114 protein-coding genes, 2 tRNA genes and 1 riboswitch (1 of these 117 cut by a window edge) are annotated in these 115,343 nt (G+C 38.9%); of the genes, 53 read left to right on the forward strand and 63 right to left on the reverse strand.

The window, feature by feature from the left end; translation table 11 throughout:
- Positions 1-775: 775 nt before the first annotated feature.
- The 4 genes from ED622_RS14830 to ED622_RS14845 all read left to right on the forward strand — a co-directional run bounded on the left by ED622_RS14830 (position 776) and on the right by ED622_RS14845 (position 6,595).
- On the forward strand, positions 776-3,943 hold the full coding sequence (locus tag ED622_RS14830; RefSeq protein WP_122035338.1) for a chitinase C-terminal domain-containing protein: 3,168 nt from the start codon (positions 776-778) through the stop codon (positions 3,941-3,943).
- Positions 3,944-4,160: 217 nt separating this feature from the next.
- A complete protein-coding gene (locus ED622_RS14835; RefSeq protein ID WP_122035340.1) occupies positions 4,161-5,015 on the forward strand; it encodes a carboxylate/amino acid/amine transporter in 855 nt (284 codons plus the stop codon).
- A 71-nt stretch (positions 5,016-5,086) separates the two neighbouring features.
- Entirely contained in the window at positions 5,087-5,569 is a 483-nt protein-coding gene (locus tag ED622_RS14840) for a peptide-methionine (S)-S-oxide reductase (protein ID WP_122035342.1), read from the forward strand.
- Between the two features lie 114 nt (positions 5,570-5,683).
- Positions 5,684-6,595 carry a homocysteine S-methyltransferase family protein gene (locus tag ED622_RS14845; protein WP_122035344.1) on the forward strand — a complete coding sequence of 304 codons (912 nt, stop codon included), beginning with the start codon at positions 5,684-5,686 and terminating at the stop codon, positions 6,593-6,595.
- A 39-nt stretch (positions 6,596-6,634) separates the two neighbouring features.
- Here the strand turns inward: ED622_RS14845 and ED622_RS20065 are convergent, their stop codons facing one another.
- Both ED622_RS20065 and ED622_RS14850 read right to left on the reverse strand, forming a co-directional pair.
- Positions 6,635-7,027, reverse strand: a complete 393-nt coding sequence (locus ED622_RS20065; RefSeq protein WP_254052641.1) for an EAL domain-containing protein — start codon at positions 7,025-7,027, stop codon at positions 6,635-6,637.
- Positions 7,028-7,044: 17 nt separating this feature from the next.
- On the reverse strand, positions 7,045-9,144 hold the full coding sequence (locus ED622_RS14850; RefSeq protein ID WP_254052642.1) for a cache domain-containing protein: 2,100 nt from the start codon (positions 9,142-9,144) through the stop codon (positions 7,045-7,047).
- 284 nt (positions 9,145-9,428) lie between these two features.
- On the opposite strand from ED622_RS14850, the gene ED622_RS14855 reads away from it, so the two are divergent.
- The 4 genes from ED622_RS14855 to ED622_RS14870 all read left to right on the forward strand — a co-directional run bounded on the left by ED622_RS14855 (position 9,429) and on the right by ED622_RS14870 (position 11,038).
- The gene (locus ED622_RS14855; protein WP_122035346.1) at positions 9,429-9,821 is read left to right on the forward strand and encodes a cystatin domain-containing protein; all 393 of its coding nucleotides are present in this window, start codon (positions 9,429-9,431) and stop codon (positions 9,819-9,821) included.
- A 30-nt stretch (positions 9,822-9,851) separates the two neighbouring features.
- A complete protein-coding gene (locus ED622_RS14860; protein ID WP_122035348.1) occupies positions 9,852-10,214 on the forward strand; it encodes a DUF333 domain-containing protein in 363 nt (120 codons plus the stop codon).
- A 260-nt stretch (positions 10,215-10,474) separates the two neighbouring features.
- On the forward strand, positions 10,475-10,720 hold the full coding sequence (locus ED622_RS14865) for a type II toxin-antitoxin system CcdA family antitoxin (protein ID WP_122035350.1): 246 nt from the start codon (positions 10,475-10,477) through the stop codon (positions 10,718-10,720).
- Positions 10,721-11,038, forward strand: a complete 318-nt coding sequence (locus ED622_RS14870; protein WP_122035352.1) for a CcdB family protein — start codon at positions 10,721-10,723, stop codon at positions 11,036-11,038. It begins immediately after the preceding gene.
- 271 nt (positions 11,039-11,309) lie between these two features.
- Here ED622_RS14870 and ED622_RS14875 read toward each other — a convergent pair whose 3' ends face one another.
- Complete coding sequence (locus ED622_RS14875; protein WP_254052643.1) at positions 11,310-11,504, reverse strand: hypothetical protein; 195 nt, start codon at positions 11,502-11,504, stop codon at positions 11,310-11,312.
- A gap of 308 nt (positions 11,505-11,812) precedes the next feature.
- Positions 11,813-12,826 (reverse strand): hypothetical protein, encoded by a 1,014-nt coding sequence (locus ED622_RS14880; RefSeq protein WP_122035354.1) that lies wholly within the window; start codon positions 12,824-12,826, stop codon positions 11,813-11,815.
- Positions 12,827-13,104: 278 nt separating this feature from the next.
- Between ED622_RS14880 and ED622_RS20070 the strand changes: the two genes are divergently transcribed.
- Positions 13,105-13,788, forward strand: a complete 684-nt coding sequence (locus ED622_RS20070; protein ID WP_122035356.1) for a transposase — start codon at positions 13,105-13,107, stop codon at positions 13,786-13,788.
- Between the two features lie 281 nt (positions 13,789-14,069).
- Here the strand turns inward: ED622_RS20070 and ED622_RS14890 are convergent, their stop codons facing one another.
- Positions 14,070-14,498, reverse strand: a complete 429-nt coding sequence (locus tag ED622_RS14890; protein ID WP_122035359.1) for a hypothetical protein — start codon at positions 14,496-14,498, stop codon at positions 14,070-14,072.
- Between the two features lie 383 nt (positions 14,499-14,881).
- Positions 14,882-15,511, reverse strand: a complete 630-nt coding sequence (locus ED622_RS14895) for an oxidase (protein ID WP_162922531.1) — start codon at positions 15,509-15,511, stop codon at positions 14,882-14,884.
- A gap of 396 nt (positions 15,512-15,907) precedes the next feature.
- Between ED622_RS14895 and ED622_RS14900 the strand changes: the two genes are divergently transcribed.
- From ED622_RS14900 to ED622_RS14910, 3 genes are all read left to right on the forward strand, one after another.
- Positions 15,908-17,068 carry an MFS transporter gene (locus ED622_RS14900; RefSeq protein ID WP_122035361.1) on the forward strand — a complete coding sequence of 387 codons (1,161 nt, stop codon included), beginning with the start codon at positions 15,908-15,910 and terminating at the stop codon, positions 17,066-17,068.
- Between the two features lie 63 nt (positions 17,069-17,131).
- Positions 17,132-17,449 carry a hypothetical protein gene (locus tag ED622_RS14905; protein ID WP_122035364.1) on the forward strand — a complete coding sequence of 106 codons (318 nt, stop codon included), beginning with the start codon at positions 17,132-17,134 and terminating at the stop codon, positions 17,447-17,449.
- A 125-nt stretch (positions 17,450-17,574) separates the two neighbouring features.
- A complete protein-coding gene (locus ED622_RS14910) occupies positions 17,575-18,555 on the forward strand; it encodes a zinc-dependent alcohol dehydrogenase family protein (RefSeq protein ID WP_122035366.1) in 981 nt (326 codons plus the stop codon).
- A gap of 98 nt (positions 18,556-18,653) precedes the next feature.
- Here the strand turns inward: ED622_RS14910 and ED622_RS14915 are convergent, their stop codons facing one another.
- From ED622_RS14915 to ED622_RS14970, 12 genes are all read right to left on the reverse strand, one after another.
- Positions 18,654-19,079: a GNAT family N-acetyltransferase gene (locus ED622_RS14915; protein ID WP_122035368.1), complete on the reverse strand. Its 426-nt coding sequence runs from the start codon at positions 19,077-19,079 to the stop codon at positions 18,654-18,656.
- Positions 19,080-19,492: 413 nt separating this feature from the next.
- Positions 19,493-20,854, reverse strand: coding sequence for a GTPase HflX (hflX, locus tag ED622_RS14920; protein ID WP_122035370.1), 1,362 nt, complete (start codon positions 20,852-20,854; stop codon positions 19,493-19,495).
- A 179-nt stretch (positions 20,855-21,033) separates the two neighbouring features.
- Positions 21,034-21,741, reverse strand: coding sequence for an SDR family oxidoreductase (locus ED622_RS14925; protein WP_122035372.1), 708 nt, complete (start codon positions 21,739-21,741; stop codon positions 21,034-21,036).
- 36 nt (positions 21,742-21,777) lie between these two features.
- Positions 21,778-22,164: a thiol-disulfide oxidoreductase DCC family protein gene (locus tag ED622_RS14930; protein WP_122035374.1), complete on the reverse strand. Its 387-nt coding sequence runs from the start codon at positions 22,162-22,164 to the stop codon at positions 21,778-21,780.
- A 167-nt stretch (positions 22,165-22,331) separates the two neighbouring features.
- A tRNA-Ser gene (locus tag ED622_RS14935) sits at positions 22,332-22,419 on the reverse strand.
- Positions 22,420-22,551: 132 nt separating this feature from the next.
- Positions 22,552-23,772: a lipopolysaccharide assembly protein LapB gene (locus ED622_RS14940; protein WP_122035376.1), complete on the reverse strand. Its 1,221-nt coding sequence runs from the start codon at positions 23,770-23,772 to the stop codon at positions 22,552-22,554.
- Positions 23,769-24,386 carry an energy transducer TonB gene (locus ED622_RS14945; protein ID WP_122035378.1) on the reverse strand — a complete coding sequence of 206 codons (618 nt, stop codon included), beginning with the start codon at positions 24,384-24,386 and terminating at the stop codon, positions 23,769-23,771. The genes ED622_RS14940 and ED622_RS14945 overlap by 4 nt, the downstream gene beginning before the upstream one ends.
- The gene (locus ED622_RS14950) at positions 24,386-24,790 is read right to left on the reverse strand and encodes a biopolymer transporter ExbD (RefSeq protein WP_122035380.1); all 405 of its coding nucleotides are present in this window, start codon (positions 24,788-24,790) and stop codon (positions 24,386-24,388) included. The genes ED622_RS14945 and ED622_RS14950 overlap by 1 nt, the downstream gene beginning before the upstream one ends.
- Positions 24,781-25,317, reverse strand: coding sequence for a MotA/TolQ/ExbB proton channel family protein (locus tag ED622_RS14955; RefSeq protein ID WP_122035382.1), 537 nt, complete (start codon positions 25,315-25,317; stop codon positions 24,781-24,783). The genes ED622_RS14950 and ED622_RS14955 overlap by 10 nt, the downstream gene beginning before the upstream one ends.
- Positions 25,310-26,629, reverse strand: coding sequence for a MotA/TolQ/ExbB proton channel family protein (locus ED622_RS14960; RefSeq protein ID WP_122035385.1), 1,320 nt, complete (start codon positions 26,627-26,629; stop codon positions 25,310-25,312). Before ED622_RS14960 ends, ED622_RS14955 begins: the two co-directional genes overlap by 8 nt.
- Positions 26,629-27,423 (reverse strand): DUF3450 domain-containing protein, encoded by a 795-nt coding sequence (locus ED622_RS14965; protein WP_122035387.1) that lies wholly within the window; start codon positions 27,421-27,423, stop codon positions 26,629-26,631. The genes ED622_RS14960 and ED622_RS14965 overlap by 1 nt, the downstream gene beginning before the upstream one ends.
- Before the next feature lie 125 nt (positions 27,424-27,548).
- Entirely contained in the window at positions 27,549-28,001 is a 453-nt protein-coding gene (locus tag ED622_RS14970) for an L-alanine exporter AlaE (RefSeq protein WP_122035389.1), read from the reverse strand.
- Between the two features lie 309 nt (positions 28,002-28,310).
- Between ED622_RS14970 and ED622_RS14975 the strand changes: the two genes are divergently transcribed.
- Both ED622_RS14975 and ED622_RS14980 read left to right on the forward strand, forming a co-directional pair.
- On the forward strand, positions 28,311-28,901 hold the full coding sequence (locus ED622_RS14975) for a UPF0149 family protein (RefSeq protein WP_122035391.1): 591 nt from the start codon (positions 28,311-28,313) through the stop codon (positions 28,899-28,901).
- 424 nt (positions 28,902-29,325) lie between these two features.
- Positions 29,326-29,865, forward strand: a complete 540-nt coding sequence (locus ED622_RS14980) for a DUF3332 family protein (protein ID WP_122035393.1) — start codon at positions 29,326-29,328, stop codon at positions 29,863-29,865.
- A gap of 53 nt (positions 29,866-29,918) precedes the next feature.
- Here ED622_RS14980 and ED622_RS14985 read toward each other — a convergent pair whose 3' ends face one another.
- Genes ED622_RS14985 through ED622_RS15000 form a run of 4 tightly spaced genes read right to left on the reverse strand, consistent with a single transcriptional unit; the run spans position 29,919 to position 33,798 of the window.
- Positions 29,919-30,572: a potassium channel family protein gene (locus ED622_RS14985; protein WP_122035395.1), complete on the reverse strand. Its 654-nt coding sequence runs from the start codon at positions 30,570-30,572 to the stop codon at positions 29,919-29,921.
- Positions 30,573-30,574: 2 nt separating this feature from the next.
- The gene (locus tag ED622_RS14990; protein ID WP_122035397.1) at positions 30,575-31,636 is read right to left on the reverse strand and encodes an AI-2E family transporter; all 1,062 of its coding nucleotides are present in this window, start codon (positions 31,634-31,636) and stop codon (positions 30,575-30,577) included.
- A 25-nt stretch (positions 31,637-31,661) separates the two neighbouring features.
- Positions 31,662-32,681 carry a DUF2955 domain-containing protein gene (locus ED622_RS14995; RefSeq protein ID WP_122035398.1) on the reverse strand — a complete coding sequence of 340 codons (1,020 nt, stop codon included), beginning with the start codon at positions 32,679-32,681 and terminating at the stop codon, positions 31,662-31,664.
- Positions 32,671-33,798, reverse strand: coding sequence for an HlyD family secretion protein (locus ED622_RS15000; protein ID WP_122035400.1), 1,128 nt, complete (start codon positions 33,796-33,798; stop codon positions 32,671-32,673). Before ED622_RS15000 ends, ED622_RS14995 begins: the two co-directional genes overlap by 11 nt.
- Positions 33,799-34,074: 276 nt before the next feature.
- Between ED622_RS15000 and ED622_RS15005 the strand changes: the two genes are divergently transcribed.
- Complete coding sequence (locus tag ED622_RS15005) at positions 34,075-35,082, forward strand: AraC family transcriptional regulator (protein WP_122035402.1); 1,008 nt, start codon at positions 34,075-34,077, stop codon at positions 35,080-35,082.
- Positions 35,083-35,112: 30 nt separating this feature from the next.
- On the opposite strand, the gene ED622_RS15010 is transcribed toward ED622_RS15005, so the two are convergent.
- Both ED622_RS15010 and ED622_RS15015 read right to left on the reverse strand, forming a co-directional pair.
- Entirely contained in the window at positions 35,113-36,372 is a 1,260-nt protein-coding gene (locus tag ED622_RS15010) for an amidohydrolase family protein (RefSeq protein WP_122035404.1), read from the reverse strand.
- Between the two features lie 165 nt (positions 36,373-36,537).
- The gene (locus ED622_RS15015) at positions 36,538-37,563 is read right to left on the reverse strand and encodes a helix-turn-helix transcriptional regulator (RefSeq protein ID WP_122035406.1); all 1,026 of its coding nucleotides are present in this window, start codon (positions 37,561-37,563) and stop codon (positions 36,538-36,540) included.
- A gap of 279 nt (positions 37,564-37,842) precedes the next feature.
- On the opposite strand from ED622_RS15015, the gene ED622_RS15020 reads away from it, so the two are divergent.
- Positions 37,843-38,322, forward strand: coding sequence for a RimK/LysX family protein (locus tag ED622_RS15020; RefSeq protein WP_122036140.1), 480 nt, complete (start codon positions 37,843-37,845; stop codon positions 38,320-38,322).
- 36 nt (positions 38,323-38,358) lie between these two features.
- Here ED622_RS15020 and ED622_RS15025 read toward each other — a convergent pair whose 3' ends face one another.
- On the reverse strand, positions 38,359-39,138 hold the full coding sequence (locus ED622_RS15025; protein ID WP_122035408.1) for a hypothetical protein: 780 nt from the start codon (positions 39,136-39,138) through the stop codon (positions 38,359-38,361).
- Positions 39,139-39,357: 219 nt separating this feature from the next.
- On the opposite strand from ED622_RS15025, the gene ED622_RS15030 reads away from it, so the two are divergent.
- The gene (locus tag ED622_RS15030) at positions 39,358-39,813 is read left to right on the forward strand and encodes a hypothetical protein (RefSeq protein WP_122035410.1); all 456 of its coding nucleotides are present in this window, start codon (positions 39,358-39,360) and stop codon (positions 39,811-39,813) included.
- Positions 39,814-39,899: 86 nt separating this feature from the next.
- Here ED622_RS15030 and nadA read toward each other — a convergent pair whose 3' ends face one another.
- The 16 genes from nadA to aspS form a co-directional block, all read right to left on the reverse strand.
- On the reverse strand, positions 39,900-40,949 hold the full coding sequence (nadA, locus tag ED622_RS15035; protein ID WP_122035412.1) for a quinolinate synthase NadA: 1,050 nt from the start codon (positions 40,947-40,949) through the stop codon (positions 39,900-39,902).
- Positions 40,950-41,059: 110 nt separating this feature from the next.
- A complete protein-coding gene (gene ybgF / locus ED622_RS15040; RefSeq protein WP_122035414.1) occupies positions 41,060-41,830 on the reverse strand; it encodes a tol-pal system protein YbgF in 771 nt (256 codons plus the stop codon).
- 25 nt (positions 41,831-41,855) lie between these two features.
- Positions 41,856-42,419, reverse strand: a complete 564-nt coding sequence (pal, locus tag ED622_RS15045; RefSeq protein ID WP_122035416.1) for a peptidoglycan-associated lipoprotein Pal — start codon at positions 42,417-42,419, stop codon at positions 41,856-41,858.
- Between the two features lie 33 nt (positions 42,420-42,452).
- Positions 42,453-43,805 carry a Tol-Pal system beta propeller repeat protein TolB gene (gene tolB / locus ED622_RS15050; RefSeq protein WP_122035418.1) on the reverse strand — a complete coding sequence of 451 codons (1,353 nt, stop codon included), beginning with the start codon at positions 43,803-43,805 and terminating at the stop codon, positions 42,453-42,455.
- A 10-nt stretch (positions 43,806-43,815) separates the two neighbouring features.
- Entirely contained in the window at positions 43,816-44,880 is a 1,065-nt protein-coding gene (gene tolA, locus ED622_RS15055; RefSeq protein WP_122035420.1) for a cell envelope integrity protein TolA, read from the reverse strand.
- Between the two features lie 16 nt (positions 44,881-44,896).
- The gene (gene tolR, locus ED622_RS15060; RefSeq protein WP_122035423.1) at positions 44,897-45,343 is read right to left on the reverse strand and encodes a protein TolR; all 447 of its coding nucleotides are present in this window, start codon (positions 45,341-45,343) and stop codon (positions 44,897-44,899) included.
- Positions 45,343-46,026, reverse strand: a complete 684-nt coding sequence (gene tolQ, locus ED622_RS15065) for a protein TolQ (protein ID WP_122035425.1) — start codon at positions 46,024-46,026, stop codon at positions 45,343-45,345. Before tolQ ends, tolR begins: the two co-directional genes overlap by 1 nt.
- On the reverse strand, positions 46,016-46,426 hold the full coding sequence (ybgC, locus tag ED622_RS15070; RefSeq protein ID WP_122035427.1) for a tol-pal system-associated acyl-CoA thioesterase: 411 nt from the start codon (positions 46,424-46,426) through the stop codon (positions 46,016-46,018). The genes tolQ and ybgC overlap by 11 nt, the downstream gene beginning before the upstream one ends.
- 180 nt (positions 46,427-46,606) lie before the next feature.
- Positions 46,607-46,909 (reverse strand): cyd operon YbgE family protein, encoded by a 303-nt coding sequence (locus ED622_RS15075; RefSeq protein WP_122035430.1) that lies wholly within the window; start codon positions 46,907-46,909, stop codon positions 46,607-46,609.
- On the reverse strand, positions 46,902-47,009 hold the full coding sequence (gene cydX, locus ED622_RS15080; protein WP_012550467.1) for a cytochrome bd-I oxidase subunit CydX: 108 nt from the start codon (positions 47,007-47,009) through the stop codon (positions 46,902-46,904). The genes ED622_RS15075 and cydX overlap by 8 nt, the downstream gene beginning before the upstream one ends.
- 11 nt (positions 47,010-47,020) lie before the next feature.
- Complete coding sequence (cydB, locus tag ED622_RS15085; RefSeq protein ID WP_122035432.1) at positions 47,021-48,157, reverse strand: cytochrome d ubiquinol oxidase subunit II; 1,137 nt, start codon at positions 48,155-48,157, stop codon at positions 47,021-47,023.
- Positions 48,158-48,174: 17 nt separating this feature from the next.
- Positions 48,175-49,761 carry a cytochrome ubiquinol oxidase subunit I gene (gene cydA, locus ED622_RS15090; protein WP_162922557.1) on the reverse strand — a complete coding sequence of 529 codons (1,587 nt, stop codon included), beginning with the start codon at positions 49,759-49,761 and terminating at the stop codon, positions 48,175-48,177.
- A gap of 377 nt (positions 49,762-50,138) precedes the next feature.
- Positions 50,139-51,152 (reverse strand): Holliday junction branch migration DNA helicase RuvB, encoded by a 1,014-nt coding sequence (gene ruvB / locus ED622_RS15095; RefSeq protein ID WP_122035437.1) that lies wholly within the window; start codon positions 51,150-51,152, stop codon positions 50,139-50,141.
- Between the two features lie 73 nt (positions 51,153-51,225).
- Positions 51,226-51,849 carry a Holliday junction branch migration protein RuvA gene (gene ruvA / locus ED622_RS15100; protein WP_045101698.1) on the reverse strand — a complete coding sequence of 208 codons (624 nt, stop codon included), beginning with the start codon at positions 51,847-51,849 and terminating at the stop codon, positions 51,226-51,228.
- Positions 51,850-51,940: 91 nt separating this feature from the next.
- Positions 51,941-52,462 (reverse strand): crossover junction endodeoxyribonuclease RuvC, encoded by a 522-nt coding sequence (gene ruvC / locus ED622_RS15105; protein ID WP_045101697.1) that lies wholly within the window; start codon positions 52,460-52,462, stop codon positions 51,941-51,943.
- A 150-nt stretch (positions 52,463-52,612) separates the two neighbouring features.
- A complete protein-coding gene (aspS, locus tag ED622_RS15110; RefSeq protein ID WP_045101696.1) occupies positions 52,613-54,388 on the reverse strand; it encodes an aspartate--tRNA ligase in 1,776 nt (591 codons plus the stop codon).
- 368 nt (positions 54,389-54,756) lie between these two features.
- On the opposite strand from aspS, the gene cmoA reads away from it, so the two are divergent.
- The 5 genes from cmoA to ED622_RS15135 all read left to right on the forward strand — a co-directional run bounded on the left by cmoA (position 54,757) and on the right by ED622_RS15135 (position 59,943).
- Positions 54,757-55,485, forward strand: a complete 729-nt coding sequence (gene cmoA / locus ED622_RS15115) for a carboxy-S-adenosyl-L-methionine synthase CmoA (RefSeq protein WP_122035439.1) — start codon at positions 54,757-54,759, stop codon at positions 55,483-55,485.
- Positions 55,486-55,535: 50 nt separating this feature from the next.
- Positions 55,536-56,510 carry a tRNA 5-methoxyuridine(34)/uridine 5-oxyacetic acid(34) synthase CmoB gene (gene cmoB / locus ED622_RS15120; protein ID WP_122035441.1) on the forward strand — a complete coding sequence of 325 codons (975 nt, stop codon included), beginning with the start codon at positions 55,536-55,538 and terminating at the stop codon, positions 56,508-56,510.
- A gap of 79 nt (positions 56,511-56,589) precedes the next feature.
- The gene (locus ED622_RS15125; RefSeq protein WP_122035443.1) at positions 56,590-57,357 is read left to right on the forward strand and encodes an ATP-dependent zinc protease; all 768 of its coding nucleotides are present in this window, start codon (positions 56,590-56,592) and stop codon (positions 57,355-57,357) included.
- 108 nt (positions 57,358-57,465) lie between these two features.
- Positions 57,466-58,974, forward strand: coding sequence for an inactive transglutaminase family protein (locus tag ED622_RS15130; protein WP_122035445.1), 1,509 nt, complete (start codon positions 57,466-57,468; stop codon positions 58,972-58,974).
- Between the two features lie 3 nt (positions 58,975-58,977).
- The gene (locus tag ED622_RS15135) at positions 58,978-59,943 is read left to right on the forward strand and encodes an alpha-L-glutamate ligase-like protein (RefSeq protein ID WP_122035447.1); all 966 of its coding nucleotides are present in this window, start codon (positions 58,978-58,980) and stop codon (positions 59,941-59,943) included.
- Between the two features lie 124 nt (positions 59,944-60,067).
- Here the strand turns inward: ED622_RS15135 and moaE are convergent, their stop codons facing one another.
- The 4 genes from moaE to moaA all read right to left on the reverse strand — a co-directional run bounded on the left by moaE (position 60,068) and on the right by moaA (position 62,239).
- Positions 60,068-60,514, reverse strand: a complete 447-nt coding sequence (gene moaE, locus ED622_RS15140) for a molybdopterin synthase catalytic subunit MoaE (protein WP_065591556.1) — start codon at positions 60,512-60,514, stop codon at positions 60,068-60,070.
- Between the two features lies 1 nt (position 60,515).
- Complete coding sequence (moaD, locus tag ED622_RS15145) at positions 60,516-60,761, reverse strand: molybdopterin synthase sulfur carrier subunit (protein WP_065591555.1); 246 nt, start codon at positions 60,759-60,761, stop codon at positions 60,516-60,518.
- Positions 60,758-61,237 (reverse strand): cyclic pyranopterin monophosphate synthase MoaC, encoded by a 480-nt coding sequence (moaC, locus tag ED622_RS15150; RefSeq protein ID WP_045101688.1) that lies wholly within the window; start codon positions 61,235-61,237, stop codon positions 60,758-60,760. Before moaC ends, moaD begins: the two co-directional genes overlap by 4 nt.
- 12 nt (positions 61,238-61,249) lie before the next feature.
- Positions 61,250-62,239: a GTP 3',8-cyclase MoaA gene (gene moaA, locus ED622_RS15155; RefSeq protein WP_045101687.1), complete on the reverse strand. Its 990-nt coding sequence runs from the start codon at positions 62,237-62,239 to the stop codon at positions 61,250-61,252.
- Positions 62,228-62,375: riboswitch (molybdenum cofactor riboswitch) on the reverse strand. It overlaps the preceding gene by 12 nt.
- A gap of 254 nt (positions 62,376-62,629) precedes the next feature.
- Here moaA and yvcK point away from each other — a divergent pair.
- The gene (gene yvcK, locus ED622_RS15160) at positions 62,630-63,508 is read left to right on the forward strand and encodes a uridine diphosphate-N-acetylglucosamine-binding protein YvcK (RefSeq protein WP_122035450.1); all 879 of its coding nucleotides are present in this window, start codon (positions 62,630-62,632) and stop codon (positions 63,506-63,508) included.
- Here yvcK and ED622_RS15165 read toward each other — a convergent pair.
- The 3 genes from ED622_RS15165 to uvrB all read right to left on the reverse strand — a co-directional run bounded on the left by ED622_RS15165 (position 63,501) and on the right by uvrB (position 67,600).
- Complete coding sequence (locus tag ED622_RS15165) at positions 63,501-63,833, reverse strand: Hpt domain-containing protein (RefSeq protein ID WP_254052644.1); 333 nt, start codon at positions 63,831-63,833, stop codon at positions 63,501-63,503. The genes yvcK and ED622_RS15165 overlap by 8 nt on opposite strands.
- 14 nt (positions 63,834-63,847) lie before the next feature.
- The gene (luxO, locus tag ED622_RS15170; RefSeq protein WP_122035454.1) at positions 63,848-65,269 is read right to left on the reverse strand and encodes a quorum-sensing sigma-54 dependent transcriptional regulator LuxO; all 1,422 of its coding nucleotides are present in this window, start codon (positions 65,267-65,269) and stop codon (positions 63,848-63,850) included.
- 300 nt (positions 65,270-65,569) lie between these two features.
- Positions 65,570-67,600, reverse strand: coding sequence for an excinuclease ABC subunit UvrB (gene uvrB, locus ED622_RS15175; protein WP_122035456.1), 2,031 nt, complete (start codon positions 67,598-67,600; stop codon positions 65,570-65,572).
- 475 nt (positions 67,601-68,075) lie between these two features.
- Between uvrB and ED622_RS15180 the strand changes: the two genes are divergently transcribed.
- The 10 genes from ED622_RS15180 (at position 68,076) to ED622_RS15225 (ending at position 75,948) form a co-directional block, all read left to right on the forward strand.
- Positions 68,076-68,151, forward strand: a tRNA-Asn gene (locus ED622_RS15180).
- A 144-nt stretch (positions 68,152-68,295) separates the two neighbouring features.
- Positions 68,296-68,877, forward strand: coding sequence for an electron transport complex subunit RsxA (gene rsxA, locus ED622_RS15185; protein ID WP_045101682.1), 582 nt, complete (start codon positions 68,296-68,298; stop codon positions 68,875-68,877).
- Positions 68,878-68,879: 2 nt separating this feature from the next.
- Positions 68,880-69,461 (forward strand): electron transport complex subunit RsxB, encoded by a 582-nt coding sequence (gene rsxB, locus ED622_RS15190; protein WP_122035458.1) that lies wholly within the window; start codon positions 68,880-68,882, stop codon positions 69,459-69,461.
- Between the two features lie 3 nt (positions 69,462-69,464).
- Complete coding sequence (rsxC, locus tag ED622_RS15195; protein WP_122035460.1) at positions 69,465-71,873, forward strand: electron transport complex subunit RsxC; 2,409 nt, start codon at positions 69,465-69,467, stop codon at positions 71,871-71,873.
- A gap of 2 nt (positions 71,874-71,875) precedes the next feature.
- Positions 71,876-72,931, forward strand: coding sequence for an electron transport complex subunit RsxD (rsxD, locus tag ED622_RS15200; RefSeq protein WP_122035462.1), 1,056 nt, complete (start codon positions 71,876-71,878; stop codon positions 72,929-72,931).
- A 4-nt stretch (positions 72,932-72,935) separates the two neighbouring features.
- Positions 72,936-73,568 carry an electron transport complex subunit RsxG gene (gene rsxG / locus ED622_RS15205; protein ID WP_122035464.1) on the forward strand — a complete coding sequence of 211 codons (633 nt, stop codon included), beginning with the start codon at positions 72,936-72,938 and terminating at the stop codon, positions 73,566-73,568.
- Positions 73,568-74,254 carry an electron transport complex subunit E gene (locus tag ED622_RS15210; RefSeq protein ID WP_122035466.1) on the forward strand — a complete coding sequence of 229 codons (687 nt, stop codon included), beginning with the start codon at positions 73,568-73,570 and terminating at the stop codon, positions 74,252-74,254. Before rsxG ends, ED622_RS15210 begins: the two co-directional genes overlap by 1 nt.
- An 18-nt stretch (positions 74,255-74,272) precedes the next feature.
- Positions 74,273-74,908, forward strand: coding sequence for an endonuclease III (nth, locus tag ED622_RS15215; protein ID WP_122035468.1), 636 nt, complete (start codon positions 74,273-74,275; stop codon positions 74,906-74,908).
- A 44-nt stretch (positions 74,909-74,952) separates the two neighbouring features.
- Positions 74,953-75,369: a lactoylglutathione lyase gene (gene gloA, locus ED622_RS15220; protein WP_122035469.1), complete on the forward strand. Its 417-nt coding sequence runs from the start codon at positions 74,953-74,955 to the stop codon at positions 75,367-75,369.
- 144 nt (positions 75,370-75,513) lie between these two features.
- The gene (locus ED622_RS15225) at positions 75,514-75,948 is read left to right on the forward strand and encodes a DUF2753 domain-containing protein (protein WP_122035471.1); all 435 of its coding nucleotides are present in this window, start codon (positions 75,514-75,516) and stop codon (positions 75,946-75,948) included.
- Between the two features lie 70 nt (positions 75,949-76,018).
- Here the strand turns inward: ED622_RS15225 and ED622_RS15230 are convergent, their stop codons facing one another.
- Positions 76,019-76,897 (reverse strand): OmpA family protein, encoded by an 879-nt coding sequence (locus ED622_RS15230; RefSeq protein ID WP_122035473.1) that lies wholly within the window; start codon positions 76,895-76,897, stop codon positions 76,019-76,021.
- Between the two features lie 200 nt (positions 76,898-77,097).
- On the opposite strand from ED622_RS15230, the gene rnt reads away from it, so the two are divergent.
- The 3 genes from rnt (at position 77,098) to ED622_RS15245 (ending at position 80,702) form a co-directional block, all read left to right on the forward strand.
- Positions 77,098-77,766 (forward strand): ribonuclease T, encoded by a 669-nt coding sequence (gene rnt / locus ED622_RS15235; protein ID WP_174213457.1) that lies wholly within the window; start codon positions 77,098-77,100, stop codon positions 77,764-77,766.
- A 97-nt stretch (positions 77,767-77,863) separates the two neighbouring features.
- Positions 77,864-79,192: a Na+/H+ antiporter family protein gene (locus tag ED622_RS15240; protein WP_122035477.1), complete on the forward strand. Its 1,329-nt coding sequence runs from the start codon at positions 77,864-77,866 to the stop codon at positions 79,190-79,192.
- Between the two features lie 196 nt (positions 79,193-79,388).
- A complete protein-coding gene (locus ED622_RS15245; RefSeq protein ID WP_122035479.1) occupies positions 79,389-80,702 on the forward strand; it encodes a response regulator in 1,314 nt (437 codons plus the stop codon).
- 157 nt (positions 80,703-80,859) lie between these two features.
- Here ED622_RS15245 and grxD read toward each other — a convergent pair whose 3' ends face one another.
- Entirely contained in the window at positions 80,860-81,195 is a 336-nt protein-coding gene (gene grxD / locus ED622_RS15250; protein ID WP_060990545.1) for a Grx4 family monothiol glutaredoxin, read from the reverse strand.
- Between the two features lie 235 nt (positions 81,196-81,430).
- On the opposite strand from grxD, the gene sodB reads away from it, so the two are divergent.
- The 3 genes from sodB to ED622_RS15265 all read left to right on the forward strand — a co-directional run bounded on the left by sodB (position 81,431) and on the right by ED622_RS15265 (position 83,624).
- Positions 81,431-82,015, forward strand: a complete 585-nt coding sequence (gene sodB, locus ED622_RS15255; protein WP_122035481.1) for a superoxide dismutase [Fe] — start codon at positions 81,431-81,433, stop codon at positions 82,013-82,015.
- 208 nt (positions 82,016-82,223) lie between these two features.
- Positions 82,224-82,730: a VC2046/SO_2500 family protein gene (locus ED622_RS15260; RefSeq protein WP_122035483.1), complete on the forward strand. Its 507-nt coding sequence runs from the start codon at positions 82,224-82,226 to the stop codon at positions 82,728-82,730.
- Between the two features lie 222 nt (positions 82,731-82,952).
- On the forward strand, positions 82,953-83,624 hold the full coding sequence (locus tag ED622_RS15265; protein ID WP_122035485.1) for an SDR family oxidoreductase: 672 nt from the start codon (positions 82,953-82,955) through the stop codon (positions 83,622-83,624).
- Between the two features lie 169 nt (positions 83,625-83,793).
- Here ED622_RS15265 and adhE read toward each other — a convergent pair whose 3' ends face one another.
- The gene (gene adhE, locus ED622_RS15270; RefSeq protein WP_122035487.1) at positions 83,794-86,445 is read right to left on the reverse strand and encodes a bifunctional acetaldehyde-CoA/alcohol dehydrogenase; all 2,652 of its coding nucleotides are present in this window, start codon (positions 86,443-86,445) and stop codon (positions 83,794-83,796) included.
- Positions 86,446-87,029: 584 nt separating this feature from the next.
- Here adhE and ED622_RS15275 point away from each other — a divergent pair.
- A complete protein-coding gene (locus ED622_RS15275; protein ID WP_122036141.1) occupies positions 87,030-87,875 on the forward strand; it encodes an ion transporter in 846 nt (281 codons plus the stop codon).
- A 23-nt stretch (positions 87,876-87,898) separates the two neighbouring features.
- Here the strand turns inward: ED622_RS15275 and ED622_RS19970 are convergent, their stop codons facing one another.
- Together ED622_RS19970 and ED622_RS15280 are read right to left on the reverse strand one after the other, a co-directional pair.
- Positions 87,899-88,048, reverse strand: coding sequence for a hypothetical protein (locus ED622_RS19970; protein ID WP_162922532.1), 150 nt, complete (start codon positions 88,046-88,048; stop codon positions 87,899-87,901).
- Positions 88,049-88,182: 134 nt separating this feature from the next.
- Entirely contained in the window at positions 88,183-88,464 is a 282-nt protein-coding gene (locus ED622_RS15280) for a YeaC family protein (protein ID WP_162922533.1), read from the reverse strand.
- 119 nt (positions 88,465-88,583) lie between these two features.
- Here ED622_RS15280 and ED622_RS15285 point away from each other — a divergent pair, with 119 nt between their 5' ends.
- Entirely contained in the window at positions 88,584-89,420 is an 837-nt protein-coding gene (locus ED622_RS15285; protein ID WP_122035489.1) for a DUF2989 domain-containing protein, read from the forward strand.
- Positions 89,421-89,512: 92 nt separating this feature from the next.
- Here ED622_RS15285 and msrB read toward each other — a convergent pair whose 3' ends face one another.
- The gene (gene msrB / locus ED622_RS15290; RefSeq protein WP_122035491.1) at positions 89,513-89,920 is read right to left on the reverse strand and encodes a peptide-methionine (R)-S-oxide reductase MsrB; all 408 of its coding nucleotides are present in this window, start codon (positions 89,918-89,920) and stop codon (positions 89,513-89,515) included.
- A gap of 335 nt (positions 89,921-90,255) precedes the next feature.
- Between msrB and gap the strand changes: the two genes are divergently transcribed.
- Positions 90,256-91,248, forward strand: coding sequence for a type I glyceraldehyde-3-phosphate dehydrogenase (gap, locus tag ED622_RS15295; RefSeq protein WP_122035493.1), 993 nt, complete (start codon positions 90,256-90,258; stop codon positions 91,246-91,248).
- A gap of 248 nt (positions 91,249-91,496) precedes the next feature.
- Entirely contained in the window at positions 91,497-92,372 is an 876-nt protein-coding gene (locus ED622_RS15300; protein WP_122035495.1) for a D-hexose-6-phosphate mutarotase, read from the forward strand.
- A gap of 82 nt (positions 92,373-92,454) precedes the next feature.
- On the opposite strand, the gene ED622_RS15305 is transcribed toward ED622_RS15300, so the two are convergent.
- The gene (locus tag ED622_RS15305; protein ID WP_122035496.1) at positions 92,455-93,759 is read right to left on the reverse strand and encodes an inosine/guanosine kinase; all 1,305 of its coding nucleotides are present in this window, start codon (positions 93,757-93,759) and stop codon (positions 92,455-92,457) included.
- A 183-nt stretch (positions 93,760-93,942) separates the two neighbouring features.
- Between ED622_RS15305 and ED622_RS15310 the strand changes: the two genes are divergently transcribed.
- Together ED622_RS15310 and trxC are read left to right on the forward strand one after the other, a co-directional pair.
- Complete coding sequence (locus ED622_RS15310) at positions 93,943-94,266, forward strand: HI1450 family dsDNA-mimic protein (RefSeq protein WP_045101659.1); 324 nt, start codon at positions 93,943-93,945, stop codon at positions 94,264-94,266.
- 144 nt (positions 94,267-94,410) lie between these two features.
- Entirely contained in the window at positions 94,411-94,845 is a 435-nt protein-coding gene (trxC, locus tag ED622_RS15315; RefSeq protein WP_045101658.1) for a thioredoxin TrxC, read from the forward strand.
- An 86-nt stretch (positions 94,846-94,931) separates the two neighbouring features.
- Here trxC and serS read toward each other — a convergent pair whose 3' ends face one another.
- From serS to lrp, 5 genes are all read right to left on the reverse strand, one after another.
- On the reverse strand, positions 94,932-96,239 hold the full coding sequence (gene serS, locus ED622_RS15320) for a serine--tRNA ligase (RefSeq protein ID WP_122035498.1): 1,308 nt from the start codon (positions 96,237-96,239) through the stop codon (positions 94,932-94,934).
- Positions 96,240-96,360: 121 nt separating this feature from the next.
- Positions 96,361-97,707 carry a replication-associated recombination protein A gene (locus ED622_RS15325; protein WP_122035500.1) on the reverse strand — a complete coding sequence of 449 codons (1,347 nt, stop codon included), beginning with the start codon at positions 97,705-97,707 and terminating at the stop codon, positions 96,361-96,363.
- A 19-nt stretch (positions 97,708-97,726) separates the two neighbouring features.
- A complete protein-coding gene (gene lolA / locus ED622_RS15330; protein ID WP_122035502.1) occupies positions 97,727-98,338 on the reverse strand; it encodes an outer membrane lipoprotein chaperone LolA in 612 nt (203 codons plus the stop codon).
- A 42-nt stretch (positions 98,339-98,380) separates the two neighbouring features.
- A complete protein-coding gene (locus tag ED622_RS15335; RefSeq protein ID WP_371413443.1) occupies positions 98,381-101,668 on the reverse strand; it encodes a DNA translocase FtsK 4TM domain-containing protein in 3,288 nt (1,095 codons plus the stop codon).
- A 281-nt stretch (positions 101,669-101,949) separates the two neighbouring features.
- Positions 101,950-102,441: a leucine-responsive transcriptional regulator Lrp gene (lrp, locus tag ED622_RS15340; protein ID WP_045101653.1), complete on the reverse strand. Its 492-nt coding sequence runs from the start codon at positions 102,439-102,441 to the stop codon at positions 101,950-101,952.
- Positions 102,442-102,597: 156 nt separating this feature from the next.
- On the opposite strand from lrp, the gene ald reads away from it, so the two are divergent.
- The 4 genes from ald (at position 102,598) to cydC (ending at position 108,479) form a co-directional block, all read left to right on the forward strand.
- Positions 102,598-103,716 carry an alanine dehydrogenase gene (gene ald, locus ED622_RS15345; protein ID WP_122035506.1) on the forward strand — a complete coding sequence of 373 codons (1,119 nt, stop codon included), beginning with the start codon at positions 102,598-102,600 and terminating at the stop codon, positions 103,714-103,716.
- Between the two features lie 158 nt (positions 103,717-103,874).
- The gene (gene trxB, locus ED622_RS15350; protein ID WP_045101651.1) at positions 103,875-104,840 is read left to right on the forward strand and encodes a thioredoxin-disulfide reductase; all 966 of its coding nucleotides are present in this window, start codon (positions 103,875-103,877) and stop codon (positions 104,838-104,840) included.
- 152 nt (positions 104,841-104,992) lie between these two features.
- Complete coding sequence (cydD, locus tag ED622_RS15355) at positions 104,993-106,765, forward strand: cysteine/glutathione ABC transporter permease/ATP-binding protein CydD (RefSeq protein WP_122035508.1); 1,773 nt, start codon at positions 104,993-104,995, stop codon at positions 106,763-106,765.
- A complete protein-coding gene (gene cydC, locus ED622_RS15360) occupies positions 106,758-108,479 on the forward strand; it encodes a cysteine/glutathione ABC transporter ATP-binding protein/permease CydC (protein ID WP_122035510.1) in 1,722 nt (573 codons plus the stop codon). The genes cydD and cydC overlap by 8 nt, the downstream gene beginning before the upstream one ends.
- 127 nt (positions 108,480-108,606) lie before the next feature.
- Here the strand turns inward: cydC and serC are convergent, their stop codons facing one another.
- Both serC and ED622_RS15370 read right to left on the reverse strand, forming a co-directional pair.
- Positions 108,607-109,689, reverse strand: a complete 1,083-nt coding sequence (gene serC / locus ED622_RS15365; protein WP_122035512.1) for a 3-phosphoserine/phosphohydroxythreonine transaminase — start codon at positions 109,687-109,689, stop codon at positions 108,607-108,609.
- 183 nt (positions 109,690-109,872) lie between these two features.
- A complete protein-coding gene (locus ED622_RS15370) occupies positions 109,873-111,174 on the reverse strand; it encodes a DUF945 family protein (protein ID WP_122035513.1) in 1,302 nt (433 codons plus the stop codon).
- 275 nt (positions 111,175-111,449) lie between these two features.
- Between ED622_RS15370 and ED622_RS15375 the strand changes: the two genes are divergently transcribed.
- The gene (locus ED622_RS15375) at positions 111,450-112,001 is read left to right on the forward strand and encodes a hypothetical protein (RefSeq protein ID WP_122035515.1); all 552 of its coding nucleotides are present in this window, start codon (positions 111,450-111,452) and stop codon (positions 111,999-112,001) included.
- A gap of 129 nt (positions 112,002-112,130) precedes the next feature.
- Here ED622_RS15375 and ED622_RS15380 read toward each other — a convergent pair whose 3' ends face one another.
- On the reverse strand, positions 112,131-112,760 hold the full coding sequence (locus tag ED622_RS15380) for a TfoX/Sxy family DNA transformation protein (RefSeq protein WP_122035516.1): 630 nt from the start codon (positions 112,758-112,760) through the stop codon (positions 112,131-112,133).
- 385 nt (positions 112,761-113,145) lie between these two features.
- Between ED622_RS15380 and ED622_RS15385 the strand changes: the two genes are divergently transcribed.
- From ED622_RS15385 to ED622_RS15395, 3 genes are all read left to right on the forward strand, one after another.
- Positions 113,146-114,072 carry an HDOD domain-containing protein gene (locus ED622_RS15385; protein ID WP_122035518.1) on the forward strand — a complete coding sequence of 309 codons (927 nt, stop codon included), beginning with the start codon at positions 113,146-113,148 and terminating at the stop codon, positions 114,070-114,072.
- A gap of 87 nt (positions 114,073-114,159) precedes the next feature.
- The gene (locus tag ED622_RS15390) at positions 114,160-115,059 is read left to right on the forward strand and encodes a lysine exporter LysO family protein (RefSeq protein ID WP_122036144.1); all 900 of its coding nucleotides are present in this window, start codon (positions 114,160-114,162) and stop codon (positions 115,057-115,059) included.
- Positions 115,060-115,181: 122 nt separating this feature from the next.
- On the forward strand, positions 115,182-115,343 hold the 5' portion of the coding sequence (locus tag ED622_RS15395) for a hypothetical protein (protein ID WP_122035520.1). 351 nt of this gene lie beyond the right edge of the window; 162 of the gene's 513 nt are visible here — the first part of the coding sequence; it begins with the start codon at positions 115,182-115,184; the stop codon falls past the right edge of the window.

The following is a 115,343-nucleotide window of genomic DNA, read 5'->3' on the forward strand; positions in this document are numbered from 1 at the left end:
AATAACGTGATCTATCCCTAGCTAAGCATCCTACAAGTTACTTATTTACATTTAACAACAAAAAGCATAACAAGGAATGAACCTTATTATACTTCTACTTATAAAGATGAGCATAGAGGAAAACAAATCCCCAACAAATATAAATAATGAATAATGAAAATAATGAAAATAAACACAAGAAATACACTAACCAAGCAACTCATGAAAAACACAAAAAGACAAACACACAAAATTAAATTAAATATCAATAAGTTACATGAGGTTAAATTTAATTATAAATATATATAAATACACGACTTTATATAAGACCGCGAAAGTATTATTTAAAACCTCCATTAAAATGACATAATAAATATTATTTATTACGAAGTGCACTATAAGTTATAAAGGAATATACTAATAAAATTAATTATTACCTCTATGCCTAAGAAGTTAAGGGCTCAACTCTATTATTATCTTAAGTCGAAAAAGAACGTATTTTGCAAACGATAAAAAGATCCATATAGATACATCAGACTAGTCTTCCAATAATAAAGCCAAAAATACACTACCTATTTTTCAAATTATCAATACAGACTGTTAATCGCATAGGCGCATAATAAACACACAATACTCATACAAAAATTAATGTAACCTTGTTAACTAACATTAGTTTTATTGCGATCTGCCCTGTAATTTATAAATCCACTCTCGCACATATCAATTTCTATCCTAATCTTATTTCACATCAATTAAAAAGTAGATTGATGTTTTGAATTACCTTTAAGGATATGAAATGGAACTTTCAACTTTAAGAAAAAAATCCAATAATAAATTTACTCTCTCAACCCTAACCCTCTCTTGTTTAATGGCATTTAATGCTCAAGCAGCGGTCGATTGTGATCCTCTAGCAACTTGGGATGCAAATAAGACTTACAATGGCGGAGAAGAAGTAAAGCAAGGGGCTAATGCCTATAAAGCAAAATACTGGACTCAAAATAATGATCCTGCGACCGCCGGTGAATGGGGAGCATGGCAAGACTTGGGTGTTTGTTCTGGTGAAGTAGCTAATGCCGCACCAACCGTTGATTTAACCTCTCCTAGCGCCACAGATAAAATAACCACCGGTGATGTTGTTACCTTAACAGCCTCAGCATCAGACAGCGATGGAACCATTGCGCGCGTTGACTTTTTAGTTGATGGTTTAGTTATATCTTCATCAACTACCTCACCTTATAGCGCGTCTTGGACAGCTCTTGAAGGGGCTCATACTTTCAGTACCCAGTCTTATGATGATAAAGGAGCCGTAAGTACTGTCAGTTCTGTGTCGGTAAACGTAACCAACAGCCCTGTTGATAATATCGCACCCACTGCAACATTAAGTTTGTCAGCAACCAGTATTGAGCTTGGCGCTGTAGTCACTCTAACTGCTGATGCCACCGATTCAGATGGCTCTATAGATAAAGTTGATTTTTATGTCGACAGTGCTCTTGTTGGTACTGTAGCCACCGCCCCTTATACTCTTGATTACACAACAACTTCTGCAGGCTCTCTATCGATTTACGCCAAAGCCACAGATGATTTAGGCGCCTCAACCAATTCAACGAGCTCTACATTAACCGTAACGAGTTCATTACCTATTGCTGATAATTGCCGTCCTGATGGTTTGTATCAAACAGAAGGGGTTAGCGTTCCTTACTGTACGACTTATGACAAAGAAGGCCGTGAACTAATGGGGGCTGATCACCCTCGTCGTGTTATTGGTTACTTTACTAGTTGGCGAGATGGCGGCGACGAACAAAATAGCTACCTAGTAAAAGACATTCCTTGGGAGCAACTAACACACATCAACTATGCATTTGTGAGTATTGGCTCTGATGGCAAAGTCAATGTTGGTGATGTTACCGATCCAAATAACGCGGCAACAGGCAAAGAATGGTCAGGGGTTGAGGTTGACCCAACACTTGGCTTTAAAGGTCATTTTGGGGCACTTGCAACCGCTAAAGAAAAACACGGAGTTAAAACACTTATCTCTATTGGTGGTTGGGCTGAAACTGGCGGTCACTTTGGCACTGATGGTAATCGAGTGGCTGATGGTGGTTTCTATAGCATGACAACCAACGCCGATGGCAGCATCAACCATGCAGGTATTGAGAAGTTTGCCGCATCAGCTGTTGAAATGATGCGTAAATACAAGTTTGATGGTTTAGATATTGATTACGAATACCCAACGTCAATGGCCGGTGCTGGTAATCCTGACGATAAAGCATTCATGGAGCCTCGTCGTCAATATTTATGGGCATCATATCAAGTATTAATGAAAACACTTCGTGAAAAGCTGGATGTTATCTCTGCACAAGATGGCCAGCATTATATGCTCACTATCGCAGCGCCATCTTCAGGTTATTTATTACGTGGTATGGAAACCTTTGATGTGACTCAATACTTAGATTACGTCAACATCATGTCTTATGACTTACACGGTGCTTGGAATGATCACGTAGGTCACAATGCGGCATTATATGATACAGGTAAAGATTCAGAATTAGCTCAGTGGAACGTTTATGATACTGAAGCTTACGGTGGTATTGGTTACTTAAATACTGACTGGGCTTATCACTACTTCCGCGGTTCAATGCCTGCAGGTCGTATCAATATTGGCGTACCTTATTATACTCGCGGTTGGCAAGGTGTTACTGGTGGCGAGAATGGCCTATGGGGTCGCGCTCCATTACCAGACCAAGCCCAATGTGATGCGGGAACTGGTGAAGGTGAGAAAAACAACTGTGGTTACGGTGCATTAGGTATCGATAACATGTGGCACGATAAGAACTCATACGGCCAAGAAATGGGCGCGGGTTCTAACCCTATGTGGCATGCTAAAAACCTTCAAGAAGGTATCTTTGGTTCTTACGCAAATATCTATGGCTTAGACCCAGCGAATGATCCAGCAGACCAATTAGTAGGTACTTACACTCGTCATTACGATAATGTCGCTGTAGCACCATGGTTATGGAATGCAGAGAAAAAAGTATTCTTATCTACCGAAGATAAAGACTCTATTAACGTGAAAGCTGACTACGTTATTGACCAAGAAATTGGTGGCATCATGTTCTGGGAACTTGCAGGCGATTACAGCTGTTATGTTCTAGATGCGAATGGTAACCGAACGTCTGTTGATGCAACAGAAGCAGCTTGTCAAACCGGCAATGGTGAATACCACATGGGTAACACCATGACAAAAGCGATTTATGAGAAATTTAAATCAGCAACGCCATATGGTAATACGGTAGCAACTGGAGCGATTCCAACTGAAACCGTAGATATTGCAGTAAGTGTGGGTGGATTTAAAGTGGGTGATCAGAACTACCCTATTAATCCAAAAATTAACTTTACCAATAACACAGGCCAAGATATCCCTGGAGGAACTGAGTTCCAATTTGATATCCCCGTGTCTGCTCCTGATAATGCCAAAGATCAATCAGGAGGTGGTTTACAGGTGATTGCCTCTGGTCATACTCGTGCAGATAACATCGGTGGTTTTGATGGCACCATGCACCGAGTAGCCTTTACTCTTCCAGCATGGGAAGCTCTCCCTGCCAGTGGTGTATATGAACTAGACATGGTGTATTACCTACCGATCTCAGGCCCTGCAAACTATACAGTGACGATCAACAATGTTGATTATGCCTTTAAGTTTGAGCAACCAGATCTACCATTAGCTGATCTATCTTCTGGTGGAAATACAGGCGGTGGTGATAATGGCGGCGTACCTGATGCAAATTGTGATGCAACGGGCTTAGTGACTTATCCTAATCTTCCACAAACAGATTGGGCCGGTAATCCAAGCCACGCAAACACTGGCGATCAAGTGATTCATAACAACGTTATCTATCAAGCAAATTGGTGGACAGCAGCAACGCCAGGCAGTGATGGTAGTTGGGCTAAGGTGTGTAACCTTTAGCGATTAATCCACATAGCTTTACACCCTAAATAAAAACCGAACAACGTTAATCCGTTGTTCGGTTTTTGATTTAAGAATCAAAAGAAGTAAAAGTGATACATTAGGTAATCGTGAATAGCGTTAGGCTGAGAAAAAATCAGCTTTTTTAGTTACTTTTTCTTTACTGGGAGTGAATCTTATTTAGAATGCACCCATTATTTACAGAAATGGAACATTCATGTCATATTTACTTCCTATTACCCTGCTTTGGGCATTCTCTTTTAGCTTAATTGGCGTTTATTTAGCAGGGCAAGTTGATGCTTGGTTCTCAGTATTAATGCGTATTGGCTTAGCCACATTAGTCTTTCTCCCTTTTCTTCGTCCAAAGCAAGTTCCTGTGCCTGTTGCGATAAAGCTTATGTTGATTGGCGCTATCCAACTCGGCTTAATGTACGTTTTTTATTACCAATCATTCCTTTATCTTACCGTACCAGAAGTACTTTTATTTACCGTAATGACACCCATTTATATCACCCTATTAAATGACGCATTTGAAGGTAAGTTTCATCCTCATTTTATGATTAGTGCCGTCATTGCCACACTAGGTGCCGTTGCTATACGTTATAACGGGATAGACTCTGGCTTCTTATTAGGCTTTGCGATGGTTCAAGGCGCTAATTTATGTTTTGCTATTGGGCAAGTTTGCTATAAGCGATTAATGAAAGAACAATCAATTGAACAAAAAACGGTCTTTGGTTTCTTCTTTATCGGAGCCTTAATTGTTGCCGCTGTTTGTTATGCCATTTTTGGTAATAGCGAAAAACTACCAACCACATCAACTCAATGGGGAGTTCTCATTTATCTAGGTACGATTGCTTCTGGCTTTGGTTATTTTATGTGGAATAAAGGGGCTACGATTGTTAACGTGGGCGTTTTAGCGGTGATGAATAATTTACTTATTCCTGCTGGTATTCTGGTTAATCTATTAATCTGGAACCGTGATGCAGATCTTCTACGCTTAAGCTTAGGTGGAGGTTTAATCCTTATTGCTCTATTGGTAAACCAGCAATTAGAAAAACGTCGTCCACAATAATATGTCCATCGCTACGGGGATTATTTATACAATAATAAGCCCCGCAATAATGTCATAAAAGGTAAAACTAAATGGAAGATATTTATCTCGCTGGTGGGTGCCTATGGGGTGTTCAAGAATTCATTAAGTATGTTCCCGGAGTCTATCAGACTGAAGCGGGGCGCTCTAACGGATTAACAGCGACAATACATGGAGAATATGATGGTTATGCTGAGTGCGTAAAAGTCACTTTTGATCCTTCTATTATTTCTGTACAAAAACTTATTGACCATTTATTTGAAATAATCGATCCCTACAGCCTCAACAAACAGGGTAATGATACGGGAGTAAAATACAGAACGGGAATTTATAGCCAACATACTCATCATTTGGATATAGCTAAGCGCTATATTGCTTCTCGTAACGATGCTGAAAAAATTGCGCTTGAAGTACTGCCTTTAACTAACTATGTACCTAGTGAGGCAATTCATCAACATCATCTATCTCACTACCCTGAAAATCACTCACTTTGTCATATCCCATGGTCACTTTTACGAAAGTATAAGCCTTCTTAAAAGTACAGTACGCTTTGCTTTTCTCTGTTAGTGTTTAGAAGACTCATAAATATCGCCCACCCGACTAAATAGTGTGGTATTCATTAAAATCAAAAACGAGCGTTTAGCCCTATTATGAAAAATTTAACTATACTCGATGGTGGAATGGGACGAGAGCTTCAAGAAATGGGAGCCCCATTCTCACAGCCGCTTTGGAGCGCCCAGGCTCTCATTGAATCGCCAGAATATGTTAGCCAAGCACATCAACACTTTATTGATGCTGGTTCTGAGATCATCACCGCAAACAGCTACGCTTGTGTTCCTTTCCATCTCGGAGAAGAACGCTACTATTCCGGTGGTGCAAAACTCGCAACAAAAGCAGCAGCTATCGCCCAGCAGATCGCATCCAAAAACTACTCTAGCCAAGGCAAGCAATCACGTGTAGCAGGTGTTATTCCTCCAGCCTTTGGTAGCTACCGTCCCGATCTTTTTAAAGCAAAAGAAGCAAAGGATATTTACACTACCCTTTTTCATGCTCAAGAGCCTCACATTGATTTATGGATAGCGGAAACGATCTCAAGCGTGCAAGAGTTCGAGGTTATTCATTCTGTTCTAAAAAACTCAAAAAAAGAGGCATATTACGCCTTTAGTTTAGAAGACAATCGTACAACCGAAGCCACCATTCGTTCAGGCCAATCGGTAAAATTAGTTACCGCCCTATGTTGTTTTACTAAAGCTAAAGGGATCTTCTTTAACTGCTCTATTCCAGAAGTAATGGAACAAGCTATTATTGATGCTAAAGCAATTATTGAAGAATATAATTCCAATTTAGAGATCGGGGTATATGCCAATAACTTTATGCCAATTAAAGCGGAGCATGAAGCTAATGATACATTGCAGTCTATGCGAGAGCTTACCCCAAAAGAGTACCTCGCTTATGCAAAACACTGGTATTCACTGGGTGCAACAACCATTGGTGGTTGCTGTGGTATTGGTCCTGCACATATACAAGCCTTAACCGATTGGAAACACAGTGAGTGTTGTTAAATCAAAAAAGGGAGATGTATTAATAGCATCTCCCCTCTTTTAACCTAAGGCAGCAGTGTGGTTGTGTTTTTCACGATACTTTTCACATAATTCTTTAATCGGAAGTGGTTTATCAAAATAATACCCTTGAACTAAATCACATTGGTATTCGATAAGCTTATCAAGCTGTGCTTTATTCTCTACCCCTTCAGCCACCACTGTCATCTGGCATGAAGCGCCGATGGCAATAATCGCTTTAACTAAGGTTTCGCTCTGTTCATTAATGAATAATCCATTAATAAAGCTGCGATCAATTTTGATCTCTGTAATCGGTAAAATGTTTAAGTAACTCAGCGATGAGTAACCAGTCCCAAAATCATCCAATGAAATACCAAAACCAATTTGTTGTAATTTTTTCAGAATAGGCGAAACATTGGCTAAATCACTGATCAAAATATTTTCAGTGATCTCTAAAGTAACTCTAGATATATCAATGCCGTTTTATTTACTATCTTCTCAACCCTGTCTACAAAACCAGGTTGAATAATCTGTTTAGGGGATAAGTTAACCGAAACCAAAGTTGCATCAGGTCCATTAGGCATAAACCTTAGCATGTCTTCACACGCTTTCTGCAAAACAAAATCACCAATACTATGTATGACTTCAATCTCTTCTGCTACAGCAATAAAATCAACAGGAGATACAAACCCTAATGTTTTATTATGCCACCGCGATAAAGCTTCAACACCACATAAAAGGCCTGTTTCAATATCTATTTGAGGTTGATAAACCACAGAGATCTCATTGTTATCTAATGCCGTTCTAAGCTCTTCTTCTAAGCTAAATTCATAACTTACTTGCTCATCAATACTTTGATCGAAAAAGAGAGCGCCACCTTTTTGTTTTGCTTTTGATTTATATAAAACAATGTCAGCTTTCGAGATTAGATCGAGGGAATTATCTGCATTATCAGGGAACATTGTCACCCCAATACTGCAACTCGTTGAAATTGACTTCCCATTAATATCAAAGTTTTCATTAAATACAGATTGGATCTCTTTAAGCCTATGTTCAGCTTCTAATTTCGAACTTAATAATGGAAAACAAAATACAAATTCATCCCCACCAAAACGTGACACTATGTCATTAGGTTTTAGTAAACTACTAAATTTATGACTAATCGATTGCAATAAAATGTCACCGACTTCATGGCCAAACCGATCATTAATCTTTTTAAAATCGTCTAAATCAACAAACATCACCGCTAGTGATTGTCCTTTTTCACGAGCGTACTGGATCCCTAATTCTATTTTTGATTCTAACATTAATCGGTTCGGTAACTGAGTTAAAGCATCATGCAAAGCCATGTGCTGCATCTCATTTTTTGTTTTTTCTAATAACGTAAAGTCACTGTGTATCTGTTTTTTAAACTTATCAAAACGCATCCCAACATACCAACTTAGTCCTAGTGATAATGCCGTTAATAAGAGAGCAAGGCTTAAGGTTAATAAAAGAATTTTAGTTAATTCAAGTTTATTTTGCTCCAACAATACGGCTTCTTTTTCTTCTAATAGCCATTTATTGTCATCAATATACACACCAGCCCCAATTGCCCACCCCCAATCGCTATATCCTTTAATAAAGCTCAATTTTTCTGCATTTTCAGCTGAACTGGGTTTAAATGCGCTTATATATTGCATAAATCCACCACCATTCTGAGAGAGAGATAGCATCTCTTGAGTGATAGGGCCTTGGTTTGGTTTTTCTTTACTGTATTTTGTTGGGTCTATTTTACCTTTATTATAATGAGCAAGCGTATTGCCATATTGGTCTAATAAGAAAATATAACCATGTTCATCAAATCGAACTTCAGTAATCCACTGCAATAATTTAGTTTTAATGTCCTCTTCGACATCAACAATGTATTCACCCGTACCTATATAAATATCTAATGGCGAAAATAATTTTGCATAACCAATCTTTTCAAAATCTTCTTTTTTTGCATCTGGTTTTGGATACCACCAATGACTAAACCCCTCACCAGTTTCATTCATCATTGCAATATGATCTAGCACAGTTCTTTTCCCTCTAATATCTTGAACGTCTAGTAGGTTTCTACCTTCCAAACTAGGGAATATAGGATGCATTAAATTTGTTCCATCCATACCATAAATAAAAAAGTACCCACGGCCCTCATTAAAGCGAGAAGTTCTTAATGCATCTGAGATTAGCGCTATAATTTCATTCTTTGGCTTTTCTTTATTTTGTTCATAGATAAAACTTAGCGTATTAAAGGCATCATCAACCCGTGATTTGATTGACTGCTTTAATGTCTTTTCTGTTAGATTTCTTTGATAGCTAATTTGTTGATAAATAGTCTCAACCTGATGCTTAATCTGTGCCTTTTCTTTCTCTATTGATTCACTGTGTAAAGCGTTGATCAAGGTTTCAACTTTTGTTCTGTTCTCATGGATTACGACGGTGTTCAATATAAACGTAAAAATCCCTATCAAAATAACAGGAATAACAGAAATCAATGTCAGTAATTTTTTATCCGAACGACGCGACATACACTCTCTTTTTTACTGAAGGCAAACAAACGCGCTATTATTAATAATTTCACAACTTAATAACAGTAGTATTTATAAATAAATCAATAGTAGTGACGTATGCTGTGAAGTCTGCCAAAAATAAAGCAAGAAGAGTAGTATTTATATTGCTATTGGGAATACACATAAGAAAATGAATTGAAATTAAGAATGATTATAAAATAGCGTTAAATAGGTTGGATTCTTCTTCTGGATAGGACTAAATTACTTTTATACATTTAATTGTGATTATCTCGAGGTTCATAATGAAACGATTGACCATCTTGGCTTGCTCTTCCATCCTACTGTTCACCGCGGGTTGTGCCCAGCAAACAGAACAAGAAACCACACTGACTTCTGACAATATCAATCCATTATGTAATGTTGATAATGGTATGGCTGGTGGCTGGAACACTTCTATCGTGACTCCTGAAGTAGAAAAAGCCACAAATTATGTACTGAGCATGATGAATACATCAGCCAAACTTGAAAAAATAGTAGCGGTAAAAACACAAGTCGTCGCTGGTACAAACTATGCCATTGACTTTAAATTAGATGATGACCAAATTTGGAATACGCGTGTATTTAGAAATTTAAACGGCAAATTTACAATGACTCAACCTGCCCAACAAGGCAGCATGACTCAAGATTGCCAATAACTCTTTTCATTTTTCAATTCCGGAGCTCTTATGTTTAAAAAAATAGCAATTACTCTTAGCTTACTGCTTTCTCTTGCAGCTTGTAGCTCTTCAGAAACAAAAGAACAACCAGCGAAAGCCAATATGGCAAACCCTGCCGCTGAATTTTGTGCAGAGCGTGGTATTTATGATCTCGACTCTGGCAACTGTACATTAGGTAATGGGGATGTGATTAATGCATGGGAATACTACCGCAGTCATAAACAAGAAATGACAAAACCAGTAGGGAAACCAAACCCTGCAGCAAAATACTGCATTGAACAAGCAGGTTCTTACAACTTAGAGAACAGTGATTGCACACTCAAAACAGGTGAAGTGGTTAATGCATGGGACTTTTACAAAAGTAACCAGTAATAGTGATTTTTCTTGAGCCAATAAAGTTGGCCAATTTTCATCATCCTAGCTATATTCCCTATCTTGGCGGCCTAGCCTGAGCTAACCGCCCAAGAGCAGTACCCTCCAGAAAGCTAGCACCCTAAACCACTGCGCCGTAATCACTGAACTTGATTCAAACCAAAAATGCGAATGTAGCAAACGGTATAGATGTATTTGTTAAATTCATTTTTACACCATATACTAAACCCACATACTTAATGCGCATAAGTGGTAACGTTATGAAAAGCCAATACAATACAAAAGCGGTAAAGAAAGCGACCAATTTAACTTTAAATAGTGACCTGCTAGCTGAAGCAAAACGTTTAAAAATAAACCTTTCAGCAACAATGGAAAAAGCACTTTCACAAGAAGTGAGTAAATTAAAAAGACAAGAATGGTTAGAGCAAAACTCTGAAGCTATTAATACTTGCAACGAACTAACAGAGAAACACGGTCTTTTTTCTGATTCATACCGAGTATTTTAAATGTCACAATTTACGCTATATAAAAACAAAGATAAAAGTTCAGCTAAAACCTACCCTTATTTTGTAAATGTTCAAAATGATTTATTGGATAACCTAAATACTCGCTTAGTCATTCCATTAACGCCAATTGAATTACTTGATAAAAAAATTCCAAGTCACCTTTGCCCTACAATTCATATTGATGAAGGTGACTTTGTCATGCTAACTCAACAAATGACAAGCGTTCCAGTTAAGATCCTAAGCGATCCAGTTAATGAATTATCGACTTTCAGAAATGAAATAATTGCTGCAATCGATTTTTTAATCACTGGCATTTAACGCCAGATTAAGGTGTGAGTAACACTGCCACTGAACTAAACCATAGCTCCATAAACACAAACACTTCCCTTTACCTTTCATGAATCCTCCAATCTTTGCAATGTGTGTGAAAATTATTATCAGCTAAATAAGGTTTTTCGTCCTGATGGTTGTGGGTAATATTCGGTCAACCTTGTATATTTAAACATTAACTAATTCAATGAATAAATGAAAATGGGCATCACTTATTAGGTGATGCCCATTTTTACTTACGACTTTTTGTGCTGATGAATTAATGGTTAACTGGTTTTAATCCAAATGAAGCAACACGGCAGGTAAAGTATAACCAAGAAGCCGCGCCAACAAATTTACACCCTTCTTCAAAGATCTGAGTCGTTTCATAACCAAACGGTAAGTAACCCTGAATAAGATCAGTCGCAATCGATCCTGCAAGCAAACCACCAGCAAGCAATACGAACCTGCCCACACTGTCAGCATGACATGGAATGCGTGGGAATAACACGACCGAGATAGCCGAAAGGCAAACATAATAAGGATAATGGCTAAAATTAAACCAGAGGAGAAACAACAAATAAGACGATTTAAAAAATAGCTAACCCATTGATAAAATTACTATCGTAATCTTATCTTGGCCTCACTCGCCTTGAGAAAAGACTCAAGGCGATGCGCCCACCAAACTAGATCGCACAATTTACTATAAAGAAGTGGCTACGGGCTTGTTCAACACCCAGGATTTAACGCTGGCTGCGCAGCGCAGCGCTTAATCCTTATTTGTTAGTTGCGACTACTATAATTTGGATCAATATATAGGCGGTAGTTATTTTCAAGAAACTCTGATAGCCCAATTTTTCTATCTTCTTCTAAATCATTCCTAAAAATAAATGGTTCTGATGAAATTTCATTTCCTTGAGCATCGGTCAGAACTAAAGTCGCAATTCGGCTACTGTTCAAGTATTCACGCTTGACAAGATCAAGCATTCGTTGACGATTATTATACTTATCTACTACCAAATTGAGGCTGTCGAATGCGTTTTCTCTTACAATAATAAAGTCGCCATTTGATAACATTGCAGGCCTTAAAAATTTGATATACGCAACATCAGTATCAACATCATTATTTTTTAAGTAAACAATATCCTCATCAAACTTTAAATAGCCCGAATTTCTAACCAAAGCTTGAGTTTTACCCGAATTAAGTACAATGACATTAATTTGAAATTCTTTTTCAGTGTTGGAATTCAGCGCTTCATTTACAATAACCATTATTGCTTCAGTTACCTTAATTATACGCTCTTCATTACTAGCCCTTTGCATCTCAATATTTCCTTGGATCACGCCAAGATCTGAGCGGTTATCTACATTAAAACTATCAAGATACTTTGAACCTATTTTATAAAAACCGTCAGGGTTAATCACACCATTTTGCATGGATTTAATCTGGTCCAATTCGGTAGAATAAACAGCGTTACCCTCATTCAGATTAAAAAGCTCAGTACTGAGATTTTCTAAAATTCCCTTGATATGATCTGCACTGTAATGGGTTTGGCTTTCTATATCAAACACGGTGTGTATATAGAGAGTATTAGTTAATCGGTTAACTTTTTGTTTAAATTCATTAGAAGCTGCTATCGCAACTGTCTTAGGCTTTATTCCGATATGGGCAACGGAAACACGTTCTCTAGTTAAGAATTCGTTCACATAATAACCACCCACAGAGGATATAAGCGCAATTACAACACCTATCACTATATTTTTGATTGTATTTCTGGATACATTTTCTTCTGGCATAACCACCTCACTAATAATACGCGGTATTATACATTAGCTACCAGATGCCATGTTGATTATGAGCAACTAACGCCGCATTAAGATGTGAGCCACGCTATCACAGAACTCAATTTAGACACCGTAATCAATGAACTTAACCCAAACCGAAAATGCCAAGCGTGGCGAATCACTCTTAAATGCTTTGTTGAACGAAGCCGCTTCGCGGCAGAGTAAAGCCTGCATCGTCCATACTCTCTGTACCTCCATCATTTCGATGGCAGATAACAGGAGTGAACACCATGAGCCCAACTGAACTAAAGCGATATCATCGCCTTTATGAATTACACCTTACCAACTTAACTCTGCAAGGTAAACGACCTGCTACCATTGATGCCTATTCTCGAGCGGTCCGCCGGATTAGCGAGTTCTTTGACCGTTGTCCCGATACATTAAGCACGACTGATTTAAAAAGCTTCTTCGCCAGTTTAATTAGCACTCACCCGTGGAGCACCGTTAAACTCGACCGCAATGGCTTACATTTTTTCTATCGCCACACTCTAAATAAACAATGGGTCGTTGACTGTCAAAGCGTAGGTTATGGTCAGCCTGCGTTAGAATACCTTTCGCGCTACCTCTACCGAGGCGTACTACCAGACAACGACATCATCCACAGTGATGATCATAACGTCACCTTCCGTTACAAAGAAAGCAAAACCAATGCAATAAAGACCCGTAGCTTACCCACCCTTGAGTTCTTGCTGCTCATCTTACAGCATGTACTGCCTAAAGGCTTACAACGAGTACGTGACTACGGTTTTTTACGTGGCCAAGCGAGAGCCCTGCGAGTTCGTATTCAATTACTCATGCTTGGTATTTTTTATCAAACTCCGCCAAGCATTATACCCATCCGAGCCAAAGCAATACGAACCTGCCCACACTGTCAGAATGACATGGAGTGCGTGGGAATAACACGACCGAGATAGCCGAAAGGCAAACATAATAAGAATAATTGCTGAGGTTAAACCAGAGGAGATACAACAAATAAGACGATTTAAAAAATAGCTAACCCATTGATAAAATTACTATCGTAATCTTATCTTGGCCTCACTCGCCTTGAGAAAAGACTCAAGGCGATGCACCCACCAAACTAGATCGCACAATTTACTATAAAGAAGTGGCTACGGGCTTGTTCAACACCCGGGATTTAACGCTGGCTGCGCAGCGCTTAATCCTTATTTGTTATGCATATTTCGTTGTTCATCAATCAATCTATCTCAATACACTTTTGATATTCGGCATGAGTCCATAGGTAGATGGAACGGATTTCACTCTTACCGTCATCAATAAATTCCATCACGTTATTCTGTATATCTAACGGAAGTAAGTATAAGTAGCCCATTGCCCTCATTACTACTTTATAAGACTTTTCAGCATCATCTTTAATCAAAGTATGCTCAATTTGCATAGCATTGATATCTTTGACAGCGGCTTCTATTTTCACGCAATGCTCTTTGAATCGACTAACCTTTGCATTAGCATTAATTACTTCCAGTTGAGTTTCTTGCTTGTATTTCTCAAGAGAAAGAATATTTTCTTGCTGTATTTTGTTAGCTTCAGATTGTGAATAAGTTGCATATCCAGAGGCTAACGCGGTTACTATTACACTAATTATAGCAACTATATTACTGTTCAATTTTTCTCCTACCTTCTATGCATAACGCTTTATCTACGACAAAATGTCTTATAGTACCCCTATAATATTTATTCATAGATCTATTAAAGATACCATTCTGTTGTAAAGTCATTTGAAATTCAATGTAATAAATCATACACATTAGTGAGGTTACTCATGATCTACGACATATTGTCGCTTTATGGAAGAAATTCAAACTAAAGTCTATTGTATGTTAATTATTAAAAGTACAAATGATGCCTGTTAAATCTCCGTTTCTCAAAAGCATTGAGAACTTTATGAATGCTTACGATTACATCATCAATAATACGTTTTGAATAAAAACAAAAATGGGCATCATTTATCGAAAATGATGCCCATTTCTTTATCGTGTAATTTCAAACTTAACTTTGAATTGGTTTACATCCAAATGAAGCAACACGGCAGGTAAAATATAACCAAGAAGCCGCGCCAACAAATTTACACCCTTCTTCAAAGATCTGAGTCGTCTCATAACCAAACGGTAAGTAACCCTGAATAACATCAGTCGCAATCGATCCTGCAAGCAAACCACCCGCTAGTAAGAATGAAAAACCATCAATTTCGATAATGTCTTTAAAATGAAGTATCAATATAGCCAACGCCACGACAACGTAGAAGAAGTAACAAATATATTGATTCACATAGCGATCATGGATCAAGAAAAAGTCGTCAGTTGCTAAGATAGATGCCAGTAATCCCATTAGTATAAGTAATCGTTGTTTCTTACCACGATGCAAAAAGATTGCACTAAAGTAAGCCACTGATAATGCTGACACCCAAAACCAAACCCCTATGTTTGATAAAAATCCACGAAAGCTATGAACTTCAGTTTGCTGTGCAAGATCTCGAAGCACTTCCATTGGGGTAAACCCTAGCGCTTGATTTAATCCAATTAAAGAAAGAGCATAAAATACAACGGCAGGAACAAAAACAATGGCGACATAAAATAGTATTTTTCTTGGTTGAAAAATTTGTTGAATTAATTGAATCAAAATAAAGCCTCTAGGGTGATTACGGACAGTGATCATCTACCTATGTATATGAAATAGCAATGAGTAGCATGTCTGACATATAAGACATTCAAGAAAGTAAGGTTATTCAACATCCATTAATCAAAGACTTAAAAACATCATCGTAAAAACCTCTGAAATGCTGGTATAAGAGCACTCTCCCCTCTCTATTATCCGAGTGAAATCTCCCCGTTATTTATGGGTTTTTATCGATGGGTTTTATCACATTTTTATACAATCAATTATTTTCTATAACGCCGTTTATTGATTAAAAAAATTTATCTTTACCAATAAAATTACTCGTTTTACTTGGATACTTATTAGCCTCATAGTCGCGGAAAATCTACTTACTTCTATTACTTTTATTGAGGCACTGCGGTGAACACAACAACATCAACTCAATCACAACCAGCTCTACTTATCCCTGTGATTGCACTTTCTTTATTTGCTGTCGCATCTGGCTATTTAATGAGCCTTATTCCATTGATGCTAAGCCAGTATGGGATTGAGGCGAAATACGCCAGTTGGTTAGCCAGTGCATTTTATGCAGGCCTTCTTGTTGGTGCAGGTCTTATTGAACCGTTTGTTGCTCGTCTTGGGCATAAGAACGCGTTTGTATTATTTCTAGCATTACTTGCTGCAACAATTGTGATCCTTCCTGCTATGCCTGTTGAATGGGTATGGATGACTGCACGTTTTGTTGCTGGTATTGCAGTTGCAGGCGTATTTGTTGTTGTTGAGTCTTGGCTATTAATTGGTGATGCAGAAAGCCGTCCAAAACGCCTTGGTTTATACATGGGTGCACTTTATGGTGGTTCGTCTTTAGGTCAACTTGGTATCGGTTTTATCGGTATTGAAGGTTTACTGCCTTATTACATGATCATTGGCTTAATCATGATGGCTATTGCTTGTTTATTGTTTGGCAAAGGCGCACAACCACAAGTACAGCATCACAATGTGTTAAACCTGAAGCAAATTTTAAAACTAAACAAAGCATCAATCATGGGCTGTGTAGTTTCTGGTTTATTGCTTGGTGCAGTATATGGCTTAATGCCTTTAGAACTAAAACATCGAAACATTAACACCACACAAATTGGTAGCTTAATGGCATTAATTGTTCTTGGTGGAATGGCGGTTCAACCTCTTGTGTCTTACTTATCTAAGCACTTAGGAAAAACACTGCTAATGGCTCTATTTTGTATTTTAGGCGTTTTCTCGATTGGTTTAACGACATTGAGCGACAACACTGCGGTTCTTGCTACGGCACTGGTTCTGCTTGGTATGGCAGCGTTTGCTATTTACCCTATCGCGATTTCTTTAGGGTGCGATACGCTAGATGAATCTTATATCGTATCAGCAACACAAGTAATGCTATTTAGCTACAGCATTGGCTCAGTATGCGGTCCAGTACTTGCGAATACCTTAATGAATACGGCTGAAGGTTTGATGAGTTACTTATTTGCAATTTTATTAGCAACTGCTATTTATATGTTATTAGCAAGTATGCGCCAACACCGCCCAATGGTTGCTGGTGAATAAGCAGTAGGATTTACAAAGGGTGCGCGTTACAATGCGCACCACAATCGCTAAAGGTAATAAACAATGGAAGATGCTCAATACGTTGTAGAATGGGGTGATACGATGACCCTTAATTTTGAAGGTGCCCTACTTGTTTCGGCTTATCATACTTGCCCTGAAGAAGGTGACGAGATAGAGCTAGAATTTGGTGAAGGCTGGTTCCAAGGCGCTGATGATGAAGAGTACCGTATCGAACTACAAATGGTACCTTTTCACCCGTATGATGAAGATCCTGTTCGTTTAGCCAATATCACTATAAATGGCGAAATCGTAAAAATCCTAGAAATAACAGAAACTGTTGATGGTGAGTTCTTTATCGAACCAAGCGACGGCGATTACTAAGTAATCAAAGAGATTTAATGAAAGGCGCAGTGTTTAATTACACAGCGCCTTTTTTGTATTTATTTATCGCTATTGATATATTACATACTGATTTCTACTTTAAGAATGTATGCAGGTAATACTTGATGAGAGCGATTGTAAATAAATTTGGCCCACCACTAGAGTCCATTCAATTAGAAAACAGCACTCCTGAGCCTCTTTCTCCTCATCAATTACAATTAAAAATGAAATACAGCTCTATTAATCCCTCTGATCTTATTACTATTTCTGGCGCATATCGCTCTCGTATTCAATTGCCTTTTATTCCGGGCTTTGAAGGCATAGGGATCATCAATAATTGTTATGATACTAAATCACCATTTTCTATTGGGGATCGTGTATTACCCATTGGCAGTGCTGGATCATGGCAAACCTATCGAAATATTGATGAGAAATGGTGCTTCTCAATTCCTGATTATCTTAGTGACGAGCAAGCGGCAACGTCTTACATAAATCCGATGACAGCTTGGTTAATGTTGACTGAACAATTAAATATCACAAAAGGAATGTCTCTCGTTATTAATGCCGCAACCTCAGCTATTGGCCTAATGATAATACGTATACTTAATCATTTAGGAGTTGTGCCTATTGCGTTGGTTCGTCGTGATAATACTGAAGCTCTCTTTGAAAATTGCCAACTAAGCGCCATTATAAATACTCAAAACAGTATGGCTTATCAGCAATTTCAGTCTCTCAAAGATCACGGCGGCGTTGATGCGATTCTGGATTGTATTGGAGGAGACCAAGCGTTAGAACAAGCAATGCTATTAAAGAAAAATGGACAGTTTATTAACTATGGATTGCTCTCTGGTGTGCCTATCTCTACACATTTTTGGCAAGAAAGACCTGATATTGATTTCTCATATTTTCATTTAAGACAATGGGTTCATTCTGCCTCAAAAAAGGATATTCAGCATAAACTGAATGAAGTAATGAGATTGGTTCATGAAGGGATTGCAGAATCAAAAATAGATAAAATAGTACCTATCACATCTCTCCACTCTGCTATTGAAGAAATACAAAATAGAACAGTAAATAATAATGGGAAAATACTGATTTCTTTTTAAGGTCTCGCTCTTTATAACGGCCGCTATTAAGTCACAAAAGAATGATAGAGTGCAGAATAAAACGCACTCTATTTACCTACACTTTAACTGTATCTCAATTATTTACTAAACAGCTTTTCCATTGATAAATGTGGGATCTCTGCTTCCATAAATTCGTCACCAAATGGTTCAAAACCCAATTTAGTATAAAAATCTATCGCGTGCTTTTGCGATCCTAAATACACTCGTGGATAGCCTTTATTTGTTGCTTCATCAATCAATGATAAAACAATTTTAGAGCCTAGGCCCTGTCCTCGAAATGCTTTCAAAATAGCAATACGTCCAATATGCCCATCGTCTAAAATACGGCCTGTGCCAACTGGCTGAGCATTACTATAAACAATTGCGTGTACTGCTGATTCATCTAATCCGTCAAACTCAATATCAGGATCTATGCTTTGCTCTTGAATAAACACAATATCACGCACTTCGCGGATCGCTTGTTCATTCTCACCAGTATAATTTACGTTTTTAACCTCAAACATCTTCGTACTCTCAATATATTTACTTCTTTATTGATATTACCTTACTCAAGATCGAACCCAAAATAATCTTTACCAATATCATTACTTAACCTCTCTCTTTATTTTGCGATAAAACAAATAAAAAAATGCCACACTCAATAATAAGTGTGGCATTTAAACCAAGGTGCAGTGGATTATTGCTATTTGGTTAAATTAGATCTTCAGCTTAGAAGCTGTAGTAAACACCCGCAACAACGGTAGATGCATCATCTGCTTCCCAATCCGCATCTGGTTGTTGAGATGGCGTATCCATTGTTGATAAATAAACATCAACTTCACCGCCAAATATATGAATATAAAGATATAAAAAAAGACGCTCTAAAGCGTCATTTTTTGTAGTATAAGTAAAGAGCTACTAACTCCAACTAATATGGTTATAGCAACTCATCACCATCGTCTTCTACTTTAGACATCAGCTTTTTCAATCTTGCTAAATCAATCGCACTTGAACGTACTGTTAGCTTGATATGATCATATTCATATTCTTCAGTAACAACACTCATGCTTGAACGGATTTCACCCATGATGCCTTTAGCAGTATAAGGAACAATGATCTCTTCTTCGATCATCCCTTGCTCAGAAGCCCTAACAATGTATTTATGCAATTTTGCTACATCAAGCGGATTTCGAGTGGATGTCATCATCGCATCTGGAAATTCTTCCATCAATGCTTCTTGCTCTTCAGGAGTCAGTTGATCTGATTTGTTTAAGACTAATAATTTATCAATCCCATCAACACCAACTTCGCCAAGCACTTCATGTACCACATCAAGTTGCGTTCTAAATGTCGCATCTGATGCATCAACTACATACAAAAGTAATGACGCATCATGTGCTTCTGCTAACGTTGAATGGAATGAAGCGACAAGATCGTGCGGTAGCTTTTTAATAAAGCCAACGGTATCTGATACTAAAATTCGAGGCTGAGTCACTGGGTACAGTGCACGTACCGTCGTATCAAGCGTTGCGAACAGCTTATCTTCAACAAGAACTTCACTGCCTGTTAATGCTCGCATCATTGATGATTTACCCGCATTGGTATAACCAACTAAAGCAACACAGAACAGCTCTGAACGTTGTTTACGGCGACCTTTTAACTCATCTTGAACACTTTCTAGCTCACGTCTTAATTCAGCTAATTGATCTCGTACTTTACGGCGATCCAGTTCTAAATCTGTTTCACCCGCACCTTTACCCATTTGGCGTTCATTATCACCAACGGTTGATTCTCTTAATCGCGGCGCAACATAATTAAGACGAGCCATTTCAACTTGTAATCGAGCAGTACGAGTACGAGCATGACGACTAAAGATCTCAATGATGATACCGGTGCGATCATAAACTCTCACACCTAGTTGGTTTTCTACATTACGCAGTTGTGATGGACTTAAATCACAGTCAAAAACCACCACATCAGCACTGCCAAATGGAAGGTTTTCTGATGGAATATCGTCAAAGTCTGTTTCATCAAAAAAGTCTTCGGTATCAGCGTCATCATTCTCGCCTTGATTACCCGTAATGTGCGCGATTTCAGCCAGTTTGCCTGCGCCCAATACATTGACTCGTTGAGTAGAGCTTTGTTTTTGTGATTGTGTGCCTACGACTTTAAATCCTAGGGTTGTCACTAAACGACCAAGCTCTGCAAGAGAGTCTTTTGCTTCAGCACCTTTAAACTGTGGTGTACAAATGGAAATAAGTAGTGCGTGATTAAGTGATGGTTTTTCTGTTAATTTCATGATTTCTATCTTAGTGCACCTAAGTGCAAACCTGATTTTTATCTAAAGTTACCTTGATCCTACGCTGTTATGGATAAGCTTTATAGCGAAATAGAAAACTAAATACATATATTACTTTAATTAGTGATAAATCATTGGTATCTCATTGCAATGAAAACCACCTTTTCGATAATTTAACACTACCAAGGTAATCGTTCTCCGTTATAAGCCAAAAATAAACCACTCTCTTGCGGTGTACTTGATTCTATCAATCCGATCAGATCATGTGCGACCCTCTCTGGAGTAAACAACTTTCCTTTAGAGACATTCCCTTGAAAAGGTTTAGATAATCCGGTATCTGTCGTTCCAGGATGAAGTGCTAATACCACGCCCTTCTTTATCACTCTCTGCCATTCAATTGACATGGTTTTGATGAACATGTTTAAAGCAGCTTTTGATACTCTGTAACTGTACCATCCACCCAATTGATTATCTGAAATACTACCAACCTTGGCTGAGATGACGGAAAATTTAGGTTTATCTGCCTTTTTTAGTTTTGGAGTAAAATATTTTGCTAATAATAATGTTGGTTGTGTGTTGGTAGTAATCATTTGCTGAAAATACACACTATCTAATGCAGCCAAATTTTTCTCTGGTCCTTTCTCTGGAGTATGTAGCATACCAACACAATTAATAACCCAGTCAATATCATTGAATTGCTCACTCAAGGATTTAACCTCTTCATCATTACTCGCATCAATTTTGTGCCAAACCACTCGTGCATGGTGCCACTGTGGCTTAGTTTGTCGGTAAGTTGCATGGACCTGAGCATCAGAAAATCTGGTAAGACTCTCTTGCAGCATCGCGAATCCAATCCCTCCATTTCCCCCAACAATCAATATTTTCATCGCTGTACCTCATTATGAGTATGGCAATCAACAATACTATTTTGAGCAACTATTTTCATTACAACTTGAGGTTCCCGTTAGCCAGTATGAAACGCGATAACGATTTTTTGCAAAACGAAGATAACACCAATCCGCAACGGGCTTAATAGCAGGCCAACGTAATGGAGCGTAGAGCCAACCTTTTCCAACTAAACTCCACGCTTTATACGTTACATCTAACCCAAGAAATAGCTCACCATTTGCATTTAATCCATGCAATACAGTGTTTGCAGCGTTAGCGTCAATTTGCGGATAAGCAAAAAATTCTTCGCTATAGATATCAATTATTTTAATCTTTTGTTTCTTATCTTGCGTAATAAGTGCATTCATCTCTTTGACACACAATGGGCAAGTTCCATCATAAAAAATCGTTAACTGATACATACTATTCTCTATTTTTGAATATTACTGAATTCTACGTTATTCGCTGCTTTTTAGATCAAAATAATAGATTACTGCTTGAAAAGTATTTATTGCGAGGAAGAATAAGCTGAGGTTTTTTAGAGGCTTAAAACGAAAAAAACCCAGCATTTCTGCTAGGGTTTCGAATGTGGTGGTGAGTGAGAGATTCGAACTCTCGGTACGTTGCCATACACACACTTTCCAGGCGTGCTCCTTCAGCCACTCGGACAACTCACCAAATCATTGCTCTTTTCGAGACAACGAGCGCTAATTTAATGATTTACGTAGACATGGTCAAGGAGTTTCTTTAATAACCTCAATTGTTTGCTTTATTTTTGCCCTGTTTGCCCATCTTATAAGCATAAAGTGCTATGCCTTATGCTTTAAATATCGGATCCAATCTTTAGCTTCTTCTGATGGATCTATTTCATCCAGCTTTTTTGCTTGTGCTAAAGCATCATTAAAGCGCGCTAATTTATAATAAAGGCGAACTTTCATTAATCGATACTCTGACTCTACTATGACTGACCTAGCACTCTCAGTACTTATTAGAGCTCGTTTATACGCTTTTTGCTGTGACTGTAGCTTAGCTAATGGCCAATAATGCTTTTTGTTTATTTTTGCTGCTTGTTGCCACACTTTCTCTGCTTTATCCCACTCTTTTGCCATTTGCCAGTAAGTGGCTTGCCTAACGATGGCTGATTCACTCTTTGTACTTGGATAGTGAATAAACATCTCCCCCATTATTTGAGCAGCTCGATCTGGTAATTTATTTTGGCTATAGAGTTGAGATAAGGTTTTATAATCTTGGGCTTCAAATTGAATGCCTTGCTGTTTTGCCAAAGAATAATTCACCAGTGCCTTATCTGATTTTTTCTGCTGTAATTGCGCGGCGACGAGTTGATGCCACCACATCTTTTGATTAGGTTCTAACTCAATTAATCTTTGAGCCGTTTTTTCAGCAGAGGACCAGTACGCTAATTGCAACTCACTGACTAATTGAATTTTGTATTTTTGTATTTTCTCAACTCTATTTTTAGGCACAAAGTGTCGTATATGCGTTAAGCAATTTTTCCACGCTTGTTTTTGATAGTAGCCATTGGCCAATCGTAAATATACTTCGTTTTTATTCGATGTTAATTCAGCGCGTTGCTTATCTGATTTTGTTGGGTACTCAGTTATTAGTAAGTGTTGATAATGCGTTATCGCTGGTGAGAATTGATGGTCAGAATAATAAATATCCGCCAACATCTTTTCTGTTTGCCACTGCGATTGTTTATCAAGTGCCGCCAAAGATACAGATTTAGCTAACTCTGCAATCGCTTTTTTTTCTTGCTCATTTTGCCAATAGAAAACCCCTAAGACTCTTGCTATATACGCTTGGTCAAACTTTGCAGTTGGTGTTAATGGGGCTAATACATCAATCGCTTCCGCCAATTTACCTTCTTGCTGAAGCTGACTGGCATACTGAATTTTCTTGGCATGATAACGGCTCAGATCCGCCGCTTGTATTTGCCCTACGGTAAGCAAAAAGCTTACGGCTAGCCCATAACTCACAAAACGAAATAATGATACGATATGTTTTTTCATGGATTTAATCGATACTCCAACCTAACCGTCTGACCTGGCTGAATGATTGCTTTTCCTTTTACCAGCTTAGGTTGATATTTCCATTGCTTTAAAGCCTGAATAGCAGGGCGAACAAACACTCGACTTGGCTCCGCTTCAATGCTTTCAATATCCGTAGGCTTTCCTAATTCATCAATAGTGAAACGCAAAATAACATACCCTTCCATTTTTCGTTTTAAGGCTCTCGATGGGTATTTAGGCTCAACTCGATATAACGGCATCGCTTGCTGGTTTTGGCCTAGCCCTTCAAACGATGGCAGTGACACTGCGACATTTAGCCCTATCTCTCCTAATTCAACAGAAGGCATTGTTGTCTCTTTTTCTATATCCACATTTGATACTTGTGATGATAGTTTTGATTGAGATTGAGGTGCGCTGGGTGTTTTGGGTGGTTCAGGTAATTGACGAATACGACGTTGGCTTTGTGAGTCTGGCTCAGTCATTATCACATCGAACTGTAAGGTCGCGCTCGTTGCTGTGCTATTTTTAGTCTGAATGGTCATCCAAGCCATGAAACTAAACAAAGCAAGTGTCATTACGATAGCAAGAATAAGAGCAAGCAAACTACGAAGCATTATTTTGACTCCGTAGCCAAAGCGATGCTTTCTATACCGACACCTTTTGCTGCATCCATCACCGAAACTACGGTGCCATTATAAGCGTGTTTATCCGCTTGGATCACCAAACTAGCTTGTGGATTATCAAGATGAAGAGAAGATAACATCGCTTCTACTCGCTCAATATCCACACGGCGTTTATCAATGAAAATTTGATTGTTCGCGGTAATCGCTACAAAAATCCCCACCTCTTTTTGAGCGATAGAATGAGCGGCTTGAGGACGATTAACTTCCACTCCTGATTCTCGCACAAAAGAGCTAGTTACTATGAAAAAGATCAACATAATAAAGACGATATCTAACATTGGTGTAAGATCGATACTCGCTTCTTCTTTGGCTTTTGTTCGACGAATTATGCGCATTCGTCACTCCTTAATGCTTGTTCTAACCGATATTCGTATCGAGTGATGACTTTTAATAATCTTGCGTGTGCAAATAATCCCACCAGTGCCGCGACCATTCCCGCCATTGTGGGTAGTGTCGCCATTGATATGCCTGATGCCATAAGCTTAGGATCGCTACTGCCTTGTTGCGCCATAATATCAAATACGGAGATCATCCCAGTCACCGTTCCTAGCAATCCAATCATGGGGCACAAGCTGACCAGTACTTTGAGTAAACTTAGGTGGCGATAAAGTTGAGCATTCGCTAATTGCAATATGCCTTCTTTGTTAGCAATCGCATACCAAGAAGTTCTATCCTTGCGGTTTTCCCACTGTTCTAGCCATTGCTTTTTATGTTTTGGAAACGTAAATAGTAGAAATAATATTCGCTCAATCACTAAGAACCATCCCATAAGCACGATAGCCATCAACCACCACAGTACCACCCCACCCTGTGACATAAAGTCACTAATGGCAGGAAAGTAGTGGCTAAATAACTCAAGCATTGTCGCTCTCAGCTTTTGCAGCGACTAGACTTACCCCTTGTTTTTCTAAAACGGCATTAATACTGTCTGCGCGACTAGAAAGTAAATTATGAGCCAACAATAATGGCATTGCCGCCACTAGGCCTAATACTGTTGTGGTTAGTGCCATAGAGATCCCACCAGCCATCACTTTTGGATCGCCATTACCAAATTGAGTGATTACTTGAAAAGTCTCAATCATGCCAGTTACTGTGCCTAATAAGCCCAACATAGGTGCTAATGCCGCTAAAAGCTTTAGCATGGATAGACCTTTTTCTAACCCCTGTTGCTCATCCATAATCGTTTCAAGTAAGCGCAATTCTAAAGACTCTAACGTTTGACGTTTTTCTTTGTCATAAACCGATAAAATACGTCCTAATGGATTGTTATCTGGTTCATTCGGCTTACGTATTTGCTTAGTAATTTGCATTTGAATTCGTAATAAAACGGCCCCACGATAGAGCGAAATCACTAAACCAATCGCTAATAAGCCTAAGATAATTTGACCAACGATACCCGCTTGCTCAATACGCTGGGTTAGCGTTGGTTGCTCAGCGTATTGAGTTAACAACCCTCCTCTAGTGACGTCGACTAATAATGAAGAGGCGTTAACATTAGATAGTGTCGGGGCGTCTTCTGGATAACGAGAATACGATTCAGCTTGAGGTTGTATACGATCCCATTTCATATAGCCTTGTTCAGAAAGTAACCCCATATCACCAATACGAAGCATCGGCTCTTCAACGACAATGCCATCCCCTTGCAGTCGTTGGACATTAATCAATTCGATGTGTTTACTCTGCTCAATGTAAGCAAGCATGCTATTCACGTACTGAGATAATACGGTGATAGACGGTAATGCATCAGTATTAATAACGCTTTCAATTGGCGTTACATTTACCCCTTCACTTGGTTGAATAAAGGAAGCCATTATCGTATTTTTGGTCGTTGCCGCCCCTTGACGAACAACACCAAAGACTTCTCCGAGACTGCCTGTTTCTATCTGTAGCTGTTTTTCTAGCTCAACCAGCGTTTTTTCATTATGGCTAAAAGTAGAACTTAATTTATCGGTTTCTTTTTCTACCTTTTTGATTGAACGCTTTAATGTCGTAAGCTGGCGCTCTAACTCTAAACGAGTCTGTTTTATCTTTTGAGTTCGGGTTCTATCTTGTTGCTGTTGCTCTTTCTGGCTGGTTTTTGCTTTGTTATCTAATTGCGAAAGATCATTAGCCTGAACCGATAATAGTGAGCTTGAAATAATAAAAAATAAGGCCATAACTAAAGAAATACGCATCAGTTATTCTCCTTATTTAAAGACTTAGTGTTAGATGAAATCGAAAGTGGTAAGCGTAATAGTTGAGGTGTTTTGTGTTTGTTGGCTATATCAAACGCCAGATTAACGTCATTGAGTTCATCCGTCGTCATCACCTGCCACGTATGTGACTCTTGTGACCAAAGCCAAGCTTGTTTGTTATCAATGCTTCGAGCAATCAATATAACTCGCCCAATATTCAACTGTTCAACGACTCTTTTACTGCCATCATTAAGGGTAATCTCTTGTTGATAAGTTCCCATTTTATAGCCGTAATCCATCTCTATTTGAAATGCTTCTAATAACCTACGAAATTTTTCAGCATCGCTAATATCCGCTCGGATCATTAATTCATTGAGTTGATTAAGACGATCTGATCTTGCATTAAAGCGAATAGGTAAATCGGAATGCAAAATACGCTCTAATTCATTTAGCATTTGGTACATCAAAGGGATAATCCCCTGACGCGTCGCTTCTATTTGTGTAATTTGAGTATTCAACTGTTGTTTTTCACTTTCTTGAGAATGCACCAGTTGAGTTAAATGATCGCGATAAATACTTAAGTTGGATAACGTCTCGTTTGCCTGCTCTATCTGATTTTGAAGATCTAAAATTTGCTGAGCTTCTTTATCAATATGCTGCTGAGTTTTCAAAGAGGAGTGGTTAGTTTTAGCTTCTATTGCCTGAGCTTGAGTCAGTGGATTCGCTGAAACCGTCGATATGCCAATAAAACCAATGACGCTAAGCGCCAGCATTGCTAAAAAATGTTTTTTCATTAGTCCGTTAATCTTTATAAATACGCTAGGCAAAGAATAGCACTTTTGCTCAAAACATTTGAGTATTCAGATACAAAAAAGCCAGCAGTTAACTGCTGGCTCTAAATATTGAAATAATATCTTCATTAATGTGGTTGTGGTGTGTGTCCAGGAACTTTGAATGCTTTACGACACGCATCCAAAAAGTAACCGTAGAAAACCCCCATAACGCATGAAACTGCGGCATTACTTGATACTGCTGTAATGATCTGATCAGTACTTGCACCAACGGCAAATAATATCCCAGCATATACTGGCGATTGAAACAGTACATAAGCAGTTAAGTCAGCCATATTCTTCATGTATGACGATGATGATAAACGTAAACCTTGACGAAGCATAAAGTCACGGAATACACCATAAGGCCATGCGATGGCGATATTAACAGGAATAGAAAGCATTCGAGAAGCGAGTGATTGCTCAAATGTCATTCCTGAAACTAAAATTTCAATAAACATGCCCGTAATAAAACAAAAAACCACCATTGCAAATGTATCCGCCGCTGCATTTCGGATACAAAATGGCCCTTTCTTAGACATTAACTTTCTCTCTCCAACCACAATAAATTAGATTAATGAACTGCTAGATTGATAATTTAGCAGTCGATAGAACTAGGCAGGAATACCTAACTAGTAATTATCGCTATTAAACCACAATGTTATTAGAATTAGATCTCGAAGTTGAGTTAATGTAGTAAACTTACAACTACTTTCGCTCTGAAATTCAGATTTTTCCGCTACCGCCTTTTTTCGTAAGTAAATTACCAACAAAATTGAAACATATTTCATTTCAGACAAGGAGAAAAGTTCTTGATACAATAAAGAAAACTTGAATGAAATGAGAATATTATGTCTTTATCACTTACGGCGATTCTTTCAAATCCTGAACTAGAAAATAAACTGCTAACTGAAGCGCAAACTCAAGGTTTTGTTGCAGCAATGGCTGCGGCACCAAACCTGATTAGCCCTAATGAATGGCTAGCGTTTTTGTGGGGTGGTGAAGAAACCTCACCGTTCACTACTGCTGAAGAGCTAGAAGCTTATGCTAATGCTGTGGTTAACTTATGGAATGAATACCGCGAAGCCTTTCTTTCTGGTCAGTGGCAATGGCCTGAAGCCTGTCAGCTTGATGATGAAGAAATTGTAACTGCACAAACTCGTCAGTTTTCTGAAGGTTTATTGCAAGGCTGGCAGTTAACGCGTGACGATTGGGAAACGCTAATGCCAGAAGAGAGCGAAAACAATGCTCTATTAGGCGGCGTATTACTTTCTATCAGCATGCTTTTTGATCCTGAAACTGCCCTGTCTACGCTTAAAGAACAAGGTATTGAAGGTTTAGATGAGTTTGTAGAAATTTACAAAGCAGTTCCTATGATGCTTTGTGGCTTAACAATGCGTGGCTATGAACTTGCTGAAGCTGATGCCGAAAAAGAAGCGTAATCTTGCTTTAACATCGATTAAATAAAAATGGCGACCAAATTGGTCGCCATTTTTTCATCTGCAATATAGATCTATACCCCCTTCAAGTACCTTTTCTAGGTAATCTTCATTGTGGCGTAAAATGGTAAATATCATTTTTATTTCAACGTATCATTCATTTCATCAAATAACATTAATCAGGAAACGGATGCCACTAACTGTTGGGAAATACAATGACATTAAGCGATTTTAAACACACTGATATATTTCAAATTTTAAAAGTCTCTAAAGAATTAATAATTTCAGTCACTAACTTCACAATCAAAATAAGTTTATCAATATTTAAGTTTTTCACTTGGATAGTAGCATCGACTTATAACTACGTTATGAAATAGAAAAACTGAAATAAACACCTTATATAGCACATTAATTATTGGAATTTAGAATGAAAAATATCTTTGTAAAAACTGCTGGCATAATTATTCTTGCATCAACACTAACAGGCTGTATTGGTAGTAATGCCGTTACAGGGAAAGTAATGAAGTTTAATGTAGAGGTGGTAGATAACCGCTACGCTAGAGCTGGAGTTAACCTACTTCTTGCGCCTGTCTACGGTATTACGACCGCCGTTGATTATACATTATTTAACTCATTAGAGTTCTGGACAGGTAAGAACCCTCTTAATGGTAATTCGCATATCTTTGACTCAAAGGTAGATACTAAATTTAAAGTGAATGATGAACTAGACTCATCGTTAAGAGATGCGCCTATCGCACCGATCACGAATAATCGAATGATTAAAACAGGTGAAATGAAAGCCATTGACGAAAACACTATCCAAATGGATATCGTATATAACAATGGAGATACTGGTATATTAACGGGGATCCGTGATGGTGAAAATGTGAATTATTATATTGATGATGAGCTTATATCACAGACTACCATAACTCAATTAGAAGCACTGAAAGAAGAAAGTGTTTAATTAATAATTAAGCCCCGTATTTATATTATTAAATACGGGGCTTTTTTTTCAATTTAACGTGATTGGTTTAGATGACTACTCACCAAACTCGCTACCATTATCGCTAAATAAAAACCACCTAATATCGATTCAATAAAAACAAAAAATCGTGGTATTGGTAATATCGGAGAAATATCCCCATAACCAACCGTGGTTAACGTGATAAAACTAAAATATATCACGTCAAACAAGTTATCAATCCAAGGTTTCGCTTCTATTCCATTAAATGAATGCGGAAAAAGCTCTATTTGAATAAGATAAATAATGGCCCAAGAAACACCCAACAATAAATACACACACACAGAGCCAACAATTTGGTTTCGACTCACGTTATCAGGCAACATAACTTGCTTTAAAGCGGTGTAAGTATGAGATAACAAAAAGAACAACAATGCTCCTAATGTAATTAAAGAAAGATCGTACCCTTCTAGAAAAGAGATCCCTCCAGATATCGAAGCAATGCTCAACAAAAAGCCATACCAAGTTCTATACAATGCCTGCTTTCGATTCACGCCGACAATAGAGATGGCTAAACAAAGAATAATTAATGCTAATACCATTTTCTGGCCGCCACTAAAGAGCTGCTGCATGACAGCGCTCATAAAGAGCAAACCTAGTAGCGCAAAAAGCAGAAAGTAAAAATTATCATCACCTGACACTTTTTTCATTGCTATTTACCTGATGATTCATGATCTAACCAAACAACAAACAATTGATAAGTTAAACTTAAAATCACTGCACCAACAAATAAACCAACAATACCAGACATTGCCATGCCCCCTAATGCACCCAGTAAAATAACCAACATAGGGGTGTCAGAGCCACGACTAAGCAACATAGGTTTTAATACCGCATCACTACCACTCACAACAATACACCATATTAGAAAAAGAACAGCGGTTGTCGTGGTATCAACACTAAAGACATAAAGAATGACAGGTAATAACGCAAGAATAGGAGGAAGTTGGATAATCGCAATAAGCATAACAAGCAACATCCATAAACCAATAGCAGGGACACCAGCAAATGCCATCCCTACCCCAGCCATCACCGATTGAATAACAGCGACACCAATAACCCCTTGAACAACACTTCTTACTGTTGTTTTAGATAAGGTTGTTAACGCTTCGCCATGCTCTCCCGTTAAACGATTGGCCACTAATACAAAAGCGCGCTCACACTTATCTGCATTCGCCATAAAAGCACCCGCAATGATGGTAGAAATAATAAACTGAATGAATCCACCACCAAGAGAGCCGACAAGAGAAGCTAATTTACTCACGATGGCTTTAACTTCATCGCCATATTTTAATAGGACACTTTCTAAATTTGAAGAAGCTTGAATACCAAAAGCATATGCTTTATCACCCACTAACGGCCAATCTTTAACGGATAAACTCGGTTTAGGTATAGAGATGGTGCCATTTTGATAACCCACCACTAATTCAGAGCCGCTTGTATATAGACCCGTTGAAAGCGCGATTAAGGGAATAACTAACAACACTACCCCTATAAAAGCCAAACCAGCACTGACCTTCCCTTTCCCAATGCCAAATTTATCATGTCCCCAGGTAACAATTGGGTACAACGCCGTTGCGATTATCCCTCCCCATACAACAAGTAACATAAATGGCTTGAGGATAGAAAAACACCAAAATACGAGAATAGCGAGTGCTGCTATCTTAATAAATGCATCTATCGCCTTATTCGAAAAATCACTTTCTAATTTCATAAACAATCCTTGTTCGTAGTAATAATTATGGCTGCATTTTTAAAAACGCCCATTGCCGAGTTTCTAAGAAAAAAGAAACAGCAATCATATAAACGCCAATCATAAATAATTGAAATATACGTATTATCATATTGCTATCAATATCTCCCGAACTCATTAATGTACTTCCTAAGAGTACAAGAACGGTACTAAATGCTGTCGCATAAATAGGTGCTTTTGCAGGTTTTGTGTAAATTTGAGTTGCTATGATTAGAGCAATGAATGAGATAAATAGCGTATAGAATAGGACATTAGGAGCAAGACTTAATACAGAGAAAACACCAATAGCTAGAGCGCCACCAATACTGTTAGTAATAATTAAAAACGCACTTAATTTGATTGATTTCTCTCCGGTTATCATCAAAGACAATAACGCAATAAACATCATTGTCAGCAATGCTTCTGATATTTGAAAAATAAAGAAAAAGCACACAACAGGAAATGAGACGATCATCGCTCTAAAAGCGGCATACCATCTTTGTTGCTTAGATAAAGGCGAAGGTTGATACCCTGCAAATGACGATTCATCTTCAGGGAAGTAAATATGAACCAGTGCAAAAATAATCACCGCAACAACACCTGAACTTGCTAGCCCAGTGGCAAGGAATACCGACATACCTGGGTTTGATATCGCCATAAAAGGAAGCATTAATATTGCGATAATCAATATCGTAGCAAACAGATTCCATTTAGGATCGGTAAATAAGTAATACCCCCATAGCATCATCAATCCAACTAAAATAAGTAGCGGTATTGGATATTGAGTAATACCATTTGATAGCAATAAACCAAGCACCATAGTCACTACCATTGCAACGGTTAGTTCATATAGTGTTTCTTTGTTTAATTCCGGTTTATCAATCAAAAACTTCGCAACAAAAACAGGCGCGACGAACGCTAATGGCCAATTAATCAATGCGGCTAAGAATACGGCAAGACCAACGCCTACCGTATATCTAAGTATCTTAGTTTGAATTTGAGGATCATCGATTAAGTTATCTGACATAAGACATCAAACTCACAAAGCGGATCCACAACTTACCTATCGAGTTAAAAATAACGTTATCACCACTATATACAATCACATCCGCTTGCCCACCGATACGTAATTGGCCTGTAGTTTGTGAGTGATCAAACTCAATCGCAATTGGCAGCATCTGTGTTTGTCGTAGCCAGCCAGTTTGATTATTTGCTTGGGCTAGCTTACCCGCCTGATTGTTTTGTCCCCAATCAACACCCCAATCAACACTTGTTACCGTTCCTTGGATCACTTTACCTGGTGCAAAATCGAGTGCCATTTCAACCTTATCGCCAACTTCCACATTACCTAAACTGTTCTCACGAAAATAAGCTTCAATCCAAATACTTTCGGTTGATACGAACGTCATTATAGGTTGCCCAGCAGAAGCATAAAAACCTTCAGACAAACTGAAGTTTGATACGCCTCCATCAGTAGGTGCTTTGATTTCTGTTCGAGATAAATTAATTTGAGCTTGCTCTAATGCCAGTAATGCCGCTTTAATTTGGCTATTGTCTTCGCCATCAGCGCCTAGTTGTTTCTTTGACTTTTCTAGATCTGCTTGAGCATTGACGACATTTGCTTTCGCTGTCGCTAATGATGCTCGTGCTTTATCCGCATCGGCTTTCGATACAACACCACGTTCAGCCATTTCAAGAATACGATGAGATTGCAGTCGGGTATTTTCTAGTTCAACATTTGCACTGGTCAACCTAGCTTGTGATGAAGCAATAACCGCCGTTTGAGCCCCAACATTTTGACCTGCAAGTTCTAAACTTTGCTCGGCTTGCTGTAATGCAATTTCATAATCAACAGGGTTTAATTTAGCAAGGACGTCACCTTGTTTAATTAATTGGTTAGGTTGGACTAAAATATCTAATACTTGACCAGAGACTTGAGGTTTAATAGGAACGACGTAACCTTTTACTCTCGCATTGTCTGTTAAAGGGATAATGCGATCAGATACGATGCTAAACAATAATAAAGCGGCAACTGTAAATAATAAGTAGTTAGTTATTTTACGAACTTTATTTGTTTTCTGAGCGGCATTATCTGCGGATGTGTTTTCACTCTCTTCTTTTGGCGTTTTTATTTCTTCAGTCATATTTTTACCTACTGCTAATGGAATCCATTCCTCAACTATATGTATAGCTGTTATTTGGAAAAAATCGAGGGATTTACATAAAAAATACTTATTATTTAGTTGTTTATTTATAGCGACTTAATAGATTCCAATATACAAGCACCTCACCACTTTGTGTTGTCTGTCGCAAATTCACATAAAAGACAAATATATCAACAAATACCAAATGAAAACTTACCATTTTGCGCCAATAATTATAAAAGGCTCCTAATATTTAAAAGTAGGTAGATATAAACAATGTTGAATAAAAAAACAGCACCATTACCAATGATTCGTACTGGTTATACAAAAATTTTAATTGATGTTTTTTCAAAGCACGGCATTCATATTCAAGAGGTATTGCGAGACTCGGGCTTACCTCCAGATCTTTTTCATACAGACAAAGAATTTTTACCTACTGAGCCCGTTAAACGCTTAATCTATTTACTGTCATCTCAAGTTGGAGTTAATAATTTTAGTGACCTATTAAGACTGGCCTTTCGACAACGAATTATTCCTCAAGTATTAACACAGTTTGATAGTGCCATCACCATTAAAGACGCGCTTGGAAAAGCCACTGAAATATTCAATCGTGATTCTCCTGGCAGTTCAATTTCATTTGAACAAGAGTATGGTAAATATTGGTTTTGTCGCTCTGCACCTTATGAGGACAGTGTTTACTTTTTGTGGGGAGAGGTTTTTGCGGTCTTATACATCATCGAGCTCATTCAGGCCTTAACTAAGACCGATTGGTTCCCTGAACAAGTACGAATTCAGCATAATGATGCCGATGCTTTATTGTCTTCGTTAAACAATAAAACACAGTTATTTATAGGTCAAAATACAACAGCAGTATTAATTGACGATGACATTCTTAATAAAGAAATTCACATATCAAGTTCTGATACAGAAAAGAAACAACCACTCATTGAATGGCATTCTAGTTTTAGTGACAGTGTTTTTACGGCTTTACTTCCTTATGTGAGAGAGCATTCGTTAACGGTTGATCAAGCAGCAAAGCTTCTTAATATGACCTCAAGGACATTCCAACGACGCTTAAAGGAAGAGCGAACCTCATTTAGACAGATAAAAGAGAGCCTGATGCTATCTGTCTCATGTGAATTAATGGAAGAGGGTTACTCGCTGACCCATATATCAAACCAACTTGGTTACAATAATATCTCGCACTTTTCTCGAGCATTTAAACGGATCAGCGGGTTAACCCCTAAGTTATATAAGAAAACGATTCTTGGTTTACGAACCTAGTCGCTTTCCATATTTAATCATTTTATGAGGTTATAAAGCGTTCTTATACACAACACCGTCTTTCATGATTAATTTTTGTGTTTTAGGGTTTGTTACACATTCAACACCATTTAAAGGATTTCCTTCAATAATAAGTAAGTCTGCGTAAGCACCTTCAGTGATTTGGCCTAGTTTTCCTTCTTGGTATGGGTGCTTGTATGTAGACATCTCAAACAAACGACCACAGTTCGAAGTCACCATTTTAAGAGCGGTTAATGAATCAAATACCGTTTCAATCGCTTGTAGCTCTTCTGATTGTGTTTTATGAACATCAAGTGTGCCTACGCAATCGGTACCAAAACAAATATTTTGGATATCATATTTTTTAATTAGATCCGCCGATTTAAACATCGCTTTACCCACTCTTTCTGTTTTTTGGTACAAGGTTTCATTACCAAGTGGGATTTTTCGTTCAGCAATAAGTGATGAGGTAAAATACGATGGAATCACAAAAATCCCTTTATCTTTGATCGTTTTAGCAATGTCATCATCCATAATCGTTGCATGTTCAAAAGACATAACACCCGCTTCAGCAGCTCTTCTCATGGCATCCGCAGTATGAATATGCGCAGCCACGTATGTACCGTAATCTGATGCAGCTTCAACTGCTGCTTTCATTTCATCTAATGTGTATTGAATCGTATCGAGTGGATCAAACGACGATGAAGCACCACCACCGGCCATCATTTTAATTTGCGATGCACCCATAAATAACTGCTCACGTACCGCTCTAAGCACTTCTGAGCGTCCATCTGCTACTTTAAATGCGCCAGTTTTCATTATTGGAGAATCTTCATGACTACCAGTACGTTCTTGTGCTTGGTTTTGACGATAATCAGAATGGCCACAGGTTTGCGAAATAGCCGCTTGAGAGGGCAAAATTCTTGGACCGGTCGCATAACCATTATCGATACAGTTTTTGAGACCAAGTGTATTACCTGCAACATCACGAACGGTAGTGAAACCACGCATTAACATGCCTTCAGCCACTTTAGCAGAGCGAATTGCGACTTCTTCTCTCGTCATTTTATCTAATTCATGAAAAGGCGCTGACATTGTTATATGTACGTGAGCATCCATCAGACCTGGCATGACTGTGCCGCCTTTAGCATCAATAATTTCATTAGCTAAAGATAAGTCAACATCACCGATTTGAGTGATCACGTTATTTTCAATTAATAAAGATACATTTTCTTGTAACTGATTATCTACACCGTTAAATACGTTAGCGTTAGTAATTACTGTAGTCATATTTTTCTCTCTTTAATTTTGTGGGGACAGAGAGATAATAGGTTAAATTTAACGCAGAGAATTGCCATTTGACGACAAGTGAAAGTTTGTATTATTGATTTAATCTTTAGGTACACGGCAACCAAAAAAAAGGCGTCTCGTAACTTAAATATCTGGAGGGTCTATTTAGGTAGATCCTGACTTTAAAAGATTAACTTTACGATATTGAGACGGAGATACCCCATAGATCCGTTTAAATGCACGAGAAAAATGCCCGGCATCAGAGTAACCATATTTAGTCGCTATGTGAGTAATTGGCTTATTTGTTTCAACAAGCTCAGCGACTATTTGTTCGAAGCACATTTCTTCAATTAAGATTTTGTATACTGTGCCATCATTTTTTAATTTACGTTGAAGTGTTCTCACATTCATACGTAAAATTTCAGAAGCCAGTTTAATTGGTAATTTCCCTACTGGTAGATATGGGAAAATTGCTATTTTAAATTGCTCAGTAAAACTCATATTCTGCAGAGCAATAGCTTGTTTTACACTGTTCTTGTCTTTCTCTAAAACGGTTACCTTAGAGAATAAAATAGAGGCTGGAATTTCTAATGCCGTTACTGGTCTTTCTGTAAAAAACTGTGTTTTATTAAGCGTAGGAAGATTCAAAAAATCATGATCATCCTTACTGCGAATCCCGATCCGTGTTGGACTCCATTCACTTTTAGTTAAAGATCTTAATAATTCAGACATGAATAGAACTGAAAACATTTCAGCATACTTAAACCAAGGTTCATCAACCCCTGATTTCTCACGAACTAGCCACCAAGAACCGACGCTTTCTTGCACATAAACTTTTGCGCCTGTAGATTCTTTTGATAATAAATCTGAAAACTCATCTAAAGTCGATTTCAAATCCCCCTCATAACTCAAACGTTTAAGAAATGATGGAATATAACTATCCTTACACAATCGCCAAAATAAAACGCCAAGCCGATCATTTCCTACATTACGACTTAGCACTTCCATTAAATTCTTAAGGCATGACTCTGGTAGATAAGTATATTGTCGCTCATCCTCCATAATATCGATTGGGATCATGGATTCTCTAAGCAATAAATAACTCTTACTGTCTAATTCTTGAATTATGGATGAAAAAAATCTAACGCTTTCTTTTGTCACTAGCTGAAGCGGATCACGGCTCTCATTCATAACTAACTTCCTTCCTCTGAACCAACAAGTACTCTTGGAGTAAGCCTGCTAAATCAATCTCAAAATCTAATTCATTAATATCTTTTATTTTACATAAAATAACCATCGTCGTTCTCCATTAAAAATAATTACCATAATGGAAAAACAATATTAAAATTACCATTTCGCGCCATATCGAAATAAATATCCTTAAATAAGAGAGATAATAGTTGGCGTAAAATGATAAGTAAAAATGTGCTCACCACCTTAAAGTTAACCGATACTTTAAGAGGTTATAAAATGAAAAAATACATCGCTATTATTGCAATATCATCCGCTTTTTTATCTTCAGCTCTATCCGCTCAAACATCAGGATTACAAGTCTTTGGACAAATAGAGCAAACGCAAATTGAAGATGTATCAACTCAACTGCCAAGCCGTATTGACTCAGGAGCAACGATCTCTTCTGTTCATGCAATCAATATCAAAACCCATTTTGAGAGTGAGAAAGAAATGGTTACATTTGACTTTCCCCTGCCTAATGGAGAGATAATCAAAATGAAAAAGAAGGTAGTACGAGTAGCAAAAATCCGTCAGGCTAGCAGTAATACTATCAAGACTCGTCCGGTTGTTAATCTAAATGTAGTAATCCAAGGCGAACCTATCTTTGCTGAATTTACATTAAAAGACAGAAGTCACATGACATACCCAGTTCTTATTGGGCGAAATATTCTAGAAAATAGAGCTATTGTTGATGTCTCTATTAATCAACCGTTGTAATCTTAATTACTATCGATGACTTGAGATGAAAGCGAACTAGAATCGATAGGCGTATCCCAGTTGGGGCCCTTTTTCTACTAGGTCGATTTCTATATTCACACCTTCTGCTTTCATCTCATTGGCAATATTCAGATAACGGTAACCAAACCATAGGTTGTGAGCTTCTGTAAACTGATAAATTCCCATAATATTAAAGCCATGATTAACGTCGTTATCGCCTATAACATTAAAATCAGCACTTACTGATATACCCCAGCGATCATCAAAATATTTGTTGTATTTAATACCAACAAGCCAATCAAATAGATGCTCTTTCGCCAACAAAGCCGACCCATTTACATTAATAAAACCATCATTTGATAATGCATTAATATCCAGTTCAACTTGACTGTATGTATGGCGAACACCAGTGAGTATTTCTAGATTAGGATAGATTTCATACCCAAAAAATAAATCATTAACCGACAAATGCATTCTTGTTGTTATATCGTGCCCAGGAGAGATAACGGTACCCGTTATAGGACCATCTAAACCTTCTGTTTGCACCGAGTCTTTCATATATAGGTAATTTGCACGAGCACCAACTAACCACTTCCCTTTTCTAGCATAAAAATCCCCCATTAAACCAAAAGCTAGTCCGTCCCATATATTTTCAAATGGAACATCAACACGAACAATATCCTCACCAGAAGATACACTGCCTTCGATACTAGGTGCCCACATCATTGGGAAAACAAGCAGGAAGTCCCACTCCTCCTGCTCTTTTGCAAAAACTGATGTACTAAAAATCACAAAAAGAAACAATCCATATTTCATACATAATCCCATTAATTACAACCACATAAATAATATAGAGCATTTATTTTGTTTAATGAATCAATTATCACTATATTTAGACTTGAGTCTGTAATTTAATATATATTTTTACCATTTCGCGCCAATAGATTTTAGTGCACTTTTAATATGATAAATAATTAGGCACTATAATAACCAGAAAACGAATGACATGAATTAACAAATAATTAGGAATATAATATGAGTTCAACAACTAAAGAATATGGTTTTAACACTCCTCAACGTTTATTTGTCGGCTATACACTAGCAGTTCTTGTTGATTTAACAGTATTGAATTTTTTTGATGAATATTGGGATTTTGTAAATATTGAATCATTTACCATATCATTCGCTGCTGCGATTTTATTGCAGTTATTATTAAAGTTATCGATCAATGCAGAACACCGAATTGCAGATTATTTTAAATCTAAACCAGGAACAGCACCAAAAATATATCGTGGGTTAAGTAGCTATACGATTTTGGTTGGTAGTAAATTTATTATGCTAGAAGCCATTAATATTTTATTTGGTGACAAAGTATCATTTGATGGGCCATTAAACGGTGTCGTCGCTTTCTTTGCAGTGGTATTTACTATCCTAATTGCAGAAGTCACCGTATCAAAAATTTACTTTGCTCTAAGTGAGAAAGAAAAATAATTAAGACCTTTATAAAATAAGAATGCTTCATAAATAAAAATGGCGACCTATGTGGTCGCCATTTTTTTATCAAATCGTTTATTCAATTACTTATTTGCGTTTAATTGCTCTGCAAAATCTAACATGCGATTCAATGGGATAAGTGATTTTACACGGATCTCTTCATCAACAAAGATTTCATGGTCTGCACCACCTTCATTAAGCGCCTTCTCAATCGCTACAAGACCGTTCATCGCCATCCACGGACAGTGAGCACAGCTACGGCACGTTGCACCAGCACCGGCTGTTGGAGCCTCTAACAGTTCTTTTTCTGGAACCATTTGCTGCATTTTAAAGAAGATACCTTTATCGGTTGCTACAATCATTTTTTGTTGTGGCAGCTCTTTTGCCGATTTTATTAACTGGCTTGTAGAACCAACAGCGTCTGCTAATTCAACCACGCTTGCTGGAGACTCAGGGTGAACCAATACGGCTGCATCAGGATGAAGTGCTTTTGCATCTTTTAATGCTTTTGCTGAAAACTCATCATGGACAATACATTCACCTTGCCATAGCAGCATGTCCGCGCCAGTTTTATTTGCAATGTATGAACCTAAATGACGATCTGGTCCCCAGATGATTTTCTTATCTTCATCATCAAGATGTTCAACAATTTCAAGAGCAATACTTGAGGTTACTACCCAATCAGCACGTGCTTTTACTGCTGCTGATGTATTGGCATAAACAACAACGGTGTGATCAGGGTGAGCATCACAGAACTCAGTAAACTTGTCAGCAGGGCAACCAAGATCAAGTGAACATTCCGCATCTAATGTTGGCATTAAGATGGTTTTTTCAGGCGTTAAAATCTTTGCTGATTCACCCATAAAACGAACACCGGCAATAACTAATGTCTTCGCGTCATGACGATTACCAAATTTAGCCATTTCAAGTGAATCACCAACAAAACCGCCCGTCTCTTCAGCTAATGCTTGGATTTCTGGATCCGTATAGTAATGAGCAATCAATACCGCATTTTTATCTTTCAGGAGCTGCTTGATTTTTGCGATGTACTGCGTTTTTTCATCGGCAGATAGCTTGATAGGTTTTGGTGGAAAAGGATATACAGTATCGACGTGATCTAAAATATGGCCCATTGCTCAGCTCATTAATTCTTCAAATAATCTCGGCATTATACCCCTTATGATATAGGCGGCAAGTTTGAGGCAATAAAAAAGGAGCTAATTAGCTCCTTTTTTCTATTAGACTATAACGATTTTAGCTGCTTATCTGCTGTTTTAGCTGTCGTACTATCTGGGTATTCTGTTAATACTTTCTGATAGTATTTTTCTGCTGCTGCTTTGTTATTGTTACGTTTAGCAAGCTCGCCTAACTTTAATAATGCATCTGCACGTTTATTTGAATCAGAATAACTAACGACTTTAGCAAAACTTTTTGCCGCTTCGATATCATTCTTTTGTGCGAAGTAAAGTTGACCTAACCAGTAATGGGCATTTGAGCTATATACCGAATCAGGATAAGCAACGACAAACTCTTGGAATGCCTTTGTTGCTCCAGCGTAGTCTTTTTTCTTTAAAATAAGATCTACCGCATTTTGGTAAGCTTCATTTTCGTTAGTATCAGCCGCATAAGAACCTGAAGCACCAGTGTCACCCGCGCCTTCTGTTGGTGTAACGACTGGAACTGGCTTTGCTGTTCTCAGTGTATCGATTTCAATGTACAGCTGGCGCTGACGCTCTAGCATTTGATCAAGCTCGTAGCTATTACGTTCAACCATACCGCGCATTTCTGACAATTCTTCCGATAAGCCATCAAGTTGTTGTTGTAACTGCAGTTGAATTTGATTACGGCTTTTAATTAAGCGTTCTAGGCGCTCAATGCTTGTAGAAGATGCTGGAGCAGAAGAGGTGGCTGTTGCATTTAAATCAGTGACTGGAGCAGGAGCGGCGACCACAAGGGTCGCCGCACTCGCCAGCAACGTAAGCGGAATAATTCGCTTAAGGTTACTGTATTTCATATAAGTCTGCCTTATAAACTGTCGATTAGTATACTAATACAGCGCGACGGTTTTTAGCATAATCTTCAGCAGTTTGACCTAGTACTAGTGGCTTCTCTTCACCGTAGCTTACGATAGAGATTTGGTCAGCAGAAACACCTAGAGCTTGTAGGTATTTAGAAACTGCTTTAGCACGACGCTCGCCTAGTGCGATGTTGTACTCAGGAGTACCACGCTCATCCGCGTGACCTTCAACTGTTACTTTGATTGCTGGATCCGCGCTTAAGAAAGCAGCGTGTGCAGCAAGCATGTCTTGGTACTCAGAAGAGATAGTTGAGTTATCAAATGCGAAGTAAACTGTTTGAACTTTACGAAGCTCTTGCTCAGCTTGAGCACGAACTTCAGCTTCAGTCATTACTTCATCAACTTCAACAGAAGTTACAACAGTAGTATCTGTTTGACCTTCAGCGCCAGTTGTTTGAGTTTCTACGCCGTTTGTTGATTCTTGGCCAGCAGTACTGTCAGTTGCGCTGTCGCTAGAACTACAAGCAGAAAGAGCAACCACAGGCAGTGCGATTAAAAGACTCTTAAGAAGTTTATTTAGTTGCATTATATTTTCCTTATTTTCCTAAATATTTAGTAGCTATAAAAATGGCGACCACGCTGGTGCCCTTACACGTCCGTTTGTCGCTGGTAAGCGAGCTTTAAAACGGCCATCTATAGAAACCATTGAAAGTACATTCTGTTTTCTATACATGGAACTGTAAATCACCATGCCGCCATTTGGCGCAATACTCGGTGACTCATCCAGTAGTGTCTTGGTTAAGACCTGGACGGCACCAGTTTCTAAATCTTGTTTCGCTAGATTGAATCCAGTCTCTGAGCGATTAACCATAACGATAAATTTACCGTCTGGAGTAATCTGCCCACCAAGATTTTGACTGCCTTGCCAGGTTAAACGTTTTGTTGAACCGTCTTGTAAATTTACTCTATAAATCTGAGGTTTACCACCCCGATCTGAAGTAAATATTAAAGACTTGTTATCAGGAGCCCAAAAAGGTTCCGTATTATTCGATCTTCCACGAGTAATTTGACGCATTTTCTTCGTCTGCAAATTGACGATATAAACATTCAAGCTACCCGTTTTGGATAATACTATCGCTAGTTCTTTACCATCATGTGAAAAACGAGGTGCTCCATTATGACGAGGATAAGAAGCGATTAATTCTCTCTTACCCGTATAGATATTCATAATAAAAACTTGTGATTTTCTATTTTCAAAACTTACATAAGCTAATTTTTTACCATCAGGAGACCATGCTGGTGACATGATTGGTTGTTTTGATTTCAGTACCAAACGTTCGTTATAACCATCATAATCAGCAATTCGTAACTGATATGGATACTGCACTTTATCGTTCACGACAACATAAGCGATACGAGTTAAAAAAGCGCCTCTTTCACCCGTCAACTTTTCATAAACAACATCAGAAATACGGTGTGCATATTTACGTAACTGTTTTTTAGATAAAGTAGCAACTTTGTTTACTAAAACATGGTCTTGAGTTGATACTAACTTACCTTCGCTATTTAACGCTTTAGAGTTCCCTTTGGTTAATTGGCCTCGAACAACATCAATTAACTTATAAGTTACTTCATACTTGCCTTGAGCATTTAGCTTTACTTCACCAGTAACAATCGCATCAACACCCATTTTAGTCCAAGCTTCGTAATTAATATCCGAATCTTTATACGGTGTTTGTGGCATTTTATTGGTAGCTAAAGGGCTAAATTTACCACTGCGCTGTAAATCAGATGAAATGATAGCTGAAATATCTTGCGGTAACTTGCCTTCACCATGCCATTTGAAAGGCACAATACCTATTGGTCTTGCTGAATCAACACCTTCAGTAATGACAAGTTCTAATTCTGCTCTTGCTACCTGAGTAAATCCTAAACAGGCGATAAAAAGAGTTAACATCCATCGTTTAAGCACTTGCTCTTCCTTATTCTGGTTGAACGGTAAGGTTTATATTTGTAAGTTTAGCTGCAATATCAGCATCTTTTGGCATCGGGAATACATTTACTTTTGTTACAGCTGTTTTTGCCGCTCGACAAACTTGTGCATCACCACTTAATGTTGTTACAGAAAGCAGTAATCCTGATGAGGTTAACTTCATTTTCACTCGACAACTTTTACCAACAAAACTTTCATCAATTAATAAATTTTGTTGGATCATTTGCTTATACACGGCACCAAATCGTTGAACTTCATCATCGATATGCTGCTGTTTTGCCGAGCTATTTTGAACTGTTTCATCTTCTAAACCAGCAAAAATGTCATTCAATGCGGCTTCTTTTTGCTTACGGTCGGCTTCAGCTTTAGCTGCTCTAGCCTTTTCTTTACGTGCTTTTTCAGCGGCAACTTTAGCTTTCGCCACACGATCAGCTTCAGCCTTGGCCTTTCTTTCAGCTTCAGCTTTCGCCGCTTTTTCTTTCGCTAATTTTTCTTTTGCCAAACGCTCTGATTCGGCCTTTGCAGCTTTCTCTTTCTCTACACGTTTTTTCTCTGCAGAGGCTTTCGCTGCTTTCTCTTGATCTGCTTTAACCTTTGCAACTCTTGCTGCTTCAACTTTAGCTGCCGTCTCAACGTTACGCTTTCTCTCAGCTTCGGCTGCAACCGCTCGTTCTTTTTCTCTTTTTGCATCAGCTACGGCCTTTTTACGAGCCTCTTCTGCTTGGCGAGCCGCTTTTTTCTCTTTAACTTGCTGAGCTTTAAGATCACGAATACGCTCTTCTTCAGCTTTACGGTTCTTTTCTAATTGATCCGCCTGCTGTTTCAATCTTTTTAAACGCTCATTTTCAACGCGTTCTGCTCTTTCTCTGTCTTGACGAATTTGAGACGCTTGTTTTGCAATGGTGTTTTGATCTATCACTACCGCTTGAATTGTATTAGTTTTTGGTTTTTCATCCATAGCGAAGCCGCTGCTGAAAATAAGTACTACGACAAGCAGTAAATGCAATCCAACAGAAATACCAATAGCAAAGGTGTAATTATTATCCGACTTCATCGTCTATGATTCACTTCTATTCCTTAAGATCAGTAAGTAACCCGACTTTACTCACTCCTGCTCGACTTAATTCGTCAAGAACGAGCACTATCTCTGAATATGGCGTACTTGCATCACCACCAACCGCAACGGGTGAGTTAGGTTTAATACTTAATTCAGCTTTAACGTTAGTGATCATTTCCTGCATCGACATTGGTCGTCGAACATCTTTATTATCAACGCTTAATCCTAAATTACCGTCTTTATCGATCTCTACAATAATAAACGTTGCATTTGGATCTTCCCCTGCCATCGCTTGTGCTGATTTGGTATTTGTCATTTCTGGCAATTCAACATCAACTCCTTGAGTGACAAACGGAGCGGTTACCATGAAGATAATCAATAACACCAACATCACATCAATATAAGGAACAACATTGATCTCTGCGGTTAATTTTCTTTTTTTAGGTTGGTAGCCAGACATTATTTCTCCTGACTTGCCATTGCTTGACGATGTAAGATACTTGAGAACTCATCCATAAATGCAGCGTAGTTATGCTCTAACTTACCCACTTTTACGCTTAGACGGTTATAAGCAATAACCGCTGGGATTGCAGCAAATAAGCCCATCGCTGTTGCAACTAGTGCTTCAGCAATACCAGGAGCAACCATAGAAAGAGTGGCTTGCTTTACTGAACCTAAAGCAATAAATGAGTGCATGATGCCCCAAACGGTACCAAACAGACCAATGTAAGGTGTGATTGAACCGACGGTTGCTAAAAATGGTAGATTTGTTTCTAGGTGATCGACTTCGCGAGAAACGGTTACACGCATCGCTCGAGATGTTCCGTCCATCACAGCGTCTGATGAGTTACTAACTCGAGACAGACGTGCAAATTCATTAAAACCAGAGTAAAAGATTTTCTCTGTACCACTAATTCGGTCTTTACGAACCTTTACTTCATTAAATAATTGAGACAGATCCATACCTGACCAAAATTTATTTTCAAAACGTTCAGAATCAGTGCGTGCTACTGATAAGACTTTTGAGCGTTTAAAAATCATCGCCCATGACATTACAGACAAGCTTAATAGGATAAGCATCACGACCTTAACTAATAAACTAGCTTGCAAAAATAGATCGAGAATTGATAGTTCACCTGTCACAAGATATCTCCGATAATATAAATAGTGGTATCGCTGTTGGCTTCATCTTAGCGTTATCAATACAGGCTACCTTAACTGTAGCTTTGCACAATACCTTACCTTCAGAATTAACCAATAACTGACAAAAGGTTAATGACACCTTTTTGATTTCTGTTATTAATGTTTCTACAATAAGTTGCTCATCTAAACGAGCACCTTGCATAAAATCAATATTTACGTTTTTAACTACAAATCCAACTGATTTTTCTAACAGCACGTGTTGAGAGACACCGTGATGACGTAATAGTTCTGTTCGAGCACGTTCAAAAAACTTCAGATAATTTGAATGATAAACAACGCCACCTGCATCAGTATCTTCATAATAAATGGTAATAGGCCATTTAAATGCGCTTTTATCCATGGCGTTTTCTCTTTTTATTGAAAAATCAGACGTTAACTATAACTTAAAATTGAATTTGGTCACCATATGAAATCTATTTTTATGGACAAAATCGTCAAAAAAAAAGCGGTTTGTTACTAAAAAAGTAACAAACCGCTAAGTATGATGTCCCAATATACAAATCTTATTGCATGTTACGCCCTATATAAAATAGAGATAACTAAAGTAGCTTAAGATTATTATTGAAAAATACGGACTAAATAACAATTTCCAAATCCATTTTTGCGGAACAAACCCAACCGCAAAAATGAACGCCGTACATACCGAATAAATCAAACTAGGTGCTAATAACCCACCAAAGCCACCAATTTGTTCAGAATATACTGTTGGCTCCCACATAAGCATTGCCATGTGAAAGATAGCCGCCCCAACTAACAATAATCGTACGATAATATGATTAATTGGGCGTTGAACATTATCTATTTTGTCAGCGAGATTACTCACTGTCTTTGTCCATCATTTCTGAATGCTCTAGCCAAAGAGCATTAATGATTGCAAATGAACATGCTAGTAGCACGCCTAGGATCCATGCAAAATACCACATTGTTATGCTCCTTAATAAAGCGAATTTTTGTTTTCTTCAACAAACTTAGTGTCGATACGGCCAAACATTTTGTAATAAGTCCATGCAGTGTAAGCAAGAATAGTCGGAACCATTACTACTGCAACTACTGTCATAATATTCAATGTTAGCTCACTTGATGTTGAATCCCACATAGTCAAACTATGATCTGGGTTTAAGCTTGATGGCATTACAAATGGGAACAGTGCAAAGCCAGATGTTAAAATAACACCTGCATTGGTTAGGCTTGATGCAATGAACGCAACCCATGCTTTTTTCAGCTTAGTCGCAATCATAGCAATTACAGGCATAACAACCGCAAGAGCTGGTGCAATCCATAGTAGTGGGTATTCTTTAAAGTTTAAGAATAAAGCGCCTACTTGACGGATAACATCTTTATTTAATGGGTCAGACGGTGCGTTATGATCCATTACACTTGTAATCACAAAGCCTTCAATGCTTTGAGCCCAAAATCCTGCAACCGTAAACAGTACGATAATCAGCGCTGAACAAATCATTGAAACTTTGCTTGCTCGTGCATGAATTTGATCAGTTGTTTTCATTTGTAACCAAGTAGCACCCTGCAATACAAACATTGCTGAGCTCACCAAACCACAAATTAATGCAAACGGATTTAGTAAGTCAAAGAATCCACCATGATATTTAAGCATCATTAGGTTATTCAGTTCAAATGGAACCCCTTGAAGAAGGTTACCAAATGCAACACCAAAAATAATTGGTGGAACAAAACTACCAATGAAGATTGCAGCATCCCATGCAGAACGCCAGCGCTTATCTTCAATTTTAGAACGGTAATCGAAACCTACTGGACGAAACCATAATGCAGCTAACGTCAGCATCATCGCTAAATAGAAACCAGAGAATGACGCTGCGTATACTAAAGGCCATGCAGCAAACAGTGCACCACCAGCAGTTACTAACCAAACTTGGTTACCTTCCCAGTGAGGAGCGATTGAGTTAATCATCACTCGACGTTCTGTATCTGTTTTACCGATGATAGGTACTAATGCACCTACACCCATATCAAAGCCATCTGTTACAGCGAAACCAATCAGTAATACACCGATCAATGCCCACCAAACAAATCGCAATACTTCGTAATCAAACATTACTCAAATCTCCGTTGTTATGCTTCTACTTGGCGAGATAATTTCGCTTCTGAATCTTGACCATCTTGCTCAAAGTGATAACGGCCAGTTTTCAAGCTGCTAGGACCTTTGCGTGCGAATTTCACCATTAGGTAAACTTCAGCAATCAAGAATATCGTGTACAGACCAATGATCATTGCCATCGAGATTAAAATCTCAGATACCGTCAATGCAGACGCTGCAACATTTACTGGTAATATTTCACCAACAGCCCATGGTTGACGGCCATATTCTGCGACAAACCAACCGGCTTCAATTGCGATCCATGGTAGTGGCATACCAAATAAGGCCGCTTTAAGTAACCATGATTTTTGACCAATCTTTTGACGACATGTCTGAACAAAGGCAAAACCGAAGATAAGTAGCATTGCTACACCACAAGCAACCATGATGCGGAACGAAAAGAATAGCGGCCAAACTGTTGGGATTGAATCATCCGCAGCGGCTTTAATTTGCTCTTCTGTTGCATCTACAACTTTGTCAGTATAACGCTTAAGCAATAAGCCATAACCTAAGTCATGTTTAACATCATCAAACGCAGCGATGTTTTCAGGTGTTTTATCACCATTACGTAATTTTTCTAGCAATTCATAAGCAACCATACCATTACGGATACGTACTTCGTGCTGTTCTTTTAAATCACGTAGACCTGTTACTTGCTTATCCAATGAACGCGTAGCAATAATACCCATTACATATGGGATCTTAATTGCGTAATCCGTTTCCATTGATTCTTGATTTGGTAAACCAAACACGGTAAATGCAGCAGGTGCTTCTTCTGTATGCCATTCAGCTTCAATTGCTGCTAGCTTAACTTGTTGAACTTCACCTAGCTCATAGCCAGATTCATCACCAAGTACCATTACAGATAGAATTGATGCCATACCAAATGAGGCAGCAATAGCAAATGAGCGGCGAGCAAACGCAACATCACGACCTTTTAATAGGTAGTAAGAACTGATACCAAGCACGAACATTGCACCACAAGTGTAGCCTGATGCTACTGTATGTACGAACTTAACTTGAGCTACTGGGTTTAATACCACATCAGCAAAGCTCACCATTTCCATACGCATGGTTTCAAAGTTAAATTCTGCACCAACTGGGTTTTGCATCCAGCCATTTGCGACTAGAATCCAAAGTGCTGAGAAGTTTGAACCTAACGCCACTAACCAAGTTACAGTAAGGTGTTGACGTTTTGATAAACGATCCCAACCAAAGAAGAATAAACCAACAAAAGTAGATTCTAAGAAGAAGGCCATTAGTGCTTCGATGGCAAGAGGAGCCCCGAAAATATCACCAACATAGTGAGAATAGTAAGACCAGTTTGTACCAAACTGGAACTCCATCGTTAGACCTGTAGCTACGCCTAATGCGAAGTTAATACCAAACAATTTACCCCAGAACTTTGTCATGTCCTTGTAAATTTGCTTGTCTGTCATTACATATAAAGACTCCATGATAGCCAGTAAGAAGGCCATACCTAAAGTCAGGGGAACGAATAGGAAGTGATACATCGCTGTCATTGCAAACTGCAATCGCGATAACTCCACTACATCAAAGATCATGAGAACTCCTTTGTGTCAGGCTGAATGACACAGTGCTTCCACACTTTTGGGTGAGCGTAATACTTTATGCATTGGTTTTAATATTTATAACCGTATTAATAACCATAAAGTGTTACATACTTGTATAAAAAACGTTAGCTTAATGTTAAGCTTAACCTAATATAGAACACGCTAATATTAATAGTAAAAGCAGTTTCTTTCAAAAGGTTTGTCCATTTTTTGTAAGTTAATTACAATAAAAATTGTATAAACGACCACTTTTCACACTTTACACATTTTTGATACAAAAAAACGGATGATTTTGATCATCCGCTTTCAATTTATTGATACAGTTATTAATAGAATATTACAAAATATGAATATCTAATAATGGTCTATTTATCAGGTCTATCAATTCCAAAATGGAGATAAGCTCGATCTGAGACAATACGCCCTCTTGGAGTCCGTTGAAGGTAACCTTGTTGAATTAAATAGGGTTCAATAACATCTTCAATCGTATCCCTTTCTTCACCAATCGCAGCTGCAACATTGTCAAGACCGACTGGCCCGCCATCAAATTTCTCCATGATCGCTAATAAAAGCTTTCTATCCATGTAATCAAAACCACGGACATCAACATCAAGCATATTCAACGCTTTATCTGCAATCTCAGAAGATATATGACTATCGCTCATTACATCCGCATAATCTCGTACTCGACGTAATAATCGGTTAGCAATTCGCGGAGTGCCACGAGCACGACGAGCAACTTCAAGCGCGCCTTCTGATTCCATTGATAAATTCAGGCAATCTGCACTACGTTGAACAATATATTGAAGATCATCGACTTTGTAATACTCTAATCGTTGCACAATACCAAAACGATCACGCAATGGAGACGTTAGTGAGCCCGCCCTCGTCGTTGCACCGATAAGAGTAAAAGGGGGCAAATCGATTTTAATCGAACGAGCTGCAGGACCTTCACCAATCATAATATCTAACTGATAATCTTCCATTGCTGGGTACAGTATTTCTTCAACAACTGGGCTTAATCGATGGATCTCATCAATAAATAAAATGTCGTTTTCTTCTAAGTTTGTTAGAAGTGCAGCTAGGTCCCCTGCTTTTTCAAGAACAGGTCCCGACGTTGTACGAATATTGACTTCCATTTCATTAGCCACAATATTCGCGAGTGTTGTCTTACCTAAACCAGGAGGACCAAAAATTAATAGATGATCGAGGGGTTCATTACGCATTTGTGCTGCTTTAATGAAAATCTCCATCTGGCTGCGGACATGGTCTTGACCTCGATAGTCTTCTAATTTCTTAGGTCGTATCGCTCGATCAATGACTTCTTCTTCACGAAAAACAGGGTTATCAGCAGCAATAAGGCGATCAGCTTCAATCATAAAATGGCACTCAGCGATTCAATAAATAAATAGTAGTAAATAAAAAACAATTCATAGCGAGTAATGACGAAGATTAGATCATCGATTTCAATGATTCACGAATTAAAGCTTCGCTTGTCATATCCGGTTTAGCTACTTGAGAAACAATTTTAGACGCTTGTACTGGCTTATAACCAAGAGATATCAGTGCACTTACGGCTTCATCTTGTGCGCTTTGAGGAGAAGAAATCAAATCAGAGCCATCATCCATTGGCGCAGCATCAGTCGCAGGAGTAAATAAATCACCAGCGCCCCATCCTTTAAGACGGTCTTTCATTTCAACCACTAAACGCTCTGCTGTTTTCTTTCCTACACCAGGTAATTTTACTAATGTAGAAATATCTTCGCGCTCTACGCTTTGTACAAATTGAGATGCTGTCATTCCAGATAAAATAGCAAGGCCAAGTTTAGGACCCACACCATTTGCTTTAATGACTTCTCTAAATAATGCACGCTCTTTTTTAGTATTAAAGCCATATAGCAGTTGAGCATCTTCACGAACTACATAGTGGATGTATACAATCGCTTCAGTGCCAATTTCTGGCAACTCATAAAAACAACTCATTGGCATTTGGACTTCATAGCCAATACCACTCACTTCTATTAATAATTCTGGTGGTTGTTTTTCTAATAGATTTCCACGAAGGCGTCCGATCACAATAGATACTCTTTAAAATAAATTAACTATATCGAATAGTAATAAAGAACTGGATAGATATCCAGTAAAAGAAATGAGAATTTGGCAGTGTCTAGCGATATCTCCCACGTCGGGCACTCGTTGCTTTGCCTGCCAAGGCTATTAAGGTTTTATTGGTATTGGCATGACAAATCGCAACCCCTAGCCCATCGGCGGCATCGGCTTGTGGTTTTGCTGGAAGTTTCAACATACTCATCACCATATGTTGAACTTGTGCTTTATCTGCCCCACCCGTTCCTGTTACTGCTTGCTTAATTAAACGTGCTGCATATTCATAAACAGGGAGATCCGCATTGACAGCAGCCACTATTGCACTGCCTCGTGCTTGTCCTAACTTTAATGCTGAATCTGCATTTTTAGACATAAAAACTTGTTCTATAGCGAATACATCAGGTTGAAACTGAGTAATAATTTCAGAAACACCTGCGTATATTTGTTTTAAACGACCAGGAAGTTCTTTTTCTGACATACGGATACAACCGCTACCTAAATATTGTAGGTGTCGGCCATTTTGACGAATAACGCCGTAACCGGTAATGCGAGAGCCGGGATCGATCCCTAAAATGATAGACATAGTAAAACCACTGATTATTTATACATGTATATTAGCGAGGTATCCTTCTAAACTCAAGGTATTAGTCATGTGCTACTTTCTCATTTTAGATATAGCAGATACAAAAATGCCCGCATAATGCGGGCATTTTTAAGAATAAAGAAAACTTAATTAAGCGTCTTTTTTCTCAGCAAGTTTTACTGCAATCGATAGCTCAGTAAGAGACTCTGGATTTGCAAGACTTGGTGCGTTCGTTAATAGACACGCAGCTGCTGTTGTTTTCGGGAATGCGATAACATCGCGGATGTTTTCAGTTCCACAAAGAAGCATAGCTAAGCGGTCAAGACCGAATGCAAGACCTGCGTGTGGCGGCGTACCGTATTTAAGCGCTTCAAGTAAGAAACCGAATTTCTCTTGTTGCTCTTTCTCTTCAATACCCAGAATACTGAATACTGCCGTTTGCATTTCAGCATTGTGGATACGAACTGAACCACCACCAACTTCATAGCCATTGATAACCATGTCGTATGCATCAGAGTTTGCTGCTGCTGGATTTGCTTTAAGCTCTTCCGCTGTCATACCTAATGGAGAAGTGAATGGGTGGTGCATTGCGTGCAAGTTACCTTCGCCATCTTCTTCAAACATTGGGAAATCAATAACCCAAAGTGGAGCCCAAGCTTTCTTATCTGTCAGCTCAAGATCATCACCTAGTTTAATACGTAAAGCGCCCATTGCTTCTGCAACGATGCCAGCTTTATCGGCACCAAATAAAATGATGTCGCCAGTTTCAGCTTCAGTACGCTCTAAAATGCTGTTTACGATATCTTCGCTTAGGAACTTAGCAACAGGAGATTGAACACCTTCAAATCCTGCAGCACGATCGTTCACTTTCATCCAAGCTAGACCTTTCGCGCCGTAGATACCTACGAACTTGCCGTATTCATCAATTTGCTTACGAGAAAGCGATGCGCCACCAGGAACACGAATAACCGCTACACGGCCTTTTTCATCGTTAGCAGGACCAGCGAATACTTGGAATTCAACCTCTTTAAGAAGATCAGCAACGTCGACTAATTCTAGTGGGTTACGTAGATCTGGCTTATCAGAACCAAAACGACGGATCGCTTCAGAGAATGGCATGATTGGGAATTGACCAAGTTCAACATCTAATAGCTCTTTCCACATATCATGAACTAGACGCTCTGTGATTTCACGAACTTGAGTCGATGATAAGAAAGACGTTTCGATATCGATTTGAGTGAATTCAGGTTGACGGTCAGCACGTAAATCTTCATCACGGAAACATTTAACGATTTGGTAGTAACGGTCAAAACCAGACATCATCAGAAGTTGCTTAAACAACTGTGGTGATTGTGGAAGTGCGTAGAAGCTGCCTTTATGAACACGGCTTGGTACTAGGTAATCACGAGCACCTTCTGGTGTTGCTTTAGTTAGTACTGGTGTTTCAATATCTAAGAACAAGTTCTCATCTAAGAAACGACGAACGAAGCTAGATGCACGAGCACGTAACTTGATACGGTCACTCATTTCTGGACGACGTAGATCAATGTAACGGTACTTCAGGCGTTGTTCTTCTGAGTTCGTTTGGTTGAAATCCAGTGGAAGCGCTTCTGAACGGTTGATGATCTCAAGACCTGTCGCGTAAAGTTCAACTTCACCTGTAGCCATATCTTTATTTACTTGGCTGTCAGGACGAACACGTACTTCACCAGTAAATTTGATACAGAATTCATTACGCAGTTGGTTAGCGATTGAAAAGATATCTTTCATATCTGGATCAACAACTACCTGAACGATACCTTCACGATCTCGCATATCAATAAAGATAAGACCGCCTAAGTCACGGCGACGGTTTACCCAGCCGCAAAGTTCTACAGTTTGCCCTGCAAGGGACTTGTTCAGGTTACCACAGTAATGGGTGCGCATGATGATTTTCCCAATCTAATATACATATCAATAGTAAATGCAGTAAAAAGAGTTACTGCACTTTTCATAAACCGATTTACGCTTGCTAAAATGACGAATAAAACAGCTACCTTGCTGAATTAATAAGCTAAACGCAAAAATATAGCGACATTATAAAGGAAAATCCCTCTAACGACATAGTAAGGAGAAAAAAAAGTTCACTTTCAATTTTCATAGCCCTAAAGACATTAAGATAAGAATTAACTACAATAGCGACCTAATGTGCAGGAGAGCACAAGAAAATGCCATTCTAGGTAAGTAGTACACCAATATTTACCTAGAATTGTATGATGTCGTATGGATATAAAAACTGCCTTTGTGAGAACCCCATGGCTAACCCAGACACAATATTTTCAGCACCGATTGATAAAATTGGTGATTTTACGTTTGATGAACGTGTTGCTGAAGTCTTTCCAGATATGATCCAACGTTCAATCCCAGGCTACAGTAATATTATTTCCGCAATTGGAATGCTGGCTGAACGTTATGCTAAACCTCATTCAACGGTTTATGATTTAGGCTGTTCATTAGGCGCTGCAACACTTTCTATGCGTCGTCATATTGATCAAGAAGGCTGCCAAATCATAGGTGTCGATAATTCATCAGCAATGGTTGAGCGATGCCGCCTACTTATCAATGCTTATCGCTCTGATACACCAGTCTCCATTATTGAAGCGGATATCCGAGATGTCGATATTCAAGATGCCTCGGTAGTAGTGCTTAACTTTACTTTACAGTTTTTAGTTCCTGCCGATCGTCGAGCTTTACTTGAAAAGATTTACGCCGGTTTACGTCCTGGCGGTATTCTTATTTTATCTGAGAAATATATCTTTGAAGATGAAAGCGCGAACGAGTTACTTATCGACCTGCACCATGATTTCAAACGTGCAAATGGCTACAGTGAGCTAGAGATCAGCCAAAAGCGCAGTGCTATCGAACATGTGATGCTACCTGACACTATTGAAACTCATAAACAGCGCTTTAATGAAATTGGCTTTAAAAGTGCTGAAGTATGGTTCCAGTGCTTCAATTTCGGCTCTATGTTTGCCATTAAATAATCGAAATATCGCCATTTATTTTTTCTAATTTATTAATTTAAGATACCTCAATGATTAATTTTGCTAATTTTTACACTCTTATTTCTCAAGATACTATTCTTCAGCCGTGGTTGAATGTGCTTCCTCAGCAACTCACTGATTGGCAGAACGCAGAGCATGGTGATATTGAGCGCTGGACGAAAGCGCTAAAAAAAATCCCTGAAGGATGCGCTGATAACATTGACTTAAAAACATCGGTGACGTTATCAAATAATGAGCCTTTAGTAGATGGACAGCGTAAAAAATTAGAAAACTTATTACAAACCTTTCATCCTTGGCGTAAAGGGCCTTTTACGGTTCATGATATTCATATTGATACAGAGTGGCGCTCAGATTGGAAATGGGATCGTCTACTGCCTCACATTACTCCACTTAAAAACCGCTCAGTTTTAGATGTAGGTTGCGGTAATGGCTACCACATGTGGCGTATGCTAGGCGAAGAAGCTCGTTTATGTGTTGGTATTGACCCATCACATTTATTCTTAATTCAATTTGAAGCTATTCGTAAATTAATGGGCGATGATCAACGCGCACATTTATTACCATTAGGTATTGAGCAGCTTCCTGAGTTAAATGCGTTTGATACCGTATTTAGCATGGGGGTTCTGTATCATCGCCGTTCTCCATTAGATCACCTAATTCAATTAAAAAACCAATTAGTTGCTGGTGGTGAATTAGTATTAGAAACACTGGTTATTGATGGTGATGAAAACGCAGTATTAATGCCTGTTGACCGTTATGCTCAAATGCGTAATGTTTTCTTCTTCCCATCTGCACGAGCATTAAAAGTATGGCTTGAAAGTGTGGGATTTGTAGACGTTAAAATTGTTGATGAATGCGTGACTACAATCGGTGAACAACGTTCAACAGAATGGATGAAACACAATTCATTGCCTGAATATTTAGACCCTAATGACTCAACAAAAACAATTGAAGGTCACCCTGCTCCTAAGCGTGCGATCTTAATTGCAAGAAAACCTGACTAAACGCTAACATTTAGGGGCTATTCGTCCCTATTTATTATCGTTACTATGCACATGTTAATTTAACTCAACGGAACATAAAATGATCCAACGAATTCTACCATTGGTTGCTATTTTAAGCCTTTCAGGTTGCGCACTGACTCAACAAGCAACACCAGTCGCTTCAGATAATACGGAAACAGTTGCAGCCATTAAGTCTATGGAAACTAATCTAAATACTCGTTTAGATGGTATGGAAACAAAAATTGAGACTCAAAATGACTATATTTCAACATTAGAAAAAGAATTGTCAAATGTATCAGAAGAGCTATCAATGGTTCGGACTGAACAAACCAAAATTCAAGCAAGTATAAAGCAAGCTACCTCTAAAAAAACTCGCCTAGCACCTGTCCCTGTTTCTATGCAAACTCAATCATTGACAGACACCTTAATTTTAGGTGCGATTGAAAATGTTGAGATTGCTGATATTAAGCAGCAATTTAGTGCTCGCATTGATACGGGAGCAACAACCTCTTCTCTCAATGCCGTCGACCTTCAAGAATTTGAGCGAAATGGTACTCAATGGGTACGATTCCATCTAATCAATCAAGACGCACAAGAAGATGGCAAATTGGAGTGGATTACCGCCCCTGTTATTCGTAATGTGAAGATACGCCAATCAACCACAGAAGAAGCAGAACGCCGTCCAGTAGTTGAATTATGGATCAAACTTGGAGCAATCCATGAAAAAGTTCAATTTACCCTTGCCGATCGCTCTCACATGACCCATTCTGTTTTACTTGGTCGTGAGTTTATTCAAGATATTGCTGTTATTGACGTCAGTAAAGAGTTCGTCCAAAGCAAAAAATAGCTCCGACCTCAAATAAGCGGTAATTTATTCAATATGTTAGTAGCATAAATTATCGCTTGAATTACAATTATAATTATCTTTTCGATACGCTATTACAATGAGGACGTTATGCCATCAAGAGTGCCTTTTTATTTTCTGATCTCACTATTAATTGTCGCAGGACTTACATTGAGCTGGTTACGCCATGACTCATATGGAGTGCCATGGACGCCGGGTGAGAGAAGCCAAGTTTGGGATGTAGAAGCCCGAATTCAATTTGATGCCGTCAATAAACCTGTAAAGGTATCTATGGCTGCACCACAAAACCAAACAGGTTTTACTATTGTCGATGAGAGTGCATCTTCTCCTGGCTACGGTATTGCTTATTTAACAACAGAGCACGGACGTCGCGCGGAATGGACTATCCGCCAAGCAGACGGACCACAAACTCTTTACTATAAAACTCAAATTTTAGTTGACCCATACGCTGAAGCGATAATTGAGCCGCCAAAATCAGATAAACCAGAAGCGGTAACATTTGAAGGTCCACATGAAGCTGCTGCAATTTCATTATTAGATCAAGCAAGAGCTCGTTCTTCTGATGACATTACCTTAACTCGTGAGTTAATTAAGCAATTTAATGATCCTGATAATCAAAATGCATCATTGCTTCTTAATGACTTAACCAAAGTTCAAGCTATCTCTAAATTATTAAGTTATGAAGCAATTCATAATAAAGTTGTTGGTGCTCTTTGGTTAGAAGATGGTCGTCGTCGTCAATCTGTTCAGCATATGGTTGAAGTATGGAACGGTGAGAAATGGCAACTGTTTAATCCTGCAACAGGTGAGCAAGGTCAACCAGACAACTTGTTACTTTGGGATGAAACAAATGTCTCTCTATTAGATGTTGTTGGTGGTAAGAACAGCCAAATTAACTTCTCAATGATTGCACAAGAGATCTCTCCAACTGCTGCAACTGAGAAAAAAGTAGAAGCCGATAACCTACTAAACTTCTCTATCCATAGCTTGCCTCTTGAAGAGCAGTCGATGTTTAAAACCATCATGCTTATTCCAATTGGCGCACTAATGGTTGTGTTCTTACGAGTGATCATTGGTTTAAAAACCTCTGGTACTTTCATGCCAGTACTTATTGCGGTTGCTTTTGTGCAGACTCAACTAGTTACAGGTATTGTAGGTTTCTTACTGATTGTGGGTACAGGTTTAGTTATTCGTAGCTATCTATCCAAACTCAACTTACTTCTGGTAGCCAGGATATCCGCGGTAATCATTACCGTAATCATGATCATTTCGATCTTCACGATTGTTGCCTTTAAGATTGGTCTAACTGCAGGGTTAAGTATTACTTTCTTCCCTATGATCATCCTTTCTTGGACGGTAGAACGTATGTCTATCCTATGGGAAGAAGAAGGTTGGAAAGAAGTCGCAACTCAAGGTGGTGGTTCATTGCTAACTGCAGTATTAATCTACATCGCAATGACAAACCCATTTGTACAGCACTTAACGTTTAACTTTATTGGTGTTCAATTAATTATCTTAGCGGTAATTCTAATGCTAGGTAATTACACGGGTTACCGTTTAAGTGAGCTTCGTCGCTTTAAGCCTTTAGCGGAGGACTAGCCTATGTTTAGTCGATTTACGTCTCCTGCAAAACTAAAAGCGAAAGGGATCATGGGAATGAACCAGCGTAACGGTGGCTATATTGGCCGTTACAATGATCGAAGCAAGTACCCATTGGTTGATGATAAATTAAAAACAAAGATCATTGCTGAAAAAGCTGGGGCAACTGTACCTAAGCTTATCGGCGTGATTGATAGCCAAGCTGAAGTAAAAAACATTCACAACATCGTTAAAGACTGGCCTGGTTTTGTTATCAAGCCAGCCCAAGGCAGTGGCGGTAAAGGTATTTTAGTTGTTACTTCTCATAAAGATGGCGTGTATTACAAGCCATCTGGAGCAGAAGCAAACAAACAAGACGTTGAACGCCATATTACCAATACATTAGCGGGTCTTTTCTCCCTTGGTGGAAAAAATGACGTTGCAATGATTGAGAACTTAATCGAGTTTGATGATGTGTTTGACGGCTTCAGTTATGAAGGCGTGCCTGATGTACGTATTATTGTATTTAAGGGCTACCCTGTAATGGCAATGATGCGTTTATCAACTACGGATTCAGATGGTAAGGCTAACTTACACCAAGGTGCAGTTGGGGTTGGTATTGATATTGGTACAGGAAAAGCAGTACGTGCAGTACAGTTTGACTTACCTGTTGAGAAACACCCTGATACAGGCAAATTATTAAGCACCTTAGAAGTTCCACATTGGCATAAACTGTTAACCCTTGCATCAAGTGCTTGGGAAATGACAGGCTTAGGTTACATGGGAACGGACATGGTTCTAGATAAGAAATATGGCCCTATGGTTCTTGAGCTTAATGCTCGTCCTGGTTTAGCGATTCAAATTGCTAACGGTACTGGTTTATTGCCTCGCTTAAAGCATATAGAAAGCTTAGAGGAGACGGTTCCATACCCTACTCCTGAAGCACGTGTTGCTTATGCAATGGAGCAATTTGGTATTTATAATAAATAACAAATTGTCACTAGCTTAATCTAAATAAAAAAAGGGAAGAAAGCATATGCTCTCTTCCCTTTTTATTTATCTTCTATCAATAATTCCGAAGCGAAATACCAACAGAAATACCTAAATCAAATAATTACTTTTCCCAGCGTTGCGCCGCTGATTTATCCGTATCTCTTGATTCAACCCAACGAACTTCTTTGGTTGTTCGCTCTTTTTTCCAGAACGGTGCATTGGTTTTTAGGTAATCCATTATGAACTCACAAGAGTCAAACGCCGCACCACGATGCGCACTTGACACACCAACAAACACAATTTGATCGCCAAGCTCTAAATCACCGACTCGATGAATCACTTTCACTTTAAGCAGTGGCCAACGCGATTTTGCTTGAGCAACGATATCATTCAGAGACTTTTCCGTCATTCCTGGGTAATGTTCTAGAGAAAGCCCTGTAACATCATCACCAAGATTCATATCTCGAACTTTACCAATAAAAGTAACAACTGCTCCTGCTGCTGTTCCTTCTGCTAATAATTGATATTCATCGCCAACATTAAAATCATGCTCTTGAACAGAAATCATATTAACCACCTGTCACTGGCGGAAAAAATGCGACTTCATCACCATCAGAAACCGCTGAATCTAAGCTAGAAATCGTTTGGTTAATAGCAACCAGTAATTTGCCTTTCTCTAGGGCTAAATCCCACTTACCTTCTTTTTTACTTAACTCTTCACGAATCGCTTCAGCAGTTGCGTAATCACCGGTAAGTTCCAGTTTTCCAGTGCCTACTAACTCTTTTGTTTGAGCGAAAAATAATACTGTGATCATGCGTCTGCCTTAAAGTGTCCAGATTTACCGCCCGTTTTTTCTAATAAACGAACTTGACCAATAACCATGTCTTTTTGAACGGCTTTACACATGTCATAAATAGTTAATGCAGCAACAGACGCAGCAGTTAATGCTTCCATTTCCACACCCGTTTTACCCGCTAGTTTACATACAGATTCGATACGAACCATATTTTCAGCTTCAATCGCTTCTAATTGTACTTCAACTTTAGTTAGCAATAATGGGTGGCATAGTGGAATAAGATCCCACGTTTTTTTCGCCGCTTGAATACCGGCAATACGTGCGGTCGCAAACACATCACCTTTATGGTGAGAACCAGACACAATTAGGTTCAAGGTTTCTGGAGCCATGTGAACAAATGCTTCTGCACGCGCTTCACGAACCGTTTCTTGTTTAGCTGATACATCAACCATGTTCGCCTCACCAGAGGCATTAATATGAGTAAAATTTGACATAATTCTTCTTTATTATCCGCCAATAGAGGCTAAATGTGGGGTCATACCTGCATGGCCATCATGTAGAAAGTGGCCTTCAGCTTTATTATCTAACTGAGTTTGAATGCGCTGAATTAATTCATCTTGCTGTGTGTCTTCTTGCAACAGTTCACGTAAATCAACCCCATAATCACCAAACAAGCACATATGCAATTTGCCTTTTGCTGATACACGAAGTCGATTACAGCTCTGACAGAAATCTTTTTCATACGGCATGATTAAACCAATCTCTCCCATATAATCTGGATGAGTAAAGACTTGAGCAGGACCATCACTTTCACCGCGTGGTTTTAATATCCAGCTATTAGCAATTAAGTGATTACGAATAGACACACCAGACTGGTGATGATTTTTAAACAGATCATTCATTTCACCCGTTTGCATCAATTCAATAAAACGTAATTGAATTGGACGAGTTTGAATCCATTTTAAAAATAGAGGTAATTCGGTGCTATTGAGATCTTTTAGTAGAACGGTATTAACTTTTACCTGCTTAAACCCCACTTCAATTGCTTTATCAATACCAGCCATAACTTCGGCGAATTTATTTTCACCTGTGATCTGATAAAACATATTAGGGTTTAAACTATCAACACTCACATTAATATCCGTAAGACCCGCTTCTCGCCATTCAGCGACATGCTTCTCCATACGATAACCATTCGTCGTCGTCGCGACTTTAGTAATGCCAGGTTGAGAGGCTACAGTGCGGATGATCTCAGTAAAATCTTTACGCAGACTTGGTTCACCACCCGTAATACGTACTTTTGACGTACCACAACGCGCAAACGCACTAACTGTACGTTTGATTTCATCAAGCTCTAGGAAGGACTCTCGTTTACCATTTTCAGGTCTATAACCATCAGGTAAGCAATAAGTACATTTAAAATTACAGACGTCTGTAATCGACAACCGTAAGTAATAAAACTTACGATTAAAGTTATCTTCAAATTGTTTCGCCACGGAACACCTTTCCAAACACGGGAGGCTTGTTCATTTCCAAACAAACCCTTGTGACCGAATTGTCACTGGCTCACGCTACATATTGAGTGTTTCTTAAAAACAACTTAGTCGCTTGAGCTCGGAGTTATGGCAACCAAACCTAATCCACTATTTTTTATCAACAGCTAATGATCAAATTGGTGCTCTTATTAAAATACTCAATATTTCTATGGTTTTCCAATTTTTTTCCTAATTAGTCGATATTTCTCCATTTTGTTTGCTAGATGTTATTTTTATGCTGTTATTCAACCTACAAACTGTGATTAATTCAACATTTCACTAATCACTACTTGTCGTCACTTTCCAGATCAACCACACTGCTATTAATTCAAATACACAATAAGAAATATTATGAGTAACCATAAGATTGTTGCTATCGGTGGCGGACATGGCCTAGGACGTGTTCTTGCAGCATTAAGTGATTTTGGCAGTAATGCGACCGGTATTGTCGCCACAACAGATAATGGTGGCTCTACAGGGCGAATTCGAGAGTGCCAAGGCGGTATCGCTTGGGGAGACACTCGTAACTGTATTAATCAACTTATTACCGACCCATCAATTAGCTCAATGATGTTCGAATACCGCTTCAAAGGCCAAGGTGAACTTCACGGTCATAACCTTGGTAATTTGATGTTAACGGCATTAGATAACCTTAGTGTACGTCCGCTCGATGCGATTAATCTCATTCGTAACATGCTAAAAGTAGAGACCCATATCATTCCAATGTCAGAGCATCCATCTGATTTAGGGGCGCTAACGACTGATTTACGTAAGATTTCAGGTGAGACAAATGTCGATGATATGGATGAACTGCCTTTACGACTCTTTTTAGACCCTGAAGTCCCAGCAACCCTTGAAGCGATTGATGCCGTTAACCATGCAGATCTAATTTTATTAGGCCCGGGAAGCTTCTTAACTAGTATCATGCCACCACTACTTCTGCCTGGATTAGGTAAGGCGATTGGGGCAAATAAAAAAGCTAAAGTCGTCTTTATTGATAACCTATCAAAAGAGTTTGGCCCTGCTGGAAAAATGGATCACAAAATGATGCTAGATTGGTGTGAGCGTGCATGCTCAGGAAGAAAAGTAGATGTGATCTTAACAGATAAAGAGTTAGTGGCTCTACAACAGGAGTACCATTGTAAAACCACTGATCTTGCTTCATTAAATCACGATTGGAGACATGATAGAGATAAATTGAAACAAGCTATTGTAGAATTACTTAATTGATCATTTGACGATACGCGAGCTCTGTACCACGCGCAATATTGACAAACTCAGAAATATTGCGCTCCACCCAATCCTTCTGTTTATGCTTTGCTTTTTCTTCAATATGAATAGCCATATTAGCTAATTTATCAGCACCAAAGCTACCCGCACTACTTTTTAAACAATGACTTATCTCTCTTACTTTCTCAATTTCAGGATGAGTAGTAAGCGTACTAATGAAGTCATCTAACTCGTCACAAAAAATACCAAAAAGAAAAGGAACATTCTCATCCCCGACTTCTTGCATTAATTGATTCACTGCTATTTGATTTATGTACTGACTCACGGTAATGCCCTCTGCTATTTATCGTTCCATGATTGTAGTTTTCTATACAGTGTAGATGGACTCACCTCTAGTTGCTTAGCGGCTTGTGGAATATTTCCATCACATAATGCAATCGCTGCCTCAATGAGCATTTTCTCAGACTTCCATAATGGCATAATCGTTGCCTTTTCAAGGCTAGAAACTACGACATCAGATCTTTCATTTTCTAATTTGAAAGAACGACTCATTACTTCTGAAGATGCAATATTTGAACCATGATTATTATCTATCGACAATGGAAGCGGAAGCATAGACATAAGTACTTCTTTTCCTCGATTTAATACTACGACATTGCGGATCACATTTTGCAGTTCACGGACATTTCCAGGCCAATCGTAATGTAAAAATCTGTCAGTTACTTGAGGGCTAAACGTAATAAACTCACGCCCTTCTTCGTTTGAAAAATGACCAAGAATTGAGTGTGCTATTTCGATAATATCATTCCCACGCTCACGTAACGGTGGTAATGTTAAAGGAATAACATGCAATCTATAATAGAGGTCTTCACGAAAACGCCCTGCTTTAACCTCAAGCCATGGGTCTCTATTTGTCGCACAAACAAAGCGCACATCGACCCGACTCATTTTAGAAGAACCTACCTTTTGAAAAGTACCAGTTTGAATAAATCGTAATAGCTTAGTTTGTAAATCCAAATCCATTTCACACAATTCATCTAAAAAAAGTGTTCCTCCATCAGCTTGCTCTGCCGCACCTTTTCGATCGACAGAAGCGCCGGTAAATGCACCTTTAACATGACCAAACAGCTCACTCTCAATCAGATCTTTCGGTATCGCTGCACAGTTTATCGCGATAAAAGCACCATCATAGCGCTTACTTGCTGCATGAACTGCCTCTGCACACACCTCTTTACCTGTCCCTGACTCGCCCGTGATAAAGACAGTTGCCTTACTTGGTGCAGCAGAATCAATGGTTCGATATACCTGATGCATTTGAGAGCTACTACCAATAAAACCTTGATACTGCTTGTTTGGTTTATTCGTATTATCTTTTGTATCATCTAAGCTTTTTTGGGCCTGACGTAGTGCATTATTTACTGTAACTCTTAATCGATCAGCTTCACATGGCTTAATTAAAAAGTCTTGAGCACCTAATTGCATAGCTTCAACAGCAGCATCTATTGAACCATGAGCGGTCATTAAGATGACAGGAATATCTATACTCATCTTTCGAATTTCTGTTAATACTTCAAAACCAGTCATATCAGGCAAACGTAAATCAAGTAAAACGAGATTTGGCCTTCGTTGCTTAATTTTCTCGATAGCATCAACACCTTTAGCAACTACATCAATATCAAAACCCAATGGATTTAAGTATGAACGATATAAAGCAGCGACAGAGGCGGTATCTTCGACCATTAATAAATATTTCTTTTGCATGAATGACCACGTGTAATAAAAACAAGACATTTTCATTATGCAATTGCAAAACGCAAAACGCAATTCGCAAAATGCAAAATTTTAGCTATTTTGTCTATTTTTTAGACTTCAAATGGCTATTTTCTTAAAAGCAAAAGTTGGCACGCTACCTGCTATATGTATAGTGACCCTTTAAGCCAAAGGGTCACCTAGCCAACTGACGTTGTTAGTGAAATTTACTTTCACATGAACAATAAAGCCAACCGGGATATTGCGGTTGGCTTCTTTTTTTCCTAAAATCCTTAATTTACAAAACTATCATTAACTATTAGTTATGAATTGTCCTCTTAAGGCCTCAATTTCATCTCTCACCTGCGCAGCCAATTCAAACTCTAAATCTTTTGCATGCTGATACATTTTTGTTTCTAATTTTTTAACTTCTTTATCTAATTGCTGTGGTGTCATAGAACGATAATTAGCTCCTTCTTCTGCAACCTCAGACAGTTTAATTTTAGGTGCTACTACTTTACGTTTGTTCTTGGTCATATCACCAAGCTCAAGAATATCGGCTACATCTTTTTTCAATGCTGTAGGCACAATCCCTAACGCTTTATTGTGTAAGATCTGTTTTTCACGTCTTCTTTCTGTTTCGCCAATCGCTTTTTCCATTGACCCTGTAATTCTATTTGCATATAAAATCGCTTTGCCTTCTAAGTTACGGGCTGCGCGACCTATTGTTTGAATTAACGATCGCTCTGAACGTAAAAAGCCCTCTTTATCTGCGTCTAAAATCGCCACAAGAGACACTTCAGGCATATCTAAACCTTCACGGAGTAAGTTAATACCGACTAACACATCAAACTTACCTAGGCGTAAATCACGAATAATCTCAACACGTTCAACCGTATCAATGTCGGAATGTAAATAACGTACCTTAACACCATGCTCATCGAGATATTCAGTCAGATCTTCCGCCATTCGCTTAGTCAGTGTGGTAACTAAAACACGCTCACCTACTTTTGAGCGAATTCGGATCTCTGATAACAAGTCATCTACTTGTGTATCCACTGGGCGAACTTCAATAATTGGATCCAGTAATCCTGTCGGTCGAACAACTTGCTCTGCAATATCACCATCTGACTTTTCAATCTCATAATTACCAGGCGTTGCTGATACGTAAATGGTTTGTGGGGCAAGCGCTTCAAATTCATCAAAACGCATTGGGCGATTGTCTAAAGCTGAAGGTAATCGAAAGCCATACTCAACCAGATTCTCTTTACGTGAGCGATCGCCTTTATACATAGCTCCAATTTGAGAAACGGTAATATGCGACTCATCGATAATTAATAGGCCATCATCTGGAAGATAATCAAATAAGGTCGGTGGCGCTTCGCCTTGGGGGCGACCACTTAAATAACGAGAGTAGTTTTCAATACCTGAACAAAAGCCCAGTTCATTCATCATTTCAATATCAAATTGCGTTCGTTGAGTAATTCGTTGCTCTTCAACTAATTTATTATTGGCTAATAATTCTTTCTGGCGTGCAGCAAGATCAATCTTTATTTGATCAATCGCTTCTAGCACCTTCTCTCTTGGTGTTACGTAATGCGTTTTAGGATAAATAGTACAGCGAGGCATATCTTTAGTAATAATAGAGCCCGTTAATGGGTCAAATTTACTAATGCGCTCGACTTCATCATCAAACAGTTCAATTCGAATCGCTTCATACTCGGACTCAGCAGGAAAAACGTCTAATACCTCTCCACGAACTCGAAAAGTCCCACGCTCAAATGCCATGTCATTACGTTTATATTGTAATTCAGCTAAACGACGTAAAAGATCTCTTTGGTTAACAACATCTCCACGTCGTAAATGCAGCATCATACTCAAATAGGCTTTAGGATCGCCTAGGCCATAAATAGCAGATACTGACGCAATAATAATGGCATCTTTACGCTCTAATAAGGCCTTAGTTGCTGATAAACGCATTTGTTCGATATGTTCATTTACTGAGGAATCTTTTTCAATAAAGGTATCAGTGGTCGGTACATAAGCTTCTGGCTGATAATAATCAAAGTACGATACAAAATATTCAACGGCATTATTTGGGAAAAAAGCCTTCATTTCGCCGTATAACTGAGCTGCTAATGTCTTGTTATGAGCCATGATAACCGTCGGACGACCAGATTTAGCAATCACATTCGCTAATGTAAACGTTTTTCCTGATCCAGTTACCCCTAATAACGTTTGATGCGCTAAGCCATTATCCAAACCTTCACTCAACGTCTTAATTGCCTCAGGCTGATCGCCCGCGGGCTGATAACTCGATATTAATTCATACGCATTGGCCATTTTAAGCACTCCACATGGGCTCATTCGTTTAAATGAATATACCCTATCAAATCACAATCTGCATTTATAGAAACAGTTATTGATAGTTTTCCCCACAAACGGTTAAATATCAGCCAAGATTGCTTTTCTTTCTTATTTATGAACGAATAATATACAGATCGAACGTTCAAACAGCACTAAATCTATAACGCATTGATTTACTGTCTACTAAACACTCAAACGAAGCCTTCTCTGATACTAAAAGCATTGCTACTATTGGCCTTAAGAGAGTTAATCTAGTTTCATTAACATACTTATCCACAGTTTTAGTGGATAACTACCCACAAGCATTGCTACATATACTCTCAGGGTGATGTCAACGAATTTTTCTCTAATTTTGTTCTATTTAGATGCAAAATTAGTGCTCGTATTTTATGCTAGTCTGACTATTGACAGCTCAATTTAGAGTCGGTATCATCGCACCCGTTCAAATGATTCCCTTTTAGTTCAGTTGGTAGAACGCCGGACTGTTAATCCGTATGTCGCTGGTTCAAGTCCAGCAAAGGGAGCCAAATTCTAGAGCCTTGTCTTAATGACGAGGCTTTTTTTTGCCTATTATTTGCTTAAAATTTAAAAACCTATTCTTTCTAAGGTTGTTATCACGCGCTTAAAGTCCGATAATAACCAGATCATCTATTATCATAAAAATCATTGGCATGACTGAGTATCTATTACTACTTGTTGGTACTGTTTTAGTAAACAACTTTGTATTGGTTAAGTTTTTAGGTCTTTGTCCATTTATGGGCGTATCTAAAAAACTAGAAAGTGCAATTGGAATGGGCCTTGCGACAACTTTTGTCCTAACGCTTGCTTCAGTATGCTCATACCTTATTGAAACCTACATTTTAGCGCCTCTTGGCATTGAGTATTTACGCACCATGAGTTTCATCCTTGTGATCGCGGTTGTGGTTCAATTCACTGAAATGGTAGTGCACAAAACAAGCCCAACGTTGTACCGTGTTCTTGGTATTTTCTTACCCCTAATTACGACTAACTGTGCCGTTCTTGGTGTTGCATTGCTTAACGTCACGGAAAATCATAATTTCATCGAGTCTATTATTTATGGCTTCGGTGCTGCTGTTGGTTTTTCATTGGTTCTCATTCTTTTTTCTGCCATGCGCGAACGAATTGCAGCAGCCGATGTTCCTTTGCCTTTTAAAGGTGCTTCTATTGCAATGATCACCGCAGGTTTAATGTCTTTAGCCTTCATGGGCTTTACTGGTTTAGTGAAATTATAAACATGAGTTCAATTCTTATTGCTGTTATTGCCATTGCCGTTCTTGCCTTAGTATTTGGTTTAATACTGGGGTTCGCGTCAATTAAGTTTAAAGTTGAATCCGATCCTATTGTTGAGCAAATCGATGCGATTCTTCCGCAAACTCAATGTGGTCAATGTGGCTATCCTGGCTGTAAGCCTTATGCCGAAGCCATTGCTAATGGGGATGTGATAAATAAATGCCCACCAGGCGGCCAAGCCACCATTGAAAAATTAGCGGATCTTATGGGCGTTGATGTTCCAAGCGCAGATGATGATGTAGTCAACGTAAAAACAATTGCCTTTATTCACGAAGATATGTGTATTGGTTGTACTAAATGCATTCAGGCGTGTCCTGTTGATGCTATCGTCGGTGGTACAAAAGCGTTACATACTGTTATTGAAGCGGAATGTACCGGCTGTGATTTATGCGTTGCACCCTGCCCTACCGATTGTATTGAAATGATACCGGTCAGCACGACCCCTGATAACTGGAAATGGGACTTACAAAGTATCCCTGTTGTTAACCTTCCGGCAGATAAGCCTTCTCAAGCATCGGAGCAGTAACCCATGTTGTCCATTATCGAGCAAATTAAACAAGGTCAACTTTGGGATTTTCATGGTGGTATCCATCCTGCAGAAAATAAAGTTATCTCTACACGTAATGCCATTCAGCACGCTGGTATTCCTTCTGAGTTGATCCTGCCATTAAAACAGCATATTGGTGGTAAAGGCGATATCCTTGTCACAGTAGGCCAAACCGTATTAAAAGGTCAGCCACTTACACAAGGTAATATTGCCATGTGTGTGCCTATTCATGCACCAACCTCTGGCAAAATTGTCGCGATAGAACCACGAACTGTCGCTCATCCATCAGGCCTAACCGATCTCTGTATTGTTATTGAAACCGATGGCAATGATCAGTGGATTGATCATCGTGAACCAATCGGTGACTTCTTAAATGAAGATCCTATCGATCTTATTGAGCGTATTCGTCAATCGGGTATTTCAGGTATGGGGGGCGCTGGTTTCCCTACTAGCCGTAAATTACAAAGTGGTGTAGGCAAAGCTGATATTTTAATTATCAATGCGGCTGAATGTGAACCTTACATCACCGCAGATGATCGTTTAATGCAAGATTATGCGAGTGAAATCGTTACTGGCATTAAGATCTTACAGCATATTTTAACGCCTAAACTGGCCATTATTGCTATCGAAGACAATAAGCCAGAAGCGGTAAAAGCATTAAACTCTGTGGTTTCAGAGCACGATAATATTCTGATCCGCGTTATTCCTACAAAATACCCATCAGGTAGCTCTCGTCAATTGGTTAAGATTTTAACCGGTAAAGAGGTTCCAGCTAACGGACGCTCAACCGACATTGGCGTTATTATGCAAAATATCGGAACTGTCTTTGCGGTTAAACGCGCTATCTGTAATGCAGAGCCTCTAATTGAACGTGTTGTTACTCTTACAGGTAACAGCATTGATGTACCTGGTAACTATTGGGTTCGCTTAGGAAGCAGTGTGCAATTCCTAATGGATCTTGTCGGTTATAAAGCGGATAAAAAACACCCTCGTATTATTATGGGGGGATCATTAATGGGCTTTACTCTTCCTCATCAGCAAATCCCAATCACTAAAATCACTAACTGTATTATTACGCCAGATAGAAAAGAGCTTCCTCTTTATAACCATGAAATGGCGTGTATTCGATGCAGTAGTTGTGCTGATGCTTGCCCCGCATCACTGCTACCACAACAACTTTACTGGTACTCCAAATCAGAAGAGTTTGATAAATGTGAGGAATATAATTTATCTGATTGTATCGAATGTGGTGCTTGCGCTTATGTATGTCCAAGTGAAATCCCATTAGTTCAGTATTATCGCCAAGCGAAATCAGAGATATACGCTCGTAAACAAGATTCATTGGCAGCTGATCGTGCAAAAGTACGATTTGAAGAAAAAAATGCTCGAATGGAGCGAGATAAATTAGAGCGTGAAAACAAATTCAAACTTGCCGCAGAGAATCGTCGTAAAGAGATGAAAGCAGAAAAGCCTAATGGTTCAGGTAATGATGCTATCGCGGCCGCTATTGCAAGAGTAAAAGCTCAAAAAGCAGCAGAAGAATCAGGCACTGCAGCTCCAAGACCGGCTGTTGCAGCTGCCATTGCTCGTGCTAAAGCTAAACAAGCAGAAGCAACTAAATCAAACTCAGATGAACCAGATAACACTGAGATGATGAAGTTGCGTGAGGAACGTAAACAGCAAGCAAGAGAAAAAAAGGCCAAGCTAGCTGCTGAAACAGGCGATTCAGAAGTAACACCTGCAAGTACTACAGATAAGAAAGACGCCGTTGCTGCAGCGATTGCTCGTGCTAAAGCGCGCAAAGCGGCTCAAGCAGAAGAAGACGAAACAACGTCTGAACCTGTCGAGACCAAAGCAGCAGAAACCAATGACAACGCGGAATCGGTTGATCCGAAAAAAGCTGCCGTCGCTGCTGCCATTGCTCGTGCTAAAGCGCGCAAAGCGGCTCAAGCAGAAAAAGACGAAACAACGTCTGAATCTGTCGAGACCAAAATAGCAGAAACGGATGACAACGCAGAACCCGTTGATCCGAAAAAAGCCGCCGTCGCTGCTGCCATTGCTCGTGCTAAAGCGCGCAAAGCGGCTCAAGCAGAAAAAGACGAAACAACGTCTGAATCTGTCGAGACCAAAATAGCAGAAACGGATGACAACGCAGAACCCGTTGATCCGAAAAAAGCCGCCGTCGCTGCTGCCATTGCTCGTGCCAAAGCGCGCAAAGCGGCTCAAGCAGAAAAAGACGAAACAACGTCTGAACCTGTCGAGACCAAAGCAGAAGAAATCAATGACAACGCAGAAACGGTTGACCCGAAAAAAGCCGCTGTCGCTGCTGCCATTGCTCGTGCTAAAGCGCGTAAAGCTGCTCAACAAATTAAAAACAATAAGGAAGAGTAACAGTGGCCTTTTTTATCACTAGCTCACCACATGCTCACAGTAAAAAGAGCACTAAAACACTAATGAAAATGGTGGCATTAGCAACTATCCCAGGATTACTCGCTCAAACCTACTTTTTTGGTTGGGGTACATTCTTACAAGTCTTGATTGCCATTATCACTGCTGTTTTGGCAGAAGCTCTGGTTTTAAAATGTCGAAAACGCCCATTAGCGCCTTATTTAAGTGACAATAGTGCCTTATTAACAGGCCTGCTATTAGCTCTTGCTATTCCACCACTTGCCCCTTGGTGGATAACCGTTATTGGTGTCGTTTTTGCGATTGTTATTGCTAAGCATTTATATGGCGGATTAGGTCAAAACCTATTTAATCCGGCAATGGCAGCTTATGTTGTTCTGCTTATCTCCTTCCCTGTTCAAATGACCACTTGGTTGCCAGTGAAAGAGCTACTGACAGAAACCATTAGCTTCTCAGATTCAATATGGTTGATCCTCAATGGATTAAGTCAAGAAGGTTTCTCTGTCCATCAGCTAACGATGAATGTCGATGGCATGACAATGGCCACCCCATTAGACACAATAAAAACGGGACTAAAGTCAGGACTAACCACAACAGAAGTACTGTCTTCTCCTATCTTTAACGGCTTTGCAGGCCTAGGCTGGCTTTGGGTTAATATTGGTTTCTTACTTGGTGGGCTATTCCTTCTACAACAACGTATTATTCATTGGCATATTCCGGTGAGTTTTTTAGTCAGCCTATTTGCGATTAGTAGCTTATTTGCTCTATTTTCACCCGATACAGCAACATCACCGCTGTTTAATTTATTCTCTGGCGCCACCATGCTTGGTGCTTTCTTTATTGCGACCGATCCGGTTTCTGCTGCAACAACACCGAAAGGTCGCCTATATTATGGTGCTCTTATTGGTGCCTTAGTATATATCATCCGTACTTGGGGTGGTTTCCCTGATGGGGTTGCTTTCGCGGTTCTCTTAGCCAACATGTGTGTTCCTTTAATTGATTACTACACAAAGCCAAGAACATACGGTCATACAAAAGGATAAGACAATGCTAAAAACCATGAAAAAAAGCAGCCTTGTTCTGGTGCTTTTCGCCATTGCGTCAACGGCTTTAGTAACGATTACTTTCGCACTGACAAAAGATCAAATTGCTTACCAGCAACAACAACAATTGCTGTCTACACTTAACCAAGTTGTGCCAAAAGCACAGCATGACAATGAACTCTATAAAGCGTGCATCTTAGTGACAAACCAAGAAGCTTTAGGTTCTGAACAACCAATGCCTATTTATTTAGCTTCATTAGATGGTAAGCACTCAGGCGCAGCTATAGAAGCGATTGCGCCAGATGGTTACAGCGGTGCAATTAAGATCATTGTTGGTGTCGATTCTGAAGCGATGGTGACAGGTGTTCGAGTATTATCTCATCAAGAAACCCCTGGTTTAGGTGATAAGATTGATATACGAATTACTCGATGGGTTGATGCATTCTTAGGTAAAACGGTTGATAACCTTGAAGATAAAAACTGGGCTGTTCAAAAAGATGGCGGCCAATTTGATCAATTCACAGGGGCAACTATCACACCACGCGCTGTTGTAAAAGCGGTAAAAAGAGCGGTATGGTTCTATAAAACGCATCAAGAGGAGTTACAAACTCTTCCCCTTAATTGCGAGGCTAACTAATGGCACTTCATAAAGAATTAATTAAAAATGGCTTATGGGATAATAACCCTGCCCTTGTACAATTATTAGGGCTCTGTCCTTTACTTGCCGTTTCAGCAACAGTGACCAATGCACTAGGGTTAGGCATAGCTACAACTTTAGTTCTTGTTGGCTCAAACGTGATCGTTTCATTAGTTCGTCAGTGGATCCCACAAGAAGTCCGTATTCCTGTCTTTGTAATGATCATTGCATCACTCGTAACCTGCGTTCAATTATTAATGAATGCGTATGCTTATGGTTTATATCTATCACTGGGCATATTTATTCCTCTTATTGTAACCAACTGTATCATCATAGGCCGTGCAGAAGCGTTCGCATCTAAAAATGACCCTATACCTGCAGCTCTTGACGGATTATGGATGGGACTTGGTATGACAGCGGTGCTTGTCCTATTAGGTGCGATGCGTGAAGTGCTTGGTAACGGTACGTTATTTGATGGTGCTGATTTATTATTAGGCGATTGGGCAACGATATTACGTATTGAGCTATTTCATGTCGATAGCCACTTCCTATTAGCCATGCTTCCACCAGGAGCTTTTCTAGGGGTTGGTTTTCTTATTGCTCTGAAAAATGTCATTGATAAAAAGTTAGCGGATCGCCAACCTAAGCAAGAAAAAGAAAAAATCGAACGAGCACGAGTATCATAATTAAGGACATTAAGCGGAATGAATAATGTAAAACGTCGAGAAATATTAGAACGCTTACGAGCCGATAACCCACATCCTCAAACTGAGCTTGAATGGTCTACGCCGTTTGAATTATTGATCGCAGTTTTATTATCAGCGCAGGCAACTGATGTCAGTGTGAATAAAGCCACTCGTAAACTTTATCCTGTAGCAAACACGCCTCAAACTATTTTAGACTTAGGGGTTGACGGCCTAAAAACGTATATTAAGACCATTGGTTTATTCAATACTAAGGCAGTAAATGTCATCAAAACCTGCCAGATGTTGATTGATCTTCATGATAGTGAGATCCCAGAAGATCAAGATGCATTAGAAGCGCTACCGGGGGTCGGTCATAAAACAGCAAATGTAGTGCTTAACACTGCATTTGGTTGGCCAACCATTGCGGTTGATACTCATATATATCGAGTATCTAATCGAACCAAACTGGCAATGGGTAAAACCGTTAACGATGTAGAGAAGAAATTACTAAAAGTAGTCCCAAAAGAATTCAAACTAGATGTTCATCACTGGTTGATCTTACATGGACGCTATACCTGCATCGCTCGTAAACCTCGTTGTGGCAGTTGCATGATTGAAGATCTCTGTGAATTCAAAGAAAAAACAGACATCTAAAAAAACAGATATTTTAAAATAAGACTAAAAACTGGAGCAAAACAATGGCTAATGGACGTATTTTACACACAATGATCCGTGTCGGTGATTTAGATAAATCAATCGAATTTTACACAAAAGTAATGGGTATGGATCTTCTTCGCCAAAATACGAATGAAGAATACAAATACACTCTTGCCTTTCTTGGTTACGGTGATGAGTCTCAAGGTGCAGTTATCGAATTAACGTATAACTGGGGCACAGAAACATATAATATGGGTACGGCTTTTGGTCATATTGCCATTGGTGTTGATGATGTATACCAAACGTGTGATGCAATTAAAGCTGTTGGTGGTAATATCACTCGTGAAGCAGGCCCAGTAAAAGGTGGCTCAACACATATTGCGTTTGTAAAAGATCCTGATGGCTACATGATTGAACTTATCCAAAATAAGAGTGCTTCAGCTGGTCTAGAGGGCTAATTTCTTAGCCTGATCGGATAATAAACACTCAATTGAATAAAACCTGCGATCTAGGCAGGTTTTTTTATATCCAATCATTTAAATGACAACTATTCTCAATTAGAGTATTTCCATAATTGAAAGAAGACCAATTGAGGGAATATCATGATAGAACTATGGGAAAAACACACTATATTAGCGGAACAATCTTTTAAGAATAAAGACTTCTGGCGTACCATTCTTCATTATCAACAGGCCTTTGCTATTTCAGAAGAGTTAACAAAACGCGATGAAGTCAGTCTTATTGATCAAATAACAATCTCAGTTATTTCTTGCCATAATCTAGCGCAGTTCTGGCGAAGTCAAAATGACAGTCGATTCGAACTAAAATATTTAGAAATAGCCTCAGAAAAAGTGCTTACTCTTGTACCTCAGTGCCCAAGAAGTGATTGCGAATCGTTTGTTTCTAACCTAGGTTGTTGTAAAAATGCGCTTTTAGACTTTATGAAACGACACCCAAATCCAGCGATTGCAAAGCACATACAACACATAGATACCACAGTACAATGTGAGTTGATTGCCAGTTTCAAGCTGCAATAAAAAAGGTGCCTATCAATAGACACCTTTCTTTAAACATTATAATTTTTAGAGTCACTATGACTTAAAGCCATTAAATAATCGTTCTACCTAAAGAGATAACCACGCGTCGGTTTTTATTCTTACCGATTGGTGTTGCGTTATCAGCAATAGGACGACGTTCACCATAAGATTGAACTCGAATACGGTCAGCAGGTAAGCCAATCGATTCAAAATAATTTTGAAGTTTCACCGCTCGTCGTTCAGATACTTGTTGGTTCACATTTTTACTACCACTCGAATCGGTATAGGTAGCAACCAAAACTAAATCCACATCTTTGGTGTATTTAATGAAATCAGCAATTTGAGATAAGCGCTTTTTCGATGCTTTATTTAATTCATCACTGTTCTTATCAAAGTGTAGAATCGTAAATGAGATATCTTCAAAGCTGTACGGTAATAAGTTAGCAATGCACATGCTAAATACGTTGTAGGTTTTCTGAAAAACGACTGGAGAAAGAGCAACTTCAATCAATTGCTTAGGACTCTGCCAATCTGCATAAGTAAAAGTAGGAAAACGTCCATTTTCTAATTCAGCTAGCATTGACCATGCCGTCGTTCCACCAACATAACCATCAAATTGTTTAAAGAATTTCAAATTTGTCATTGAATCTGCGCTTTCACCTGGGGTCCAACGTGGTGGCATAGACACTAAATTAACTGAACGAGTCTCTCCCATTGGGCGATTCATTTTCAGTTCAAAGTCCAAATTCATCTTTTTATTAGCAAACGAAGAGAATTCTGCATTTCCGTAATTAGGAATATTGTGAGATAAACGACACTCCAATGGCGAGTTTTCTAACATCGACCATTTTGATTGCTCAGGCTTAGCTACATAGTTCTTATTTGCTAATACTGGCGTAGCAATCAGTGAGCTTACTAACAAAGCTGAAGTTAACAGTGTTTTTTTCATAATACCTAAATCTATGGGTCATGCCGTTGACGATAGCTTAACTCAAGCAAAAATTAGACCAACAATACTCACATCGACTCTTCATTTGATTTATCCTTTCACTATCTTCAAAAAATATATCCTCATCACACCTTATTTACAGTTTTTATGCTAACGATAATCTGTAATAATAGCGCCAACATTTTCTTACGTACCGAATGATGACTGAAGTAGAGCAACATAATTTATTAAAAAACCGATTTCGTGGTTATTTCCCTGTAGTTATTGACGTTGAGACCGCTGGTTTTAATTCAAAAACTGACGCTTTACTTGAAATTTGTGCAGTCACACTTGCAATGGATGCAGAAGGTTATTTAAAACCGGCTAGTACTATTCATTACCATGTAGCTCCATTTGAAGGCGCGAATCTTGAAAAAGAAGCATTAGAATTTAATGGTATCCGCGACCCATTCAGTCCTTTGCGTGGCGCAGTAACCGAAGATGTTGCTTTAAAAGAAATTTACAAACTGATCCGAAAAGAACAAAAACAGCATGATTGTCGCCGCGCGATCATGGTCGCTCATAATGCAAATTTCGATCACAGCTTTGTGATGGAAGCCTCTGAACGAGCTAAATTAAAACGCATTCCTTTCCATCCTTTCTGCACCTTTGATACTGCTGCAATCAGTGGCTTAGCCCTTGGTCAAACAGTATTGGCAAAAGCGTGTAAAACCGCAAAGATTGATTTTGATGGAAAAGAAGCCCACTCAGCACTTTACGATACAGAAAAAACAGCAGAATTATTCTGTCATATTGTGAACAAGTGGAAAGACCTTGGTGGCTGGCCTCTATTACCAGAAACTGAAGAAGAAAATACTAATAATAATTAATTGGCTATTTGCTGATATCAACCAGAAGCAAGCACCGTTATCGTGCTTGTTTACTGGTTAATATGACTACACAACATTTACAGGGAAACTAAACAAAATGAATCCAATCATTCTTTCTGTTTCAGTAATGCTTATTCTCGCTTTACTTAGAGTTAACGTTGTCGTTGCCTTAACGTTCAGTGCACTAATCGGTGGATTAGTGGGTGGTTTATCATTATCTGATACTATTTCAGCGTTTGAAGGTGGCTTAGGTGGCGGTGCAACGATTGCATTAAGCTATGCTATGCTCGGTGCGTTTGCTGTTGCTATTTCAAAATCAGGTGTTACTGACTTATTAGCGCATAACGTAATTAAACGTATTAATGGCAAAGACAATCTACATGCCGCGACTGGTGTTAAGTATCTTTTACTTTGCCTAATTTTATTAATTACAATCTCATCTCAAAACGTGGTACCTGTTCACATCGCGTTTATTCCAATCTTGATCCCACCACTAATCCAAGTATTTAATAAGCTAAAACTTGATCGTCGTTTAATTGCTTGTGTTCTAACATTTGGTCTAGTAACTCCATACATGATCCTTCCTGTTGGCTTTGGTGGCATCTTTTTAAACAATATTTTGTTAAAAAATCTGCATGACAACAATCTAGATGTCGTTGCAAGCCAAGTTCCTCTAGCAATGGCTCTGCCTGCTCTAGGAATGGTAACCGGCCTTCTTATTGCTGTATTTATCTCTTACCGTAAGCCACGTACTTATGCTGATATTGATAATGCAGAGATGCAAGCAACAAATGCGACGCCAACGTTTAATAAACGTCATATCCAAATCTCAATTGTTGCTATTATTGCCGCACTATCTGTTCAATTAGCAACAGGCTCAATGATTGTTGGTGCACTAGCTGGTTTCATGGTGTTCACTTTTGGTGGTGTCATTGCTTGGAAAGAAACTCAAGACGTCTTTACTCGTGGTGTTCATATGATGGCTATGATTGGCTTCATTATGATTTCTGCTGCAGGCTTTGCGGCGGTAATGAAAGCGACAGGCGGAGTTGAAACTCTTGTACAAGCTTTATCAACATCAATTGGTGATAATAAACCATTAGCTGCATTACTTATGCTGATTGTCGGTTTATTGGTAACTATGGGTATTGGTTCTTCTTTCTCTACCATCCCAATTATTGCAACTATTTATGTACCTCTTGCGGTAGCATTTGGCTTCTCTCCAATGGCTACTATCGCCTTGGTTGGTACCGCTGCTGCGTTAGGTGATGCTGGCTCTCCTGCTTCAGATTCAACCTTAGGTCCAACGTCTGGCCTAAATGCAGATGGTCAACATGAACACGTATGGGAAACCGTTGTCCCTACTTTCTTGCACTACAATCTACCACTAATCGCATTTGGTTGGATTGCAGCAATGGTTTTATAGTTCATTTATATGAATCATTATAATGCTTATTTATCACATTGATGAATAAACAGAAAACCATATAAAAGCAGCAGTTAATCCTGCTGCTTTTTGCATTAAGATCAAATATTTTTCACACTATACCTCCGCTTTATCTATATTTCACAGAGACAGTTGTTATACTCTCGCTCTCCTTAATCACGGCCTATTATCTTGCATGAAATTAATTAAGCTTTCCTCTTTTCTCATCATTGATGACAGTACCGTTATTCAAAATGCTATTAGAGCATTGCTTAGTCGCATAGGCGTTCCAACAAATAATATTGTTTGTTGCCCAACTGCTGGTGCTGCCGTTGGCAACTGTAAACAACAAAAATTTGATGTCCTTTTCGTCGACCACAATTTAGGTCATGGAAGTACTGGTCTTCAAATGCTAGAACAACTGCGTTTACTAAAGTTAATTACCGACAACACACTTGTTTATATAGTGACGGGTAATGAAGACCCACAAATTGAGTTAGCCTACACGGATTACATCCCAGAAAAATACATTCAAAAGCCAATCCGCCCAGAGGAGATCATCAAGGTCATTAACCATGACTTAATTAAACGTCAATTCGCTATGGGGATGATCGCCGCTTACACAAAGGACGGGCTTTCAGGAGTTAAGCCCCTTATTTTTAAAGCACCAAATAAGATAATTCTCAAAGACTCAATGCGTAAACTTACTTCTCGCTTAATTAAAGTAAACCGATTATCTGAAGCCTTAAGCGTCAATAAAGCCTTGTTATCTATCATTAAAGAGTCTGTTGATGTTGAGATTCAGCAAGCAGAAATCTACATAGCACAAAATGACTTTGACTCTGCTAATCAATTAGTTGACTCATTACTCCAAAAAAATGAAACCAGCAGTCTTCACCTATTAGACTTAAAAGCACAAATTGCCTTTAAACGTGATAATTTATCTATTGCCATTCGCTATTGGAAAAAAGGATTCGAGCTTGCTCCCTATTCCTACTTACGATTTAGTCACTTAACGTGGGCGCTTCTAGCAAAAGGCGAACGATATGATGCGTTCGACTTACTGACAAAATACGCTTATTTATTACCACATTCGGCCTTTGATTCAGCAGGAAAGCGAGCTATGGCCGCCTGGGGTGATCTATTTCTAGCGCCAGAAGAGATCCTACAAGAATGGTCTCCAGAAAGCGCTTGGCAACGTGTTAGTGCAAAATTAAAAGGTCGCTTACGTGGGATCCCTTGCACTTCTGCACAAAGAGCACTTTCGGCATTATGGCAATTAAAGATGAACCGATATGGCGAGGCTAATCGCTTGATCTCAGATATTCAACATGCTGATATTACCGATTATGAAACCGCTTATATTGTTTATTTAGTGTATTGCGAGATGAAGCTTGATGATGAGAAAGAGTATGTTGAAACGAAGTGGCTTGCTAGATTGCAAAAAGGTACCTCTACCTTAGCAAAATTACAGACTCTTGCTTTTGAAAAAGCCAAAGCATCTACATGATCTTGATTAGGTCATGCCAATACTAATGTCCTTAAGTAAATGAACAATTTAGTTCTGAAACGGTTAGTTACTAATCTCTAGATAATAAAAAAGCCCCGTATTCATTTACGGGGCTTTTTTTAAACAAATCATAAATAATTATGACCGTTCTAACTTATTACTCAGCTTCAGGAGCATTACGTTGCGCAGCTTCTTGAACTAACGGCTTTAATTCGCCTTTTTGGAACATTTCAAGAATGATGTCACAACCGCCAATTAGCTCACCTTCAACCCAAAGTTGTGGGAAGGTAGGCCATTGTGCGTATGCTGGAAGTTCAGCACGAATGTCTGGGTTTTGTAGGATATCTACATAAGCAAATTTCTCGCCGCAATTCATTAGCGCTTGAGAAGCTTGAGATGAAAAACCACAGCTTGGAAGCTTAGGTGAGCCTTTCATGTATAGAATGATGTGGTTTTCAGCAATTTGTTGCTTGATCTTATCGATAGTTTCCATTGTATCCTCTAATGGGTCGACACTAAGTTGTATCCATTCTACTTGTTATGCAGCCAGAAAAAAATACCTAATATTTGTAGTGGTATTATTTATTGAAAATTCACCACTTTTTCTTTTAATAAAATCAAAACTTGCTAGAATCAGATCGAAGTCAGAATAAATTCTACACTCAATTGAGTGTATATTTTTGGAATTTAGTGAGGCGTAGACCTCTTACAACATGGAGACATGAGCAATGTCATTTGAATTACCAGCTCTACCATTCGCAAAAGACGCATTAGAACCACATATCTCAGCTGAGACTTTAGATTACCACCACGGTAAACACCACAACACTTACGTGGTTAAACTTAATGGTCTTATCCCTGGTACTGAATTTGAAGGCAAAACACTAGAAGAGATCATCAAAACTTCTACTGGTGGTGTTTTCAATAACGCAGCTCAAATCTGGAACCACACGTTCTACTGGAACTGTCTAGCTCCAAACGCTGGCGGCCAACCAACTGGCGCTGTTGCTGCTGCAATCGATGCTGCATTTGGTTCTTTCGAAGAGTTCAAAGCACAATTCACAGATTCTGCGATCAACAACTTTGGTTCTTCTTGGACTTGGCTTGTTAAGAACGCTGACGGTTCTCTAGCTATCGTTAACACATCAAACGCTGGCACTCCACTAACAGAAGAAGGCGTTACACCACTTCTTACTGTTGACCTATGGGAACACGCTTACTACATCGATTTCCGTAACGTACGTCCTGACTACATGGGTGCGTTCTGGTCTCTAGTAAACTGGTCTTTCGTAGAAGAAAACCTAGCTAAATAATTTATTGCATAATCACCAGACTCGTTCATGGTTATTATCGCCTCAAAGAGGTCAGTATTTATACTGGCCTTTTTTATTTTCCTTATTTTGCGGTAACACTTTGCCCTACCTATAAAATAAATTAAAAAAACGGCAATTTTTTTCCTAAAAAGACTAAAGTTTTTGAATCCTTTTCCGATAAGTATTTATCATCAAGAGGAATTGATTCATGAAAGTACATACTTTAGATAAAGCCGAGTTAATCAGTGAAATTCAATACGGTTCAAACCTAAACCATGCTATGGAAGCAGGTCGCCGTGCAGATTTCGCCCTAATGATGTCTTTACTGTCTAATGACTTACGTGAAAATACACCTGTTGAAAAAATAGATGAAAAGAAAGTAACCGAAGATCTGCTTCGTCAACGCTTTCAACTTGCAGATGCTCAAATATTACGTAGCAATGAAGAGAGCTATTCTCGTGCCGCTTCTCAAGCGAACCAGTTTCATAATGGCGGTTTAGCTAGTGCTAAGTTGCAATATGGTCTAGCACCAGATGCAATGGCTTATATGCCTCAAGACACGTGTAATTTACCAGAAGATGTTTACCACAATTTATCTGGACACCAACGCCGTCAATTAGAATCAGGTAACGAGATTTTTAATGCTATCCCTCAAGATCTTTACAATGAACTAGTTACTGCTAAGCGTCATTCAGAAATGAATCTATACGTTTAACTCTCACTTAATCTTCTTTGTTAAGTCTCTACTCTATTCATCACTGTTTACTGCATTACCCTTACAACCTATTCATAGAAATTATGTGAGTTAGTGCATAAATCCTATCATTGAATGCAATTTAAACCTCATTTTCAACAAACCTCACAGCAGATATCCCATTTCTATCCCATATTAATAGCACCTATTTCAGTTAATTCTGCTCTTCTAAGGAAGGATGCTATGAAAATTGAACATTCAACCATTCTGATCACATCAGCTGGCAATTTTATGGGTCGAGCAGTTGCTTGCCATTTTGCCTCACTTGGTGCTCTTCTTATTATTGCAGACTCCAATAGCGATGCACTTGCTGAAACAGATCGCCTCTGTAGTCAGCTTAATAAAAATGTGATCAGTTTTGAGTTAAAGGATCAATCTTCAGAGAGTATCTGCCATTTATTTCATGCTATTGATGATAAGTGTTCTCATGGTATCGATGTATTAATTAATAACTACACTGACGTTGCCCTTCCAAGTTTATTCACGCCTCACCAAAATCATTGCTCTTTTCAATTAACTGAATTAGCGACAACTCTATTTACTTATGGTCAATTTGCCGCTCAACATATGCGCGATCATAACAAAGAAGGCGTTATCATCAATTTAGGGTATCACGAGCATTCACAGCAAGATAAAACGGTTGAAAGCTCGACCGCATTACTCGCAGGATTAACAAAAAGTTGGGCTAAAGAATTAAATCCCTTCAATATCCGCATTGGTGGCGTAGCTCCTCGCTTCTCTTCTACATCTTCAGAACTTAACTTCAATTTAATTAACCAAGAACTTATAAAAAACACAGAATATATTCTTGAAAATGATTACTTTAATGGTCGGATTATTGAAGCAACCGCTTAACGAACACCGCTTCTTTACCAATTAAACCACCATCAGAGCGATACCTCCTTCTAATAGCTTAAGCCTAAATTACAGACATAAAAAAACCACCTTATAAAGTAAGGTGGTTTTTTTCATTTCAATATTTTCAAATTATTAATGAAAACATCTTAGCTTATTTAGCATCGAATTATTTCTTTGCTTTTTTCGCTTTAACTTCTGCTTTCACTTCTGGTGCATCCATTACGTCAGCGTAAGCCGTACCGTAGTAAGAAGCGATTAATACTTCTTTAAGCTCTTTGATCAATGGGTAACGTGGGTTAGCACCAGTACATTGGTCATCAAACGCATCTTCAGCAATTGAATCCACTTTTGCCATGAATTCAGCTTCGTTAACGCCAGCCGCTTGAATTGACATTGGAATATCCAGTGCAATTTTAAGCTCTTCTAACCAACCAAGTAATGCATTAACTTTCGTTTCAGTATTACCTTCACGGTAACCTAAATGCTCTGCGATTTCAGCGTAACGAGCACGTGCTTTAGGACGGTCGTACTGAGAGAAAGCAGCTTGTTTAGTTGGGTTGTTAGTCGCATTAAAACGTACTGTGTTAGCAATTAATAATGCGTTAGCAAGGCCATGTGGAATGTGGAATTCTGCACCTAATTTATGCGCCATTGAGTGACACACACCTAGGAAAGACTGCGCAAAAGACATACCAGCGATTGTTGCTGCATTGTGAACTTTCTCACGAGCGATTGGATCTTTCTTACCGTTAGCGTAAGAGCTTGGTAAGTACTCTTTAAGCATCTTAAGTGATTGCAGAGCGTGACCGTCTGAGTATTCGTTTGCAAGAACAGAAACGTAAGCTTCTAATGCGTGAGTTACTGCATCGTAACCACCGAATGCACATAAAGACTTAGGCATATCCATTACAAGGTTAGCATCAACAACAGCCATGTTTGGCGTTAGCTCGTAATCTGCTAATGGGTATTTTTGACCTGTTTTTTCATCTGTTACAACAGCAAATGGTGTAACTTCAGAACCTGTACCAGAAGTAGTTGTGATACATACTAGTTCAGCTTTTTGACCCATTTTAGGGAACTTGTAAATACGTTTACGGATATCCATAAAGCGCATAGATAGGTCTTCGAAATCAGTTTCTGGGTGCTCGTACATAACCCACATGATTTTCGCAGCATCCATCGGTGAACCACCACCAACCGCTAAGATAACATCAGGTTGGTAGCTTGCACATGCTTCAGCACCAGCTTTAACTACTGCTAATGTTGGATCTGCTTCTACTTCATGGAACACTTCAACTTCCATGCCTTTCTCTTTCAAGATTGAGCGTAGGTCATCGATGTAACCATTGTTGAATAAGAAACGGTCAGTAACGATTAATGCACGTTTTTTACCTTCAAGGTCTGTCATTGCAATTGGTAAACAACCGCGACGGAAGTAGATAGATTTTGGTAGTTTATGCCACAACATATTTTCTGCTCGCTTAGCTACAATTTTCTTGTTGATAAGGTGCTTAGGACCTACGTTTTCAGAGATAGCGTTACCACCCCAAGAACCACAACCTAACGTTAGTGAAGGTGCTAATTCAAAGTTGTAAAGGTCACCGATACCACCTTGAGATGCTGGTGTATTCACAAGAATACGAGCAGTTTTCATTTTGTCACCGAAGTACGTAATACGCTCTTCGTTATTATCTTGGTCTGTATAAAGTACTGAAGTATGACCAACACCACCTATGTCTAATACGATGCCCGCTTGACGTACTGCATCTTCAAAATCTTTCGCTTTGAATAGACCTAGAGTTGGAGATAGTTTTTCATGAGCAAATTCGTCATCCCATGAAGCTTCTAGGCCTTCACCGATAAGAATTTTAGTAGAAGTAGGTACTTTAACATTTGCTAGCTCAGCAATTTTGTATGCTGGTTGGCCAACGATGTTAGCGTTAAGTGCGCCATCGATAAGCAGTACTTTACGTACTTTATTTGCGTCTTCTTTGCTTAGAACAACCGCGCCGTATTTAGCGAAACGAGCTTTAACTTCGTCGTAAATAGATTCAACAACGATTGCCGCTTGCTCAGAAGCACAGATAACACCGTTATCGAATGTTTTAGACATTAGGATAGAAGAAACAGCACGTTTGATATCAGCAGTTTCGTCGATAACTACAGGTGTGTTACCCGCGCCAACACCGATTGCAGGTTTACCTGAAGAGTAAGCCGCTTTAACCATGCCTGGACCACCAGTAGCAAGGATCATGTTGATGTCGTCATGCTTCATTAGGCCGTTTGATAATTCAACAGATGGTTGGTCAATCCAACCAATGATGTCTTTTGGTGCACCCGCTTTAATTGCTGCATCTAATACTACTTTAGCAGCGTAGTTAGTTGCATTTTTAGCGCGTGGGTGTGGAGAGAAGATACAACCGTTACGAGTTTTAAGACAGATTAACGCTTTAAAGATTGCTGTTGAAGTAGGGTTTGTTGTTGGAACGATTGCACAAACAATACCTAGAGGTTCAGCAATAGTGATCGTGCCACCTTCATCGTTACGATCGATGATGCCACACGTTAGTTCATCTTTGTATTTATTGTAAATAAACTCAGAAGCAAAGTGGTTTTTGATAACTTTATCTTCCATGATACCCATGCCAGATTCAGTTGCTGCCATTTTTGCTAGTTCAATACGAGCTGTTGAAGCTGCTAGAGATGCTGCACGGAAGATTGCATCAACTTTCTCTTGAGGAAAGTTAGCAAATTCTTTTTGCGCCGCTTTAACGCGTGCTACCAGAGCATCAAGTTCAGCTAAATTAGTTACAGGCATATTGTTTCTCCTAAAAATAAAAACTATAAAATTCATTAAAAACTATTTAGTAAGGATTCTGCTTTTTATCCTTTTTTGCAGCTCAGCTTAACCATTTATCTTAGTTACCTTGCTTTGCTTTCTTAGTAAATTGCTTTCAAAACTGATTATATTCTTTCACAATTTGAAAAGTATTGATTCAGATCAGTTATGAGAATTTATTTACCACTTTCGTCTTACCCCTTACGGACATCTCACAATAAAAGTGATTTATATCACAAACTTACATTCACTTAAGATCTAAGTCACAACAGGTATTAATAATAATTCTATTAATACGAAAAAATTAAGTTGTAATAAAGTTACACAATAACGGTCAAAAAAGACAAATTGTGGTGAAATCTCCGTGCCACTAAAGAGTGGCATAACTCGTATTAAATTCACATCTTTTATCCACTTAATAACTTGAGCTAGATCACTATATTATTAATATTCTTACTACTTAAGAGGGATAACGCACGAATCCCCATAAAGTTAAGGTGGAGAGTCACTATTTTTTTCATTATTCTTATTCAAGAGCAATGACTTGGACGCTAACAACATTTATGAAAACGAAACGAATGAAGCACTATTTATATACCATCATTTTTGGTACTCATACGAAAGGAGGGAAAAGATTTGATATCGCCTTAATTGTGTTGATCCTGACTTCTCAAGCAACACTAATCTTAGACTCTATTAGTTCAGTCAACGCTGTCTATGGAGAACTACTGTGGCGTTTAGAATATATTTTTACCGCAATATTCACACTCGAATATATTTTACGATTATATTGCTCACCAAAACCAAGTTCATATGCGAAAAGCTTTTATGGGGTAATTGATTTACTCGCTATTTTACCTACGTATCTAGCCCTCTTCTTCCCAAGTGCTAGCTACATTGCAATCATTCGACTATTGCGAGTAATGAGGATCTTCAGAGTATTAAAACTTGTTCGCTACTTACAAGACTCAAATATACTTCTACGCTCACTACTAATGGCAAAGCGAAAGATATTTATTTTCTTTAGTACCGTCGCTATTTTAGTCTCTGTATTTGGATCGCTAATGTTTGTGATAGAAGGACCTGAAAATGGGTTTACCAGTATTCCACAAAGTATTTATTGGGCAATTGTGACGATCACTACAGTGGGTTATGGCGATCTAGTGCCTCATACCGCATTAGGTAAAGCAATTGCGTCGATAACAATGTTACTTGGTTACTCAATTCTAGCAGTACCTACAGGGATAATTACCGCTGAATTAAATCAAGAGATGAACACTCATAGGGATCTAGTTCGGTGTCCGAACTGTGTAAAAGGGGGGCATGAATCTGATGCAATGCATTGTAAGCACTGTGGTAGCGAGCTTCCAGAACCTCATGAAAGAGTTGTAAATACAAACTCGCGTTAATTTTCTAACTCACTGAAACTATTTTATTCAGTGTAAAGCGTTAATGAGCCTTGAGCAGTATTGCTTACTGGCTCATTACCTAAGAATTTTGGCGCGGCAATAACAGCAAGTAATATGAACACTGCAGTAATGGCAGCAAATTTAGTTAAAACCTGTCCTTTTGTTTTTTTCATCGTACTTGTTCTTCAGTTTTATGATATTGCCGACAACTTACGCGAGTAAACTCTTATCGACAATTTTATAGATTCTTTTTGGGATCAATGTTGCATTAATATTCTTAACGATGAGATATTAAGCCAAAAAATCATTATGACGATACATTAACCCGAACAATATCTTCTTGTCCTTTTGAAAATTGCTTTTTTAATTCTGCTTTGGATTTAAGGCTGATTTCACCACCTTTAGCTACCGTCATGTGTTGCGCTTCTTTATTATGTTTTGATTGATACAACATCATCGCCTGCATACAAGTACTTCTTTGCTCTGCCGATAATGCAGTTCCATTGTGCCACTTTCCAGTCTCTACCGCATATTGTAGATTTTGAAATACTTCCGGTGTCATCGACTCTAATAATTTACTAATATCCATTATGTACTCTCTAATATGAACAGCAAGCAAACCATATCTTTTGATTAATGTTAGTCAATAAGCTGCCGATAAATTGGTGTAATGGATCACGTTTCCTTTTTTATTTCTACAGGATTACCATGTTTTTAACTATTCGACGACTCGCTCTACTTATTCCCACTGCATTTTTATTATCAGCTTGCTTTGATTCTAAGCCGACAACTGAACAACTGTGTGAAGATCATGAAGCTTTACAATGTGCTCAACTGAATATGAATGACGGTCAATGTCGCTCACAACGTGATGCTCTTATCCTTAATCGATTTGATGTATTAAAAAGTAATAGTGACTTAGATAAATTAAAAACGATCAAAGCAACTCATCAATATCAGACTTGCTTGACATCAGCAGCGCAAATAGAACCTATTACTGCAAAAGAAATAAAATCAAAACGAACCGAAGCCTTGCTAGATACGTATGATGCAATTGATGCACTTACTTTAGAACTAAAAGACTCAAAGGAACCAAAAGTACTTTTTTATCGTTGGGCAACTGGTGATAAAAATGCCTTACGCGCTTTCTTGCAGTTAGAAGGTACCAATGTACTTGAAACAACAGAGCTACAATATGCACTCGCAACCTTTTATACCCAGCGAGATGGTAATAAGACCATCCTTATACTTAACCATGCGCTAGAACTACTTACTGAGCAAGATTATGACAACAATCAGCATACGACGGTAATTAAATCACTCGCCAGTATTAATCATAAAGAAAAGAACAAAGAGCACGCTTATGTTTGGGCGCTTGTTGGAAAAGGGTATGAATTACAAGTTGCCTCTGAACAACAACTTGATTTGTTATATCAATTTACTGACGTTGAAAAAGAAAGACTCAAACAAGCAAGTGAGCTAATAAAAGAGAGCATAGATAACTTAGCTTTTAAGGCCTCTTTATTACCTACTGAAAATAAATAACAGTTTAAGAACTAAAAAAGGAGCACATTGCTCCTTTTTTTATCTTCAATTAGATCTAGTTACATTTAAATTAAACGATAGAAACTAATTGATTACTCTTTCTCACCGAAAAACAAAGAAACTGAGTTTACACAAAAACGCTCGCCTGTCGTTTTCGGCCCATCATTAAATACATGACCTAAATGACTGTCGCACTGACGACAACGGATCTCTGTTCTTTGCATACCATGACTATTATCTTCTATATATAAAATAGCCTGATCATTTACTGGTGCATCAAAACTTGGCCAACCACACCCTGAGTCATATTTGTTTTCAGAAGAAAATAACACAGCCTGACAACAGGTACATGCATAAGTACCTGTCGCTTTATTATGCAATAGCTTGCCAGAAAAAGGGGCTTCTGTGCCTTGTTTTCTGCAAATATCAAACTCTTCTTGAGTCAATTTACCTCGCCAATCTGCTTCTGTCAGATCTGAAAACGATTTTGATTTGTCCATATCTCTATCTACCCCTTAATACTTATTTAAATTAAACCTTGCTTATAATCACCTTTGTAGCACATAATTTGCTGAAGTAATTTTACAGCAACCCAGCAAAATGACATTAACAGTTATGTCACTATTTTTCATAACATGTCACTAAGGTTATTAAATAACCAGACTTTCTATAAATTACGTAAGAATTTTTCTTTATGTTAACAGAATATGGTCTTTTTTTTGATTTTAAACAAGATAAATGGCATTTTCGCTTGCAGGTTGGCTCAGGATTTTGTAATTTTACTACCAGTTAATTTAAACCTGAAAATCAAATTTACGTTGTGGAGCAACATATAATGACTATCAAAGTAGGTATTAACGGTTTTGGCCGTATTGGACGTTTTGTTTTCCGTGCATCTGTAGAGCGCAATGACATCGAAGTTGTTGGTATTAACGATCTTATCGACGTTGAATACATGGCTTACATGCTTAAGTACGATTCAACTCACGGCCGTTTCAACGGTACTGTTGAAGTAGTTGACGGTAACCTAGTAGTTAACGGCAAAACTGTACGTGTTACAGCTGAACGTAACCCAGAAGAACTTAAGTGGGATGCAATCAACGTTGACGTTGTTGCTGAAGCTACTGGTCTTTTCCTTACTGACGAAACTGCTCGTAAACACATCACAGCTGGCGCTAAGAAAGTAGTTCTTACTGGTCCTTCTGGTGACGTACCAATGTTCGTTATGGGCGTTAACGCTGCAGATTACGCTGGTCAAGATATCGTTTCTAACGCTTCTTGTACTACTAACTGTCTTGCACCTATCGCTAAAGTACTTAACGACAAGTGGGGCATTGAATCTGGTCTTATGACTACAGTTCACGCAACTACAGCAACTCAAAAAACTGTAGATGGTCCTTCTGCGAAAGACTGGCGTGGTGGCCGTGGTGCTTCTCAAAACATCATCCCATCTTCAACTGGTGCAGCTAAAGCAGTAGGTAAAGTAATTCCTGAGCTTAACGGCCTTCTAACTGGTATGGCTTTCCGCGTACCAACTGCAAACGTTTCTGTTGTTGACCTTACAGTTAACCTAAAAACTGCTGCAACTTACGAAGAAATCTGTGCTGAAATGAAGCGTGCTTCTGAAAACGAATACGCTGGCGTTCTAGGTTACACAGACGAAGCTGTTGTTTCTCAAGACTTCATCGGCGAAACACAAACTTCAGTATTTGATGCTGCAGCTGGTGTTGCTCTAACTGACAAATTCGTTAAGCTTGTATCTTGGTACGACAACGAAATCGGTTACTCAAACAAAGTTCTTGATCTAATCGCTCACGTTTCTAAGTAAGCATTAGTTTAGACTTTCTTTGAAAGCTAACTTAAAAGGTTTTAGTAATCTTTTAAGAATGAAAGGCGACTTAATTGTCGCCTTTTTTGTATCTGTAATTTAATGCCAAATTAGAGAATTACCTGTAGATTATTACATTAATATAAGTATCTATTCCTTTTCGATAATCGACTACCACTGACCTTTGCAATTAGCTTGGTAGAAAGTATCTAAAAAAGAATACGTATTTACTATTTTAGGAGTCACCTATGAATCTTACTCACCTTCCAACCATCAGTGTGTTATCTGATTGCGTTACCATTGCTCAATTAGACGATGTAAAAGTGGTTCGTGTACTTCATGAGAAAGCAGAAGCCGCAATTTCATTACACGGTGGTCATGTATTATCTTTCACTCCAAAAGGGCAAGACGACCTGATTTGGATGAGCAAAGACGCTATTTTTAACCCTGATAAAGCAATTCGTGGGGGCGTGCCTGTATGTTGGCCTTGGTTTGGTCGTATCGCAAACCCTGCACACGGTTTTGCTCGTAATAGCGCTTGGACATTAGTAGAGCATCGTGAAAACAAAAATGGCGTTATGGTGGTTCTTGGGTTAAAAACGTCTGAAGAAACCAAAGCTATTTGGCCATTTGAATTTGAAGCGCGCTTAACTGTAGAAATTGGCGATCAGCTAACGATTACTCTTGATGCAAAAAACACAGATGATAAAGCGTGGAACTGCTCAGGAGCATTACACACATACCTAAATGTTGCTGATATTAACGCGACAACAATTACCGGTATGGGATCAAGCTATATTGATGGCTTACTGGAAGGGAAAGTATGTTCGGGCGGTGATACATTATCGATTGATGCGGCTGTTGATCGTGTTTACACTCAGCCAGAAAACACCGTCCTAGTCTCTGATACACAACGTACATTGTCTGTTACTAATTCAGGACACAATGCAGCGGTTATCTGGAATCCGTGGGTTGAAGGCGCTGAATCTATGGGTGACATGAACAATGATGGTTATCAAACTATGGTGTGTGTTGAATCAACCTATCATGCAGCAAGTCTAGAAACAGCTAAAGTAATTCAACCTAATGAATCATTTGTATTAAGTACAAAAATTAGCGCTTAATCTTAAAGCCAGAAACAAAAACGGAAGCTCTAAGGCTTCCGTTTTTTATATCATCTACTTCTATATTAAATAGATGCTGAAATTATCTTTCCCAGTACGACTCTTCTAACGAATCTTCACGCTCTGGTAAACCACGAGATAAACGTGGTGAATGTTGCGCTAATACTTCAAAGCTTACACGGTTTGAGTACTTACATACTTGAGAAAACGAAGAGTATGTTAGGTATGAGTGCTGATGCTTACTTGAGTTAGGCACATTATTACGGTGATAATGATTTGCTGCCATATCGTGTAATAAAGCCGACAATGCTCCATCACCTGCCCCATTGGTATTCTTGATTTTTTCTGGGCCACCCATGTATGGTGAAATATGAGAATACACCTTCATTGGGTTTTCACAGCTGTCTTTAATAGCAGGACGGCTAAATTCATATTGGTTGAATTCCGCAATCGTACCAGGAAGCAATGGCAAAGAAGTTTCACGCTTCGCTTCGTCTTCAGTATAACCCGCCATATAAAGCCCTACAGGGCCCGCAGTACACAATACAAGATCAACCCATTCAAGAGCCTTATCAGCTGCTTCTAGAGGATCTGATGCACCAGTAAGCGCCTCTCCTTCCTCTTCGTTCATAGCAACCACTGATACATGATCGTTTAGGAAGTCACGCCAGTATTGAGGGTCATCTTGAACAACAAACTTAGTACCCATAGTCAATACTACTGGTACGTCATGCTTTTTCGCGTACTCAATAGCTTGCATCGTAGCAGCTGGCATTGGGTCGCCATCTTTACAACGAACTAAATAAGCAGTCAGTACTAATGCAGATGCATTTTTAAAGATTTTCTCTGGAATGCTTTCTGCACGAAGTTGGTTCATGTCACCTTCGCTGATCGCAAACGTACGCTCACCGTCTTGGCTAATAAGCGCAAAACAGCGACCAATTGCACCAGGAACCGGTTGAAGGTAGTTCAAATCCATTCGGCTAGACGTATTACATAAGTAGCGGTATGAGTAGCTACCAATATGAATGTCTTCACTCATCACACCTAGCAATGTAGATTTATCATCTGCTAATACTGAGTAGTTATGAAGTGTGTTACCAATTGTACCACCAGCAAATTCGTTGGTGATCATGTTGTTATCTTTAAGCTCGTTATAAAGCATTTCCGCTTTATCATTATCGATAACCAGTGAGTGCCCTTTACTCAAGCCATACTTTTCAATAAAAGCATCATCAATTCGAGCTTCAATATCCACTAACGTTTGATCAATACCGATAATGTGCGTACGCGACATTTTTTTGGTTTCTTGAGCTTGGCTAACTAATGGATCACGAGCGTGAACTGGAAAATAATGCTTGGATTTACGCTGACCTGGAAATTTCATAAAATAATCATTCAACTGGCTAATGGAAGAAGTGCGAAGTTTAGCCGCTGAATAACTCTGCCGCAACTACTGATATTACCCTCAACGAAAGGCAAACGTTTGCTCGTTCTATTTGTTGATAGCTCTAGCCTTATAGAGGACATTCGTGATAATTTATGAGCGTATTTTTTAAAGGTAACCACCATGACAACTGAACTAATTAGCTATGATGACGTAATCGAAGTCGCTTATGATATTTTCCTTGAAATGGCTCAAGACAATCTTGAACCTGCTGATGTTGCATTATTCACTCTGCAATTTGATGACCGCGGCGCCGCTGAAGTCGTAGATACTGGTGATGACTGGTCTGAACAAGTTGGCTTTGATGTCGATGGCGAAATCTACGCTGAAGTTTTAATTGGCTTAGTTAATGAAGAATCTGATGTTTTAGATGATGTCTTTGCTCGCATGCTAGTAAGTCGTGATCCTGAACACAAGTTCTGCCACATGCTATGGAAGCGTGATTAATTTCACCAACCTTACCATTTCATACTAAGGAGCATCTATTTGCTCCTTTTTTATTACTCTTTCTAATTGAATATCTCACTTAGCACCCCCATTATTTCTTTATGCTCACAAACTGCTGATAGCAGAAAATAATAAAGGAATACCATGTCTCAATTTCAATCTCGATGCCCATCGTGTAATGGACTCAATCGCCTTCCTATTGAACGTATTAATGACACTGCTACGTGTGGTCGTTGTAAAGAACAACTATTAGATGGAAAACCATTAGAGGGTACGTCTGATAATCTTGCTGCTTTAATGAATAGTGATAAACCTGTTGTTATCGACTTCTGGGCCCCGTGGTGTAATCCATGTGTTGGATTTTCTCCGGTATTTGAAGACGTTGCCGCTGAACGCAATGGCCAAGTTCGTTGTGTAAAAGTAAATACGGAAGCTCAACAACAAATTGCTGCACAATATCAGATCCGCTCTATCCCTACGATCATGGTCTTTAAGAACGGCCAACGTGTAGATATGATTAATGGTGCATTACCAAAAGGTCAATTTGATCAATGGTTAAACCAAGCCCTACTTAAATAATTTAAGCAGCAGACAAACAAAAGCCGCTTTATGACTTAACATAAAGCGGCTTTTTAGTGTTTATCTAGTCTATGTTATAGAACAGATTAACCGATGAATTCTACACCGTTCATGTACTTACGTAGTACTTCAGGGATAGCAATCTTACCATCAGCTTGTTGGAAGTTCTCTAGGATAGCAACCATTGTACGACCTACAGCAAGACCTGAACCGTTCAGTGTGTGAACCAATTCTGGTTTCTTCTCGCCTTGACGACGGAAACGCGCTTGCATACGACGAGCTTGGAAATCCCACATGTTTGAACAAGAAGAAATTTCACGGTACGTTTCTTGTGCTGGAACCCACACTTCTAAATCGTAAGTTTTACGAGAGCCGAAGCCCATGTCGCCAGTACAAAGAACAACTTTACGGTATGGAAGTTCTAGTAGTTGAAGTACTTTCTCAGCATGACCTGTTAGTTCTTCAAGCGCAGCCATTGAATCTTCTGGTTTCGTAATTTGAACTAATTCAACTTTGTCGAATTGGTGCATACGAATAAGACCACGAGTATCACGACCGTAAGAACCTGCTTCAGAACGGAAACATGGTGTGTGAGCTGTCATTTTCAGAGGCAAATCAGCTTCTTCAGTAATGGTATCGCGCACCATGTTTGTTACTGGAACTTCAGCTGTTGGGATAAGTGATAGCATCTTAAGAGGAACATCACTTACTTGCTCTGTTAATGGGCTTGTGTGGAATAGGTCTTCACCAAACTTTGGTAATTGACCTGTACCATATAAGCTATCGTGGTTTACTAAGTACGGTACATACATTTCCATGTAACCGTGCTCTTCAGTATGAAGATCAAGCATAAATTGTGCTAGTGCACGGTGAAGACGTGCAAATTGACCTTTCATTACGATAAAACGAGAGCCTGAAATTTTAACTGCGCTTGCAAAATCAAGACCATCAGCCATTTCACCCAGTTCAACGTGATCTTTCACTTCAAAGTCATACGCTAGAGGGTTGCCCCAACGTAATACTTCAACGTTTTCTTCTTCATCTTTACCATAAGGTACAGAATCATCAGGAAGGTTTGGTACAGACAAAGCGATAGTTTCGATTTGTTGTTGAAGATCAGCAAGCGCTACTTTTGCTTCATCTAGATCAGAACCTAGTGTTGCAACGTCAGCCATAATGCGAGCCGCTTCTTCATGATCACCCTTCGCTTTTGCTTGACCAATGGACTTCGAACGGGAATTACGCTGCGCTTGAAGCTCTTCAGTTTTTACCTGAAGGGACTTACGTTGTTCTTCAAGATCGCGAAGTGTCTCTACGTCTAGCTTAAAGCCACGACGTGCCAGTTTCTCTGCTGTTTCATCCAGCTCTGTACGAAGTAATTTTGAATCAAGCATTTGTAATCCTATGCCTTATGGTCATTGTGCGTTCAAAGTAAACAGAACCCACTTAATAATAAAATTTTGTGCAATTTTCTTTTCTAAATTGCGATTCGAATAAGATACCGAAAATGCCCTTTTATTGGTAGCGTTTTAAGGGACTGTTTTGATCTAATTTAGCTAAATACTCTAGCTTTTCGCTAATTTTGGTTTCTAGACCACGTTTTGTTGGAAAGTAGTACTTACGATCCTGTATTTCAGGCGGAAAATAATTCTCACCAGAAGCATACGCATTTGGCTCATCATGAGCATAACGATAGTCAGCTCCATACCCCATATCTTTCATTAATGACGTAGGTGCATTACGTAAATGATTTGGAACATCATAATCTGGTGAGTTAATCGCATCCATTTGCGCTTGTTTCCACGCGGTATAAACGGCATTACTTTTAGGAGCACACGCCAAATAAACCACTGCTTGAGCTATAGCCCTTTCCCCTTCTGCGGGACCAATTCGTGTAAAACAATCCCACGCATTCATCGCAATTTCCATCGCACGAGGATCGGCATTACCAATATCTTCAGAAGCAATCGCTAATAAACGACGCGCAACATACAAAGGATCACCACCTGCTGCAATAATACGCGCAGTCCAATACAATGCCGCATCAGGATTAGAGCCACGAATTGATTTATGAACAGCTGAGATTAAGTCGTACCACATATCCCCTTTATTATCGAAACGTGCCAGTTTTTCACCCGCCACTTCCGCTAATAAAGGCAAGTCCACCACTTTCTTACCTTCATGATCTTCTTCTGCCATATCGTGCAGAAGCTCAAGGTAATTGAGTGACATACGAGCATCGCCCGACACCAAATCAGCCAGTTGTAATTTCACCTCATCAGGAAGTATAAAATTATCATCATTTAAACCACGATCTTTATCTAAAAGCGCTTGGTCTATTACCTGAACAATATCTTGTTTTTCTAATGATTTTAATTTGTATACTCGCGCTCGCGATAACAATGCATTATTGAGCTCAAAAGAAGGATTTTCCGTTGTCGCACCAATAAAAGTAATCGTGCCATCTTCTATGTGCGGCAGAAAAGCATCTTGCTGGCTTTTATTAAAGCGATGGACCTCATCCACAAACATAATCGTTCTGCGGCCTGTGGTTTGATTCTCTTTCGCTTTTTCTATTGCAGCACGAATGTCTTTTACGCCAGAAGTGACCGCCGATACTCGTTCCACTTCTGCGTTGGTGTAATTAGCAGCCACTTCCGCTAATGTTGTTTTACCGGTACCAGGAGGCCCCCATAAAATCATTGAGTGGATCTGTCCGGCTTCTAGCGCACGACGCAGCGGCTTACCAACACCTAGTAGATGTTGCTGACCAATGTATTGCTCAATATTTTGAGGGCGCATTCTAGCAGCAAGGGGACGAAAGTCGTCCCCTGCTGAAAAATCTAAACTGAAGTTACTCACGTTTATCCTTTATCTTTCATTAGCGTTGATCATCGATATCAACACCTGCTGGCACAGTAAAACTGAAATTACTTTGCGCTGGTTTTTTCGCTTCAAATTTCGTAAAGCTAAAGTCACTACGTTGTCCATCTTGCTCTACAACAGAGAATCCAGTGACATTACCTGATGGCTGTATATTGACAATAAAGTCGCTTTTTACTGCTGAATCAGATTTTGGAGACACGGTGAACGCATCACCATTTTGCGTCACAGAATAATTATCCCAATCAGAAGACTTATTACGTGTTAATAATACAAATGGGGTCTGTGTTGTGGCTTTTTCAAGTCCCATTAAGGTAACTTGTTCAACAAATGGATTGTAATACCATAGTGTTTCGCCATCAGTGACCAGCAAATTCTCATCGGGAGTCTGTGTATGCCAACGAAACAAATTAGGACGTAGAATTTTCACATCCCCTTCGCCTTGCATTAATACATCCCCTTCAGGGCTCACTACTTTTTGAGTAAATACCGCTTCAAAGCCAGCATTTTGATTTAAACGCTCAGTCAATTCACTTTGAGGAGACGCCAACGCTGCAGCGCTAAATACGCCAGAACTTAACAAACACAAAGAAACTAAAAACTTTTTCATCAATAATTTTCACTTATCTAAATAGAAATAATGCCAATTCGATTAATCGCCGCTACCTACTGGCGGTGGCGCTATCACTTCACGGTTACCATTATGGCCCGGAGTACTTACGATCCCATGCGCCTCTAATTGCTCAACAATACGAGCAGCACGGTTATACCCAATTCTAAATTGACGTTGAACCCCAGATACAGAGCCTCTTCGAGATGTCGTTACAAACTCAACCACTTGATCGAACAATTGATCAAGCTCTTCTTCATTGTCTGACTTTTCACCAGGCAGTAAAGATTCTGCGCCTTGCTCACTCTTAGTAATCGCTTCAATGTAATTTGGACGACCACGCGCTTTCCAATCATTTACGACGGCATGTACATCATCATCTGATGCAAACGCACCGTGAACACGAACGGTATGGTTAGAACCCGGTGCTAAGTAAAGCATATCACCCATACCAAGTAGAGATTCAGCACCACCTTGGTCAAGAATAGTTCTTGAATCGGTTTTAGTTGATACCGTAAACGCAACACGTGTTGGAATGTTTGCTTTAATCAAACCAGTAATAACATCTACCGATGGACGTTGGGTTGCCAAGATTAGGTGAATACCTGCTGCACGCGCTTTTTGAGCCAAACGAGCAATCAATTCTTCTACTTTCTTACCAACAACCATCATCAAATCAGCAAATTCATCGACGATAACAATAATAGACGGCAGTTTTTCTAACAATGGTGGCATCTCATCCATGCTATCACCCGGTTTCCATAATGGATCATGGATTGGGTGCCCTGCTGCTGCTGCCATTTTCAATTTATCATTAAAGCCTTGTAGGTTACGGACCCCTAACGCTGACATTAATTTATAACGACGTTCCATTTCACCAACACACCAACGCAATGCATTACCCGCGTCTTTCATGTCAGTAACAACTTCAGTCAATAGGTGTGGGATTCCTTCATAGATAGAAAGTTCCAACATTTTTGGATCGATCATGATAAAACGTACATCTTCTGGGGTCGCTTTATACAGCACACTCAAAATCATGACGTTTACACCAACCGACTTACCAGAGCCGGTAGTACCCGCAACCAGTACGTGAGGCATTTTTGCTAAATCAGCAATAACCGCTTCACCTGCGATATCAAGCCCCATAACGACGGTTGTTGGTGATTTTGCATTTTTAAATGTATCACTACCAACCACATCAGAGAAAAACACGGTTTGACGATTAAAGTTAGGAAGCTCTAAACCTACGTAAGGTTTACCCGGAATAACTTCAACAACACGTACTGCCATCGCAGATAAAGAACGAGCTAAATCGGTTGCAAGGCCTGAGATACGGCTTACCTTAACACCGGGTGCTAAATCTAACTCAAAACGAGTAATTACAGGACCAGGGAAGATATCCACCACTCGCGCTTTAATTTTGTAATCAGCCAGTTTTGCTTCAACCAAACGAGCCGTATGCTCTAGTGATTCACGAGACTCCATTTCTGCGCGAGTGTCAGGAGAGTACAATAGCTCCAGAGTCGGCATTGGAGACGTTGGTTTTGGTAAATTAGGTTCAGAGTTAACCAAGAACGGATTTTGTAATGCCGCTTGTGTCGCTTTCTCTTTTGCCACTAGCGCTTGGAATGCCGCTATATCAGCATCTGAATGCTCTGGTTTTTCTTCAGGAAGTACTTCTTCAATGACAACATCATGAAGTGTCTCTTCAACCGCTTGCTCAACAACTTCTTCAATCTCTGTTTCTTGAGTCTGTTGCTCGACCGCGCTAAATGAGGAAAATGACTCTTCTTCTATTGCTTGAGACTCTTCATGTGCTGAGAAATGAATATTGTCTTCAACGGTTTCATCTTGCTCTAGATTAGCCGTAAACGTATCTTCATGATTAGAAGAAGTCTCTTGATATTCATTCTGCCATTCATTTAATGTTTCAGCGCTTTCTTGATTCTCTACCACACTCGGTTCAACAAATTGATCAGTGGCACTAGAGAAAGCACTGATCTCTTGATATTCAGCTTGTTCATTATCTTGAGTATTTAATGAATCAAGGTGGTTACTTTCAGTCGTGATATCAACAAAAGGAGTCAATTCATCTTCAGTTAGTAAAGGCTCATCAATAATAGCAACTTCTTCTGCACCAACAGCCATTGCTGTCGAGCTTAATACTGCCGCACTAACAATAGGATTAGGATTAAAGGCCTTCTCTGCATCAACTTTACTTAATAGAGGATCTTGAACTAATGCTTCATTATCTAACTCAGCAATTGTCGCGTTGCTACGCATGGATAAATTCAATCCATCTTCTAAAATTTCCGGAGGCGTCGGTTCATTTTGTTCTGTGGCATACAATGATGGTGCGACAACGCTATTTTCAAGAACACTATTCTCAATAACGTTATCTTCAACCTGCTCTATTTCTATTAATGAAGTCTCTGCTTGATGAACTACTGGCTCAGAAGCATAATCGCTTGGTGTCGAGAATAGAGGGTCATCTGAATACGTATTTTCACCTGCAAACATTGAGGCTTCACGAGCCGAAATTTTAGGCGTTTCAAATGGGTCAACATCTGTATTTTCGACAGCAGAAGAAATAGATGGTGTAGAAGTAAATGAATGAGACAGATCTGTATCTACTGCTTCTTGCTTGTAATCATTCTCACTTTCAACTTCATACGTTTCGTCTTCCGTCTTTCTCATTTTATTTACAATGGTTCTAACGCCTTCCAGCGCCATGCCACCAAGGTTGTCAACAATCGTTAACCAAGAAACACCTGTAAATAATGTTAAGCCCGCTCCCCATAAAAACATGAAAATAAGCGTTGAACCAAGCAAATTCAAAATAGGGGTTGTTAGACTAGTAAGTACATCGCCAACCACGCCGCCAGATGAGAAATACCATAAATCATCAAAACTGGTATCGGCTAAAGCACAGCTGGTTAAAAATAGAATTAAAAGACCTAAGATGCGAGTTCCGATCATCATTAGATCCAACTCACGCTCTTCTTGGTCTTGGTTTTTTTTACGAAAAACGACCCAAGTACAGCCTAAAAGAATGACCGGTAATAGATAAGCTAAAGAACCAAAGGCAAAGAAAAGCGTATCAGCGATCCATGCTCCAAAGGAACCACCAGCATTCTCAACACTGCCATCCCAAGCAGTCTGAGACCATGAAGGATCCGCAGGATTAAAACTAAATAAGGAGATGACAATAAAGATAGTCGCAAGTAGACCTACAATAAATAGTGCTTCTTGCAAACGTTGATTGCCATTTAATCGTTCTTTTTCTGGTTCAGCTACGGTTTCAACTTTTAACGTTGTCAGCTGAATTTTTCTCTCAGAAATCTTTTCTTTAATCTTTGTAAACAAAATACTATCCAATGTTACTGTGCTTAGATTTAGTCATCCCTCTTTAATGTATAAATGCATTCGAAGAGAAAAAAGCAAGGATCACTAAATCTGTAGAAATTAAAAACAAGTCGAGCGGCATAACGCCGCTCGTCATTACTCAAAGGCATCTTAGGTAGAATATACCTAATAGCCTTTAAGCTCTTCAAGGTTTTGTAAATTAAAGAACAAAAAAATCTCTAAAATTTAGAACCTTGATACCATTAGCGAGTTTTAATCACTAAATGGTTAGTCTGTTTTACCTCTTCCATGACTACGTAAGTACGTGTGTCGTTTACTCCAGGAAGACGCAACAGTGTATCACCAAGCAATCGGCGATAAGCACTCATATCTGATACTCGAGTCTTTAAAAGATAATCAAAATCACCTGAAACAAGGTGACACTCTTGAATATCGTCTAATAACTGTACCGCTGTATTAAATTGTTCAAACACATCGGGTGCACCACGGTTCAGTGTGATCTCAACAAATACTAATAATGATGCATCTAAATATTGTGGATTCAACAAGGCAGTATAGCCATTGATGTACCCTTGACGCTCTAAACGACGAACACGCTCTAAACACGGAGTTGGTGATAAGCCCACTCTCTTAGATAATTCAACATTTGAAATTCGTCCATCTTTTTGGAGTTCATTTAAAATATTGCGATCGATACGATCCAGTTCCTTGGACGGTTTCTTATTATCTACCATTTTTTATTCCACCTTATTACTTCCTTGCAAAAAAATATACTACAACTTTTTAATATTTAGCATCAAATTTTGCTAATTACAAACTATACTAGTTAAAAATTCGAAACAAAAACCCTACAAGCAGTCATAATAACCATAACATAAAAGGAAATCAGGATGATCATTGGCGTACCTAAGGAAATAAAAAATCATGAATACCGCGTTGGCATGATCCCAGCGAGTGTTCGAGAATTAATATCCCATGGCCATGACGTTTTTGTCGAAACAAAAGCCGGTTCTGGCATTGGTTTTACCGACGATGATTACATCGCGGTAGGCGCATCCATTCTTCCTACAGCCGAAGACGTTTTTGCTCAAGCTGACATGATTGTTAAAGTTAAAGAGCCACAAGCTATTGAACGTGCAATGCTACGTGAAGGGCAAATTTTATTCACGTATTTACATCTTGCACCAGATTTTCCACAAACAGAAGACTTAATTAAGAGTAAAGCTGTCTGCATCGCATATGAGACTGTAACAGATTATATGGGTAGACTGCCACTATTAGCACCAATGTCTGAAGTTGCAGGACGTATGTCTATTCAAGCAGGTGCTCAAACTCTTGAAAAATCAAACGGTGGCCGCGGTCTACTTCTTGGTGGTGTACCTGGTGTTGAACCTGCAAAAGTAGTCGTTGTAGGCGGCGGTGTTGTTGGTGCAAATGCGGCACGAATGGCTGTTGGTATGCGTGCTGACGTTACTATTTTAGATCGTAACATCGATACACTTCGTGCTCTAGATGAAGAGTTCCAGGGGCGCGCTAAAGTAGTTTACTCAACCGTTGATGCTATTGAGAAGCACGTACTAGAAGCTGACCTTGTTATTGGTGCTGTACTTATTCCTGGTGCTGCTGCACCTAAACTGGTTACGGCTGATCACATTAAACGTATGAAACCAGGCGCGGCGGTTGTTGATGTTGCTATTGACCAAGGCGGTTGTTTTGAAACGTCTCATGCAACTACACACGCAGATCCTACTTACATTGTAGATGAAGTGGTTCACTACTGTGTTGCTAACATGCCAGGTGCCGTTGCTCGCACATCTACTTTTGCGCTTAATAATGCAACCCTTCCATATATTATTAAATTAGCAGATAAAGGCTATAAAGCAGCACTTCTTGAAGATAAAGGCTTCCTAGATGGCCTAAACGTTATCCACGGTAAAGTGACTTGCAAAGAAGTAGCAGAAAGCTTTGATTTAGAATATGTCTCTCCAGAAGCAGCACTAACTGCGTAAAAACATATCCTATAACAAAATCATTGAGGGCACCCGCTGTGGTGCCCTTTCTTTACTGCAATAAATTCCATACAATCACCTTAATCACTAAGGATGATGAACACACCCTTGTCGTTCCCACCTTATTTCTCGTTTTTTGATTTTAGCTCGGAGATCCTATGAGCAACGTTAAGCATTCTAAATTATTGATCCTTGGCTCTGGCCCTGCTGGTTATACTGCTGCTGTATATGCTGCACGAGCAAACCTAAACCCTGTAATGATCACAGGTATGCAGCAAGGTGGACAATTAACCACAACGACAGAAGTTGAAAATTGGCCTGGTGGCGCTGCAGATATGACGGGCCCAGGTTTAATGGAAGAGATGAAAGCACACGCGGAACGTTTCAATACTGAAATGATTTTTGATCATATTAACGAAACTGATTTCAGCCAGCGTCCTTTCCGCCTAAAAGGCGATTCTGCTGAATATACCTGTGATGCTTTAATCATCTCAACTGGCGCTTCAGCTAAATATCTAGGCTTAGAATCTGAAGAAGCATTTAAAGGCCGTGGCGTTTCAGCTTGTGCTACGTGTGACGGTTTCTTCTACCGTAATCAAAAAGTAGCGGTTGTTGGCGGTGGTAATACTGCTGTTGAAGAAGCATTGTACTTATCAAACATCGCCGCTGAAGTGCATTTGATCCACCGTCGCGATACCTTCCGTTCTGAAAAAATCCTAATTGACCGCTTAATGGATAAAGTTGAAAACGGCAATATCATCTTACATACCGACCGTACGCTAGATGAAGTACTGGGTGATGAAATGGGTGTTACCGGTGTTCGATTAAAAGACACAAAATCTGATGCGACTGAAGATTTAGAAGTCATGGGCGCATTCATTGCTATTGGTCATCAACCAAATACCGCTATTTTCAATGGTCAACTTGATATGGAAAATGGCTACATTAAGGTGAAATCAGGCCTTGAAGGCAATGCAACTCAAACGAGTATTGAAGGTATCTTCGCTGCGGGAGACGTTATGGACCATAATTATCGTCAAGCAATTACCTCTGCTGGTACAGGTTGTATGGCTGCATTAGATGCAGAGCGCTTTTTAGATGCGTTAGAAGCAAAAGAAAGTTAAACTGTCTGCCGTTAACGTTAAACCCGAAGCGAATACTTCGGGTTTCTTTTGCTCATCTTATTTTACTGATGTACATATGGTTTCTTATATTCTAATTATTAAAATAGATACTGTACGTATGTAAAATAATACAAAACGTAAGCCTTCATATTATGGATAAAAATCAACAGCGCGAGTTAGGACAATGGCTTAAAGGTCAGAGTAAACTTGCAAAAAAATGGCTAACCCTCTCTATCGGGCTTGGCTTTCTTTCTAGCCTTTTTCTTATAGCACAAGCTGCATTACTTGCCGATATCTTGCACCAACTGATTATTGAACAAGTAGATAAGTACGAACTCATTTCCCACTTTGTCGCTATTCTCGCAATTGTTGCTATTCGAGCAGCTTGTAGTTGGGGTCGTGAAATTGCTGGCTATCGATGTGGTGAGTATGTCCGTGTTCATATTCGCCAATTGGTGATGAATAAACTTCAAGAGTTAGGCCCTGCCTATATAAAAGGCAAGCCAGCTGGTACATGGGCAACCTTATTACTCGAACAAGTAGAAGACATGCAAGATTTCTTCTCTCGCTATCTGCCACAGATGTCTTTGTCCGTATTAATTCCTTTTGCCATTTTGATTGTCGTCTTCCCACAAAACTGGGCTGCAGGTTTAGTATTCCTATTGACCGCGCCGTTGGTTCCACTATTTATGGCTCTGGTTGGTATGGGTGCTGCTGATGCTAACCGCCGTAACTTTAAAGCGCTACAACGTTTGTCAGGCCATTTTTATGACCGCCTGCAATCGATGACGACTATCCGTTTATTCAATAAAACCGCTCAAGAAACCGAGCATTTACATGGTGCTTCTGAAATCTTTCGTAAACGCACTATGGAAGTACTAAGACTGGCTTTCTTATCCTCTGCGGTATTAGAGTTTTTCACTTCAATTTCAATTGCTATCGTAGCGGTCTACTTTGGTTTTACCTTTATAGGTGAATTAGACTTTGGCCATTACGGAACCACAGTTACGCTATTTACTGGTTTATTTATTCTTATTCTTGCCCCAGAGTTTTATCAACCACTGCGAGATTTAGGGACTTTTTACCACGCAAAAGCACAAGCTGTCGGCGCTGCTGAATCTCTTGTTGAGTTTTTAAATACTGACACTAATGCTCAAACTAATGGCACTCAAAAAGTCTCTGATTCAACCACGCTTGATATTCAAGTTACTGATCTGGTTGTGACTACGCATGATGACAAAACGTTATTAGGCCCTATTAGCTTTCACCTTTTGGAAAGTTCTCAAACTGCGTTAGTCGGTCCAAGTGGCGCGGGTAAAACTAGCTTAATTAATGCCATATTAGGTTTCTTACCTTATCAAGGCAGCATTAAGATTAATGGCATAGAGCTGTCTGAGTTAGATAAGAAACAGTGGTATCAAGACATTAATTGGGTTGGACAAAACCCTACCCTAGTTCATGGCACCATCGAAGAAAACATCACCTTAGGTAAACAAGAGATCACAAAAGACCAACTTGATTCAGCAAGCAAACAAGCCTTTGCTAATGAATTTATTGATGATCTTGGTTATCAGCACGCTATTTCAGATCGCTCAGGTGGTTTATCTGTTGGACAGGCTCAACGTTTAGCGTTAGCTCGTGCACTGTTACAGCAAGGTCGTTTATGGATTTTAGATGAGCCAACCGCTAGCCTTGATGCTAAAAGTGAACGTCTGGTAATGAAGAGCTTAAATGAAGCGACTCAAGGGCTAACCACCTTAATGATCAGCCATCGTTTAGATCAACTTCATGCGATGAACACCATTTTAGTTATGGATAAAGGTCAAGTGGTTCAATCTGGTTCATTTGATGAAATTAAAGACTCCGGCTTATTTGCAACCATGCTTGCCGCAAAACAACCAAAGCAAGGTGATCTTGATGCGTGATTTACTGCCTTACATTAAATTATACAAAAAACATTGGTTTGGCCTAACACTAGGTATGTTACTTAGCTTTGCAACCTTATTTGCATCTATCGGCTTATTAACGATTTCAGGCTGGTTTATTTCAGCTTCAGCTCTTGCTGGTTTAACCATTGCTCGTGAAACATTTAACTACATGCTTCCTGCGGGAGCGGTACGTGGTTTCTCTATCGGCCGAACCGCTGGTCGTTGGGGAGAACGAGTCGTTAGTCACAATGCTACCTTTAAATTACTAACTGAATTACGTATTTTCTTCTTTAAAAAATTAATACCGTTAATTCCAGGTCGTTTTTCAAAGCTGCGTGACGCCGATTTATTAAACCGTCTTGTTGCTGATGTCGATGCGATGGACCATGTCTATCTGCGTCTTATTAGTCCAATTATTGTTGGTACATTAGGCATTATCGGACTAACCGCTTTTCTTGCGTGGTTTGATGTCACTATAGGCCTGACTCTTGGCGCGATTCTATTTTCTCTACTGCTTATCTGGCCTACCCTTTTCTATAAGTTAGGCAAACAAAATGGTGCAGATCTTACTCAAAATAAAGCCACATTGAGAATTAAAACCTTAGATTGGCTTCAAGGTAATGCTGAACTGCGTATCTTTGGTGCAGAAGAGCAATATCACCAACGTATTCTTGATGCTCAAGTCGCACTGTTATCTAATCAACGTCACATGGCAACATTGACTGGCTTAGCTAATGGGCTGCTGCTTTTAGCTAACGGCTGGACACTGCTATTAATGCTGTGGATCTCTGCAGATGGTATTGCTGGTATGACGCCAGATCCAATGGTGGCTATGGTTGCCTTTGCGACAATGGCAAGTTTTGAATTATTAATGCCAATTGCAGGCGCTTTCCAATATTTAGGCCAGACATTAAGTTCTGCTCGTCGCTTAAATGAAATCATCACCGCGGAACCAGATACTGTCTTTGATGAAAATGGCGTGACTCAAGAGATAAAAGGTAACTTAACGATCTCTGATGTGAGTTACCAATATCTTGATGCGGATACCGATGCGATCACACACGTCTCACTCGATCTACTTGCAGGTCAAAAAATGGCGATCGTGGGTCAAACAGGCTCAGGTAAATCAACCTTATTGCAGTTACTAACTCGTCAATGGGATCCTAAATCAGGCTCTATTGCCATTGATGGTGTCCAACTGCCTAAATGGAAAGAATCAAGCCTACGCAGCGCTATGTCGGTTGTTAGTCAGCGTGTTGATATTCTCAATGGCTCATTAAGAGATAACCTCTTACTCGCAAACGATGAAGCAAATGACGAGTTATTAACCCAAACGCTAAATAAGGTAGGCCTAGGCGATCTTACTGCTGATGAGGGCTTAAATACCTGGCTAGGAGATGGCGGACGTCAACTTTCTGGTGGTGAACGCCGCCGTATTGGTATTGCACGAGCTTTATTACACAACGCTCCTATCGTGTTACTTGATGAACCAACCGAAGGCTTAGATCAAAAAACAGAGCAACAAATAATGTCTGTATTAAATGATCATATTAAAGATAAAACCGTGGTATTTATTACCCACCGATTGGTTAATTTAGAAAACATGGACCATATCTGTCTTATGGATCACGGTGAAATAACGGAACAAGGCACACATGAGAGCTTACTTGCACTCAATGGGGCTTACCATCAGCTATGGCAACGTTTTTAAATAAAGCATTAGCTCGTTAACCACCTGCTTATTCTGAAACCATAAAAAAGCCGATACTGTTTATTCAGTATCGGCTTTTTATTTACTCTGTATTTAGCTCATCTACTAATTAGATAAAACCAACACCTTATGCGTATTTAGTTTCAAATTCTTTCATAAACTCAACTAACGCTTGAACGCCTTCTAATGGCATTGCGTTATAAATCGATGCTCGCATACCACCAACCGCTCTATGGCCTTTTAAGGCTTTTAGACCAGAATCATCTGCTAATGATAAGAATGTCTCATCCAGCTCTGGATTAGCTAACTGAAATGGAACATTCATTAACGAACGGTTATCTGCATGAACATCGTTACGATAGAAATCAGAGTGATCAATATAATCGTATAGTACCGCTGCTTTCTTACGGTTATGCGCTTCCATAGCCTCAATGCCGCCATGAGCTTTTAGCCATTTGAAAACTAAACCCGAAAGATACCAAGCGTATGTTGGTGGTGTATTGAACATTGACTCTTTATCAGCCAATACGCCATAGCTTAATACGCTAGGAAGTGCATCTGCTGCTAGTTCAAGTAAATCATCACGTACAATTACAATGGTTAAGCCTGCTGGTCCAATATTCTTTTGCGCACCAGCATAAATGACACCATATTTTGATACATCAATTTGACGCGATAAGATCGTAGACGACATATCAGCGACAATTGGTTTATCAATGACCGGTAAATCATTAATTTCGATACCGTCAATGGTTTCATTTGGACAAAAATGCACATAAGCCGCATCATCACTTAGTGCCCATTCAGCAGCAGGCTGAACGGCTTTTTTGCCATCGACAGTAATAATGGTTTCAATGACATTCGGCGTACAATATTTTTTTGCTTCAGTCACTGCACTTTGAGCCCAATACCCCGCATCCACATAATCCGCTTTAGTGTTTCCACCAAGTAGATTCAATGGAACCGCTGCAAATTGTGCTCGTGCGCCGCCTTGGCAAAACAATACCTTATAATTCTCAGGAATTGATAATAAATCACGCAGATCTTGCTCAGAGTCTTCCGCAACTTTAATGAACTCTTTACTACGGTGGCTAATCTCCATAACTGAAGTGCCTAAACCGTTCCAATTCACCAATTCCTTTTGAGCTTGGGCTAGAACGTCTACTGGCAGCATTGCTGGACCAGCACAAAAGTTAAATACTTTTTCCATGTTTCTCAAAGGCTCCTGCTATTTTATAAAAGATGTTTACATAAAATAATGTATAGAAATTAATACCACCTTTTCTCTCACAAGGAAATCAGAAAGTGATCTAATTCACTAAATCACTCAAATATTATCTATAGATAAAAAAATAGCCCACCTAGTGAGCTATTTTGATTCAATAAAAGACGATTAACGTAAATAGCTTAAAAAGCCTAATAGCATAAACAACGGCATTTTTTGTCCGTTAAGCAACTCAATTTGACCATTTGCAATCGTTGCAGATAAACGGTAATTATCACCCTCTTCTACGGCAAACTCATTAATCAATAATTCATCCATTTGCATACGCAACTCTGGCGTCTCATCAACTAATTTCTTTGCAATAACTAATTCCGTTTTCCCTTCTAGGGTTTGAACTAATTTATCTGCATTTTGAGAAGCTCTTGCCGTACCAGCTGGTAGCGCTAATTTAATGCTGCTATCAACTTTACTACCAAGTACTTCAGCACTGAATTGATTGATATTAACTTTAAAACCTTTGGCTGCTAACAAATCAAATGACAACATAAGTTGCTGAATTTTATCATTGTCTAGCTCTTGGTCTTGAAGTAGCGGAACCAATTTAATTAAAGCGTCGTAATTTAGGTCTTCAAAACTAATATCAAAAGTACCTTCTTTAAGTACTCCAGCGTCGGTATTCACTTCTGCTAAAGTAAGTACATTTTGAGAGGTAAAGGTATTGTCTTCAGCCTTATCTTTTACTTCAGTTAAGTGATTACTGCTTGTGTATTTAAGTCCTTTCACTTCATTATTAATTTGGCTTTCAATATCATTTAATAACATTTTCTCAATGCTAACATTTGCCTCACCAATAAAAATATCACCAACATAATGACCAGCGCTTTGACCCGCAACATTATCAATAATCATTTCAGACTGATTATCTAAGCGTATTTCAGTTTTAGGCAATTGATATGACACATTGAACTGACCGTCTTTTTCAATAACAGCAGAAACTTGACTTGCCGCTAAGAAAAGCTTTTCAACCCCTTGAGCTTGAAGGTCTTCAGTCATGAAATTCGTGTCTTTACTTGATAGCAGTAATTCTGTTGTTCCTGTCAGTTGGCTCTCAGTGGTTAATGTTAGCCCTTTAATAAACTCTGATGTTTCACTCGTTGTATCAAACGTTGACACTGAAGATACTGAGAATAGCCCATGAGAAATATCATGATTAATAATCACTTCTGTTGGGTAACCCGCGTATTCTAGTTCTTCACTCAATCCCTTATCAATAACATGAACTCGGCTTTGCGCTGTTGAGCTTAAATAACCGCGATCATAAGAAACAGATTCAACCTCAATGATCGAATTATGATAAGAAGCTATCCCATCTTTAAAAATAGCTTCACCAATCTTCCCTGTGGCAAATGGCCAGCAAGCGATAATTGCAATCGCACCACCAATTGCAGCGTACTTTCTTAATTCGTTCATATTGTTATCCAATTTTATCCATTTTTGTCAGTTTACCTAAGTCACTCACTGCAATACAACTCTATTTATAAGATAAACTTGCTTTCTAATCAGCAAAATAACTTGTCTTGGCTTATATTTTGCTTATTTAAAACAAAACGAATACACGTTAATTTTTTGACTAATTGCTGTAACTCTAAAATTTATAGACTACCTTCTAGCAAAAATACCCATTTCTGTTAGTATCTAGAGCATATTTTTTATTACAGCACTCAATTTGATAGGTTTCAAATATCATGATCCGTAAGACACTTTTAGCTTCAAGCCTAATGTTCATTTCAGCAACGTCAATGGCTGCAGATAATGACCCAAACAATGCAATCATGAGCAACTTCAGCTATGACTATGTTGAAGCTCGTATTGGATTTAGCCCTTCAACATTTGGTGCTGGTTTTAGTAAATCAATTCACCCTAACGCACACGCTATCGTTTCAGTTGATTCTGAACTAGATGGTGATTACGACTTAGCAACAGGTCTTGGTTTTCATGCTCCAGTAAATAACTGGGCTGATATTACTGGTGAAATGTTGCTTCGCGTTGTTGATGATAACAAGCACTACAAAAACGATACAGGTATGGAGCTTAACTTAGGCGTTCGCCAATGGTTAGGTCCTCAACTAGAAGTCGGTGGTAAAGTAGGTTACCTATCAATTGATGATAATGACGATACGTTATTCTCTGTATATGGTCGATTCCACTCAACAGAGCTATTCTCTATTGGTGCTGAAGGTCGATTCAATGGCATCTATGGCGACCAGTTACTACTAACTGCACGCTTTAAATACTAAGTTTTTAAGAGCTAATTTTTTAAGAACTAAGTTTCTAAGCACTAAGCTTACTTATTAAAGTTTAGAGCAAAAAAAACCTCGTTATACCTATAAATCAAAAGGAATAACGAGGTTTTTTTATTGGTATACTCAAACTTGTTGTAATAAGGCTCTTTTTGTTGGTTCTTGCAATAATGTCCAATGCACACCTGACTCTGCACCGGCAAACTTCCAAAGCAATTTCACATCAACATCACCACCATACGTTGTATTTACTTTCCTAAATACATCGACAGCTCCAGTGTTCAAAAAAGCATTAACATCTGGAATTCCTGCTTTCTTTACCATTCTTTCTAATGTTAATTGCATATTCGGCAAATCACGTAATCGACGATTCTCTTTTGATTTCTTGAACTCTCTTTCTGCTCGTGAGTTTTCCATCGCTTCTTTAATTATATTCAAAAGCAACGCTGGTTTTTTATCAAATAACTCACTGATATCAAAATAATTAACTGTCGCTATTGTTGTTTTCTTTACGTGCTTAAAACGTTCACAGCCTAGCTTTTCAAATTGCTCATCAACTAACCCACCACCTCGAACATACAGTCGTCCTTCAGTTACGAGCGAAAACATAGCGTCTTCAGTAAATAATCCAACACCACCAAACATCGAGCGTTTATTAAATCGACCCAGTTTTTTTACAAAATTAAAAAAGCGTTCCTCTAGATGACTCATTTCGATCTCCTTGATCTTAAACTCAGTGACCCCCGTCCCTGTCATAAATTTGACATCAAGCAATTGAATAATAAACGTACAATTTTATATTTTCTATTATTTTTATATTAAGCATTGAATCTACAGTTAATTATCTAACTGCGATCACAATCATCTATGTTAATTCGTGTCGGCAAGTAAGTAGTTTCACCGACTTAGCTCTCATTATAGTCTCATAGGAGTGCCTATTAATTCGTTGATGTACTTCACAAGAATACATTTACACCATCAATAACCAGCCCCTTATTTATTCCTGCGTAATAACTTTTCAACGCGTTGTGTACTTAAATAACGCTCTTTTTTAGTAAGTAGTCTCATTTTCTTGAGTTTCTTTTTCGATATCATAAAAATACTGTATGATTCATTCATCATTTAAAGGTATGAATTAAGAATGGATCATTTATCGTTTTTTTGGTTACCTCACGATAAAGAAAAAGTACTAGCTGCATTAAGAAGTGAGTTTAGCGACTTAGCTGCTCAGAGTATCTCATCAGGTAACATTCAATTGCCTCCTATCCCTGATGTTGTACTTAAAATTCAAAAGCTATGTACTCTTGAGGGCACATTAATTAAAGATGTCTCCGATGCTTTATTAGAGGACCCAAGTCTCACAGCTATCGTCATTCGTATGGCTAATTCTGTTGTTTTCAATCGTCGAAATATTACTTGTACTGATGTATTAACCGCCGTTTCACGCCTTGGTATTTTCCGTGTTCGAGACATCGTTACAGCTCAAGCTATTGAGCAACTAAAGCATTCTTGTGATTTAAATAAAGAATGTAATGCACTACTTCGTAAAAGTGCCGCTCGCTCTCGTGAATTTTCTGCAGTTATGACCATGGTTTGTCAAGAAATGATAGCGGCATCTGATGATAATTCTCTCGCTTATTTGGAGCCAGAAAAAGCATTACTTACTGGGTTACTTGCGGATATTGGGCTATTTTGCCTCGTTAACGAGTATTATGATTATCTTGAGAAAGGCAATTATTTAGAGTTGGACTTAGCGCTTTATATCTTTGATAAAGAGTGTAACGATACTAGTTATCACGTACTAAATCACTGGCAATTTGATAGCGATTTCTTAGCTGTTGCAACCAATACTCAACAGCAATTAAAGCCAGATGAACAAGTTAGTTATTTAAATATTGCTCGTATTGCTAATCATATATTATTGTTTAGAAGTAAAGATGACAGCCTTGATGAACATGAAATTGAAATTACGCTAGAAGGAGCTGAAGCTCTCTATACGCTAAGCAATCTTACAAACAGTCAATTTAACGATCGCATTAAAGAAACCTTAAAAAGCAGTGGTTTGTAATTTAATTACTAAAAATAGATAACTTATATTGATGTCATTAATAAGCCTTGATATTCTCAAGGCTTCTTCATGGATGAGATCAAAACTATGCTTTCTGGAATGCTATTCGTTTTTTTACCCCTGCTATTTGGTTATCTAATACCTCTTCATAAAAAGAAGCCTCTTCAGCACATAAACGCCGCAACCAGTCATTTAGTTACTGTCATACTTGCATTGATGGGGCTAAGTCTCGCCGCGCTTGATAATTTAGCTCAAAACCTAAATCAAATAGTAACAATTACCGCTGTGTTTTTTGTCTCTATCAGCGTGTGTAATTTAGCTATCCTCCCTATTATGGATAAAATTTTCCCTCTTAATTCTGAAGGGAATAAAAACACACTTCCATTATTCAAAATGATCCTTGAGTCCGCGAAATTGCTACTTGCTGTGGCTGGTGGTTTATTAGTGGGTTTATTAAGTGGCATTGACCTTTCATGGGTTGAAGAAGCCAGTGAATTAATTTTATTGCTTTTACTTTTTCTTATCGGTATTCAGCTAAGAAATAGTGGCTTATCTCTTCGTCAAATTTTACTTAACAAACATGGAATCATTATTGCTGCCGTTATCATGTCAACGTCACTTATCGGTGGCCTAATCGCAGCTCTATTTTTAGATATTCCTTTACAGCACGGTCTAGCAATGGCCTCTGGCTTTGGTTGGTATTCGCTTGCAGGGATCTTAATGGGCGATGCTCTTGGGCCTGTTTATGGTGGTGCAGCTTTCTTAAACGAACTCATGCGTGAACTGGTCGCTCTCTTATTAATTCCAACACTCATCCATCGCTACCCTGTGACTTCAATTGGTTACGCAGGCGCAACAGCAATGGACTTTACCCTACCTGTTATTCAAAACTGTGGCGGTATTCGTTGTGTTCCAATTGCCATTGTTAGTGGCTTTATCCTAAGTTTGTCCGTACCTTTCTTAATGCTATTTTTTGTTTCCCTCTAATATTAATTTTTCAATTATAAATTAAGAGGGAAGCATCACACTGTGAGTTGTTTAAATTGCATTTAGTAATACGATGCCTACAATCACAGCCAATAATAATGATTCATTTCTAAGGATTTGTAATGAAACTTGCTGCTCTTATTTTACCATTTGCTTTATTAACAACGTCTGCTCAGGCTGCTGATACTGAATGCTTAAGCAACAAATACAGCCAATACGTTGATGCATCGCTAACTTGGTATAAAGATCTCATTGCGATTACAGTTCAAAAAAATCCGAAATTA

Source organism: Aliivibrio sp. EL58, from assembly GCF_900312675.1.
Classification (GTDB): domain Bacteria; phylum Pseudomonadota; class Gammaproteobacteria; order Enterobacterales; family Vibrionaceae; genus Aliivibrio.

Excerpts from the sequence above, each read along its gene's own strand:
- ED622_RS14830 (WP_122035338.1), top strand. The coding sequence starts at position 776 with ATGGAACTTTCAACTTTAAGAAAAAAATCCAATAATAAATTTACTCTC.
- ED622_RS14835 (WP_122035340.1), top strand. The coding sequence starts at position 4,161 with ATGTCATATTTACTTCCTATTACCCTGCTTTGGGCATTCTCTTTTAGC.
- ED622_RS14840 (WP_122035342.1), top strand. The coding sequence starts at position 5,087 with ATGGAAGATATTTATCTCGCTGGTGGGTGCCTATGGGGTGTTCAAGAA.
- ED622_RS14845 (WP_122035344.1), top strand. The coding sequence starts at position 5,684 with ATGAAAAATTTAACTATACTCGATGGTGGAATGGGACGAGAGCTTCAA.
- ED622_RS14850 (WP_254052642.1), bottom strand. The coding sequence starts at position 9,144 with ATGTCGCGTCGTTCGGATAAAAAATTACTGACATTGATTTCTGTTATT.
- ED622_RS14855 (WP_122035346.1), top strand. The coding sequence starts at position 9,429 with ATGAAACGATTGACCATCTTGGCTTGCTCTTCCATCCTACTGTTCACC.
- ED622_RS14860 (WP_122035348.1), top strand. The coding sequence starts at position 9,852 with ATGTTTAAAAAAATAGCAATTACTCTTAGCTTACTGCTTTCTCTTGCA.
- ED622_RS14865 (WP_122035350.1), top strand. The coding sequence starts at position 10,475 with ATGAAAAGCCAATACAATACAAAAGCGGTAAAGAAAGCGACCAATTTA.
- ED622_RS14870 (WP_122035352.1), top strand. The coding sequence starts at position 10,721 with ATGTCACAATTTACGCTATATAAAAACAAAGATAAAAGTTCAGCTAAA.
- ED622_RS14880 (WP_122035354.1), bottom strand. The coding sequence starts at position 12,826 with ATGCCAGAAGAAAATGTATCCAGAAATACAATCAAAAATATAGTGATA.
- ED622_RS20070 (WP_122035356.1), top strand. The coding sequence starts at position 13,105 with ATGAGCCCAACTGAACTAAAGCGATATCATCGCCTTTATGAATTACAC.
- ED622_RS14905 (WP_122035364.1), top strand. The coding sequence starts at position 17,132 with ATGGAAGATGCTCAATACGTTGTAGAATGGGGTGATACGATGACCCTT.
- ED622_RS14910 (WP_122035366.1), top strand. The coding sequence starts at position 17,575 with ATGAGAGCGATTGTAAATAAATTTGGCCCACCACTAGAGTCCATTCAA.
- ED622_RS14915 (WP_122035368.1), bottom strand. The coding sequence starts at position 19,079 with ATGTTTGAGGTTAAAAACGTAAATTATACTGGTGAGAATGAACAAGCG.
- hflX (WP_122035370.1), bottom strand. The coding sequence starts at position 20,854 with ATGAAATTAACAGAAAAACCATCACTTAATCACGCACTACTTATTTCC.
- ED622_RS14925 (WP_122035372.1), bottom strand. The coding sequence starts at position 21,741 with ATGAAAATATTGATTGTTGGGGGAAATGGAGGGATTGGATTCGCGATG.
- ED622_RS14930 (WP_122035374.1), bottom strand. The coding sequence starts at position 22,164 with ATGTATCAGTTAACGATTTTTTATGATGGAACTTGCCCATTGTGTGTC.
- ED622_RS14940 (WP_122035376.1), bottom strand. The coding sequence starts at position 23,772 with ATGAAAAAACATATCGTATCATTATTTCGTTTTGTGAGTTATGGGCTA.
- ED622_RS14945 (WP_122035378.1), bottom strand. The coding sequence starts at position 24,386 with ATGCTTCGTAGTTTGCTTGCTCTTATTCTTGCTATCGTAATGACACTT.
- ED622_RS14950 (WP_122035380.1), bottom strand. The coding sequence starts at position 24,790 with ATGCGCATAATTCGTCGAACAAAAGCCAAAGAAGAAGCGAGTATCGAT.
- ED622_RS14955 (WP_122035382.1), bottom strand. The coding sequence starts at position 25,317 with ATGCTTGAGTTATTTAGCCACTACTTTCCTGCCATTAGTGACTTTATG.
- ED622_RS14960 (WP_122035385.1), bottom strand. The coding sequence starts at position 26,629 with ATGCGTATTTCTTTAGTTATGGCCTTATTTTTTATTATTTCAAGCTCA.
- ED622_RS14965 (WP_122035387.1), bottom strand. The coding sequence starts at position 27,423 with ATGAAAAAACATTTTTTAGCAATGCTGGCGCTTAGCGTCATTGGTTTT.
- ED622_RS14970 (WP_122035389.1), bottom strand. The coding sequence starts at position 28,001 with ATGTCTAAGAAAGGGCCATTTTGTATCCGAAATGCAGCGGCGGATACA.
- ED622_RS14975 (WP_122035391.1), top strand. The coding sequence starts at position 28,311 with ATGTCTTTATCACTTACGGCGATTCTTTCAAATCCTGAACTAGAAAAT.
- ED622_RS14980 (WP_122035393.1), top strand. The coding sequence starts at position 29,326 with ATGAAAAATATCTTTGTAAAAACTGCTGGCATAATTATTCTTGCATCA.
- ED622_RS14985 (WP_122035395.1), bottom strand. The coding sequence starts at position 30,572 with ATGAAAAAAGTGTCAGGTGATGATAATTTTTACTTTCTGCTTTTTGCG.
- ED622_RS14990 (WP_122035397.1), bottom strand. The coding sequence starts at position 31,636 with ATGAAATTAGAAAGTGATTTTTCGAATAAGGCGATAGATGCATTTATT.
- ED622_RS14995 (WP_122035398.1), bottom strand. The coding sequence starts at position 32,681 with ATGTCAGATAACTTAATCGATGATCCTCAAATTCAAACTAAGATACTT.
- ED622_RS15000 (WP_122035400.1), bottom strand. The coding sequence starts at position 33,798 with ATGACTGAAGAAATAAAAACGCCAAAAGAAGAGAGTGAAAACACATCC.
- ED622_RS15005 (WP_122035402.1), top strand. The coding sequence starts at position 34,075 with ATGTTGAATAAAAAAACAGCACCATTACCAATGATTCGTACTGGTTAT.
- ED622_RS15010 (WP_122035404.1), bottom strand. The coding sequence starts at position 36,372 with ATGACTACAGTAATTACTAACGCTAACGTATTTAACGGTGTAGATAAT.
- ED622_RS15015 (WP_122035406.1), bottom strand. The coding sequence starts at position 37,563 with ATGAATGAGAGCCGTGATCCGCTTCAGCTAGTGACAAAAGAAAGCGTT.
- ED622_RS15020 (WP_122036140.1), top strand. The coding sequence starts at position 37,843 with ATGAAAAAATACATCGCTATTATTGCAATATCATCCGCTTTTTTATCT.
- ED622_RS15025 (WP_122035408.1), bottom strand. The coding sequence starts at position 39,138 with ATGAAATATGGATTGTTTCTTTTTGTGATTTTTAGTACATCAGTTTTT.
- ED622_RS15030 (WP_122035410.1), top strand. The coding sequence starts at position 39,358 with ATGAGTTCAACAACTAAAGAATATGGTTTTAACACTCCTCAACGTTTA.
- nadA (WP_122035412.1), bottom strand. The coding sequence starts at position 40,949 with ATGGGCCATATTTTAGATCACGTCGATACTGTATATCCTTTTCCACCA.
- ybgF (WP_122035414.1), bottom strand. The coding sequence starts at position 41,830 with ATGAAATACAGTAACCTTAAGCGAATTATTCCGCTTACGTTGCTGGCG.
- pal (WP_122035416.1), bottom strand. The coding sequence starts at position 42,419 with ATGCAACTAAATAAACTTCTTAAGAGTCTTTTAATCGCACTGCCTGTG.
- tolA (WP_122035420.1), bottom strand. The coding sequence starts at position 44,880 with ATGAAGTCGGATAATAATTACACCTTTGCTATTGGTATTTCTGTTGGA.
- tolR (WP_122035423.1), bottom strand. The coding sequence starts at position 45,343 with ATGTCTGGCTACCAACCTAAAAAAAGAAAATTAACCGCAGAGATCAAT.
- ybgC (WP_122035427.1), bottom strand. The coding sequence starts at position 46,426 with ATGGATAAAAGCGCATTTAAATGGCCTATTACCATTTATTATGAAGAT.
- cydX (WP_012550467.1), bottom strand. The coding sequence starts at position 47,009 with ATGTGGTATTTTGCATGGATCCTAGGCGTGCTACTAGCATGTTCATTT.
- cydB (WP_122035432.1), bottom strand. The coding sequence starts at position 48,157 with ATGTTTGATTACGAAGTATTGCGATTTGTTTGGTGGGCATTGATCGGT.
- ruvB (WP_122035437.1), bottom strand. The coding sequence starts at position 51,152 with ATGATTGAAGCTGATCGCCTTATTGCTGCTGATAACCCTGTTTTTCGT.
- ruvC (WP_045101697.1), bottom strand. The coding sequence starts at position 52,462 with ATGTCTATCATTTTAGGGATCGATCCCGGCTCTCGCATTACCGGTTAC.
- aspS (WP_045101696.1), bottom strand. The coding sequence starts at position 54,388 with ATGCGCACCCATTACTGTGGTAACCTGAACAAGTCCCTTGCAGGGCAA.
- cmoA (WP_122035439.1), top strand. The coding sequence starts at position 54,757 with ATGGCTAACCCAGACACAATATTTTCAGCACCGATTGATAAAATTGGT.
- cmoB (WP_122035441.1), top strand. The coding sequence starts at position 55,536 with ATGATTAATTTTGCTAATTTTTACACTCTTATTTCTCAAGATACTATT.
- ED622_RS15125 (WP_122035443.1), top strand. The coding sequence starts at position 56,590 with ATGATCCAACGAATTCTACCATTGGTTGCTATTTTAAGCCTTTCAGGT.
- ED622_RS15130 (WP_122035445.1), top strand. The coding sequence starts at position 57,466 with ATGCCATCAAGAGTGCCTTTTTATTTTCTGATCTCACTATTAATTGTC.
- ED622_RS15135 (WP_122035447.1), top strand. The coding sequence starts at position 58,978 with ATGTTTAGTCGATTTACGTCTCCTGCAAAACTAAAAGCGAAAGGGATC.
- moaE (WP_065591556.1), bottom strand. The coding sequence starts at position 60,514 with ATGATTTCTGTTCAAGAGCATGATTTTAATGTTGGCGATGAATATCAA.
- moaD (WP_065591555.1), bottom strand. The coding sequence starts at position 60,761 with ATGATCACAGTATTATTTTTCGCTCAAACAAAAGAGTTAGTAGGCACT.
- moaC (WP_045101688.1), bottom strand. The coding sequence starts at position 61,237 with ATGTCAAATTTTACTCATATTAATGCCTCTGGTGAGGCGAACATGGTT.
- yvcK (WP_122035450.1), top strand. The coding sequence starts at position 62,630 with ATGAGTAACCATAAGATTGTTGCTATCGGTGGCGGACATGGCCTAGGA.
- luxO (WP_122035454.1), bottom strand. The coding sequence starts at position 65,269 with ATGCAAAAGAAATATTTATTAATGGTCGAAGATACCGCCTCTGTCGCT.
- uvrB (WP_122035456.1), bottom strand. The coding sequence starts at position 67,600 with ATGGCCAATGCGTATGAATTAATATCGAGTTATCAGCCCGCGGGCGAT.
- rsxA (WP_045101682.1), top strand. The coding sequence starts at position 68,296 with ATGACTGAGTATCTATTACTACTTGTTGGTACTGTTTTAGTAAACAAC.
- rsxB (WP_122035458.1), top strand. The coding sequence starts at position 68,880 with ATGAGTTCAATTCTTATTGCTGTTATTGCCATTGCCGTTCTTGCCTTA.
- rsxC (WP_122035460.1), top strand. The coding sequence starts at position 69,465 with ATGTTGTCCATTATCGAGCAAATTAAACAAGGTCAACTTTGGGATTTT.
- rsxG (WP_122035464.1), top strand. The coding sequence starts at position 72,936 with ATGCTAAAAACCATGAAAAAAAGCAGCCTTGTTCTGGTGCTTTTCGCC.
- ED622_RS15210 (WP_122035466.1), top strand. The coding sequence starts at position 73,568 with ATGGCACTTCATAAAGAATTAATTAAAAATGGCTTATGGGATAATAAC.
- nth (WP_122035468.1), top strand. The coding sequence starts at position 74,273 with ATGAATAATGTAAAACGTCGAGAAATATTAGAACGCTTACGAGCCGAT.
- gloA (WP_122035469.1), top strand. The coding sequence starts at position 74,953 with ATGGCTAATGGACGTATTTTACACACAATGATCCGTGTCGGTGATTTA.
- ED622_RS15225 (WP_122035471.1), top strand. The coding sequence starts at position 75,514 with ATGATAGAACTATGGGAAAAACACACTATATTAGCGGAACAATCTTTT.
- ED622_RS15230 (WP_122035473.1), bottom strand. The coding sequence starts at position 76,897 with ATGAAAAAAACACTGTTAACTTCAGCTTTGTTAGTAAGCTCACTGATT.
- rnt (WP_174213457.1), top strand. The coding sequence starts at position 77,098 with ATGACTGAAGTAGAGCAACATAATTTATTAAAAAACCGATTTCGTGGT.
- ED622_RS15240 (WP_122035477.1), top strand. The coding sequence starts at position 77,864 with ATGAATCCAATCATTCTTTCTGTTTCAGTAATGCTTATTCTCGCTTTA.
- ED622_RS15245 (WP_122035479.1), top strand. The coding sequence starts at position 79,389 with ATGAAATTAATTAAGCTTTCCTCTTTTCTCATCATTGATGACAGTACC.
- grxD (WP_060990545.1), bottom strand. The coding sequence starts at position 81,195 with ATGGAAACTATCGATAAGATCAAGCAACAAATTGCTGAAAACCACATC.
- sodB (WP_122035481.1), top strand. The coding sequence starts at position 81,431 with ATGTCATTTGAATTACCAGCTCTACCATTCGCAAAAGACGCATTAGAA.
- ED622_RS15260 (WP_122035483.1), top strand. The coding sequence starts at position 82,224 with ATGAAAGTACATACTTTAGATAAAGCCGAGTTAATCAGTGAAATTCAA.
- ED622_RS15265 (WP_122035485.1), top strand. The coding sequence starts at position 82,953 with ATGAAAATTGAACATTCAACCATTCTGATCACATCAGCTGGCAATTTT.
- adhE (WP_122035487.1), bottom strand. The coding sequence starts at position 86,445 with ATGCCTGTAACTAATTTAGCTGAACTTGATGCTCTGGTAGCACGCGTT.
- ED622_RS15275 (WP_122036141.1), top strand. The coding sequence starts at position 87,030 with ATGAAAACGAAACGAATGAAGCACTATTTATATACCATCATTTTTGGT.
- ED622_RS19970 (WP_162922532.1), bottom strand. The coding sequence starts at position 88,048 with ATGAAAAAAACAAAAGGACAGGTTTTAACTAAATTTGCTGCCATTACT.
- ED622_RS15280 (WP_162922533.1), bottom strand. The coding sequence starts at position 88,464 with ATGGATATTAGTAAATTATTAGAGTCGATGACACCGGAAGTATTTCAA.
- ED622_RS15285 (WP_122035489.1), top strand. The coding sequence starts at position 88,584 with ATGTTTTTAACTATTCGACGACTCGCTCTACTTATTCCCACTGCATTT.
- msrB (WP_122035491.1), bottom strand. The coding sequence starts at position 89,920 with ATGGACAAATCAAAATCGTTTTCAGATCTGACAGAAGCAGATTGGCGA.
- gap (WP_122035493.1), top strand. The coding sequence starts at position 90,256 with ATGACTATCAAAGTAGGTATTAACGGTTTTGGCCGTATTGGACGTTTT.
- ED622_RS15300 (WP_122035495.1), top strand. The coding sequence starts at position 91,497 with ATGAATCTTACTCACCTTCCAACCATCAGTGTGTTATCTGATTGCGTT.
- ED622_RS15305 (WP_122035496.1), bottom strand. The coding sequence starts at position 93,759 with ATGAAATTTCCAGGTCAGCGTAAATCCAAGCATTATTTTCCAGTTCAC.
- ED622_RS15310 (WP_045101659.1), top strand. The coding sequence starts at position 93,943 with ATGACAACTGAACTAATTAGCTATGATGACGTAATCGAAGTCGCTTAT.
- trxC (WP_045101658.1), top strand. The coding sequence starts at position 94,411 with ATGTCTCAATTTCAATCTCGATGCCCATCGTGTAATGGACTCAATCGC.
- serS (WP_122035498.1), bottom strand. The coding sequence starts at position 96,239 with ATGCTTGATTCAAAATTACTTCGTACAGAGCTGGATGAAACAGCAGAG.
- lolA (WP_122035502.1), bottom strand. The coding sequence starts at position 98,338 with ATGAAAAAGTTTTTAGTTTCTTTGTGTTTGTTAAGTTCTGGCGTATTT.
- lrp (WP_045101653.1), bottom strand. The coding sequence starts at position 102,441 with ATGGTAGATAATAAGAAACCGTCCAAGGAACTGGATCGTATCGATCGC.
- ald (WP_122035506.1), top strand. The coding sequence starts at position 102,598 with ATGATCATTGGCGTACCTAAGGAAATAAAAAATCATGAATACCGCGTT.
- trxB (WP_045101651.1), top strand. The coding sequence starts at position 103,875 with ATGAGCAACGTTAAGCATTCTAAATTATTGATCCTTGGCTCTGGCCCT.
- cydD (WP_122035508.1), top strand. The coding sequence starts at position 104,993 with ATGGATAAAAATCAACAGCGCGAGTTAGGACAATGGCTTAAAGGTCAG.
- cydC (WP_122035510.1), top strand. The coding sequence starts at position 106,758 with ATGCGTGATTTACTGCCTTACATTAAATTATACAAAAAACATTGGTTT.
- serC (WP_122035512.1), bottom strand. The coding sequence starts at position 109,689 with ATGGAAAAAGTATTTAACTTTTGTGCTGGTCCAGCAATGCTGCCAGTA.
- ED622_RS15370 (WP_122035513.1), bottom strand. The coding sequence starts at position 111,174 with ATGAACGAATTAAGAAAGTACGCTGCAATTGGTGGTGCGATTGCAATT.
- ED622_RS15375 (WP_122035515.1), top strand. The coding sequence starts at position 111,450 with ATGATCCGTAAGACACTTTTAGCTTCAAGCCTAATGTTCATTTCAGCA.
- ED622_RS15380 (WP_122035516.1), bottom strand. The coding sequence starts at position 112,760 with ATGACAGGGACGGGGGTCACTGAGTTTAAGATCAAGGAGATCGAAATG.
- ED622_RS15385 (WP_122035518.1), top strand. The coding sequence starts at position 113,146 with ATGGATCATTTATCGTTTTTTTGGTTACCTCACGATAAAGAAAAAGTA.
- ED622_RS15390 (WP_122036144.1), top strand. The coding sequence starts at position 114,160 with ATGCTTTCTGGAATGCTATTCGTTTTTTTACCCCTGCTATTTGGTTAT.